95 protein-coding genes, 4 tRNA genes, 1 rRNA gene and 2 pseudogenes are annotated in these 115,343 nt (G+C 40.7%); 72 read left to right on the plus strand and 30 right to left on the minus strand.

Going from position 1 to position 115,343, the window contains the following annotated elements; genetic code table 11:
- The 10 genes from rrf to hisC form a co-directional block, all read left to right on the plus strand.
- A 5S ribosomal RNA gene (gene rrf, locus PJ15_RS18220) occupies window positions 1-92 on the plus strand; the annotation flags it as partial.
- 176 nt (window positions 93-268) lie between these two features.
- Window positions 269-862: a type II secretion system protein GspG gene (locus tag PJ15_RS11030; RefSeq protein ID WP_005256083.1), complete on the plus strand. Its 594-nt coding sequence runs from the start codon at window positions 269-271 to the stop codon at window positions 860-862.
- A 203-nt stretch (window positions 863-1,065) separates the two neighbouring features.
- On the plus strand, window positions 1,066-2,514 hold the full coding sequence (locus PJ15_RS11035) for an RNA polymerase factor sigma-54 (protein ID WP_004774989.1): 1,449 nt from the start codon (window positions 1,066-1,068) through the stop codon (window positions 2,512-2,514).
- 168 nt (window positions 2,515-2,682) lie between these two features.
- Window positions 2,683-3,024, plus strand: coding sequence for a ribosome hibernation-promoting factor, HPF/YfiA family (hpf, locus tag PJ15_RS11040; RefSeq protein ID WP_004655596.1), 342 nt, complete (start codon window positions 2,683-2,685; stop codon window positions 3,022-3,024).
- A 138-nt stretch (window positions 3,025-3,162) separates the two neighbouring features.
- Complete coding sequence (gene ibaG / locus PJ15_RS11045; RefSeq protein ID WP_004655594.1) at window positions 3,163-3,414, plus strand: BolA family iron metabolism protein IbaG; 252 nt, start codon at window positions 3,163-3,165, stop codon at window positions 3,412-3,414.
- A 6-nt stretch (window positions 3,415-3,420) separates the two neighbouring features.
- On the plus strand, window positions 3,421-4,680 hold the full coding sequence (murA, locus tag PJ15_RS11050) for a UDP-N-acetylglucosamine 1-carboxyvinyltransferase (RefSeq protein ID WP_047430764.1): 1,260 nt from the start codon (window positions 3,421-3,423) through the stop codon (window positions 4,678-4,680).
- Window positions 4,677-5,366 (plus strand): ATP phosphoribosyltransferase, encoded by a 690-nt coding sequence (gene hisG, locus PJ15_RS11055; RefSeq protein ID WP_004774987.1) that lies wholly within the window; start codon window positions 4,677-4,679, stop codon window positions 5,364-5,366. The genes murA and hisG overlap by 4 nt, the downstream gene beginning before the upstream one ends.
- Window positions 5,367-5,507: 141 nt before the next feature.
- Window positions 5,508-6,170, plus strand: a complete 663-nt coding sequence (locus tag PJ15_RS11060; protein ID WP_047430767.1) for a DUF4272 domain-containing protein — start codon at window positions 5,508-5,510, stop codon at window positions 6,168-6,170.
- A 130-nt stretch (window positions 6,171-6,300) separates the two neighbouring features.
- A complete protein-coding gene (gene hisD, locus PJ15_RS11065) occupies window positions 6,301-7,590 on the plus strand; it encodes a histidinol dehydrogenase (protein WP_047430770.1) in 1,290 nt (429 codons plus the stop codon).
- Between the two features lie 61 nt (window positions 7,591-7,651).
- Window positions 7,652-8,737, plus strand: coding sequence for a histidinol-phosphate transaminase (gene hisC, locus PJ15_RS11070; protein ID WP_047430773.1), 1,086 nt, complete (start codon window positions 7,652-7,654; stop codon window positions 8,735-8,737).
- 17 nt (window positions 8,738-8,754) lie between these two features.
- Here hisC and PJ15_RS11075 read toward each other — a convergent pair whose 3' ends face one another.
- Complete coding sequence (locus PJ15_RS11075) at window positions 8,755-10,098, minus strand: anthranilate synthase component I family protein (protein ID WP_047430776.1); 1,344 nt, start codon at window positions 10,096-10,098, stop codon at window positions 8,755-8,757.
- A 525-nt stretch (window positions 10,099-10,623) separates the two neighbouring features.
- On the opposite strand from PJ15_RS11075, the gene PJ15_RS11080 reads away from it, so the two are divergent.
- From PJ15_RS11080 to PJ15_RS11105, 6 genes are all read left to right on the plus strand, one after another.
- Window positions 10,624-11,616, plus strand: coding sequence for a DUF6160 family protein (locus PJ15_RS11080; protein ID WP_005256105.1), 993 nt, complete (start codon window positions 10,624-10,626; stop codon window positions 11,614-11,616).
- Between the two features lie 270 nt (window positions 11,617-11,886).
- Entirely contained in the window at window positions 11,887-12,720 is an 834-nt protein-coding gene (locus PJ15_RS11085; RefSeq protein WP_005256106.1) for a C39 family peptidase, read from the plus strand.
- A 44-nt stretch (window positions 12,721-12,764) separates the two neighbouring features.
- Window positions 12,765-13,907, plus strand: coding sequence for a hypothetical protein (locus tag PJ15_RS11090; RefSeq protein WP_005256108.1), 1,143 nt, complete (start codon window positions 12,765-12,767; stop codon window positions 13,905-13,907).
- A 12-nt stretch (window positions 13,908-13,919) separates the two neighbouring features.
- A complete protein-coding gene (locus PJ15_RS11095; protein WP_171068001.1) occupies window positions 13,920-15,584 on the plus strand; it encodes an OmpP1/FadL family transporter in 1,665 nt (554 codons plus the stop codon).
- Window positions 15,584-16,849 carry a putative pilus assembly protein FilE gene (gene filE / locus PJ15_RS11100; RefSeq protein WP_047430781.1) on the plus strand — a complete coding sequence of 422 codons (1,266 nt, stop codon included), beginning with the start codon at window positions 15,584-15,586 and terminating at the stop codon, window positions 16,847-16,849. Before PJ15_RS11095 ends, filE begins: the two co-directional genes overlap by 1 nt.
- 21 nt (window positions 16,850-16,870) lie before the next feature.
- Complete coding sequence (locus tag PJ15_RS11105; RefSeq protein ID WP_047430784.1) at window positions 16,871-18,883, plus strand: hypothetical protein; 2,013 nt, start codon at window positions 16,871-16,873, stop codon at window positions 18,881-18,883.
- Between the two features lie 45 nt (window positions 18,884-18,928).
- On the opposite strand, the gene PJ15_RS11110 is transcribed toward PJ15_RS11105, so the two are convergent.
- On the minus strand, window positions 18,929-19,477 hold the full coding sequence (locus PJ15_RS11110; protein ID WP_047430787.1) for an NUDIX hydrolase: 549 nt from the start codon (window positions 19,475-19,477) through the stop codon (window positions 18,929-18,931).
- Window positions 19,478-19,606: 129 nt separating this feature from the next.
- On the opposite strand from PJ15_RS11110, the gene PJ15_RS11115 reads away from it, so the two are divergent.
- The 7 genes from PJ15_RS11115 to fghA all read left to right on the plus strand — a co-directional run bounded on the left by PJ15_RS11115 (window position 19,607) and on the right by fghA (window position 25,708).
- Window positions 19,607-20,212 (plus strand): CoA pyrophosphatase, encoded by a 606-nt coding sequence (locus tag PJ15_RS11115; protein WP_004774968.1) that lies wholly within the window; start codon window positions 19,607-19,609, stop codon window positions 20,210-20,212.
- A gap of 24 nt (window positions 20,213-20,236) precedes the next feature.
- Window positions 20,237-20,764, plus strand: a complete 528-nt coding sequence (locus tag PJ15_RS11120; protein WP_171248594.1) for a gamma carbonic anhydrase family protein — start codon at window positions 20,237-20,239, stop codon at window positions 20,762-20,764.
- A 143-nt stretch (window positions 20,765-20,907) separates the two neighbouring features.
- Entirely contained in the window at window positions 20,908-21,606 is a 699-nt protein-coding gene (gene tsaB, locus PJ15_RS11125; protein ID WP_047430791.1) for a tRNA (adenosine(37)-N6)-threonylcarbamoyltransferase complex dimerization subunit type 1 TsaB, read from the plus strand.
- An 8-nt stretch (window positions 21,607-21,614) separates the two neighbouring features.
- A complete protein-coding gene (locus tag PJ15_RS11130; protein WP_005256121.1) occupies window positions 21,615-22,436 on the plus strand; it encodes an undecaprenyl-diphosphate phosphatase in 822 nt (273 codons plus the stop codon).
- Window positions 22,436-23,239, plus strand: a complete 804-nt coding sequence (locus PJ15_RS11135; RefSeq protein ID WP_047430794.1) for a class I SAM-dependent methyltransferase — start codon at window positions 22,436-22,438, stop codon at window positions 23,237-23,239. Before PJ15_RS11130 ends, PJ15_RS11135 begins: the two co-directional genes overlap by 1 nt.
- A gap of 209 nt (window positions 23,240-23,448) precedes the next feature.
- The gene (locus PJ15_RS11140; RefSeq protein ID WP_004774961.1) at window positions 23,449-24,894 is read left to right on the plus strand and encodes a C13 family peptidase; all 1,446 of its coding nucleotides are present in this window, start codon (window positions 23,449-23,451) and stop codon (window positions 24,892-24,894) included.
- The gene (fghA, locus tag PJ15_RS11145) at window positions 24,863-25,708 is read left to right on the plus strand and encodes an S-formylglutathione hydrolase (protein ID WP_047430797.1); all 846 of its coding nucleotides are present in this window, start codon (window positions 24,863-24,865) and stop codon (window positions 25,706-25,708) included. Before PJ15_RS11140 ends, fghA begins: the two co-directional genes overlap by 32 nt.
- Before the next feature lie 26 nt (window positions 25,709-25,734).
- Here the strand turns inward: fghA and PJ15_RS11150 are convergent, their stop codons facing one another.
- On the minus strand, window positions 25,735-26,010 hold the full coding sequence (locus PJ15_RS11150) for a DUF2218 domain-containing protein (protein ID WP_004774958.1): 276 nt from the start codon (window positions 26,008-26,010) through the stop codon (window positions 25,735-25,737).
- A gap of 182 nt (window positions 26,011-26,192) precedes the next feature.
- Between PJ15_RS11150 and rpe the strand changes: the two genes are divergently transcribed.
- From rpe to PJ15_RS11230, 16 genes and pseudogenes are all read left to right on the plus strand, one after another.
- Window positions 26,193-26,879, plus strand: a complete 687-nt coding sequence (gene rpe / locus PJ15_RS11155; RefSeq protein ID WP_004774957.1) for a ribulose-phosphate 3-epimerase — start codon at window positions 26,193-26,195, stop codon at window positions 26,877-26,879.
- A 369-nt stretch (window positions 26,880-27,248) separates the two neighbouring features.
- The gene (locus tag PJ15_RS11160; RefSeq protein WP_047430800.1) at window positions 27,249-27,665 is read left to right on the plus strand and encodes a hypothetical protein; all 417 of its coding nucleotides are present in this window, start codon (window positions 27,249-27,251) and stop codon (window positions 27,663-27,665) included.
- A gap of 75 nt (window positions 27,666-27,740) precedes the next feature.
- Window positions 27,741-29,696: a multicopper oxidase domain-containing protein gene (locus PJ15_RS11165; RefSeq protein ID WP_047430802.1), complete on the plus strand. Its 1,956-nt coding sequence runs from the start codon at window positions 27,741-27,743 to the stop codon at window positions 29,694-29,696.
- The gene (locus tag PJ15_RS11170; protein ID WP_047430805.1) at window positions 29,683-30,588 is read left to right on the plus strand and encodes a copper resistance protein B; all 906 of its coding nucleotides are present in this window, start codon (window positions 29,683-29,685) and stop codon (window positions 30,586-30,588) included. The genes PJ15_RS11165 and PJ15_RS11170 overlap by 14 nt, the downstream gene beginning before the upstream one ends.
- Window positions 30,589-30,670: 82 nt before the next feature.
- Window positions 30,671-31,162 (plus strand): hypothetical protein, encoded by a 492-nt coding sequence (locus PJ15_RS11175; protein WP_047430808.1) that lies wholly within the window; start codon window positions 30,671-30,673, stop codon window positions 31,160-31,162.
- Between the two features lie 160 nt (window positions 31,163-31,322).
- Entirely contained in the window at window positions 31,323-31,640 is a 318-nt protein-coding gene (locus tag PJ15_RS11180) for a DMT family transporter (RefSeq protein ID WP_004774947.1), read from the plus strand.
- An 18-nt stretch (window positions 31,641-31,658) separates the two neighbouring features.
- A complete protein-coding gene (locus PJ15_RS11185; protein ID WP_047430811.1) occupies window positions 31,659-32,144 on the plus strand; it encodes a methylated-DNA--[protein]-cysteine S-methyltransferase in 486 nt (161 codons plus the stop codon).
- 548 nt (window positions 32,145-32,692) lie between these two features.
- Entirely contained in the window at window positions 32,693-33,913 is a 1,221-nt protein-coding gene (argJ, locus tag PJ15_RS11190) for a bifunctional glutamate N-acetyltransferase/amino-acid acetyltransferase ArgJ (RefSeq protein WP_047430814.1), read from the plus strand.
- A gap of 143 nt (window positions 33,914-34,056) precedes the next feature.
- Window positions 34,057-35,121: a quinolinate synthase NadA gene (gene nadA / locus PJ15_RS11195; RefSeq protein WP_047430817.1), complete on the plus strand. Its 1,065-nt coding sequence runs from the start codon at window positions 34,057-34,059 to the stop codon at window positions 35,119-35,121.
- A 140-nt stretch (window positions 35,122-35,261) separates the two neighbouring features.
- Window positions 35,262-35,338, plus strand: a tRNA-Pro gene (locus PJ15_RS11200).
- Between the two features lie 70 nt (window positions 35,339-35,408).
- Window positions 35,409-35,485 (plus strand) — tRNA-Arg (locus PJ15_RS11205).
- A 35-nt stretch (window positions 35,486-35,520) separates the two neighbouring features.
- Window positions 35,521-35,596 (plus strand) — tRNA-His (locus PJ15_RS11210).
- 4 nt (window positions 35,597-35,600) lie between these two features.
- Window positions 35,601-35,677: transfer RNA gene (locus PJ15_RS11215), tRNA-Pro, on the plus strand.
- Window positions 35,678-35,819: 142 nt separating this feature from the next.
- Window positions 35,820-36,456 (plus strand): annotated as a pseudogene (locus tag PJ15_RS11220) (nuclease-related domain-containing protein).
- A gap of 177 nt (window positions 36,457-36,633) precedes the next feature.
- Window positions 36,634-38,238: a GMC family oxidoreductase gene (locus tag PJ15_RS11225; RefSeq protein ID WP_047430820.1), complete on the plus strand. Its 1,605-nt coding sequence runs from the start codon at window positions 36,634-36,636 to the stop codon at window positions 38,236-38,238.
- Between the two features lie 330 nt (window positions 38,239-38,568).
- Entirely contained in the window at window positions 38,569-39,744 is a 1,176-nt protein-coding gene (locus PJ15_RS11230) for a zinc-binding dehydrogenase (protein ID WP_047430822.1), read from the plus strand.
- Window positions 39,745-39,815: 71 nt separating this feature from the next.
- Here the strand turns inward: PJ15_RS11230 and PJ15_RS11235 are convergent, their stop codons facing one another.
- The 4 genes from PJ15_RS11235 to betI form a co-directional block, all read right to left on the minus strand.
- Entirely contained in the window at window positions 39,816-40,598 is a 783-nt protein-coding gene (locus PJ15_RS11235; RefSeq protein WP_047430824.1) for a TorF family putative porin, read from the minus strand.
- A 67-nt stretch (window positions 40,599-40,665) separates the two neighbouring features.
- Window positions 40,666-42,360, minus strand: a complete 1,695-nt coding sequence (gene betA / locus PJ15_RS11240; protein WP_047430826.1) for a choline dehydrogenase — start codon at window positions 42,358-42,360, stop codon at window positions 40,666-40,668.
- A 90-nt stretch (window positions 42,361-42,450) separates the two neighbouring features.
- Window positions 42,451-43,923 carry a betaine-aldehyde dehydrogenase gene (gene betB / locus PJ15_RS11245; protein WP_047430828.1) on the minus strand — a complete coding sequence of 491 codons (1,473 nt, stop codon included), beginning with the start codon at window positions 43,921-43,923 and terminating at the stop codon, window positions 42,451-42,453.
- The gene (gene betI / locus PJ15_RS11250) at window positions 43,916-44,542 is read right to left on the minus strand and encodes a transcriptional regulator BetI (RefSeq protein WP_005228886.1); all 627 of its coding nucleotides are present in this window, start codon (window positions 44,540-44,542) and stop codon (window positions 43,916-43,918) included. Before betI ends, betB begins: the two co-directional genes overlap by 8 nt.
- A gap of 265 nt (window positions 44,543-44,807) precedes the next feature.
- Here betI and PJ15_RS11255 point away from each other — a divergent pair, with 265 nt between their 5' ends.
- Together PJ15_RS11255 and PJ15_RS11260 are read left to right on the plus strand one after the other, a co-directional pair.
- On the plus strand, window positions 44,808-46,418 hold the full coding sequence (locus tag PJ15_RS11255; protein ID WP_047430832.1) for a BCCT family transporter: 1,611 nt from the start codon (window positions 44,808-44,810) through the stop codon (window positions 46,416-46,418).
- Between the two features lie 116 nt (window positions 46,419-46,534).
- Window positions 46,535-48,595 (plus strand): choline transporter, encoded by a 2,061-nt coding sequence (locus PJ15_RS11260; RefSeq protein WP_047430836.1) that lies wholly within the window; start codon window positions 46,535-46,537, stop codon window positions 48,593-48,595.
- A gap of 53 nt (window positions 48,596-48,648) precedes the next feature.
- Here the strand turns inward: PJ15_RS11260 and PJ15_RS11265 are convergent, their stop codons facing one another.
- The 3 genes and pseudogenes from PJ15_RS11265 to mqo form a co-directional block, all read right to left on the minus strand.
- Window positions 48,649-49,104, minus strand: coding sequence for a hypothetical protein (locus PJ15_RS11265; protein WP_047430837.1), 456 nt, complete (start codon window positions 49,102-49,104; stop codon window positions 48,649-48,651).
- Window positions 49,105-49,145: 41 nt separating this feature from the next.
- Window positions 49,146-50,420 (minus strand): annotated as a pseudogene (locus tag PJ15_RS11270) (MFS transporter); the annotation flags it as partial.
- A gap of 49 nt (window positions 50,421-50,469) precedes the next feature.
- Window positions 50,470-52,110, minus strand: coding sequence for a malate dehydrogenase (quinone) (mqo, locus tag PJ15_RS11275; RefSeq protein WP_047430843.1), 1,641 nt, complete (start codon window positions 52,108-52,110; stop codon window positions 50,470-50,472).
- Window positions 52,111-52,509: 399 nt separating this feature from the next.
- On the opposite strand from mqo, the gene PJ15_RS11280 reads away from it, so the two are divergent.
- A complete protein-coding gene (locus PJ15_RS11280) occupies window positions 52,510-52,950 on the plus strand; it encodes a GNAT family N-acetyltransferase (RefSeq protein WP_047430845.1) in 441 nt (146 codons plus the stop codon).
- Window positions 52,951-53,087: 137 nt separating this feature from the next.
- On the opposite strand, the gene PJ15_RS11285 is transcribed toward PJ15_RS11280, so the two are convergent.
- The 4 genes from PJ15_RS11285 to PJ15_RS11300 form a co-directional block, all read right to left on the minus strand.
- Window positions 53,088-53,441 carry a hypothetical protein gene (locus PJ15_RS11285; RefSeq protein ID WP_047430848.1) on the minus strand — a complete coding sequence of 118 codons (354 nt, stop codon included), beginning with the start codon at window positions 53,439-53,441 and terminating at the stop codon, window positions 53,088-53,090.
- 320 nt (window positions 53,442-53,761) lie between these two features.
- Window positions 53,762-54,028 carry a hypothetical protein gene (locus PJ15_RS11290; RefSeq protein ID WP_047431148.1) on the minus strand — a complete coding sequence of 89 codons (267 nt, stop codon included), beginning with the start codon at window positions 54,026-54,028 and terminating at the stop codon, window positions 53,762-53,764.
- 1 nt (window position 54,029) lies between these two features.
- Window positions 54,030-58,586, minus strand: a complete 4,557-nt coding sequence (locus PJ15_RS18730) for an RHS repeat-associated core domain-containing protein (protein ID WP_052138593.1) — start codon at window positions 58,584-58,586, stop codon at window positions 54,030-54,032.
- Window positions 58,587-59,227: 641 nt separating this feature from the next.
- Window positions 59,228-59,920, minus strand: a complete 693-nt coding sequence (locus PJ15_RS11300; RefSeq protein ID WP_047430851.1) for a hypothetical protein — start codon at window positions 59,918-59,920, stop codon at window positions 59,228-59,230.
- A gap of 490 nt (window positions 59,921-60,410) precedes the next feature.
- On the opposite strand from PJ15_RS11300, the gene PJ15_RS11305 reads away from it, so the two are divergent.
- The 3 genes from PJ15_RS11305 to PJ15_RS11315 all read left to right on the plus strand — a co-directional run bounded on the left by PJ15_RS11305 (window position 60,411) and on the right by PJ15_RS11315 (window position 64,222).
- Complete coding sequence (locus PJ15_RS11305; RefSeq protein WP_047430854.1) at window positions 60,411-62,345, plus strand: hypothetical protein; 1,935 nt, start codon at window positions 60,411-60,413, stop codon at window positions 62,343-62,345.
- 244 nt (window positions 62,346-62,589) lie between these two features.
- On the plus strand, window positions 62,590-63,558 hold the full coding sequence (locus tag PJ15_RS11310) for a hypothetical protein (RefSeq protein WP_047430857.1): 969 nt from the start codon (window positions 62,590-62,592) through the stop codon (window positions 63,556-63,558).
- Window positions 63,559-64,033: 475 nt separating this feature from the next.
- The gene (locus PJ15_RS11315; protein WP_047430860.1) at window positions 64,034-64,222 is read left to right on the plus strand and encodes a hypothetical protein; all 189 of its coding nucleotides are present in this window, start codon (window positions 64,034-64,036) and stop codon (window positions 64,220-64,222) included.
- Window positions 64,223-64,407: 185 nt separating this feature from the next.
- Here PJ15_RS11315 and PJ15_RS11320 read toward each other — a convergent pair whose 3' ends face one another.
- From PJ15_RS11320 to PJ15_RS11340, 5 genes are all read right to left on the minus strand, one after another.
- On the minus strand, window positions 64,408-66,399 hold the full coding sequence (locus PJ15_RS11320) for a TniQ family protein (protein ID WP_047430863.1): 1,992 nt from the start codon (window positions 66,397-66,399) through the stop codon (window positions 64,408-64,410).
- Window positions 66,396-67,349, minus strand: a complete 954-nt coding sequence (locus PJ15_RS11325) for a TniB family NTP-binding protein (protein WP_047430865.1) — start codon at window positions 67,347-67,349, stop codon at window positions 66,396-66,398. Before PJ15_RS11325 ends, PJ15_RS11320 begins: the two co-directional genes overlap by 4 nt.
- Before the next feature lies 1 nt (window position 67,350).
- Entirely contained in the window at window positions 67,351-69,189 is a 1,839-nt protein-coding gene (locus tag PJ15_RS11330) for a Mu transposase C-terminal domain-containing protein (protein WP_047430868.1), read from the minus strand.
- Entirely contained in the window at window positions 69,186-69,899 is a 714-nt protein-coding gene (locus PJ15_RS11335) for a TnsA endonuclease N-terminal domain-containing protein (protein WP_047430870.1), read from the minus strand. Before PJ15_RS11335 ends, PJ15_RS11330 begins: the two co-directional genes overlap by 4 nt.
- A 217-nt stretch (window positions 69,900-70,116) precedes the next feature.
- Entirely contained in the window at window positions 70,117-70,344 is a 228-nt protein-coding gene (locus tag PJ15_RS11340; protein WP_047430872.1) for a DNA-binding protein, read from the minus strand.
- 402 nt (window positions 70,345-70,746) lie between these two features.
- On the opposite strand from PJ15_RS11340, the gene PJ15_RS11345 reads away from it, so the two are divergent.
- The 3 genes from PJ15_RS11345 to PJ15_RS11355 are packed head-to-tail and all read left to right on the plus strand — an operon-like array spanning window position 70,747 to window position 75,443.
- The gene (locus PJ15_RS11345; RefSeq protein WP_047430875.1) at window positions 70,747-72,390 is read left to right on the plus strand and encodes an ABC-three component system protein; all 1,644 of its coding nucleotides are present in this window, start codon (window positions 70,747-70,749) and stop codon (window positions 72,388-72,390) included.
- A complete protein-coding gene (locus PJ15_RS11350; RefSeq protein ID WP_047430878.1) occupies window positions 72,383-73,096 on the plus strand; it encodes an ABC-three component system middle component 1 in 714 nt (237 codons plus the stop codon). The genes PJ15_RS11345 and PJ15_RS11350 overlap by 8 nt, the downstream gene beginning before the upstream one ends.
- A complete protein-coding gene (locus PJ15_RS11355; RefSeq protein WP_047430881.1) occupies window positions 73,089-75,443 on the plus strand; it encodes an AAA family ATPase in 2,355 nt (784 codons plus the stop codon). The genes PJ15_RS11350 and PJ15_RS11355 overlap by 8 nt, the downstream gene beginning before the upstream one ends.
- A 384-nt stretch (window positions 75,444-75,827) precedes the next feature.
- Here PJ15_RS11355 and PJ15_RS11360 read toward each other — a convergent pair whose 3' ends face one another.
- From PJ15_RS11360 to PJ15_RS11365, 3 genes are all read right to left on the minus strand, one after another.
- The gene (locus PJ15_RS11360; protein WP_004770757.1) at window positions 75,828-77,111 is read right to left on the minus strand and encodes a ribonucleotide-diphosphate reductase subunit beta; all 1,284 of its coding nucleotides are present in this window, start codon (window positions 77,109-77,111) and stop codon (window positions 75,828-75,830) included.
- Between the two features lie 143 nt (window positions 77,112-77,254).
- The gene (locus PJ15_RS18395; protein ID WP_004655460.1) at window positions 77,255-77,386 is read right to left on the minus strand and encodes a hypothetical protein; all 132 of its coding nucleotides are present in this window, start codon (window positions 77,384-77,386) and stop codon (window positions 77,255-77,257) included.
- 69 nt (window positions 77,387-77,455) lie between these two features.
- Window positions 77,456-80,296: a ribonucleoside-diphosphate reductase subunit alpha gene (locus tag PJ15_RS11365; RefSeq protein WP_047430886.1), complete on the minus strand. Its 2,841-nt coding sequence runs from the start codon at window positions 80,294-80,296 to the stop codon at window positions 77,456-77,458.
- A gap of 544 nt (window positions 80,297-80,840) precedes the next feature.
- Between PJ15_RS11365 and bfmR the strand changes: the two genes are divergently transcribed.
- Window positions 80,841-81,557, plus strand: coding sequence for a response regulator transcription factor BfmR (bfmR, locus tag PJ15_RS11370; RefSeq protein ID WP_004770762.1), 717 nt, complete (start codon window positions 80,841-80,843; stop codon window positions 81,555-81,557).
- A 106-nt stretch (window positions 81,558-81,663) separates the two neighbouring features.
- The gene (gene bfmS / locus PJ15_RS11375; protein ID WP_004770763.1) at window positions 81,664-83,304 is read left to right on the plus strand and encodes a sensor histidine kinase BfmS; all 1,641 of its coding nucleotides are present in this window, start codon (window positions 81,664-81,666) and stop codon (window positions 83,302-83,304) included.
- A 119-nt stretch (window positions 83,305-83,423) separates the two neighbouring features.
- Here the strand turns inward: bfmS and PJ15_RS11380 are convergent, their stop codons facing one another.
- Window positions 83,424-83,780, minus strand: coding sequence for a hypothetical protein (locus PJ15_RS11380; RefSeq protein ID WP_004770764.1), 357 nt, complete (start codon window positions 83,778-83,780; stop codon window positions 83,424-83,426).
- 582 nt (window positions 83,781-84,362) lie between these two features.
- Here PJ15_RS11380 and PJ15_RS11385 point away from each other — a divergent pair.
- The 17 genes from PJ15_RS11385 (at window position 84,363) to PJ15_RS11465 (ending at window position 103,803) form a co-directional block, all read left to right on the plus strand.
- Window positions 84,363-84,914: an NADH-quinone oxidoreductase subunit A gene (locus PJ15_RS11385; protein ID WP_004770765.1), complete on the plus strand. Its 552-nt coding sequence runs from the start codon at window positions 84,363-84,365 to the stop codon at window positions 84,912-84,914.
- Between the two features lie 6 nt (window positions 84,915-84,920).
- Window positions 84,921-85,598 (plus strand): NuoB/complex I 20 kDa subunit family protein, encoded by a 678-nt coding sequence (locus PJ15_RS11390; protein WP_004655450.1) that lies wholly within the window; start codon window positions 84,921-84,923, stop codon window positions 85,596-85,598.
- Between the two features lie 88 nt (window positions 85,599-85,686).
- Complete coding sequence (gene nuoC, locus PJ15_RS11395; RefSeq protein ID WP_004770766.1) at window positions 85,687-87,474, plus strand: NADH-quinone oxidoreductase subunit C/D; 1,788 nt, start codon at window positions 85,687-85,689, stop codon at window positions 87,472-87,474.
- 12 nt (window positions 87,475-87,486) lie between these two features.
- Window positions 87,487-87,996, plus strand: a complete 510-nt coding sequence (gene nuoE, locus PJ15_RS11400) for an NADH-quinone oxidoreductase subunit NuoE (RefSeq protein WP_047430889.1) — start codon at window positions 87,487-87,489, stop codon at window positions 87,994-87,996.
- On the plus strand, window positions 87,993-89,318 hold the full coding sequence (nuoF, locus tag PJ15_RS11405; RefSeq protein ID WP_005228924.1) for an NADH-quinone oxidoreductase subunit NuoF: 1,326 nt from the start codon (window positions 87,993-87,995) through the stop codon (window positions 89,316-89,318). The genes nuoE and nuoF overlap by 4 nt, the downstream gene beginning before the upstream one ends.
- A gap of 11 nt (window positions 89,319-89,329) precedes the next feature.
- Window positions 89,330-92,014, plus strand: a complete 2,685-nt coding sequence (nuoG, locus tag PJ15_RS11410; protein WP_047430892.1) for an NADH-quinone oxidoreductase subunit NuoG — start codon at window positions 89,330-89,332, stop codon at window positions 92,012-92,014.
- Between the two features lie 3 nt (window positions 92,015-92,017).
- Window positions 92,018-93,034 carry an NADH-quinone oxidoreductase subunit NuoH gene (gene nuoH, locus PJ15_RS11415; RefSeq protein ID WP_004770773.1) on the plus strand — a complete coding sequence of 339 codons (1,017 nt, stop codon included), beginning with the start codon at window positions 92,018-92,020 and terminating at the stop codon, window positions 93,032-93,034.
- Between the two features lie 18 nt (window positions 93,035-93,052).
- Window positions 93,053-93,595, plus strand: coding sequence for an NADH-quinone oxidoreductase subunit NuoI (nuoI, locus tag PJ15_RS11420; RefSeq protein WP_004655439.1), 543 nt, complete (start codon window positions 93,053-93,055; stop codon window positions 93,593-93,595).
- Complete coding sequence (nuoJ, locus tag PJ15_RS11425; RefSeq protein ID WP_171062196.1) at window positions 93,595-94,113, plus strand: NADH-quinone oxidoreductase subunit J; 519 nt, start codon at window positions 93,595-93,597, stop codon at window positions 94,111-94,113. Before nuoI ends, nuoJ begins: the two co-directional genes overlap by 1 nt.
- Entirely contained in the window at window positions 94,113-94,421 is a 309-nt protein-coding gene (gene nuoK, locus PJ15_RS11430) for an NADH-quinone oxidoreductase subunit NuoK (RefSeq protein ID WP_004770776.1), read from the plus strand. Before nuoJ ends, nuoK begins: the two co-directional genes overlap by 1 nt.
- Window positions 94,418-96,313 carry an NADH-quinone oxidoreductase subunit L gene (gene nuoL, locus PJ15_RS11435; RefSeq protein ID WP_004770778.1) on the plus strand — a complete coding sequence of 632 codons (1,896 nt, stop codon included), beginning with the start codon at window positions 94,418-94,420 and terminating at the stop codon, window positions 96,311-96,313. Before nuoK ends, nuoL begins: the two co-directional genes overlap by 4 nt.
- Window position 96,314: 1 nt before the next feature.
- Window positions 96,315-97,913: an NADH-quinone oxidoreductase subunit M gene (gene nuoM / locus PJ15_RS11440; RefSeq protein WP_004770779.1), complete on the plus strand. Its 1,599-nt coding sequence runs from the start codon at window positions 96,315-96,317 to the stop codon at window positions 97,911-97,913.
- Between the two features lie 3 nt (window positions 97,914-97,916).
- Window positions 97,917-99,413, plus strand: a complete 1,497-nt coding sequence (nuoN, locus tag PJ15_RS11445; RefSeq protein ID WP_047430896.1) for an NADH-quinone oxidoreductase subunit NuoN — start codon at window positions 97,917-97,919, stop codon at window positions 99,411-99,413.
- A 106-nt stretch (window positions 99,414-99,519) separates the two neighbouring features.
- Window positions 99,520-100,155 (plus strand): uracil phosphoribosyltransferase, encoded by a 636-nt coding sequence (gene upp / locus PJ15_RS11450; protein ID WP_004770784.1) that lies wholly within the window; start codon window positions 99,520-99,522, stop codon window positions 100,153-100,155.
- A 122-nt stretch (window positions 100,156-100,277) separates the two neighbouring features.
- Window positions 100,278-100,568 carry a cold shock domain-containing protein gene (locus tag PJ15_RS11455; protein ID WP_004770785.1) on the plus strand — a complete coding sequence of 97 codons (291 nt, stop codon included), beginning with the start codon at window positions 100,278-100,280 and terminating at the stop codon, window positions 100,566-100,568.
- 115 nt (window positions 100,569-100,683) lie between these two features.
- A complete protein-coding gene (locus PJ15_RS11460) occupies window positions 100,684-101,379 on the plus strand; it encodes a cold shock domain-containing protein (protein ID WP_047430901.1) in 696 nt (231 codons plus the stop codon).
- A 282-nt stretch (window positions 101,380-101,661) separates the two neighbouring features.
- Window positions 101,662-103,803: a TonB-dependent receptor gene (locus PJ15_RS11465; protein ID WP_227504696.1), complete on the plus strand. Its 2,142-nt coding sequence runs from the start codon at window positions 101,662-101,664 to the stop codon at window positions 103,801-103,803.
- A 54-nt stretch (window positions 103,804-103,857) separates the two neighbouring features.
- Here PJ15_RS11465 and gigC read toward each other — a convergent pair whose 3' ends face one another.
- Complete coding sequence (gigC, locus tag PJ15_RS11470; RefSeq protein WP_047430904.1) at window positions 103,858-104,742, minus strand: LysR family transcriptional regulator GigC; 885 nt, start codon at window positions 104,740-104,742, stop codon at window positions 103,858-103,860.
- A gap of 84 nt (window positions 104,743-104,826) precedes the next feature.
- On the opposite strand from gigC, the gene PJ15_RS11475 reads away from it, so the two are divergent.
- A complete protein-coding gene (locus PJ15_RS11475) occupies window positions 104,827-105,588 on the plus strand; it encodes a ferredoxin--NADP reductase (protein WP_047430907.1) in 762 nt (253 codons plus the stop codon).
- 48 nt (window positions 105,589-105,636) lie between these two features.
- Here the strand turns inward: PJ15_RS11475 and PJ15_RS11480 are convergent, their stop codons facing one another.
- A complete protein-coding gene (locus PJ15_RS11480) occupies window positions 105,637-106,059 on the minus strand; it encodes a hypothetical protein (protein WP_004770789.1) in 423 nt (140 codons plus the stop codon).
- Window positions 106,060-106,265: 206 nt separating this feature from the next.
- On the opposite strand from PJ15_RS11480, the gene PJ15_RS11485 reads away from it, so the two are divergent.
- From PJ15_RS11485 to PJ15_RS11495, 3 genes are all read left to right on the plus strand, one after another.
- A complete protein-coding gene (locus tag PJ15_RS11485) occupies window positions 106,266-106,466 on the plus strand; it encodes a hypothetical protein (RefSeq protein ID WP_005256177.1) in 201 nt (66 codons plus the stop codon).
- A gap of 229 nt (window positions 106,467-106,695) precedes the next feature.
- A complete protein-coding gene (locus tag PJ15_RS11490; RefSeq protein ID WP_047430910.1) occupies window positions 106,696-108,333 on the plus strand; it encodes a mechanosensitive ion channel in 1,638 nt (545 codons plus the stop codon).
- A gap of 281 nt (window positions 108,334-108,614) precedes the next feature.
- Window positions 108,615-108,794 carry a hypothetical protein gene (locus PJ15_RS11495; RefSeq protein ID WP_005256180.1) on the plus strand — a complete coding sequence of 60 codons (180 nt, stop codon included), beginning with the start codon at window positions 108,615-108,617 and terminating at the stop codon, window positions 108,792-108,794.
- A 49-nt stretch (window positions 108,795-108,843) separates the two neighbouring features.
- On the opposite strand, the gene PJ15_RS11500 is transcribed toward PJ15_RS11495, so the two are convergent.
- The 5 genes from PJ15_RS11500 to PJ15_RS11520 form a co-directional block, all read right to left on the minus strand.
- A complete protein-coding gene (locus PJ15_RS11500; protein WP_047430913.1) occupies window positions 108,844-110,040 on the minus strand; it encodes an NAD(P)/FAD-dependent oxidoreductase in 1,197 nt (398 codons plus the stop codon).
- A gap of 55 nt (window positions 110,041-110,095) precedes the next feature.
- Window positions 110,096-110,968, minus strand: a complete 873-nt coding sequence (locus PJ15_RS11505) for a 1-aminocyclopropane-1-carboxylate deaminase/D-cysteine desulfhydrase (protein ID WP_005256184.1) — start codon at window positions 110,966-110,968, stop codon at window positions 110,096-110,098.
- 66 nt (window positions 110,969-111,034) lie between these two features.
- Window positions 111,035-112,198 carry an HlyD family secretion protein gene (locus PJ15_RS11510; protein ID WP_047430916.1) on the minus strand — a complete coding sequence of 388 codons (1,164 nt, stop codon included), beginning with the start codon at window positions 112,196-112,198 and terminating at the stop codon, window positions 111,035-111,037.
- A 29-nt stretch (window positions 112,199-112,227) separates the two neighbouring features.
- Window positions 112,228-113,874, minus strand: a complete 1,647-nt coding sequence (locus tag PJ15_RS11515) for an MFS transporter (RefSeq protein ID WP_047430919.1) — start codon at window positions 113,872-113,874, stop codon at window positions 112,228-112,230.
- Window positions 113,875-113,887: 13 nt separating this feature from the next.
- Window positions 113,888-114,436 carry a TetR/AcrR family transcriptional regulator gene (locus PJ15_RS11520; protein WP_004770797.1) on the minus strand — a complete coding sequence of 183 codons (549 nt, stop codon included), beginning with the start codon at window positions 114,434-114,436 and terminating at the stop codon, window positions 113,888-113,890.
- 184 nt (window positions 114,437-114,620) lie between these two features.
- Here PJ15_RS11520 and PJ15_RS11525 point away from each other — a divergent pair, with 184 nt between their 5' ends.
- Complete coding sequence (locus tag PJ15_RS11525) at window positions 114,621-115,301, plus strand: DUF1345 domain-containing protein (protein WP_047430922.1); 681 nt, start codon at window positions 114,621-114,623, stop codon at window positions 115,299-115,301.
- The last annotated feature ends 42 nt before the right edge of the window (window positions 115,302-115,343 follow it).

Below are 115,343 nucleotides of genomic sequence, written 5' to 3' on the forward strand. Positions count from 1 at the left end.
ACCACCTGATCCCTTCCCGAACTCAGAAGTGAAACCTCTTAGCGCTGATGGTAGTGTGGCACTTGCCATGTGAGAGTAAGTCATCGCCAGCTTTTAAATTAGAAACACCCCTAACTAAACGGTTGGGGGTGTTTTTTATTGGCGTTTAAAAAATAAGAAAAAAACATAATGTGTTAGAAGTATTGACCTAATTGGTTAACTTTTATGAGGGGGAGGAGATTATTCTATTTATAACTAAAAATATAAAGATAACTATGAGATAAATCTAATGGTTGATATTAATGTAAATGAAAAACCAAATAAATTGGGTGTTTTCCCTTATGTAATTGCAGCAATATCGTTTATACCTGGTATTGGTGTTATCTTTGGAATTATTGCTGTTATTTGGGGAGTACTAACTAAAAAAAGTGGTGGTAAAGTACTCGCGATTATTGGTGCTTGTGGTATCGGCCTTAGTATTGTTCTTTATGGTTCGCTCTTTTATTTTGGTTTTGTTCAGCGTGGAGGTTTATATGATGAATTGCGTGCTCAATCAAGTCAAATAGCTATGACATCGTTAGTCCAAGCAATTGAATTTTATAAAGTAGAGAATGGTCATTATCCAGATTCGCTGGAAACATTAAGTCAGTCCTTGCCAGAAAATAGTCCAGTTTTTGTGTTTGACGCTACTGATGTTTCATGGAGCAGTTCACCACGCTATTACCATTATGAGTTAAAAGATTCATCTCATTATTATCTGCTCAGTGTGGGGCAGGATGGAGAACCTTATACAAGTGATGATATTTTACCGAACATCGAGCTAAAGCCTGATAGTAAAATTGGATTGATTTTTCATGAAAGTAGTACAGGCGCTACTTTATAGCTCTTAAATATATTATTGTTTAAAAATCGAGTGTTTTAAATATTCTGTACGAGGAAGCATAAAGGTCATTTTCCTCGTGATCTCTATATATTGACTCACTCAGTCAAAAAGAATGTAATTTTCCTTGTATGCGTAAACATTACTTTATGTTATAAATATTTTTATAGGCATGTTTTTTGCTTATCTTAATAGAGGGAAAGACTATGAAATTATCTGTTGGATTGAAAGTTGCGAACAGTTTATCGTTGACTCCTCAATTACAACAAGCCATACGTCTTTTACAACTCTCAAGTCTAGAACTTGAACAAGAAATTCAAATCCAGTTAGACAGCAATCCCTTACTTGAAAAAATTGAAGATATTAGCTCAACTGAAAGTCTTTCGAGCTTAGAAGCAAAAGAGACAGGGGACTTAACGACTGAGCTGAATGCTGATCATCTTCCCAATGATTTACCTGTAGATACTGAATGGGATGATATTTATACGCATCAATCAACTGCTTTGGCGTCACCAGAATACGAAGAAAGAGAAGACAATCGTCAAGCACAAATGAGTTTGAAAGAGCATATTTTAGATCAGGTCAATCTTTTGCATTTTTCGACTGTAGATAAGCTCATTGCTTATTGCATTGTTGATTCTCTGGATGATAAGGGATTCTTGGATGCTGAGCTGGGTGATATTGTGCTTGCAGTTACTCGATTATTAGAAGAAATGGAGAGTGAGGAAGAAGTTGAAGAAGATGAAATCATTGTTGTTTTAAAACACATTCAACGTTTAGATCCGATAGGTGTTGGCTCAAGAAATTTAGCTGAATGCTTGAAAATTCAGCTTGAAACGGTACATGAGAAAGTTCCTTATTTGGCAGAAGCTAAGAATTTATTGAAATATTATGAGCTGCTTATTTCCAATGATTTGAACAAATTATTAAAGCAAACAGGTTTATCTAAAGAGCAATTAAAAAGTGCGGTTGATTTACTCAAGACTCTAAAACCATATCCTGGCTTAGAGTTCAACCAACAGGAATCTGAATATCAGGTGCCTGATGTTGTGGTGTCCAAGAAAGATCAGCATTGGCAAGTGCAGCTGAATCCAGACATTCTACCTAAATTACGGATCAATTCATTTTACTCAGGCATGATTCGTCGTGCAGATCAAAGTGATGATAATGTTTATTTACGCAATCAAATGCTGGAAGCAAAAAACTTTATCAAGAGTATTGATGAGCGCCATAAGACTCTATTAAAAGTTGCAACCTGTATTGTTGAGCATCAACGCGCCTTTTTGGAGCAAGGTCCAGAGGCAATGAAACCTTTAGTGCTCCGCGATGTAGCAGAAGAAGTTGAGTTACACGAATCGACTGTCTCACGAGTAACGACCAATAAATATATGCTAACGCCACGTGGTTTGTTCGAATTGAAATATTTCTTTTCAAGTCATGTTGGAACGACGACGGGCGGTGAAGCATCATCGACTGCGATCCGCGCCATGATCAAAAAGCTGGTTTCAAATGAAAATCCACGTAAGCCTTTGTCGGATAATGTAATTGCCGAGATGCTGAAAAATGAAGGGATTGAAGTGGCTCGACGGACTGTTGCGAAATATCGTGAATCGTTACATATTCCTTCATCTTCTGAAAGAAAAGTCTTGATCTAAATTTTAAGGTGTGACTATTCTATTGGTTCATTATTACGGAATAATGAATTTTTTTAATGATCACTAGAGGAATTGCTGAAATGATTTAATGGATATTGAACCACTGATGTGCATTAAATTTGCTTGAGCGATTTCTTGTATCCTGAGAAAAAGGTGAGGGATAGAATTATGCAAATAACAATTCGTGGACACCATTTAACCATTACACCAGCAATTGAAGAAAATATAAAAGAAAAGTTTAGTCAAATGACCAAGCATCTAGATCAAGTGAATAGTATGCAAATTAAATTGGCTAAAGATCATCAGATTGACAAGCGTTCACACAAGGGAAGTGCAAACCATATTGCTGAAGCAATTATACGTTTGCCAGGGGTGGAACTGTTTGCGCAGGCGACAGCCGATGATATGTATACTTCGATTAGAAAATTGACCGATAAATTAAAACGTCAGCTTGCTAAACATAGAAAAATCCAGTGTTCTTATCAGCATGAACTGGCACTTTTGAGTTAATTTTTATTTTTATAAAAGAGGCTTTTTGTGGAGCCTCTTTTTTTTATTGATAAAAAAAGAAACTGCTTACTGAATTATGTGAAAAAGTTATAGTAAAATAGCTCGTTTTACACCAATGGTTGTATAAGAGGTCTTGGAATGAATAGTGAGCAGCTCACGCAAATTTTAAAAGAAGCTTTCCCTGAAGCAGAAGTAGCGGTGAGCGGACAAGCTGGCAAATTTGACCTGCGTATTGTTGATGATCAGTTTGAAGGTAAACGTACCGTTGCTCGTCAACAATCGGTTTATGCACCTCTAAATTCTTATATCGCGAGTGGTGAAGTTCACGCAGTAACGATTCGCGCAATGACAAAAGACGAATGGCGCAAAGCAAGCCTTTTCGGAGCTTAAATATTAATGGATAAGTTTTTAATTACGGGCGGTGTTAAGCTCAAGGGTGAAGTGCGCATTTCTGGTGCTAAAAATGCAGCATTGCCTTTACTTGCAGCAATGATTCTTGCTGATTCTCCGATTACATTGACCAATGTACCAAACTTAAAAGATGTAAATACATTGGTTAAGTTGATTGCTGGTCTTGGTGTGACCATGAGCTACGAAGGTGAAACCGTTTGTGCTGATGCTTCGACATTAGACAATCAGTTTGCACCTTATGAACTAGTACGAACGATGCGTGCATCTATTCTGGTGCTTGGCCCTTTATTGGCGCGTTATGGTAATGCAAAAGTATCATTACCTGGTGGTTGTGCGATTGGTTCACGTCCAGTTGATCAACACTTAAAAGCTTTAGAAGCTTTAGGTGCGCATATTGAAGTAGAAAATGGTTATGTACATGCTTCGGTTGATGGCCGCTTAAAAGGTGGCGAAGTTGTTTTTGATATGGTCACCGTTGGTGGTACCGAAAATATCTTGATGGCTGCTGCGTTAGCTGATGGTGTGACCACAATTCGTAATGCTGCTCGTGAACCAGAAATCACCGATCTTGCGCAAATGTTGATTAAGATGGGTGCCAAGATTGAAGGTTTGGATACAGATACGCTAGTGGTAACGGGCGTGGAAAGTTTACATGGCTGCGAATATGCCGTTGTAGCTGACCGTATCGAAACGGGTTCATATCTAGCTGCGGCTGCCATTACTGGTGGTCGAGTGAAAACCACGCATACCGATCCTGCATTGTTAGAAGCGGTATTGGATAAGTTTGAAGAAATGGGTGCGGAAGTTACGCGTGGTGATGACTGGATCGAACTGGACATGCAGGGCAAACGTCCAAAAGCGGTGAGTTTCAGAACGTTGCCTCATCCTGAATTTCCAACAGACATGCAGGCTCAATTGATGGCGGTAAATGCCATTGGTCGTGGTTTTGCAACGATTTCTGAAACGATTTTCGAAAACCGTTTTATGCATGTTCCAGAACTTTCACGTATGGGTGCTAATATTCAGGTTGAAGGACATGATGCGGTCGTTACAGGTGTGGAAACACTTCAAGCTGCACCTGTCATGGCGACAGATTTACGTGCTTCATTTTCACTTGTGTTAGCTGCTTTGGTTGCTGAAGGTGAAACACTGGTTGACCGTATCTATCACATTGATCGTGGCTACGAACATGTGGAAGAAAAATTGCAAAGTTTAGGTGCTCAGATTAAGCGAGTAAAAGGATGAATGACTTAAGAAACGATGATCCAAATTTTGACGTAATGGGCAATTTTGATCATGGTTTAACTTTAGCACTCAGTAAAGGCCGTATCTTAAAGGAAACTTTACCTTTGCTTGAAAAGGCAGGGATTAATTTACTTGAAGATCCAGATAAATCACGCAAATTGATTTTTCCAACGACGCACAAAAAAGTCCGTATTTTGATTTTACGTGCTTCTGATGTTCCGACCTATGTTGAGAATGGTGCGGCAGACTTTGGCGTAGCGGGTAAAGATGTCTTGATGGAACATGGCGCACAACATGTTTATGAGTTGCTTGACCTGAAAATTGCCAATTGTAAGTTAATGACCGCTGGTAAAGTCGGCATGGAACGTCCAAAAGGCCGTTTAAAGATCGCGACTAAATACGTCAATTTAACCCGTCAATATTATGCAAGCCTCGGTGAGCAGGTGGATGTAATTAAACTATACGGATCAATGGAGCTTGCTCCTTTGGTTGGTTTAGGTGATTACATTGTCGATGTGGTTGATACAGGCAATACTTTACGTGCCAATGGCTTAGAGCCGTTAGAAGAAATTTGCAAAGTTTCTTCACGTTTAATTGTCAATAAGGCAAGTTTTAAACGTAAACAAGCGGTTTTAAATCCGATTTTGACGCAACTTGAAGAAGCGGTTAAAGCACGTCAAAACTGATCTTTGTACATTAAATTAAGAAACCGTTCTCATGAGCGGTTTTTTTACATTCTAATATTTGTGTGGAAGACATAACACCTTTGTTTCTGGCCTAAGGCTATGTTAAAAAAGCTTATGGTTTGTTGAAAATGTACAGGAACAATGAAAAATCCAGAGCAGCGTAAACAAGAATCTATTCTAAAATTAAAAACCAAAGCCATACCTTATATCGACTGGTTGCCACATATTGAGTCAAGTGATGATGTAATACCGCGCTCCGCTGAACACATTGCCAAGCGTGCTATTGCATGTTTGCTTATGATTCAAGTTGCATGTGATCTGGATCGTGATCAGTTTGATCAAGAAACGGAAGATTTTATTGTCGATCTACTCAATAAATTTGAAGTCGCTGATGAATTAACTGTTAAAGAAAAAAATATATTGAATAGAAGTGCCGCACAGCAAGATATCGTCAATATGATCTGGAAGTATGAAGCATATTGGGTATTACTGTGGGCGCTGGGCATTGTCGATGAACTGAAATATCCAGATGAAATCGCGGATTGTGATTTTGCGATTGAGGTCGTATCTCGTTGTCACTCATTGCAGGAATTTATGCAACAGGTGAAATTAAGAAATATTGAAGAAATTCTGGATGAAGCAGATCTGATCTATCGTTATGATTGGGCATGTGTTGATGCACGCTTAAAACAGCAGAATGCACCTGCGAATTTAAATGCTTCTGTTGTTTTGGAGCGTCATGGTGCTTTAAATTGGCTGATACAAGCGGATGCGGATTGGGATAATCCTGATGTAAGTACTTAAAAAGTATAAAATTGTGAGGGTTAAAAGTTTTTTCCTATAAAAGCAGTGGAAATGCTGATGTTATCTTGCCCACAAATGTGCTGAAAAAGAGTAAACTTAGCGTTCTCTTTTTCGCCTTGTGGGTAAATTGATGCGACGTTTATCGACTCAGGATCAAAATTTTAAACAGACTTTTGCTGAACTTCTAGCATTTGAAACCGTTAATGATCCTCAATTAATACAAACTGTAGATCAAATTATTGCTGATGTTCGTCAGCATGGTGATGATCATGTGCTTAAATTAACGCAACAGTTCGATCGACATCCAGCGCATCAATTCTCTGATTTAGAACTGACTCAGGCACAGCTTAAAACTGCATTTGATGGTTTAAGTGTAGAAATCCGTGAAGCATTAGAACTTGCTGCAAAACGTATTCGTTCTTTCCATCAAGCACAAAAGCAGGAAGGCTGGACCTATGTTGATGATCTAGGAAATACCTTGGGGCAGAAAGTTACACCACTGGATCGTGTTGGAATTTATGTACCGGGTGGATTAGCCTCTTATCCCTCATCTGTACTTATGAATGCTTTGCCAGCACATGTCGCTGGCGTCCCTGAAATTATTATGGTGGTTCCTGCGCCAAATGGCGAGTTGAATCCACTGGTGTTAGCAGCTGCCTATTTGGCAGGGGTGAGCCGTGTGTTTACCATCGGTGGTGCGCAGGCCGTTGCGGCATTGGCTTATGGAACACAAACCATTCCAGCGGTAGATAAAATTACAGGACCCGGCAATCGATTTGTCGCAGCCGCAAAACGTGCGGTCTTTGGACAAGTCGGTATTGATATGATTGCTGGGCCTTCGGAAATTCTGGTCTATGCTGAAGGTGAAAATAATGCTGAGTGGTTAGCGATGGATGTGTTATCTCAAGCCGAGCATGACACCGTTGCGCAAGCTATTTTCATTACCCCAGATGAAACGCTGTTAAATGCAGTTGAAGCTGCGATTGAAAAGCATTTAAGTGAATTGCCAAAAGCAGAAATTGCCAAAACCTCGATTCAAAATCGCGGTGCGTTGGTGCTGGTAAAAGACCGTGCAGAAGCGGTTGAACTGATTAATCAGGTGGCTCCAGAGCATTTGGAATTGTGTCTTGATGATGCCGAGTTGATGAGTCAGGACATTCGTCATGCAGGGGCAATCTTTATGGGACGTTATACCCCAGAAGCCATTGGTGATTATTGTGCGGGGCCAAACCATGTCTTGCCGACATCGGGGACAGCACGTTTTTCTTCACCACTTGGTGTTTATGATTTCCAGAAGCGCTCTAGCTTGATCATGTGCTCTGAAGAGGGTGTGAAAAGTTTGGCAAAAGCAGCCGATGTTCTGGCAGTGCAAGAAAATCTTGATGCTCATGCGCGCTCAGCCCGTTATCGTTACCAATAACCGATTCAAAGATTGATAGGGGCTGGAAAGCCCCTTTTTTAGGATACATGAGAGTAGAACAATGACGTTTACAGCAGAACAAATGCGTTTTTGGAGTCCAGAGGTTCGCGAATTAGAACCTTATGTACCGGGTGAGCAACCTAAGATTCAGAACTTACTTAAACTGAATACCAATGAAAATCCATATCCGCCATCGCCAAAAGTGGTGCAGGCTGTGCAAGCAGTTTTAACTGAACAAGCCGATGCTTTGCGTTTATATCCAGATCCTGATGCAACCGCTTTAAAACAGGCGATTGCCAAGCAGCAGCAGGTTGATGTGGCTCAAGTGTTTGTCGGCAATGGTTCGGATGAAGTGTTGGCACATATTTTTAAAGCTTTTTTTATCCAGAAAGAACCGATTCTCTATCCAGATATTACCTATAGTTTTTATCCTGTTTATAGCCAGTTTTTTGCAACACAAACCAAGCAGATTCCTTTGAATGAAAAATTCGAAATAGATGTATCGGATTATGAACAGGAAAATGGCGGTATCATTATCACCAATCCAAATGCCCCAACCAGTATCGCGCTCGGTTTAAATGAGATTGAGCAGGTACTCAAGGCAAATCCAGATCGCGTGGTTGTGATTGATGAAGCTTATGTTGATTTTGGTGCTGAGTCCGCGGTGCAACTGGTCAATCGCTATGAAAATTTAGTTGTTTGTCAGACCACTTCGAAGTCACGTTCACTTGCAGGCTTACGTGTTGGTTTTGCAATTGCGCAAGCACATTTGATTGCGGCACTCGAGGCAGTCAAAAATAGTTTTAACTCCTATCCAATCGATCGTTTTGCGATTGCCGCAGCGGTGGCTTCATTTGAAGATCAAGCTTATTTTGAAGCGCAATGCGCCAAGGTGATTGAGAGCCGAGAAAAACTGGTAACAGATCTTAGTGCTTTAGGTTTTGATGTATTGCCATCGAAAGCCAATTTTATCTTTGCCACGCATCCTCAACACGATGCTGCTCAACTGGCTCAACAATTACGTGAGCAGGGAATTATTGTGCGTTATTTCAATAAGCCGCGAATTAATCAATTTCTGCGTATCACGATTGGTACTGATGAACAAAACCAGCGTTTAGTAGATACTCTTAAAACGCAAATTTTATAAATCTGTATTGAAGTTTGCTATTCAGAAGCCTGCCATGTATTGAGCAAATCAAGCATGGCAGAAATTTTATCAAAGCATTCCTGATATTCGGCTTCCGCATCAGAAGCGATGGTGATGCCGCCACCCGCCCACATCGATAATTGGTCCTGATATTTTTGAATGCTACGGATTAAAATATTCCAACTGCCTGTACCATCAAAATTAAAATAGCCTAAGCTGCCACAATAGGCACCACGCGGAGCGCCTTCTAGTTCTTCAATGATTTGCATGGCCCGAATCTTTGGTGCGCCGGTAATTGAACCACCTGGCAGGGCAGATAAGAGCATCTGCATGGGATTGATGTCTGCTTTTAAGGTCGCTGTAATCTCGCTCACCATATGATGAACCTGATTAAAGCTTTCAATTTCAAAAAGTTTGGTAGTTTCAACAGAACCTGTTTCAGCATAGACACTGAGATCATTACGTAAAAGATCTACAATCATGACATTTTCAGCTTGATCTTTTTCAGAGTGACTGAGTTTATCTTTTGATATCTGATCTTGTTGGGGATCAACAAAGCGCGGCATTGTGCCTTTGATTGGACGCGTTTTAATTTTTTTGTTGGCCTGAAACTCAATAAATAATTCAGGAGAACAACTTAATAGTTCAAAATCCTGTATTTTGAGATAGCCCGCATAAGGTGCATGGGTCAGTTCCCATAATGGATTGGCGCGACTTAAAAGTGATCCTTGAGCATGTGCTGTAAATTCTTGAGTCAAATTAATTTGATAACAATCACCTGCTTTAATATATTCCTGTACCTGATGAAAAGCATCGAGATACTGCTGTTTTGACCAACGGGCTTGGCACTTTTCAAGTAGACAAAGTGCTGGTGGCATTTGAACTGGTTGATTGATGAGATCAGAGATCTGTTTAAAGATGAGTTCGGCCTGAAGATCATCGCTGTGAAAATACCAAGCATTATTCTCAAACTTTAAAAAAGTCGAATACTGACCTAAGAAAAAATCAGGCTGATTGCGTGCACTCACTTCAACAAATTGATTTGCACTAAAGTCATAACTGAAAAAACCAATATAGCCACCACTAAAAGCTGCTGCATTTGATGTTTTTGGCTTAGATTTAAACGTTGAAAAAGCGGTAAGTGAAGAAGCCTCTAATCTTATTTGATATTGATTAAATTGAGTTTGATGAAATTGTTTTAATTCTGATTGTTGGAAAATGAGAAACTCTTGAGGTAAAAACGCAATAACAGGGGCATGATGGTCATATAAATAAACAAGACCCGTTAATTCATTAAGCTGGGCAAGAAGGTCAAATGCAGAAGTGAGTTGCGTGTTAAGCTTTTGCTGAAAATAAGACATAAAAACGGAAATACTTGCAGATACATTTGGAGGGAGGAATTGTACTACATTCAAAAAATCCCGACCGATATTTATGGCCCGATGAGATGAAAAACCAGCACTTTTAGGGAAAGGGTGAGAACTGATTTTTGCTTTGTTAGCCTGATTGATATTAGGATCAATTTAACGATTAAGAATGCGTTTTTGTTTACACTTGTAACAACACTATTTGGAGTGGATAAACGGACAGTGAGTAGAAATTAATCTTTGATTATGTAGGATAAAAATTAAAAATAAATAATAATTACATGTGGTTATGAGCTAATGCTGAAAAAACGTTAATTGAGTGATTTATATGCCGTTTGTCGGGTTGTGCTCAAAAAGCAGTTAACAGGAGTTGAACATAAAATAACAAACAGGTAATTTAGTAATTGCTAAGCGAACTACTCAAGGATTGGAAGTTCTAGTTGTCATTAATAAAAAAACGACCGTGGACAGTTTAGAGTAGTGAAAGTCAAAAAATAAATGCTCTTGGGAGAGTGCTCAATGAAAATGTTTACTAAACTTGTTTTAGTTTCTTCAATGGCGATTAGCGCAAATGCAATGGCTATGCAGTCAATGGATGATGCTGCACTAAGCGCTGCAACAGGTCAAGATGGTCTTAATATCGGTATCGGTATTTCTAAAATCGAAATCGAAAAAGTTTTAATTCATGATAACGATGGTTTAGCGACAACTGCTGGTGGTACGGGTGAAGCTGGTGCGATCGTCATTAAAGGAAACGGTACTGGCGCTACAGCGACAAACGGTATTGTTATTACAGCACCAATGAATGCAGCTGGTACAGCACTAGATACTTCTCGTGCTTTAGCATCTCATAACCTTGCTGATTTAGTGATTGATACAGACAAAGGTACGGGTACGAATGGTGCATTCCTAAACGTTGCTGCGGCAGTTTCTGGTCTAGATATTTACGTGGGTGAAATTGGTGTATCTGGCTCAAATGCTGCAAGCACAACTTCAGTGCGTCGTGGTAATGATGATGCAAACTACAATGCAATTTTATCAGGCTTAACTGTTAAAACTGGTTTAACAAGTGCGAATATCCAATTAGGTGCTGCTCCACAAGGTGCAATGATTGTATTGAATACAACAATGCAAGGTGGTTTAGAGCTTCAAGATCTTGGTATCGTAGATAGTTCAACTAAACAAGGTACAGGTGATGGTACTACGGGTAACCGTGCTGCTGGTCAAATCTACCTTGATAGTATCAAAGTTTCTGATGCATCAGCTGCTGACTTAACTGTCAATGCAAAAGTAAGTGTGGTGGGTAAAGAAGGTACAAATAACGGTTATTTACGTATCATTACAGGTTCTGGTGATTCAACTCCAGCAACTGATGTATACATCAAAGGTGTACATTTAGGTAGCAGTGAAGCTAAGTCAATTGGTGACGTTGAAGTACAAGGTCTACAAACTTACTACAACAACGGTACAGCAAACGTGAAAGGTTCTATGATCACAATTTCTGGTCACTAAGTTTCCTTCAAAAAAAAGCGCACATGGTGCGCTTTTTTTTATTTTAAATATCGATAATCAAAGCAAAAAATAAGAAATGTTGTGATGATCACAATAGTTTATTAAAACTTTACTTAATTCTATTTTTCATTACATTTCGTCAAAAAAAACTAAAAAAAAGCTGTTTTTTTCTATAAAAAAAGGTATCTTCAACAGACAGGGATGTAGTGTTTTTAAACACTAAAATAAAACGAATAAGGCAAGTTGTGCCATAGTTAGAAAAAGAGACTTATGTTAGAGATCGCTTTAGGCTCAGCATTGATGTATTACTTTACAACGCAAGCCTTTGAAATTGAGAAAAAGCCAGAGGGGACTGTTCATTACACAGAAACTCTCGATTCCCGTAATCCTTCATTTACTCGTAATCATCGCGAAGCCGTGGTGATTAAGCCTGCTGTTGAAGATCAATTCAGGGGAATTGTACGTCAAGCTTACGACTATAGTTGCGGATCTGCAGCCTTAACCACGCTATTAAATGGTTATGGTGGTTTGCGCTTGACTGAACAACAGACGATGACCGGTTTGCTTCAATATGGTGAGTATCAACGTATCATCGAGCGCCGTAGTTTCTCCTTGTTAGATATGAAACGTTTCGTTTCAGCGTTGGGGCTAACAAGTGGTGGTTACCGTGGCGAGTTTTCTGATCTAACTGCTTTGAAGCAACCTGCAATTGTTCCTATTACCTATGCGGGTTTTAAACATTTTGTAGTATATAAAGCATATAAAGATGGAAGAGTTTATGTCGCTGATCCAGCCTTAGGCAATATCAGTTTTGACGAGATTCGATTTAAAGAAATCTGGGATAACAATACATTATTTATTGTTGATATACCTCAACAGTACCAAAAGAATTTATTGGCACTTCAAGATTCCGATATGCGTCATGTGGAAGATGCAACAGTAAATCGATATGCCCTTGCTGACATTCAATATCCAACGCAACAGTTTGAGAAACTTGCAGACAAGGGCTCAACAATGCGCCGAGTATTGGATACGAACTCTACATCAGATACTTACAACCAACCAATTACGACGTATATGCGCTTATATTACAAGCGGAAATAGTTAATAAAAATCAGTAAAATTAATGTAATAGGATGCAAAGTAAAATGAATCATACATGGATGAAGATGACTGTGTTGGCGTTGAGTTTAGGCGCAATCACATCAACACTTTACGCAGCAGAGGAACAGCAACCTGTAGTTGAATCTACAGCACCTCAAACAGATGAAGCAACAGTTGTAAGCCCTGAGCCGACCAATCCGTCTGTGGAAGAGACGACGGCGAGTCCCGTTGCTCCAGCGGTTGAAACAAGTCAGGCTGATCAAGCGGCGAGTGCATTGCAGAAAAAAGAAACAGATGCAACTCAAGAAACCAACCTGCAAGAAGTTTTTACCTCGAATGAGCGTCAGTACTCGCTAATCAAAAAAGGTGTTTTTTCATCTTACTATGATATTGATTACACCTATTATCGTGATACTCGTGTCGATGCCTCTATGGAGGATGGAAGCTTAAATAACCTAAGATTTGAAGAAGATGCGAACCATACCTTAACCAATACATTTACGGTGCAGTACGGTTTAATGGATAATTTAACCTTATCTGCATCTTTACCTTTAGTAGCAAAAAAAGAATTATTAAAAGATAAAACTGCAGCGGGCTTGGGGGATATCAACTTTGGGGCACGTTGGGAACCATTTCCTTTAAAACAAGGGCGCTTACCTTTAGTATTATTCGGAAGTTTATCGACCAAAACGGGCGACAGTCCTTATGAAATCGGGATCGATGAACTTTCAACTGGTAAGGGCTATTATTCGGCTGGTGTTGGTGCAAGTACCCGTAAGTACATTGATCCAGTTGTATTATTTAGTTCTGTATCTGTCAATTATGGTTTTAAAGAATCTGGCTTAGACCAAGCTCGAGGTCGAAGAACATTAGAGAGTTTTGATCCAGGTGTGAGTGGTGGCTTTGCTTTTGGTTTTGCCTACTCATTTAACTATGACGTGTCACTGACCATGTCGTATCAACAAAGCTTCAATACAGGCGCAAAATTCTATTTCTCAAATGGTGAGAGTTACGAATCTGGGGATCAGAGTAGTGCCATGCTGTCTTTTGCTTTAGGGGTTCGTGTTTCTCCTGAAACGATTGTAAATGGTACGGTTGGTATTGGCTTAACTGAAGATGCACCAGATGTGTCACTTGGCCTATCTTTCCCACTTGATATTATAGGTTTTGGCAAAAAAATTCGTTAAGGAGATGTAATGGTGAAAAACCTTAAATTATGTCCTTTAACGATAGCCGTATTTTTTGCTGGTTTATCTACTGTTGCCAATGCGCAGTTAGGACAAGACTTATCTGTAGACTTAAGGTCGCTTGCTTTAGGGAATGCTGTAACCGCAGATCCTCCAGGCATTAGTGCTGTGCATTTTAACCCTGCAGCACTTGCGAAATTAGAGGGTTTACAAACTGATGTACAAGGGATTTTGGCAAATTTTGCCATTAAACGTGATTATTCGGCACCTGCTGGTTACAACGTTTTTGGTTACTCGGATGATCCATTGGTTTGTAATGATGGCCCCGAAATTGATTCTAATATCTGTACAGACTTTAAAGGTACAGTGCACGGGGATGTAGAATATGCCAGTATTTACGTTCCGATTCTCAAGAAAATTGTTGATTTGGGGCCTAACTCCCCATTAGTCGCACCAACTGCTGGTATTTCATATAAGCCACCTGGTTCAAAAGTGACTTATGCAACTGCGGTTTATGCACCTTTAGTTGCTGGTTTTGGTGCTGAAGATGGCAACCCGAGTAACTATATGGGGCAACAGGTTGCCTTAGAGCGTATTACTTATTTATCGCCGTCTTTTGGTTATCAGGTGAATGATCATTTATCACTCGGCGCTTCATTCGGCATGTCCTATCAGGCAATTGCCCTGAAAACTGATTTACGTTTCCCGAATGAAATGATCGGTGTATTACGTATGGTCGATGAGGTCGTTTGTCGCCCATTTAAAGACAACGGCGATATCATTACCGATTTATTGTTATTCGGTATTTGTAATGCTAAAGAAGGAATGAACCCGTTTAATAAAATGGGTGCCATGGATGTTTCTTTGGAGCAATCCTTAAGTCCAAGCTATAACTTGGGCCTACTTTGGGAGCCAACTGATGACTTTAGCTTTGGTATGGTGTATCAAAGTGAAGCCAAGATGCGCTTAAAAGGTAAATATTTAATTGATAATGCAGTAGCGCCACAACAGTTGGTTGCTGGATTAAACTCTTCAGCAACAGGACAAATCCTTGCGGCGATTCTGGGCCTACCTGGCTATGTTCCAGATGTGGAATCAGGTCTGGTTGCGATGGATTTCAAATATCCTCAGCACTTTAAAGCAGGGATTAAATATAAAATATTCCCAGACTTGCAAATGAATTTTGACGTAGGCTGGACCGACTTCTCGGCTTGGGACAAATTTAGATTTGAATTTGACCGACAAATTTCATTACTTAAAGTTGCCAAACTACTTTCCAACGATGTGACAGACCGTTCCTTAGCTTTACCATTACGCTTCCAGTCTTCTTGGCGTTGGGGCATAGGTTTTGAATATTCTGCGACAGATCGTTTGAAATTACGGATGGGATATGAACCTCGTACAAGTTCTATTCCAGATGACAAACGAAATACCATGGTACCGATTAATAATGCACAACTATTTGGTCTAGGTATTGGTTATCGTTTTGATCAGGATACTGATCTGGATTTGTCCTTAGGTTTCTTGCGTAGCCGTGATGATATTCCAGCTAACACCAGTAGTTTATCGAATCAGACAGGGGTGGGTAATATCTTATTAAACCCTTATGCAGGCCTAAATGTAAAAACAAATACCAAAGTCACCTTACTTGGCATTAACTACAGAACAAAATGGTAATGTATAAAATGATTAAACAGCCTCTGCTCGTGACCTTGTTCGTTGCTTTGTCAAGCGGAGGAGCTGTATATGCAGAAGAGGGTTTCTATACAATCATTGGCCCAGATGGTCGGCCAATGATTATTCCTCAGAAAAAACAATCTCAGCCTATAAAAACGATACCAGTTCAGCAAAAGCAAGAAAAGGTCACACAGGTTGAGAAAGTAGAAACAGTTGTGGTGGAGAAAAAGCAGCAAGATAAAGAGGCTGTTTCTTCAAAGCCAGCTGCTGCAATGGTAATGCCTAAAGAGCCTTCAATACAAAAACAAAATACCGATGCAAGAGTTTCCCATCCTCCTGTCATCGTACCAGCATCATCTAAGCAAGTGAAAAAAATAGTTGAGGTTAAAAAAGAGCAACCACAGCCACCTGTGGCAGAAACAGCACGACCAACAGTGACGTCATCACAAAAATCTCACCCCGTTCATATTGAGCCTACTATTTCGGCTAAACCATCTTTAACATCAGAAAAGCCGAATAAGAAAGAAGTCGTGGTACCAAGTCAACAATCTAGTGATGCTGTGAATGTTGAGAGCTCTACATCAGCGCCGCTTTCTAAAATTGATGGCGTAGAATACGTAAATAATGAATATTTAGAAGACCAAGAATTTAATCTCGACGGCAAAAAACGTTTTTATACAATGCCTGATGGAACTGGACGTATGGAAACAATTGAGCGTAAAAAAGGTGTAAACCAGTCGATGCTCAATAGATTGCTGAATCGAAATCCTAAGCCTGAAGAACCGATCGTTTTATCGAGTACTTATATACGTTTATCTGCTGAAGACCTGGCGGCAACTTTTGAAAATGATCGTTGTTTCTTAAAGGATTATAAGAAATCAATTAAGACTTTAACGCCTAAAAAAGAAGTTGGTGTCTGGCCGAGAAAGCCCTTAAAAGAAAAGTTTGAGTATGAAGTGGTCAAGCTAGACCATTCCGTAGAATATATGCAAATTGCTTCTTACGCCTCAAGTAATGAAAAGCCTGTTTATTATTGGCCGTTGGTCGTCTTTTTAGATGAAAAAGGCTGTGCACAGGAGGCCGTAAGTGGTTTTAAAAATAACTCGCTGAACACAACATTGCTACAACATTCAGCGATTCAAGGTGTGATAAAAATTCCACCAAAAGCTGAATATATGATGATAACGCCACTCGCTTCTGCAATTGATGTGCCTGAAAGCGAATTATCAAATCAAGGCCAGATAAGGATCTCTGCTTTAAAGTAAGCATTAACAGGATTGAAATGTATGAATAAGAAAATATTATTACCTTTTGCAGTATCTACGCTTGCACTAATGTTACATGGTTGTGGTGGTGAAAGTTCCAAGATTAATGAGGATCCAACCAAAGGTGTTGAAGGTGTCACTTCAAATACCAGTTGTAATGTGAAAGAAGATACATGCTTACAGTTTGTACTGGATTATCCGATCGCGGGGCTTAATTTTGATTGTAGCTCAGATAAATTCAATCATTTTTCAACAAAAATGGAAGGCAATCTTGCTACGGGTGCCTGTAAGTTAGGAGATACGATTACTTTCTATCTTCAAGGTGAGACCAGCGCCCGCAAAATCAATTTAGGTTCAGTGCAATTAGATAAGATTACCAAACTTAAAACAGCCGCTTATTCCCGTATTCGTATCATTGATTTAGCAATGGGTCTAACTGGAAAAACACCCGCAAGTGTAAGTGAAGATGACGAAACTATACGCGTGGCAATGGCGCTTATTAAAATTCTTCAGAGTCAGGGTGTTGCTGACAAACGTAATGTGATTGGTGATATTCAGCAAATTGAATTCACAAAGGAAAAGAAAAATACGCTTGCGGAAATATCTCAGGATGTTGGTGTAAATGAACTCAGTAGCGGGGCATATGCAGAGATTCTGAAACCTTGGCTGGATGTGAGTGAAATTACGGATGAACAAGCCTTTGCTCTGGTTACTCAATTACTGAATTTAAGTCAGGTTGGGGTATGGTATGCGGAGTTACCTCTATTTAAGGCGGGAAGTAATGGTGCTGTCATCGAAACGCCAAATGAAGGAAGTGGCGTATTCCCAGATGGTCTGTTTGGATGTAACAGAGACCTTTATACAGACTGTCTGAATGCTACAGATGGAAAAGGGGCGAACTTACGTCATTTAATGGGGCGGTTTGAGTTACTTACAGATCGTCAAGGTTATATTCTCGGCTATGGTCAACAATGGCGAGGTAACCCAATTATCACCAATAATGTCGTTGCTCCACCACTTGCATTAATTGGGAGCGCTAAACCAGAGAAAATGCAGGTTCAGGCACAAAAAAACTGGTTTAATGTGATTAATCAAGAGATTAACCCTGCACAGCCTTTGCGATTTATGGTGAATAATAATGCCTCAGAGGATTTGTTAATCACACAAGGTAAATTGATTAATGGAACCAATATCGCGAGTACAGAAGCTGTTTATCGTCAACTCACCAAAGCAAAGAGTACAGATCCCTTTACAAATGCAAAAGATCTGGGTTTATGGCAGCAAAAGATTGATGGTTTAACATATAAAGGTGTAACCGATATCTTTAAGTTTAACTCGGCAAGTTACCTAGCAAAAGATGTGTTTACGACAGAAGCCAACGTTCAATCTAAACAACGTTACGCATTTCCGCTCTATGCAACCCTGACGTTTAGATTTCAGGATGCCAGCATTGCCCCTGTTGATTTGGGTATTCTAATTGATGAACGTGGTGATATCCGAACCGATATCAAAAAAGATGCAACCGCAACAGATATGTCCGGTAATTGTGCCAAAGCTGAACCACAGGCAGATGGTACATATTTAGATGAGTTTGGTGTAACACAATATCGAATTGGTACAACGGGTGGTGCAAACTCTTCAAGTAACGATAAATCAGTAACTGTTCGTATGATTTTCTCAAATCCGAAATTTGGCGTACTTGAGGGGATTTTACTTGGTTTAAACTTTACATCTCTAAATAACAAACAAAATATTAGTGGTGCAAAAATCAATGTGTATAACTTGTTGAATGGCGAAGCAAATGGAATTAACTTGACCAACTTCTCTGATAAAACAGTTTCATGGTTGAATACGCATGCAGTTTATCTGACGTCTTATATCACCATCTATGATCATAAAGACACAGATAAGAGTAAATTGATTGCACCAACAGATGCAGAGCGTGCCATCGCTAAGCGTTATACGGGTACCGCAAGTATTAAGGTTGCAGATCAAAAAATTCCAGCGTGTAACTCCATCAAGATAAAATCTTGATTGGCAGCAAAATAAAAAAGACCGCATAAATGCGGTCTTTTTTATTTATCCCGTCTGGTCCAGACGTGTACCGAGCGTTTCTAAATGTGTTGGAAATTGTCCACTTTTACGGTCATTAAAATAATGTCGTAAGGTTTGTTCTACACTTGGGAAAGCAAGTTCTTTCCATGGAATTTCATATTCTTCAAATAAGCGACATTCGATACTTTCTTCACCCGCACCGAACTGTCCTTGTTTTAATAAGGCCTTAAAGAGTACGTAGATCTGTCCGATACGCGGGATATTGTACATGCAATAGAGTTGTTCGATTTCAACTTCGGCTTCAGCTTCTTCTCTGGTTTCGCGTGCTGCACCTTGTTCCATGGTTTCAAATAATTCCATGTACCCCGCAGGTAAAGTCCAGAGACCATAACGTGGTTCAATGGCTCGACGGCACAGTAAAACTTTATCGTCCCATAGTGCTAATGCACCGCAAATGACTTTGGGATTTTCATAATGGATGTTGCCACAATGTGTGCAGACCAATCGTGATTTATGATCACCAAGTGGAATTTTTGCTTCAGTTTGATGTCCACACGCAACGCAAAAGCTCATAGTTATCATCAGCCGTAGAGATAACTCAGCATAACCGAATTTTTATGACTTCGCATCATGATCTATGATTGCAGCTAAAAATTCGGCTATGATGCTGATTAAGGAAAATGAGAACAAGAGATAATTGAGATGGAAGAACCATCGTTAATCGCGCTTTTACAACAACGGTTACGTTTTTCCAAACGAATCCAGCAGGCGGATGCTGCTGTATTAATTGCGATTACACAAGAAAGTCAGCCTAAAGTTTTGCTCACGCGCCGTTCGATGCAGTTGTCTCAACATGCAGGGGAGGTTTCCTTTCCTGGTGGCAAACGTGATCCGAGCGATACCAGTAATATTGTTGTGGCCTTGCGTGAAGCGCAAGAGGAAACGGCATTGAACCCCTTTGATGTCAAACTGTTGGGCGATCTACCGATTCAACGGGCACGCAGTGGTTTGTCTGTTAAGCCGATCGTGGGGCTGATTCCTGCTCAAGTGGATTTGGTGGCGCAACCGACCGAGATTGATCGAATTTTCTTTGTCCCATTACAAGAACTCATCGATGCACCTCCTTTACCTTATGAAGTCCGTTTGGCTCGTCAATCGTTATATTTCCCGAGTATGCAAGTGGAGAGTGAAGTGGTGTGGGGGTTGACTGCGCGTATGTTGGTGTCTTTATTTCAATATGGATTGGGCTATCAAAAAAGCTGGCCTTTTCTCGTGAATCCACCGCACTTTGGGATTGCAAAGTTTTAATTTTTCTAAGAGTTTTTTATCATGATGTATACCTATCAGGGATTGAGTCCGAAAGCTTTACATGAACCTTGGGATGGCTGGGTTGCGCCAACAGCGACAGTCATTGGCCAAGCAGAACTCGGTCGGCAAGTGAGTATCTGGTTTGGTGCGGTCGTTCGTGCTGACAATTGTGTGATACGGATTGGGGATTTCTCGAATATTCAGGAAAATGCCGTGTTGCATACTGATGCTGGTATTGAATTGACTATTGGCGAATATGTGACGGTTGGACATAAGGTCATGTTACATGGTTGTACCATTGGCGATAATTCGCTGATTGGTATGAATGCGGTTATTTTGAATAACGCCGTGATTGGTAAGAATTGCATTATTGGTGCCAATGCCCTGATTCCAGAAGGAAAGATTATTCCAGATAATTCTGTAGTGATGGGGTCTCCCGGAAAAGTAGTGAAAACACTGGATGAACAAGGGGCTGCACGTTTGCGTTTAAGTGCCTTGCATTATGCAGAGCATTATAAAAACTTCTTAAATCTGGAACCCTTTACTTTTTAACGCCTATTTAAAAATGAAGTCGTGATATTGCCAAGTTTATGCTTGGCTTTTTATTGAGATAAAAAAGCCAAGAACTCGCCTATCGCGTTTGAGTGGAGTATGATACTCGACGTTTTTTATCTCTTTTGGGCTAAGGTTTTTGCATGAAGTTGCTGGCATTGGAAACTGCAAATGAGCAGTGTTCTGTTTCATTAATTGATGATACTCAAGAACTCTATTTTCAGTTGGATGATCGGCCGAAAGCACAAACGCAAACAATTTTGCCTTTAACCGAGCAAGCCTTATTACAAACCCAAACTCAACTTGCTGATTTGGCAGCAATTGCGTTTAGTCGCGGCCCCGGTTCATTTAGTGGGGTGCGTATTAATGCCGCCGTTGCACAGGCTTTGGCTTGGTCACAGGATTTACCCGTGATTCCAGTTTCTAGTTTGCAGGCCTTGGCGCAAGCGGCTTATCGTGTTACGGGTTTAACGCAAGTCACAGCTGTACTCGACGCACGCATGCAGGAAGTTTATATCGCGAATTTCAGTTTGGATGAGCAGGGCATGATGCAGGCGATGGATGAAGAAAAATTATTAAATTACGAGCAAGCTTCTGCTTATTGCAAATTTACGCCGATTGGTTCGGGTTCAGAATTAATTAAGCCAACTGGAATAGACTCCGCTGAGGTTTCCATTCAAAACACGACACTGGTACAGATTAAGGCAACAGCACAAGATATTGCTGTGATTGCCAGAAGCTATGCGGCACAGCAAAAATGGGTCGATGCTGAACATGCGCTGCCTGTGTATTTACGTGATGATGCGTGGAAAAAAATTCCAGAACAAGGTAAGGCGAATTAAGGTTAATTATGGATCTTTTATTGCTATTTAAAGCAGCAATTATGGGCTTGGTTGAGGGGATTACCGAGTTCCTGCCCATTTCAAGTACAGGACATCTCATTTTATCCGGACAACTTCTCGATTTCTGGACGATTGAAAAAAGAGATATGTTTGCTGTTGCCGTGCAGATCGGTGCAATCGCCGCTGTTATTTATGAATATTGGGGTAAATTGTGGGGAGCGCTGATTGGCGCGCTCACTGGACAAGAGCAGGGTCGCCGTCTGAGTCTGAACCTGATTATTGCGTCTATTCCCATCGTGATTATTGGCCTGACTTTTGGTGATGTGGTCAAAGCCTATTTATTTAATGCGATTACTGTTGCGATTGCCTTGATTGTCGGTGGTTTTATTATTCTATGGGCGGAACGTCGACCGCATCAGATCGTTACCAAAGAAGTGGATGATCTGAGTTTTAAACAGGCGACGCTCATTGGTTTGATTCAGTGTCTGGCCTTGATTCCAGGGACTTCACGTTCAGGTTCAACCATTATTGGTTCGTTATTTTTAGGTGTATCTCGTAAAGCCGCAGCCGAATTCTCATTCTTCTTGGGAATTCCTGTATTGATGGGCGCTGGCTTACTGGATATGTACAAGATGCGTCATGAATTGCATAGCAATGACATGATGGTCTTAGCCGTCGGTATTATTGTTGCTTTCATTTCTGCCTTGGTGGTCATCCGTGCCTTGATTCGCTATGTGTCTAAGCATGACTTCACGGCATTTGCGTATTATCGAATTGTATTTGGTTTATTTATCTTAGCGACGTGGTGGACAGGTTGGGTGCATTGGTAATGCAGATGGAGTGTTGGTATCAAGCGGAATACGAACAGGCATTTCAGCAATTGAAAAGCCGTTTGGCTGAATTGAATGTTCAGTTGAATGGTCAGGTTGTTGAAAAGATTAATGCCCGTTTTTTACGTTTGAATCCTGAAATGGCTTTGGTCATCGATAGCGATGGGCTTAGCCTTGCTGCCAACGGGATGAAAATGCAACCTGACTGGCGTGCCGAGATTCCCCGTTTAAAAAGAGCCAGCTTAAAATCAGAGATGATTGCCAGAGCATGCCAACTGGGTGAAAAACCGAGCTTGATCGATGCAACTGCCGGTTTAGGTCATGACAGTTTACTGATGGCTTATTTGGGAGCCGATGTACGACTGGTTGAGCGACATCCGATCCTGTTTGTGTTACTGGAATATACCAAAGCACAGGCCGAGCAAGATCCGTTTTTACAGTCGTTCATGTCGCGTATTCAACTGATCTATGCGGATTCCAATAGCTATTTACAGCAACTTGTCCAGCAGGGTGAGCAGGTCGATGTTGTGTATCTTGATCCCATGTTTCCACAACGCGATCAGAACCAGCAAGCCATAAAGAAACAGGCTCAAGTCAAGAAGCAAATGCAGTTATTACATATGTTATTGCCTGAAGATGGGGAAATGGATCTTGGGGATCAACTCTTGCATTTGGCCAACCAGATCGCGAAACGGGTAATTGTGAAACGACCACGACATGCGGTTTATCTGGCGGATCAAACCCCTGATCACCAATGGTTAGGTGATGCTTGCCGTTTTGATGCATATTTTCCAAAAAGTTAACTTTAAATCAGATTCAAATGATTGTTTGGCTTGCGTCAATGCTCGGTAAAGATTTGTGATATAGTGCAAAAGCATGATTGCTAAAAAATTCTTGTCGAGCTTACACTACAGTCACGCATTGCGTCTTTTAGGAAAAGTACTGCACATTCAATCATTAGAATGGCATATTTTCAGTTTAGGCTTGAAAAGAGAAACTCCCGAAGAATTTTATGATAGACCTCAAACCGTCCATTAATCTCTGGCATGATTTTAAAAGTAACCAAATTGCTGGAATGTGGTTGTTCCTCGGGTCTCGCCGTTCCTTACAGGTTGTTCATCCTTCTATTACCCAGTTGATTCTCTGGGGTATCCTCGGTGGCTGTACCAACTCACTTTATAGCTGGTTGGTGGCGGGTCAAATGGGGGAGTTCAATGCTCAAGGTTTGATTGGCTATGCACTTTGGCCTTTTATTGCCCTTATTGTCGGTATTTTTCTTTCACAACGGATGAATCAGCCGCGTTTGATGCTGGTGCCTGCATTACTGTGGTTGGTACTTGATACCAATATTCTGCTTTTACAATGCATCATTCAGTATCTTGGCTCAAATGGTTATCTGAACTTTATTCCTGACAGTATCTATAACGGTTTCCTGCCGCCTCTATTTGTTGGGCTATTTGTTTGGCAAAGTCTGGCTGTAATTTGGGTCTTTTCACGTGCTTTGAACTGGCCTTGGTGGGAGCGGGCGCTGGTTTTTGTGGCAACGATTGCAACCATGGTGGTATGGCAGCTTTCAGTAAAGGATCAGCCGATCTGGAAAGTGGAGCAGACCCCGCCAAGTTTTGCCGAAGATGCCTTCTATGCGCAAAGCCATTTGCTCGATAAGGCATTAGATCAGATTCAATATGGTGATATTGCACAAAGCCACTGGTATTTTATGGGGGTGGCTGGTGATAGCTATGTGGATGTATTCAAATCGGAAATTGAACGTATAAGAGAACAATTTGATACGCGGTTTGGAACCTTTGGGCGTTCGATTATGCTGATTAATAACCCAGCTACGCGTTTAGAAGTGCCAATCGCATCGAAAACCAGTATGGAGTTGGCTTTACGCCGTATTGGTCAGCAAATGAATCGTGATAGCGATGTGTTGTTTCTATACATGACATCGCATGGTGAGCGTAATCATTTTGAAATTGAAAATGCCCCTCTTAATCTGGATCAGGTCGATCCAAAATGGTTAAGAGAAACACTGGATAAATCTGGAATTCGCTGGCGTGTTATTGTGATTTCAGCGTGTTATTCAGGAAGTTTTATTCCCGCTTTACAATCACCAGATACTTTAATTATTACGGCTTCTGCGGCAGACAAAACTTCTTTTGGCTGTAATAACGAAGCAGACTATACTTATTTCGGTCGGGCGTTTTTTGATCTGGCGATGCGCGAACAATATTCCATGAAAAAAGCGTTTGAGCAAGCCAAGCAGACCGTGACCAAGTGGGAAGTGGCACAAGGTGTTGAACCATCTGAACCGCAATGGTCGATCGGTCGTAATATGGAATTGATGCTGCCACAGCTTGAACCGTATCTGTTCCCGACACAAAATATTGCATCTACAGACATTACAAAAACACAGGATGATGAACATGCAGCTACTGCAAAAAAACCGTTGTTTTGAGGGTGAGCAACGTATTTATCAACTTGAGTCTCAACATCTTAAAGGCAGCACCAAAGTGGGTGTCTATTTGCCACCTGCGGCATTGGAGGGTAAAGCGTGTTCAGCCTTGTTTTATCTTGCAGGCTTAACCTGTACCGAAGAAATCTTTGCGATTAAAGCCCATGCACAACGGATGGCGGCTCGACTCAGCCTGATTTTAATTACTCCTGATACTTCTCCGCGTGGTGAAGGTGTTGCACAAGGCGATCATTGGGATATTGGGCAGGGAGCTGGCTTTTATATTAATGCGACCCAGCAACCTTGGGCTGAGCATTATCAAATGGAGTCTTATCTGGTTGATGAACTCTATGCGCATGTTTTACAAGCGTTCCCTGTGGCTGAAAATCAGGTCGGAATTTTTGGACACTCAATGGGCGGACATGGCGCGTTGACCTTAGCCTTTAAATATCCTGACCAATTCAAATCGGTTTCGGCTTTTGCGCCAATTTGTGCGCCAAGTATTTGCCCGTGGGGTGAAAAGGCATTTAGCCAATATCTTGGCACTGAACAGCAGCAATGGGCGGCACATGATGCGACCGCGCTGGTGCAGCAGAAAGGTGGATTATTTGAAGAAATCCTGATTGATCAAGGACTGGATGACCAGTTTTTTGCTCAGTTGAATCCTGAAAAATTTAAACAAGCCTGTCTGGAAGCTGAGCAACCGCTCACTTTGCGTCTACACAAAGGCTATGATCATGGCTATTACTTTATTCAAAGTTTTATCGATGATCATCTACAGTTCCACGCCATTCAGCTTGAAAAAGTAGCAGGATAAAAAAAGAAGCTCATTTGAGCTTCTTTTTAATTGTGCTGCCATTCAGCCACAAATTCCTGCTGTGCCATACGGTTTAAATGATTGATCACCACTTGTTCGAGATGTGCGACATCATCTTGCTGATTTTCAATCAGTACCGCCAAATGCTGTTCATGCGGTGTGAGGGTAACGGTTGCGGTAGGCATAAAGATTTTTGTCTCTGTTTCCGTTTCTGCAACTTCAAACTTATGCTTCCAGTGATTGAGCAAACGTTTACTAATACGTTTTCCTTCAGTCGTCGTGATATTTGTGCTGCTATTCATGTTGCTTTTCTTCCTCTAATTTCATTGACTAACATAGCAAAGCGCAGGCGAGATAAAAATAGTCCAGATGCAACGCGTTGTTGCAAGTTTGCAATGCTTGAATAATGACTTTGTAACAGCCCTAAGTGTGCTGAATTTGTTATAATCGTTTCATCATTTTCTCAGAGTTTGCCAGGTCATCCATGTCTAAGCCTTATTTGATTGCTCCTTCGATTTTATCTGCTGATTTTGCGCGTTTAGGTGAAGAGGTAGAAAAAGTTCTAGCTGCAGGTGCAGACGTTGTACATTTTGATGTGATGGATAACCACTATGTACCAAACCTTACTTTTGGTGCAGGGGTATGTAAGGCACTGAAAAATTACGGTATCAAAGCACCTATCGATGTGCATCTGATGGTTTCACCTGTGGATCGCATGATTGGTGATTTTATTGAAGCGGGTGCAGAAATTATTACCTTTCATCCAGAAGCAACGGATCACATTGACCGTTCTTTGCAACTCATTAAGGCGGGTGGTGCAAAAGCAGGCTTAGTATTTAATCCAGCAACACCATTGCATTATCTTGATTACGTATTGGATAAAGTCGACCAGATTTTATTGATGAGCGTAAACCCAGGCTTTGGCGGTCAGAAATTTATCCCAATGACTTTGGATAAATTACGTCAGGCGCGTCAAATTATTGATGCCAGCGGTCGTGATATCCGCCTCGAAGTTGATGGTGGTGTTGGCCCAGCAAATATTCGTGAGATTGCAGAAGCGGGTGCGGATATGTTCGTGGCTGGATCGGCAATTTTTGGTCAACCAGATTATAAAGCGGTGATTGATCAAATGCGTGCAGAGCTGGCTCAAGTCGGTGCAACAGAAGTTTAGTGTTTTCATCCTATTTTTTCACATAAGCTTGTGGATAACTTTGTTTATAACTGGGTGGATAACCATGTTGATAAGCAGGTGGATAAGGTGTTGTTAAAATAAACAAAATGATTTCAGTTGTTTATATTCACAGCAAAAAAACGAAAAAAGGACAATTTTTTGTCCTTTTTTTATGCGCTAACTTATTTATTTTGCACTATTTTTGCGCAGTGGGCTTAGAAGTTTGAATAGGCCAAGAAAACAGCGAAATCATGCTGATGCTGAATATAATGATAAGAATTTAAACAGTGAGATCATTGTGCATAAAGCAGAAAGAAATTATGCTAGGCATATTCAATCACCTGAATTGATGGAAACAAGGAACCTTTAGTGCAATTTTGCAAGCAATACAGACATTTGTGGTTTGTATTCCTGATGATCTTTTTCATTGGGGGGAGCAGTGCGGCCGTTGCAGCAGTTCAAGAGGTTCATTCTCATCATTCATCTACTGTTTCAACCTTATCATGTCATGATCAGCAAATGATGCAACATCATCCTGCGCAAAGCTCACATGCAGATCGCATGAGTCTCGGTCAATGTCATGATGGGCAAATGCAGGATCATCTGCATTGTCAGGATTGTAATAGTACATCACATTGTCAAAGCATCAATTTCGCTTTAGATCAAAATACGCCAAGCCTTTCAGTTTCACCATTTTTAGAGCTGAGTACGTATATCAATACGGACTACCAAGCTCGGCATCTTGCTGGCTATTGGCAAGAGATTTTACGCCCACCTAGAACCTGATCTGCCTTTGCAGGCTCTTTCTCTTTTTGAAAAGGGAAGTGAGCATTTTTAAAGTTAACAGATTAGGAAATCATCATGTCCTCAAAAATATATGCTGGTGTTGTCGCTAGCCTAAGCTTATTGTTCGCACCTTATAGTGTGGCAGCAATTAAAGAATATCATCTCAATATTAATCAGGGCACTGTCAATGTGACAGGTAAACCCGTACAACGTATCACCGTGAATGGGAAATTTATTGCGCCGCTGCTTGAATTTGAGGAGGGGGATGAAGCTGTCATTCATGTTCATAACCAGCTCAAAGATCAAGATACTTCTTTACACTGGCATGGTCTGCTTTTACCCGGACTCATGGATGGTGTACCTGGATTTAACGGTTTCAAAGGTATTAAGCCGAATGGCAGTTTTGAGTACCGTTTTAAGGTTCGCCAAAATGGCACTTACTGGTATCACGCGCACAGCAAGGGGCAGGAACAGGATGGTTTATATGGCCCTTTGGTGATTTATCCAAAAGGCAAGCAGCCTGTCGCAGCACATGAAAAAGCTGAACGTGATTATGTGGTGATGTTGTCTGATTTCCATGAAACTGAAAGTGACAAGATCATGGCAAATCTGAAGAAATCAGCTGAGTATTATCAGAACCAGCGTGAAACAGTTGGCGATGTCTGGAAACAGTTCAAGCAACAAGGGTTGAAAGCAACTTGGCAAGATCGCTCGATGTGGAACCAGATGCGCATGCTGAAAACGGATTTGTCCGATGTCACGGGTTATACCTTTTTGGTGAATGGGCAGACGCCACAACAAAACTGGACAGGTGCTTTCAAGACGGGTGAAAAGGTACGTTTGCGTTTTATCAATGCATCGGCGATGTCATTTTTTGATGTACGTATACCTAACCTGAAAATGACCGTGGTCAGTGCCGATGGACAGCCAGTAAAGCCTATTCCTGTAGATGAGTTCCGTATTGGTACGGCAGAAACTTATGATGTGTTGGTCGAACCGAAACAGGCACATTATCAAATTGAAGCAGAGTCGATTGATCGCTCTGGTTTTGCCATTGCCTCATTGAAGAATGAAATGGTGACCACTCCGACGAATGTTCAGATTCCCAAAGCACGTCCACGTGCCTTATTAACCATGGAAGACATGGGGATGGATCATGGTTCGCATGGTCAAATGAAAATGGGCGAAATGGACCATAGTCAGCACCAGATGCCAGAGGAACAGCAGAAGACTGTAACAACCTCGCAATCAGCCATTGATCACAGCGCGCATACGCAAATGAACATGAGCAAGATGGATCATGGCCAACATCAGACTACTGAGAACAAACAGGCCGATGCCTCTAAACAACATGCAGGCATGGATCATGCTTCACATGAAAATATGGACATGTCGCAAATGGATCATAGTGCCCATGCGCAGATGAACATGAAAGACATGGAGCATCGCCAGCATCAGACGGTGGACTCATCCGAAAAAGAAGGCGCGCATACTGTACAGGGCTGGGCCAATGCTGCAACCCCAGCAGGTCAGAAAGCCCTAACGTATGCTGATCTGCAATCATTGCAACCCCAGCCAGAAAAATATAGCCGTCCAGCAGAACGTGAAGTGGTGATTCGTCTAGGTGGGACGATGGAACGTTATATCTGGACCATTGATGGCAAGAAGTTTAGTGATCCTGACTTTAAACCTTTAACGGTGCGTTATGGTGAACGTATCCGCCTGAAATTTGTCAATGACAGTATGATGGCGCATCCGATGCATTTACATGGCATGTTTATGCAACTGGAAAATGGACAGGCACCGCAAGATATGCCAAATAAGCATACGGTGATTGTGCCGCCTGGTAAGACGGTAACAGCTTTGTTGACCGCGGATGAATTAGGAGAATGGGCAATCCATTGTCACCTGTTATACCACATGAGTGCAGGCATGATGAGTAAGCTGATCGTTGCCAATGTCGACGATTCAAAAACTCCAGTTCAAGCCCCTGTTAAATCATCTCAAGGAGCGAGCCATGCACATCACTAAGCAAGTTTCTAAAATGAAACGATATACACAATTATTGGCAATCGGTGGCATGGTTTCTTCGTTGAGTGGAGTAGCTTATGCGCATGAAGGGCATGACGCCATGATGCAAATGGAGATGCCTGCACAACAGAATATGCCGGTGGCTGCTGCATCTCCAATGGATCATTCACAACATCAACGTCAGATAACAGTTCAGCAACCGCCTGAAACAGAACATGGGCAGCACGATCATACCCGTGAACATGGTGGGCAAATCTATCAATCGACTCAGTTGGATAGCACATGGATGCTGGATGAAGATGGCAAGGGTACGCTTAAGTCTAAATTAAAAACCTGGGTTGGCAGTGATGAAAATAAATTGTTTATCAATGCCGATTATGCCAAGGCTGAGTCTGAAAAATCGGAGCAACGTATTGCGGCCCTGTATAGCCGTAATATTTCAGATTTCTGGGATGTCCAAGCTGGTGTAAATTACCGTTATAACGCCGAGCAGCAAGTGGATAAGGAACAGTTTGAAGGTGTCATTGGTTTACATGGCATGGCTCAATACTTCTTCGAAACCGATGCACATCTGTATGCGGGACAGGATCAGCAATGGCGCTTTGTGCTGGAAACAGAACGTGATTTCTTGCTCACACAAAAGCTGATTATGCAGCCTTATCTGGAAATGCAATGGGTACTGCGAGATGAATCCAAGTACGCCGCCAAAACAGGGCTTGCCGATGCAGAAGTGGGAATTAAAACCCGATATGAAATTGTGAAGAATCGTGTGATGCCTTTTATTGATGTGGCTTATGGCTATAACAAGGGGCGCAAGGCGACTGACTGGCAAGAGGCTGCTGATTCTGAAACAGGTTGGATCTATGGTGCAGGACTTACGCTAAAGTTTTGATATTTTGTTTAAAATGTCATTTTTTCAAGATACTGTTGGTTTATACTAACAGTATCTTTTTTGAGTCATTCATGGTGCATAAATGGCTTTAGAACAACAAGACAATCCAATAAGAGATAAAAATACTCAGGCTACTCCGTCGGGCGAAAAGCCGCAGCGCGTCTCTACTTCTCAGCTTGAACTGATTCCACTTGATGGCAGCATGTACGTCAGTTTTTATCATATTCCTGATATGAGGAGTGATGTAGAACAACAACGGGTAAGGCAAGCCCTCATTCCTTTTTCGGAACTGCTTATTGAACACTGCATTGATGTCGATGCCCGTCATTTGGCGCTTTATCATCAAGATTCAATTGAGGTTGTCACAGTGGCTTTGCAGCGCTTAAATTTGGGTGCTGAGCTACAACAAACCATGCCGCATTATGAACCTTTGGAACTTGCAACAGCCAAGAAAAAGACGCATGCAGGTCAATTTAACCCTTCACATGAAACTGCTTTGAACCAGCTGCAACAGTTTTTATCCAAGCTTATTGAACGTTTCGAACAATGGTTAAAAGCCTTACGAAAGAAATAGGATGAGTTGCTGATCATGGATCAAAATTCCATGTGAGTTGATACATAACACCGCACATCATGGTTTATTTTACAGTACACTGCTGAGCTTAGGAGGACGACCTCCCTCGAAAGAATCACGTTGGGACGACCCAACCCTTGATAAAGTTGAGCGTAATAAAATGGCGTGGGCAATTTTAGTTTTGGCAGGTATTTTTGAAGTGATCTGGGCATACTCGATGAAGTTGTCTGAAGGATTCACCAAGTTAACGCCAAGTATCATAACGATTGTTTTCATGGTGTTAAGTGTGGTGTTGCTGTCGATGTCAATGCGTACACTTCCGCTGGGAACGGCATATACCATCTGGACCGGGATTGGTGCGATTGGATCTTTTATTGTCGGGATCATGGTGTTAAATGAACCGATGACTGCGATGCGGATGATTGCAGCGGTTTTGATCGTATCAGGTTTGATGTTGATGAAGCTCTCATCAAATTAATGGTTTAAGGAGAACATGATGCAACTGGTTTATATGTATATGGATTCGCCTGTTGGCGCATTAAAGCTGGTTGCACATGATCAGGCATTGGTTGCGGTGATGTGGGATAACGAAAATCATAAACGGGTTCGTTTGGCCGAGTTAGTTGAAGATCGCCAGCATCCAATGTTGCATAAAGTGAAACAACAATTAGAAGAATATTTTGCAGGGCAACGTCAGCAATTTGATCTGCCTCTGGATTTTCAGGGAACAGCCTTTCAGCAACAGGTTTGGCAAGCATTATTGAATATTCCTTATGGGGAAACACGAAGTTATAAGGAGATTGCCGTTCAGTTGGGGAATGAAAAAGCAGTGCGTGCGGTGGGTGCTGCCAATGGCAAGAATCCGATTTCGATTATTGCGCCGTGTCATCGGGTGATTGGTTCGAGTGGGGCGTTGGTGGGTTTTGCAGGTGGACTGGATAAGAAGCAGATTTTATTGAGTTTGGAACAAAATAAGGCTTAAATAATTTTTAATTTCAAAGTTTTCATAGCCTAATAAATCAGTAATGGATTAGATATATTTTTTTATAGGTATTCTTTTACTTTTCAAAGATGAAAAGTAACAAAAATCTTTTGTTTGGCTGATGGTACATCCTTGCTACCACAGCCAAACTGGCGGCATCCATGCCGCCTCTCGATAGCAATTGTTGAGAGAAGATATTATTAAGATGAATACTCGATTTTCATTTCTTTTTGGAATAAGCTACCAAAGCAGATATGAATCAACATATTTTATGGCTTGAACTGTAAATAAATTACTGACGAGGCGGTATCTTGTCGGGTGTAATTCAATTATAGGAATAACCTTCGGTTCGAGTTACTTTGGTTTCGCCCAAAGTAACCAAAGGCATTGTCATCTACAAAACCTGTTCACTTATGGCATTTGTTTTTATCTATCGCAGAAACGAGATATTACAGATACTACGCAGGTTGTAGATGACCTTTCCGAGTCTCATATGTAGGGTGTGGATTCATTTTCTTTTTCATAACAAATTGAATGGAAGTTTAAAAATGGCTGTTGGTGACGTAACAATACCACTTATGCATGTGGTGCAGGGTGTAAAAATTGGCTCAACTGAGGCGTATGTACGTTATCCAAATCGACGAGATTTAGTCATTTTTGAATTTGCTGAAGGATCAAAGGTTGCCGGGGTATTTACCCAAAGCGCTTTTGCGGCTGCGCCGGTTCAATTGAGTAAAAAGCATTTAGCAGAAAATACCCCACGTTACCTGATCATCAATACGGGTAATGCCAATGCAGCAACAGGTACAGTCGGTTATAAAAATGCAGAAGCCACATGTGCGAAGTTGGCTGAATTAACTGGTGTGCAAACCAACCAGATTTTACCGTTTTCAACAGGTGTAATTGGTGAACAATTGCCGATTGAACGCTTGGTTCAAGGCATTCAGCCTGCATTAAATGAGTTAAATGCAGATCGTTGGGCTGAAGCGGCATCTGGCATCATGACCACGGACACCACACCGAAAGGCGCATCTGAGCAGTTCGAACTGGATGGTGTAACTTATACCATGACAGGCATCAGTAAAGGTGCGGGTATGATCCGTCCAAATATGGCGACCATGTTGAGCTTTGTTGCAACCGATGCACCGATTAGCCAAGAACTGGTACAGCGTTTATTGCAAACTACGGTTGAGCATTCATTTAACCGTATCACGATTGATGGCGATACATCGACCAATGACTCTTGTATCTTTGTGGCTACAGGTTTGGCCGGTGGCATAGAAATCCAGCGTCAGGATGATGCTCGTTATCCCCAAGTTCTTGCCGTGCTTGCACGTATCATGGATCGTCTGGCGCAATTAATCGTACGTGATGGTGAAGGTGCAACCAAATTCATCACGGTTCAGGTTGAGGGCGGGGCAAATACGCAAGAGTGTTGTGATGTGGCGTATAGCGTTGCAGAGTCACCACTCATTAAAACTGCATTATTTGCTTCAGATCCAAACTGGGGACGTATTGTAATGGCAATTGGTAAGGCGGGTGTGCCGAATCTGGACAGCAGCAAGGTTCAAGTCTGGTTGGGTGATGTGCAAATCTGTCTGGATGGTGGCGCAAACCCTGAATATACTGAAGAAGCTGGCGCTGCGGTGATGGCTGAAAAAGAAATTACCATTCGTATTGATCTTGGTCGTGGTACGGCAAAAGACACGGTTTATACCTGTGACTTTTCTTATGACTATGTAAAAATTAATGCCGATTATCGCTCATAAATTTGCGTTATAATGAAGCCTCCACAGTGGGGCTTTTTTTATAAGCTGGTTTGTGGACAGTGTGATTCTCAACAAATAATCACCCAGACACCCACGTTATAGGTTTGCAGTAATGCAAGCACGCAGGATAGAGAAGACGTTTTATGAATGATGCGAATTTAATTGCGAACGAAGCCAAAAATATTGTGCAGGCGCATTTAGATCGTTTGGGTGAGCCAAAGGACAATAGCCTTAGCCCAGAAGTGAAACAAGAAAAGTTCGCTCAAATCGCAGCAGAACTTAAAAAACGCAATGCTGTGCTTGTGGCGCACTATTACTGTGATCCAGAAGTGCAAGAGCTTGCTGAACTGACAGGTGGTTGTGTTTCTGACTCATTGGAAATGGCGCGTTTTGGTCGTGATCATCCTGCGACAACATTGGTGGTGGCTGGTGTGAAGTTTATGGGGGAAACCTCAAAAATCTTATCACCTGAGAAAACGGTATTGATGCCGACTTTGGAAGCAACGTGCTCACTTGATCTAGGTTGTCCAGTGGATGAGTTCGCTGCATTCTGTGATCAACATCCTGATCATACTGTAGTGGTCTATGCCAATACCTCAGCAGCAGTGAAAGCCCGTGCAGATTGGATAGTGACTTCAAGCTGTGCGGTTGAGATCATTGAACATCTCGATAGTTTAGGTGAAAAAATTATTTGGGCGCCTGATCAGCATCTAGGTCGCTATATCCAGAAAAAAACCGGCGCTGACATGTTGCTATGGGATGGTGCTTGTATCGTACATGAAGAATTTCGTGCCCGCGGTATTACACAAATGAAAGCGCTTTATCCAGATGCAGCGGTTTTGGTGCATCCTGAGTCACCTGAATCGGTGGTGGATATTGCAGATGCAGTGGGAAGCACTTCGCAACTGATCAAAGCAGCTCAGACTCTACCGCATAAGCAAATGATCGTAGCAACCGACCGTGGTATTTTCTATAAAATGCAACAAGCAGTGCCAGACAAAGAATTATTTGAAGCGCCAACCGCAGGTGAGGGGGCAACTTGTCGTTCATGTGCGCATTGTCCGTGGATGGCAATGAATGAACTTGATGGAATTCTGCATGTATTACAGCATGCTGATCAAGAAATACACGTTGATCCAGCTTTGGCGGAACGTGCTAAATTGCCTTTAGATCGAATGTTGAACTTTAGTGCCTCATTAAAGCGTTAAAAAGCATCAAGATGCTTGTTAAATATACATTTGGTAAGGATTTTTAATATTTTTGAAAAATAGGTGTTGACGTTCCAGAGCGTCGCGCCTAGAATGCACACCGTACCGCACGATGTGCGATACACTAAAAGCTGAGAAATCGGAGCATAGCACAGCCTGGTAGTGCACCTGGTTTGGGACCAGGGGGTCGTAGGTTCGAATCCTACTGCTCCGACCATTTAAAATAGTGTTGTAAAACATTAGTTTAAGATCGGCGAAGTATCGCTTGATATTATTATCATCGTTATGCGCCTGTAGCTCAGTTGGATAGAGCATCCGCCTTCTAAGCGGATGGTCACAGGTTCGAATCCTGTCAGGCGCGCCATTTGGTCGCTTGGTACATAGAACTAAATTTTGATGGTGGATGTAGCTCAGTTGGTAGAGCCCTGGATTGTGATTCCAGTTGTCGCGGGTTCGAATCCCGTCATTCACCCCAATTTCGGAGCATAGCACAGCCTGGTAGTGCACCTGGTTTGGGACCAGGGGGTCGTAGGTTCGAATCCTACTGCTCCGACCATCATCTTAAAGATGAGATAAAATACCGCTAATTTAGCGGTTTTTTTACGTCTGGATTTTTTCCTATCCTAAAATATGATATTTATAAAACTTATTAAAATTATTTTGTTAAACATTTAAAAATTATAAGTGGGATCGGGGATATGTTTTTCTATTTCATTCTGATGTTTATTCTATTCATTTTGATTGCTTATTTAAAATCACCGCATTTTAAAGGTAAAGTCGGTGAGATGCAGGTTTCAGCCGATGTGACTAAGAACCTAGGTGAAGAATATATCTTATTAAATAACTGTACGCTGCCAGATCACGAACAAGGTACCACACAAATTGATCATATTCTAATAAGCCCTTATGGGGTTTTTATTATCGAAACCAAAAATTATACAGGCTGGATTTTTGGCAATGCACGGCAAAAACAGTGGACGCAGAAAATTTATAAAAAAAGTTATAAGTTTCAAAACCCTTTGCATCAGAACTATAAACATACCAAAGTACTGGAAACGGTTTTAAATGATGTTGTAGCACCTGAATATATTCATTCGGTTATTGTATTTACAGCACGGAGTGAATTTAAAACAGAAATGCCTGAAAATGTATGTCGTGGTAAATCATGGTTAAACTATATAAAAGGTTTTAATCAAGAAGTGATTAGTCCGATGAAACAAAAAAGAATTCGTTATCGCATAGAAAAAGAAGTGCTGGAGCCTTCTTGGAAAACAGACCGACAGCATGTGGAACACTTAAAAACAGAAAAAGCTGGAGAAAGAATCTTTTTCCTGATTTTGAATACTGGCGATTTACTTCATGTGATTTGCGCGATTTTACGCTTGTGGTTTGATCGAGATCACGTTAACTTGCATTTGATGTATTAACTTGTTTATACAACGATAACAGTATTGAAATGCCAGATTTGGCATAATATTGCCGCTTTTTAAAAAGAAAAAACAGAGTATAGAGATGACACAAACAGCTTTTGATTTTGTAATTATAGGTGGTGGTTCAGCAGGTTCGGTGCTGGCTGGACGATTAACAGAGAATCCTAATATTTCAGTATGTTTATTAGAAGCGGGCGGAGAGGGTAATAGCTGGCTTGTGAATACACCTGCCGCCGCTGTCATCAGTATTCCCACTAAAATTAATAACTGGGCTTTTGAAACGATTCCACAAAAAGGCCTGAATGGCCGTAAAGGTTATCAACCGCGTGGTAAATGTTTGGGTGGAAGTTCTGCGGTCAATGCCATGGTCTATGTTCGCGGGCATCGTAGTGACTATGATCACTGGGCAGCATTAGGCAATACGGGCTGGTCGTATGAAGAGGTGCTGCCTTATTTCAAAAAATCAGAGCATAACGAACGTATCCATAATGAATATCATGGTCAACATGGACCCTTAAATGTCAGTGAGTTATATTCAGATAATCCTTATCAGAAAACTTTCATCGAAGCGGCAAAACAGGTCGGTTACCCATTGAATGATGATTTCAATGGCGCTGAACAAGAAGGTTTAGGTGTTTATCAGGTCACCCAGAAAAAGGGTGAGCGCTGGAGTGCTGCGCGCGGCTATTTATTCCCTTATTTAGGAAAACGTCCGAATCTGCATGTGGTTACGCAAGCTAAGGTTTCACGTATTGTGATTGAAAATGGTCGTGCAGTTGGAGTGGAATATAGACATAAAGGTCAAACCACGATTGTCAAAGCCAACAAGGAAGTTTTGTTGTCGGCAGGGGCATTCCAGTCACCACATATCCTGATGCTTTCGGGTATTGGCCCACGTCAGGAGCTGGAAAAGCATGGTATTCCCGTAGTTAAAGAACTCGCGGGAGTGGGTGAGAATCTGCATGACCATCCAGACTTTATCTTTGCCTATAAAACCAAGTTAATGGATGGCACTTTTGGCGTCTCAATGGGCGGTAGTCTGGATCTGTTTAAGCAGATTGGACTGTACCGTAAAGATCGCCGTGGTCTGCTCACCACGAACTATGCAGAGTGTGGTGGCTTCTTAAAGAGCCGCCCTGAGCTAGATAAACCGAACTTGCAATTACACTTTGTGATCGCCGTGGTGGATAACCATGCTCGTACCATGCATATGGGGCACGGGATTTCATGTCACGTCTGTTTGTTAAATCCACGCGCACGTGGTTCAGTCAAACTCAGCGGTAAGCATGTAGATGATCCATTACTCATCGACTTTAAATTCCTTGAAGATGAACAGGATCTTCAAGATATGGTAGATGGCTATAAAGTCACGCAAAAGTTGATGCAGGCACCCGCCCTACAAGACAAAATCAAAGAAGATATGTTCACGGCCAATGTAAAAACGGACGATGAAATCCGTGAGGTTTTACGTCAACGTGTCGATACGGTTTATCACCCCGTTGGTAGTTGTAAAATGGGCGTAGATGACATGGCTGTGGTTGACCCTGAACTTAAAGTATATGGCGTTGAAGGCCTGCGGGTCATTGATGCGTCTATTATGCCAACGGTGGTCAATGGCAATACCAATGCACCTACAATCATGATTGCAGAGAAAGCTGTAGATATGATTCGGCAGGCTTGGAAGTAATTTCTAAGTTATGGGAGCTAAGGTATTTGCCTTAGCTCTTTTTATTTGGGGGGATATTTCGAGTAGGAATTGAATAAGAATATAATTTTCTAAGGCTTTGTGAAAATGATTGAAACAGTGCTTATGCGTGTTGTTCTGATCAAAAGAATCATCTGAAATTAAAATATAAGTTGGAGCTGACCTTATTTATTCAAGATATTTATATTTCGGTCATAGGTTTTGACAATTATCCTTGTCAGGATTAAGGAAAGTGTTGTTTGCTTATTTCCTCAGCCCATCAGAACAAGCTGAAAAGTGAATAACTGGAATAAAACAAAAAAGGAATATCCTATGAAATCTCTGGTCTGTCATAACGCTCAACTGCAACTTGAAGATTCGCTTGAACTGATTCCAGCCAAAGGGCAGGTCTTGCTTGAGGTGATGCGTTGCGGGATCTGTGGTTCGGATTTGCATATGCAACATCATTGTGACCACATGCATGATTTGGCAGCACGAGTTGGGTTTAATGGTGTGGCAAAATCTTCCGATAAACTGGTCTTTGGTCACGAGTTTTGTGGCAAGGTCTTAGATTATGGTCCTAAAACACGTCGGAAATTGAAAGCGGATACCTTGGTTTGTGCCATGCCTTTATTAAATGTTGATCCACAGGGTTATGTTCCGACAGGTTTGTCGCCAACTGCTTCAGGAGGCTACGCAGAGCAGGTTCTGGTGCAATCCAGTTTGATGTTTGCAGTGCCGAATGGTTTAGATGCGGATCGTGCAGCATTAACCGAGCCAATGGCAGTGGCTTTACATGCGGTACGTCGTAGCCGAATCAAGAAAAATGAACCTGCCATCGTGATCGGTTGTGGTCCTGTGGGTTTGGGCGTGATTATTATGCTGAAAGCGGCAGGCGTTAAAACCGTGATTGCCAGTGATTTTTCACCAAATCGTCGTCGTCTGGCTGAACAATGTGGTGCAGATATATTGATTGATCCTAGACAGCAATCTCCATTTAGCAACTGGAAAGAGCTGGGCTTACTGGGCAATGTCTCTGAAGCCATTAATATGGGGATGGGGCTTTTTGATAAGGTTCAAACCTACTCATTACCGTGGGTCAATGCCATGCGAGTGGGGGATAAACTTGGAGTATTGCCAAAACGTCCTGTGATTTTTGAATGTGTGGGTGTGGCTGGGATCATGCAGCAGATTCTGGAAGGTGCGCCGTTATTCTCCCGTATTGTAGGCGTGGGGGTGTGCATGCAAAGCGATAAGATTGAACCCGCATTGGCGATCAATAAAGAACTGGAAATCCAGTATGTGCTGGGTTATACACCACTTGAGTTTCGTGACACCCTGCATATGATTGCAGAAGGAAAAGTGGATTGTTCACCATTGATCACGGGTGTGGTCGGGCTGGAAGGGGTGAGCAATGCCTTTGATGCGTTACGTGATCCAGAGCAACATGCCAAGATTCTAATTGATCCGAAACGTGCGGGGGCAACGATCGAATTGATCAAGTCTTAATATCAGAAATAGAAAAAGCCGCTCTCAATGAAAGCGGCTTTTTTATGGGCACTTGATTGATATTTGCTTATTTAAAAGGTTTTGGTTAGCGAAAATGTCACTGTTGAATCAATTGGATTCGAGACTTTGGCGTTTGGATTACCATTACTATATTGCTGATAAAAACCGTCTTTATCCCATGCTTTGCTATAGGTCAGGCTGCTGGATAGGTTATAGGGTAATTCTTTGTTCACTGCAAAACTGGCATCCTGAAAGTTTGCCGCAGAAAAGTTTTTGATGCGTTGATTGCCATAATGGGCATTGACTGACCAGCCTTGTGTGATCGGTTGATACCAGTTCACATCCAGATAACCTGAGCCGCGAGAATGTTGGTTATTTCCCATGCCTAGCGTATCGGAATTATTGCCAAAATAGTCTTGAGTATAAGTAATGGCATATTTAACGCTTAATGGGCCGTAACTGATTTCAGGGATGATTTCCCCATAGTCAAAGCGGGTGTTGCCTGTGTCAGCCGTGGTTTTTGCGCCTGGATAATAGTAATAGGCAACTTTAGTCCCGACCGTAAAATCCCCGATCGTACGGCTATAACCCGTATATACATCCCATTCAACAGAGGCATCACGAATAAAGTGATCGCTTACAGTCGATGCCCATGTCCCTGCATAAAAACCGCTGTCATGGTTGTAGTCCAGTCCACCCTGTAAGGCAGGCTTACCCCAAGTTTGCTGGAAACCACGTGAAACGTATTGGCTGGCAGCAGTGATATTGGCAGAGTAAGGTGAGGTGGGTTCAGTTGCGTGAGTGCTTTGAAAATAAAAAGCGAAAGGTGCAATTACGAATAAGGTTTTTTTCATCATTTCTCCCTGAATGAAGTGAAACCCGAAGCCTAAGCCTCGGGTATCCCCTAAAGGAATTTCATGCTTATTGTATTGGACGTAACGGCGCTTGGCGTGCCGGTGTTGTACCCGCTTTGTAATAACTCGCCTCTGAACGTGGTAATTTTTTACCACGGATCTGATCGGCAATTTTTTCTGCGATCATGATGGTGGTGGCATTCAGGTTACCAGTAATGATCAATGGCATGATTGAAGCATCGACCACACGCAAGCTTTGTACGCCGTGAACACGACCTTGACCATCTACAACCGCCATCTCATCTTCACCCATTTTGCAGCTACATGAAGGATGGAATGCTGTTTCCGCATGGGTACGGACGAATTCATCTAGCTCAGCATCAGTCTGGATATGTTTACCCGGGCTGATTTCTTCACCGCGATATGGATCGAGTGCGGGCTGTGCCATGATTTCACGGGTGATACGGATTGCATCACGGAACTCGCGCCAGTCTTGCTCAGTTGACATGTAGTTGAACAGGATACTTGGATGCTCAAACGGATCCTTTGATTTCAACTTGATACGACCACGCGAAGGTGAACGCATTGAACCGACATGGGCTTGGAAACCGTGTTCTTTTACCGCATTACTACCGTTGTAGTTAATCGCGACAGGTAAGAAGTGGTACTGGATATTCGGCCAGTCAAATTCTTCTGAACTGCGGATAAAACCACCCGCTTCGAACTGGTTGCTCGCGCCAACGCCAGTACCGTTGAATAGCCACTCAGCGCCAATAGCAGGCTGGTTATACCATTGCAGGGCAGGGTAAAGTGAAACAGGTTGCTTACATTGATATTGCAAATACATTTCTAAATGGTCTTGCAGATTTTCACCGACACCCGGCAAATCATGAACTACATCAATGTCCATCGATTTCAGGAAGGTACTTTCACCCACCCCTGAACGTTGCAGGATTTGTGGTGAAGCAATCGCACCTGCGCAAAGTAAGACTTCACGTTTGGCCTTTGCCTGTTTCATATTGGCTTTGTCTGCACCAATAATATATTCCACGCCCACAGCCTGTTTTTGATTGAACAGGATACGGTTGGTGGTGGCATGTGTGATGATGGTTAAGTTTGGACGACCTTTGGCTAGATCCAGATAACCACGCGCGGTACTTGAACGACGACCATTTGGCGTCACGGTACGATCCATTGGGCCGAAGCCTTCCTGTTGATAGCCATTTAAGTCATCGGTACGAGGGTAACCCGCCTGTACGCCTGCTTCAACCATTGCATGGAATAGCACATTGTTGCCATTTTTAGGCGTTGCCACTGAAACAGGACCATCACCACCATGATAATCATTGGCACCAATGTCGCGAGTTTCAGCTTTTCTGTAATACGGTAGGCAGTCTGCATAAGTCCAGTCTTCCAGACCTTTCATGGTTGCCCACTGATCCAGATCCATGGCATTACCACGGATGTAGCACATTCCGTTGATGAGAGAAGAACCACCTAAACCTTTACCACGACCACATTCCATACGGCGATTGTTCATGTGTGGTTCAGGGTCAGTTTCATAAGCCCAGTTATAGCGACGACCTTGTAATGGGAAGGCCAAAGCGGCTGGCATTTGAGTACGGAAATCTAAACGGTAGTCTGGGCCACCGGCTTCCAATAATAAAACAGACACATCTTTATCTTCAGTCAGACGTGTTGCGAGCACATTTCCGGCAGATCCTGCGCCAATGATAATGTAGTCGTATGCTTGAGTATTCATCGTTATCCCTTTTGTATTCTGGAGAGTGCCAGCGCAATCAGGTGATAGCGTGGCACATAGGATTAATCTTGAGGGTGAAGGGTGAGCGCATTAGAAAATGCTTTGATACTCACCTAACTCAACTTGAATAGATTTGATACGGGTGTAATGACCCAGTGTGGTCAAGCCATTTTCACGGCCTACGCCTGATTGCTTATAGCCACCTACTGGCATTTCCGCAGGGGATTCACCCCATGTATTGATCCAGCAAATACCTGCTTCGAGCTGGTGAATAATGCGATGTGCTTTGGTAATGTCTTGAGTCACCACACCTGCTGCCAGACCGAAATCTGTGGCATTGGCACGGCGGATCACTTCTTCCTCAGTTTCATAGCTAAGAATGCTCATGACTGGGCCAAAGATTTCTTCCTGCACAATCGCCATATCATCTTGGCAATCACTGAAAACGGTTGGTAATACATAAGCGCCTTTAGCTAGATCACCTTCAGTGGCGCGGCCACCACCGATCAACACTTTCGCGCCTTGCTGTTTGCCAGACTCGATGAATGACAACACTTTTTCCATATGCGGGAAGCTGGTGAGTGGACCAAAATTGGTTTGCTCCGCCATTGGATCACCAATACGGATACGTTTTACACGTTCCACAACGGCTGCTTCAAAATCAGCAAGCATGGCTTTAGGTACAAATACACGCGTACCGTTGGTACATACCTGACCAGAACTAAAGAAGTTGGCCATCACTGCAATATCAGCAGCACGGTCAAGATTGGCATCATCACAAATAACGAGTGGAGATTTACCACCAAGCTCCATGGTCACTTCTTTCAACGTCGAACCCGCAGCACTTGCCATCACTTTCTTGCCGGTTTCGACACCACCAGTGAACGAGATTTTTTCAATCACTGGGTGTTCAGTCAGCCATTGACCAATATCACGACCAGCGCCTTGTACTACGTTAAATACGCCGTCTGGTAAGCCTGCTTCGGTATAGATTTCAGCAAGTTTGAATGCAGTCAGGGGCGTAGTTTCGCTTGGTTTGAAAATCATGGCATTGCCCGCAGCTAGGGCAGGGGCAGATTTCCACATTGCGATTTGAATTGGATAGTTCCATGCACCGATACCAGCCACTACACCGAGGGGTTCGCGACGGGTATAGAAGAAGCTTGATTCGCGAAGCGGAACTTGTTCACCTTGAATGGCAGTCGCAAGGCCTGCGTAGTATTCAAGTACATCGGCACCCGTTACAATATCGACAGTCGATGTTTCGCTGTAGGCTTTACCTGTATCCAGGGTTTCTAACTGAGCCAGTTCATCATTACGTTCGCGTAAGATATCAACTGCACGACGCAGGATACGAGAACGTTCCATTGCGGTCATGGCAGCCCAGATTTTCTGGCCTTGTTGTGCGCTTTGAACAGCCGCTTCAATGTCTTGTTGTGACGCTTGTTGAAGTGTTGCGATCACTTCACCGTTGGCAGGGTTAATATTGGTAAATGTTTTACCACTGGTCGCTGCGACATAACGTCCGTGGATATACAATTGATGAACTTGTGCATCACTCATTCTGTTTCTCCTGCAAGGGCTTGTTCGCAAATTGCAATTGCGTTTTTACATAATCGTAAGCAATGGAACGTGCCAGCTGGCTGTCAAACTCGTCATGACTGCTTAAACTGCCACGTAACCATAATCCGTCAATCAAAGCCGCCAATCCGCGGGCGGCAATGCTTGCCTGTTGTTTATCATCGACCAACATGAGGAAATAATGTTTCAGGTTGGAATACAGGCGTTGATCATTAATTCGTTGTAAACGTCCAAGTTCGGGAAGGTGCATACTTGCAGACCAAAAGTCTAACCAGACCCGCATGGCTTGTTTGTTGACCTGACTAATATCAAAGTTGGAATCAATAATGGCCTTGATCTGGCTTTCTGGATGTGGATCTGCTTCGGTTTTATATTGGTCAGTTTTCTGACGTAAAACGTTGAGCATCTCCTGCATACAGGTATTGATTAAACCCTGCTTGTCACCAAAATAGTGACTCACAATACCGGTTGATAGTTCGGCCTTTTTTGCAATCTGTGCAATGGTGGTATTGGATAACCCCACTTCAGAAATCACATAAAATGCGGCGTTAATAATTTCTTCACGTCGCACATGTTCCGGTTTTACTCTACGCTTTGTCATGCTTATCCATTTAAAGCCCTGCCAAGGTGCTTTTTATTCAACATTTCTCAATGTAGAGCATCATAACATTTTTTTATCATACTTTTTATTGATTGAACGTTCAATCAATAAAAAGTATAATCTGTAAAAATCAATTAATTTTTGCTTGGCAAGAATAGATGTAAAGTAATAAATCAAGGCTTCTTATGGATAAGAAGGTAAGTACTCAATAGGACTTATCACATTATTTTTTAAGAAAAATACACCAATTGCAAGGAGCAAGAACATGGTGTCAAAAAGTAATGAAGGATCCCCATCCGAACCCATACGTTTAAATTTGTTTGTTTTTTGGAGCTCTGCAATCAGTATCGGCATTTTTGGCCTATTGTTTGTACTGTTTCCAGCTCAAAGCCAGTTCTGGCTGACCTATGTGCAAGGGCAGGCAAACAAATTATTTGGTTGGTATTACATGCTGGTCATTATTCTGTGTTTAGGTTTTGTTGCCTGGCTGGCATTTTCGCGCGTCGGTCAAATTCCCTTAGGGCGAGATGACGATAAACCTGAGTTTGGTTATCTGGCGTGGGTGTCTATGCTCTTTTCGGCAGGAATTGGTATTGCCTTGCTCTATTATGGTGTGGCTGAACCTGTTGATCACTTCTTGCGACCACCCGAAGGTACAGGCGGAACGATTCAGGCTGCACGGGATGCCATGATGTATAGCTTCCTGCATTGGGGGATTCATGGCTGGGTGTTGTATGCCTTATTAGGTGTAACACTGGGTTATTTTGCCTTCCGTTTAGATTTACCGCTGGCACTGCGTTCTGCGCTCTATCCGATTTTTGGTGAGCGTATTTATGGTTTGGTCGGTGATTTTGTCGATGGCTTCGGGATTCTGGCGACTGTTATTTCCCTCGTGACCAATCTGGGTATTGGCGCATTAGTGTTGGTGTCGGGCCTCCATTATTTAGTACCAGATATTCCCAATAATCATACAACGCTGATTGCTGTGGTGTTATTGATGATGTTTGTGGCGACCATTACCACTGTAGTTGGCATTGAAAAAGGTCTGGCGTGGTTGTCGCGTATCAATCTGCGTCTGTTGTATGCCTTATTATTATTTGTGTTCCTGACTGGCCCAACCAATCATTTACTCAATGGTTTGGTGCAGAACACGGGTGATTACCTCGATCATTTTATTAGTAAAAGTTTTGACATGTATCTTTTCAATGCCAAAGCGGGTGAATGGCAGGGTGCATGGACGGTATTTTACTGGGCATGGTGGATTGCATGGGCGCCATTTGTCGGTATGTTTATCGCACGTATTTCTAAAGGCCGTACCATTCGTGAAGTTGTGCTGGGGGTTTGTCTGGTGCCATTGGGCTTTACCTTGGCCTGGATCTCGATTTTTGGAAATACAGCGATTGATCTGATTTTGAATCAAAAGCAGCAAGCACTCGGTGATATGGTGTTGACCGATGCAGCTTTATCTCTATTCAAGCTTCTCGAATATTTACCATTCAACCCCTATATTGCTGGCATTGTTGTTGTGATTTGTTTCGTATTGTTTTTGACCCCTGTGGGTTCTGGTACACTCATGATCGCAAATCTGTCCTCGAAAGGGGGTAGCAATGAAAGTGATTCGCCAATTTGGTTAAGAGTTTTCTGGTCTGTGGTCATTACCATTGTCAGTATTGGCTTGCTTTTGGCAGGGAGTTTTCACTCCATGCAAAGCGCGGTGGTACTTTGTGGTTTGCCATTTTCCGTTATTATTTTGCTGTATATGTTTGGGTTAGCCAAAGCCCTGAAGCAGGATGCTTTACGACCTCAACCACCGCAAGTAATAGCGCCAGTAACCCCACCATCACATTTTGCAACTGAAAAATCAGAAACATTGTAATTTGGGTAATGACTTTTATTTTTCATTTTTTATTCAGAAATGTCTTTTCATTGAAGATGCAGTGGAAAGACGTGGATGAATATTTTCTTTTTGTTCTCTAACTCCCTGAGGATTGTATGGCAACAGATAATCCAAGAGCGGTTGATGATTCTACATTAGCGAATAAAGATCATTTGAATCGTGTGGTCTTTTATGTTTCAGCTCTACTTATTTTAACATTTGCACTTGTTACGATTTTTTTTAACGATTTTGCCAACCACTTGCTGAATGTAGTGCTGGCATGGGTCAGTGATAAATTTAGCTGGTACTATTTGTTAGCAGCGACACTTTATCTGGTCTTTGTGGTCTTTATTGCCTGTTCCCGTTATGGCGATATTAAGCTCGGCCCAAAACATTCGAAGCCTGAGTTCAGTCTACTGAGCTGGTCAGCCATGCTGTTTGCGGCAGGGATCGGGACAGACTTGATGTTCTTCTCGGTTGCAGAGCCGCTCTCCCACTATATGAATCCTCCTGTTGGCGAAGGTCAGACCTTTGAGGCGGCTCGTCAGGGGATGGTGTGGACACTGTTCCACTATGGTTTAACTGGTTGGGGCATGTATGCACTGGTCGGGATGGCGTTAGGTTACTTTAGTTACCGCTATAATCTGCCACTGACCATCCGTTCAGCGTTATATCCGATTTTTGGTAATAAAATTGATGGCCCGATTGGCCATACCGTCGATACTGCCGCCGTCATTGGTACCATTTTTGGTATCGCGACCACCTGTGGTATCGCGGTGGTACAGATCAATTATGGTCTGCATGTACTGTTTGGCTTACCAGAGAACCTGTGGATTCAGATTGCCCTGATTGGGCTTGCGGTAATTGTCACCATTATTTCAGTGACAGCAGGGGTCAATAAAGGCATTAAGATTTTATCTGAAATCAATATTTATGCTGCAATTGGCTTGATGTTGTTTGTATTGTTCCTCGGTAATACCGAATTCCTGCTTAATGCACTGGTACAAAACTTTGGCGATTATATTAGTCGTTTCCCGAGTCTGGCACTGGAAAGCTTTGCCTTTGACCGTCCAAAAGACTGGATGAATAGCTGGACCTTGTTCTTTTGGGCATGGTGGGTGGCTTGGTCTCCATTTGTTGGTCTGTTCCTAGCGCGTATTTCCCGTGGTCGTACCATCCGTGAATTTGTCTGCGGTACCTTGATCATTCCATTATTGTTCACCATTACTTGGTTATCTATTTTTGGTAATAGTGCCTTACATAGCGTGATTTTTGATGGAAATACGGCACTGGCACAAACGGTATTGACCGATCCAGCGCATGGTTTCTATGACTTGCTGGCTCAATATCCGGGCTTTGCCTTTATTGCGGGTATTGCCACCATTACGGGTTTACTGTTCTATGTGACTTCAGCGGATTCTGGCGCTTTGGTACTGGGTAACTTCACTACCAAATTTTCCAATGTCGATAATGATGCACCGCGTTGGTTGCGTATCTTCTGGGCCACTGCAATTGGCTTATTGACGGTTGCCATGCTGATGGCAAACGGAATTACCGCCTTGCAAAGTGCCACGGTCATTATGGGATTGCCGTTTAGTTTTGTCATGTTGCTGGTGATGGCAGGTCTGTATAAATCCTTGCGTTTAGAAGATTATCGTAAAGCCAGTCGCAGTCTGAATGCGGCACCTGTGGTGGGTAACGTTGATATTCTAAACTGGAAACAGCGTTTGTCTCGCGTTATGCATCATCCTGGCAGTAGCGAAACCCAACGTATGCTCGACAGCGTGTGTAAACCTGCCGTTCAGACTGTTGCAGATGAGCTGGTCAAGCGTGGCATGAGTGTCGAAGTTACGCAAGGTGAAGTGGAAGAGAGTGATACGCTGTATCATCTTGATCTCACCATTTACATCGAAGAAGAGCATAACTTCGTTTACCAGATCTGGCCTGTGCGTTATATCGCGCCGACCTTTAGTGAGCGTGGCAAACGTGGTAAGCAACATTACTATCGTTTAGAAACGTTCCTGTATGAAGGTTCGCAGGATAATGACTTGGTGGGATACACCAAAGAACAGGTGATTAATGACATTCTCGATAAGTATGAACGTCACATGACTTTCTTGCATATCAACCGCATTAGTCCCGGAAACCGTCCTTTGTATCCCGACTCGCAAGATTAATATTCGCAATAAAAAAACCTCACGTCATGTGAGGTTTTTTTATTGGATGGCTTTTATAAAGCGCCGTGTTGTTGCCAAGTTTCACCTGTTTCATAAGGCGCATATTTTTGTTTTAGTTCATGTAGGGACTGGCTTTGATAGAGCGCAAAAATAATCATGATCAGGAATAAACCCACCAGTTTAATCAGACGTTTATTCTTATATTCATCGGAATATAAATGGAAAATACAATAGAAGGCGACAATCAGATAAGTGCAAAACAGTGAGTTAAGCACCAGATAAATCAATAAGGCTGCCGTCACAACGGTGGCAATTCGGTTTTTTAAGATGGTTGGACGAAGGCTGAGTACATTTAAGATCAGTAAGCCAAAAGAGGTCCAGAAAAGATAAGCGCTGCCGCCAATAATCACGATATAGATGGATTGCAGGCACAAAAGTACCAGCCATACAAAAATGGAAACGATAATGAACCTAGATGCACCAGAGGATGCGGGCAAAGTGTGTTTCATATGACTTACATTGATTTTTCTAAACAGCGATATAAAAGAATTTAAAAACGAAATTTAAATAACGCTTTGCTTCTGACACTGGTTAAAGCCACGCAGAGCAAAGAAAGCGTGCCGCCGATCAACATTGCTGGAACCACACTGAAAAAGCGTGTCATCACACTGGACTGCAATGCGCCTAGCTCATTACTAGACGTGACAAAGATGCCATTAATGGCAGCAATACGTCCAAGCATGTCCTTGGGGGGAATAAGTTGCAGTATGGTTTGACGAATGACAATGTTGATACTGTCACAAGCTCCCATAATAATGAGAACTGCGACAGAAAAATAGAGGTGTCTGGTAACAGCAAATAACAATGTGCAACAACCAAATCCTGCAACGGCCATTAGCATGATCTGCCAAGGTCTATGTTTGGGTGGATAACGAACTAGAATCATCATCATAATCAGGCCGCCAAACGCAGGCGCAGCACGCAATAGCCCGAAACCGTCAGCGCCGATATGCAACACATCCTGCGCAAAAATCGGTAGCAGGGCAATGATGCCACCAAAAAATACCGAGCCAAGATCGAGAAACATGGCCCAGAAAATAATTTTAGTTTTAAAAATAAATTGCAGTGCCTGTTGCAGGCTTTTAGCAATCGATTCGGTTTGAAGCTGTGGAAATTGTCTTTTTTGTAAGCGCCAGAGTGCCACGCTACCTGTCATAAATAATCCGACAATAACAGCAAAGGTAATATCTAGATCAAGATGCGCCAGCAAAAAACCACCGATCACGGGAGCAAGGATACCGCAGGCTTGCCAGCACATGCTGGTCCATGTTGCGGCATTGGTATAAAGATGTTCGGGCACGACAAAAGGTCGTAATGAGTTAAAGCACGGACTATAAATGCCGCGAATGCAGCCAAATAGAAATAAAAGACTAAAGGTCGAAATCAGTAAGACGGTGGTTGTGATTTTGTCCGACTGAAACAGATCGAAACAGAGCCATAAAGCGATGGAAAGGGGAATGGCAATACTAAAGCTGATCTGCAAAATACGCTGGCGATTAAAACGGTCAGCAATATAACCGCCCCATAAAGAGAGCGCCAAAAAGGGTAAGAAATCCATGATCCCAACTAGACCGAGGATGAGTGGATTCTTGGTAATTTGATAAAGATGAAAGGCAATCAGCACTTCCTGAATCAAAACCGCAAAGGTTAAGCAGCATTGATTGATGGTCAATAACTTGAAATCACGACAGGTAAATGCGGCAAAAGCTGAGGGGCTTACATCGGAAGGCATAGATTTAAAAAGGCACAGAAAAAATAAAACAAAAAAGGGAAGAGCCGAAACTCCTCCCTTTTGAACTCATTCCTAAGCAGAATTACTGAGCAACAGCTTCAGCTTTTTCGACTTTTTTCGCAGGAACCAAGTTTGCAGGTGTCGTATAGTTCAAGCCAAGTGTTGAGCTTGAATAATGACGGATTTGATCAAGCAATGCTGGATCATTGGCAAGGTCTTGACCATAAGAACGGACAATCTCGTGCAATTTATCATTCCACACACCTTTGGTTTGCTCTGGGAATGCTTTTTCAAGCAAGTTAAGCATGATGTAAGGTGAAGTAGATGCACCCGGAGAAGCACCCAACAACGCCGTTACAGACTTGTCTTTAGATGCAAAGATTTCTGTACCGAATTGCAATTTAGCTGGTTTGCCCGGTTCTTTCTTGATGATCTGAACACGTTGACCACCTTGTTGTAGATGCCAGTCTTTTGGATCTGCTTCAGGATAGTATTTTTTCAACTCGTTGAAACGGTCAGCATCCGACATCAATACCTGACTTACGAGATACTGTACAAGGTCAGCATTTTGTAGACCAATTGCAGCCATAGGCAACACGTTGTTCTTGTTGGTCGATGCAAGCAAATCAAGTTGTGAACCATTTTTCAGGAACTTGTTTGAATAGGTTGCGAATGGGCCAAACAATACATATTTTTTACCGTCGATATAACGGGTATCAATATGTGGAACAGACATTGGAGGCGCACCAAGATCAGCACGGCCATACACTTTAGCTGTGTGTTTTGCAGTTACCGCTGGATTGTCGGTTACAAGGAACTCACCACCTACAGGGAAGCCTGCATATTGTTGAGCTTCTGGAAGACCAGTCATTTGCAATAATTTGATTGCAGCACCGCCCGCACCAATAAACACAAAACGCGTTTTTACATGATCAACTTTGCCAGATTTCACATCTTTGAAAGCGACAGACCAAGTATTGTCGTCATTTTTGCTAATGCCAGTGACTTCTGTTGAAGTGCTTAGCTTGAAGTTTGGACTCTTTTCGAGGTTGCCAATCAACTGTTTGGTGATTGCACCGTAGTTCACGTCAGAACCTACGTCCATACGCGTTGCAGCAACTTTTTGTTGAGGATCACGACCGTCCATCACCAATGGAGCCCATTGTTGAATTTCAGCTTTGTCTTCACTCAATTTCATGCCAGCGAATAATGGATGTTGAACCATGGCAGCATAACGCTTTTCCATAAAGTTCACATTGTCGCCCCAGACAAACGCAATATGCGGTACTGGGTTGATGAATGTATTTGGAGTTTCAAGCACACCTTGTTTGACTTGGTAAGCCCAGAACTGTTTTGCAATTTCGAACTGGCTTGCCACGTTAATGGCTTTAGAAATGTCCATTTTACCGTCTTTTTCTTCGGTATAGTTCATTTCCATAAAGCCAGAGTGACCTGTACCCGCATTGTTAAAACCGTTTGAACTTTCTTGTGCAACAGCATCAAGACGTTCATACATGCGGATGTTCCAGTCTGGTTGTAATTCGTTGAGGTAAGTACCTAAAGTGGCACTCATGATCCCGCCGCCGATGAGTACAACATCGACAGTCGGCTCGTCATTTGCAGTTTTAATTGCCTTAGACGCAACTGGTCTAAAAAGAAAGGCAATTGCAATAATAATTAGTACTACGAGCAGTACTAATAAATATTTCCAAAATTTTTTCATTCAATTTACCTTAAAATTAAATGACGCTCTATATGACAAACGATATAGAGAGAAAGAATTTAAATGATGATACAGACGCAATAAAGGCACATCAGTCAAGGGATGGCCTTGAAACAGACGTTGGAGGAGTTAGTTCATGAATTTTACTTTAAATTAGACAGTGTTTTGGTTAACGAATGTTTCAAAGTGTACTAATCAAGTCGCTTTTAATTATTTTATGTATTTGTATTGTGTGAAGTGGTGGAAAATCTCCCGTTTATGGTTTAGAGAAGTGTGTCACATTTTAACCAAATATAACGTTAATAAATTGGTTCTGGTGAAAAAAGCGGATTGGCACTGCCTTTTGTTCAGGGCTGGTTTATGCTTTTGAAAATTAGAAGAGCAAATGGAAGTTATAAAGTGAAATTAAGACAGCTCTGCCAGCAAGATCAGCAAAACTGGATGTCATTATGGCAAGGATACCAAGCTTTTTATCAGGTTGAGATCGATCCTCAAATTACAGAAAAAACATTTTCTCGTTTACTTGATCCTGATGAAGCGATGTACTGTCTGGTTATTGAAGAACAAGAGAAGCTGATTGGTTTTGTGCATTTTATTTTTCATCGGAGTACATGGACGATAGGCGAATATTGCTATTTACAGGATTTATTTGTTGCACCGAATGCGCGGGTAAAAGGTTTGGGGCGCAAATTGATTGAAGCCGTTTATGAAAAAGCGGCTGAAAGACAATGTTCGCGTGTCTACTGGTTAACGCATGAAAGTAATGAGCAGGCCAGAAGGCTTTATGACAACATTGCTATAAATGCTGGTTTTATCCAATATCGAAAAAATCTGGAATAGTTTTTGAGAACTTCAATCTATCAAAGCATTTACATGCCTGCCTTTATCACTAGTTATTAGCGATGAAGGCAGGGCTGTTAAAATAATTAATAAAGGAATACTAGATATAAATTTAAATATTTTATGCTATATATTAATCAATTTGAAGCATTGAGTAATTCATATAGTCCTATCTCAGAAGAATTATTTAGTATAACTCTCTTATCATGTGTTTCATATATTAACTCTAGCTGTCCTTTTTCTTCATCAATAATTCTAGAACCGTCTAATACAGTTAAAACACCAAATAAAACTTCATGTGCAGTTAATTCAATTATACTATTAATTTTAGTAATATCATCTTCCTCTAAAGAATTATACCATTCAGACAGTAATTTTATCTGGGGTAAAATACGTCTACCAAGTGGTTCCTTTAACTGACTAATAACATCGCTTACTGCTGCATCTCTAACATGCAGCTTAAGTCCGTCAACAAATTCTTCATTGTTCATACTTATTTACTAACTTCAGTAAATGCTGTTAGATACATTTTCTTATTCATTTCAATTAACTTAATTAAAGAGCGATTTGGGGTACTTGTATAATTACGCATATCCATAATATCTTTTACAAGTAAGCTTCTTGGAGAGCCTGTGTATCCCATTTAAACTTACTTACAGCGGTAACTGCCCATTTTCACCATAATGGATGGCCCTGTAATCGCCCTTACAGCAGCTCCATTTTCCTACAAGTTAAAAAAGAGGAGATTTGATCTCCTCTTTTTTAACTGGATAAGTTTTAAGAATTGATAAAGCTGCTATGAATAAATCTTTTAATCATTCCAGTAAGTATCAAATGTTTCTTTAATAGCAGATTCATCCTGCAGATATTCATCAGGTGATATTTTTAAACCAACACCACTTAAATATATTACTGCATCCCATAGAAGGTCCTCTTTAGTAATAGGGTCAAAAAATAATTCGTTGCTATCTAATGCATTCATCCTAACCCTTGCCCATTCTTCAGCATCATCTCGACTAATTTTATGATTTAATAAATCATTAAATACTTGCTGTATATCTAATAAAGATATTTTCATCTTACCATTTCCCAGTATATTTCCCATTACGATCAAACAAATAATGTGTTTTAGTCCCATTATTAAACTCTGGACGTACTTGTCTAATATTACCAGAACTATCAAGTGTTTCATGCCATGTCCGCTTCTGCCCAGTAATAGGATTCCACTCCCTTACGGTACGCCAACCAGTCATTTCTCCTGCTTTTCGAGGAGATATACTTTCACCATAATATCTGATTTTCCCATTTTCTAACTGCTTAACTCCTCCTTGTCCATACTTTTCAGTTTGACGTAAATGGTCTTTCAAATTTGCAGCCATCTTACTGCTAAAAGAAGAAAGTTCAGTGGTTTGGCTAGCAACTATACCTACTCCTTTTTTAGTAATATTAGATGGGCCTGTAAATGCCATCGCAGCAGCGCCACCAATATAGGCTCCTGCTGAGTTTCCATCAAAACCAGTACCACCATAATACCAATTATTAAAATTAGTCCATAATCCAAAAGTTAAACCATCGTTAATAGCATAGCTAGTGTTGTATGCAAAATTGTAAAGAGAATTGGAGAATTCTAATCCATTTGGGTCGACATTCATCACTGGATTTGATCCAGCATAGATATAAGGATTACTCCCACCTTCTAATCCAATTGGGTCTGGCTGCATATACCGTCCCAATTCAGGGTTGTAGTAACGGTTATGGTTATAAAACAAACCACTATGAATATCATAGTATTGGCCTGGGAAACGCAGGTTAAATTTCACCAACTCAATATTTGGAGGAGCAACACCAAATGCTGTACTATCCCATGCCCACACTACAGAATCATTACTTGGATCAATTAAACGACGTGGTGTATTTTGCGCATCATTAACAATATAGTAGAGCTTCGCTGATGCACCAGAACCCATGATCACAGCTATCGGTTTATCATCTAACCAAATATACTCAACTAGAGCTGTGCCATTGCTATCATATTCCCCAATCAGATGGCTTTCTTCATCATAAACAAATTGTCTTACTGTACTAACTAGCCACGGTCCTCCATTACTTCCTGTATTATCTCCTAATAAGGTACGCTCATTTTTGTGGTTATAACGCATATCCCACTCTTTGCCATTGTTACCTCTTTCCCAAGCCAAGCGACCAGCTCCATCATAACTTTGAGCCGTGCTATATCTACCAATCAATTCACCCGTATTACCTATTGGATTATAGTAACTCAGTGGTTCATTCACACCATTCTTAATTAATGAGTTTAAACGATTGCCGTTATAACCATAATCTACTGTAGATGCTGCTTGCTGATGTGTACCTATTGCTCTTAGAGTTTTACGATTGCCATTATTGTCATAGCTATACGTTATATTATAAATTTGTGAGCCATTTGCAGAACGCGTTTCACTATTTAGATAACCTGCCGGATGATAATCAAAGTCATCAACTTTACTAAAATCAATTGTTTTCTTACGAATCCGCCCATCTCGATCATAACCATAGAGTAAATCAAAATTACTATTATTATTACGATCACGATTGACTACAAATATAACCAAATCATTTAACGCGGGATCATTTGCCCAATAGTAACGACCTCCATTCCCCCAACTCCAACCAATCATTTCTCCTGCTGGATTAAAGTTAATGTTATTAATGAGTGTTGTATTAGCTACATCCACACTTATTAAATGTCCAGTATTCCCTATGTCATACTTATAATTAATTTTCCGTCCTGAAGGTAGGGTGATGCTATTTCGTTTTCCTCCAATACTATAACCATAGCTAATTGTCAGAGGTTTTAAGACTGGTGCTCCCCATTTGTTTAATTGGGTCTTACTAATAGGGCGATCATATAGATCGTAACTATAGCTAGTATTAACTCCCATATCTGCACTAGTGGTTACCTTATCTAATCGACCAAAACGACTTTGATCATAACTATAAATATAATCAAACATGGCATTAAAAGGTGCAGGACCAGCAGAGGGTGAGCAAATCTTATGTCCAACTCGTTCCAATGCATCAATTTCTGCATCTGGCATATCACAACGTCGAGCTTCATCATCTCCTCGAGTAATGCGGTTGATCAGATCAGCTTCATTAAGATAATAACCCGTAAAACCAAAATCTTTATTCCTTTCATTGATTAAAGCATTACCGTTTCTATAGTTTAGTGGAAAGGAGCCACTACCAACTGCATCGGTTGCACTAATCACATTATCTAGCGCATCATAATTCGTACGGTTGTAATTTCCTGCTTTATCTATATGGGCAGTATTTCGGTTGAGAGCATCATATTCCCATCGTTCAATCAAGCCTTCAGATGTTTGGTTTTGGAGTAGATTGCCATTTAAATCATAGAATTTGTTTATCCAAAACCAATCACCATTCACTCCTGATTGAGTCCGAGCGATTCGTCCATTGCTATCTAGGTTTTGATAACTTGCTTTAACAAGTTTACTTTTACTGCTATCCCATAGTTCTTCCGCCTGAATAATACCATTACCAAAATACTTTATTGTACGTATACCACCATCTGGATATTTTGTTTGTATTACATGACCGAGTACATCATAATCATATATTGTAAGTTCTCCATCTGGACTTGTTTCATTAATTAAACGTTTCAGTTCATCATATTTGTATAACCATGTTTGTCCTGTAATATTACCCGTAGTACTTCCACTGCCATAAATTTTTTGTTGAACTGTTCCATCTAGATTATAAAAAAATTGATCGACTAATCCATTTGGATAAGTGATACGTTCTGGCTGGCCAAAAGAGTTATAGTTTAAGTAGCTTGTTTTTCTTTCAACTCCTTTAACCACTTGTGACTCAGATTCCTTATTACCATAGTTATCATAGGTATAAGTAATCTGATCTATGGTTCCGTTACGAGGGCCATTAATGCTTTTTACCAAACCATTTGGATAGTAGGTATATTGCGTTGTTTTATTCACACTTACTGCTTGTGTTGAGCTTAGAACAGATTCTGTAATTTGCCCTAGAGCATTTATGGTATTTGTTTGTGTGATATCTCCTTTTTTAATGGTGCTTGGAATATCAAAATCAGTAGTATATGTTGCAATTGTTGTCCGTGCACTATTTGAGCCTACAGCCTCAGCATAGTTGGTTACTCTATTTTTATTGTCATAATAGAATTCAGTTCGATTATTGTGTTTATCAATAACGCGGGCTAGCTGACGTATGTCTTTCCTAAATAATAAGTTCTTAATCGATTTATCATTATAAGTCAAACAACTTGGACTAGTCGATGTGGCAATATAAGCAATTGCTGGCCCATCATTATTTGTACCATTTTCAACTTCAAATGTTTCCGCAGCTAATGGGTTATTAGGTGATGAGGGGGGAGAAAGGGTTAAAGTTGCTCTTTGGTAGTAAGGTTGTCCATTTAAAAACTGAGCGTAATCTTCTGTAAATTTCAAGACTCCATAGTCTTTTGATCTATCAGTATAGCTTGCTATGGAGTTCTCTGTTGCCTCCCAAGTTCTTAATAATGTTCCTTGTCTTGAGTATTGCGAAAGAATTGGAATTGTTACACCAGGATCTTTCCTCTCTTTATCAACATATAAACCTTTGTGAACATAGTTTTTATTATAGTTATAAACTTCTGCTCCATTTTTAGTAGAAACTGCTTGGGTTAAAATAATGCCATCTTGATTTATTCCTTGCATTTGGTATTGAAAGGATTCGTAGTTATAATTGACAGTTTGCTGGTTTAATGGATTCGAGTTTGTAGTGACACTAGAAATTTGTCCTCTTAACTTTTGTCCTAGAACTGAGGTATCTGATCCATCAAGATTGATGTAATTAATCTTGAGTTTATTGCCTAGGTTATCTGAGATATCGGAAATTATACGAATAATTTCCTTGCCTTTAACATAAGAAGTATAAGTTAGGTCTATAATTTTGTTGCCAGGATATTTAATTTTTGTAATATAAAAATTTTCGGTTAGATTTCTAGAACCAGATAAGGCTTTAAATGTATATTCAATACCTTTTCTTTTAATTGTAATATTTGTGCCATCATCATCACTAACACTAAACTCGACATCTGGGCTTGGATTGGTGTCATTGACATTACTGATTACCTTATGTGTCCCATTAGGCTGTTTTCGAAGGGTAATTGGATAGTTTTCTCCGGGTAAACTCAAAATATATAGACGATAGATATTATATTGAGCATTACCGAATGTTGTTAACTTATAATCATAATTGTGGCTCCAACCTATTCCTAATAAAGCTCTATTTTCTAGATAAGATGCTGCAAATGCCGAATCTAGGGATTTACCATCACCTATTCTAAATTCTGGCCTGTAGCCTAACTGTAAAGAAGTATTGTACGATCTAGAAAAGGGAAGTACACCTTGAATATCAGTACTGTTTAACTCTATTTGTCTAGAAGTTGCATTAATCCCAATTAAACATGAGTTTATAGGTTTGTTTGCGACGCTTAAAGTCGATTGTTCATAAGTTTCACCAGAATTTGTTATTAAAGCATGTGCTGATACAACGCAACATGAAAATATCAAAGTCACTAATATTTTATTAAGTTTCATAGTTTCCTACTAAAATAGTTGAAAATGGTGTTGTTGCATATATGTATCTTGAAAAGCTTATTCAATTATATAATTTCTATATCAATAAGCCTATGCTTGAAGAATAATGTACAACTAATTTATTTTCTTATAATGGAGTTCTTATTAATCGTTGTCTCTTGATTGAAATTCTATTTCGAGGATCTTCACGCATAGTCACGGGGTGGTGGAGTTTCTAAATTTTATGTTGTTGCTTTAACTAGTAATAAAGATATAAGGATGCCCTAATTGCCAAAAAGAATTAACAAAGTTCAGAATTATTTTCAAATCTTTTATGAGGCAACAGATTGTAATTTAATAAATTTAAGTTTATGCGACATGAGGAAGCTAACAAAGCATAATTAAATTTATTTACGTCATAAAAAAACCGCCAATTTATGGCGGTTTTTTATCCATGACAACTTATGTGTCGCTCAATGACATGTTATGCGTCGCAAATGACAACTTATGTGTCGCGTGACGCATAACGTTGAACGACACATCAGTTGTCATTTTGCAATATGTAAAATTAATAACTTACAACTCACAACGACATTCAATGACAACTTTAAACGACATGACCGTTGTCATTTTTGGTCGTGAACGACGCAACAGTTGTCATTTTAATTTTTTTGCTTTAATGCAAATTCAATAAGTTCTAATTGGTATTTGTAGCGTTGGATTTGATAGTTGACAATCATTGCACCTAAAGCAATTCCTGTTAGAAAAGCTGTACCATACAGCAGCAAGGTTTGGACTATGTCCCCATTAGTTAATGAAAATGAAACAGATGGTGTTTTTGACAATTCTTTCCATACAGACCAACCTAACCCTATTAATGAAAACACAGCATATTTGTCCGAGTTTCCAATAAATGTAGAAATTCTATTACTGAGTCGGGAGCATTTTAACTGAAGCCAATCTTGCACTTCTAAAAGAGTTTCTTTTTTGTACTTGATTAATGATTCAATTGCTTTTTTATCATGTTCAATTTCAAGTATCAACCAATCAAAACTTCGCGATTTAAATTTAAATATTGATACTAAGCCAACGCATATATCGATAATGATATACATCGTTGGTATAAACATAGTTAACAAAGCAAACCATATAGCAATTTCTCTTCCTTGATCCGTAAAGGGAGATGTCTTATGCCATACAGCCAGTATAACTAATATTAAAAACAAGATTCCTGTAATAGCAGTCATGTATTTATAGCCTCGTCTGGTAAGGCTTTCTAAATACGTTTCTCTGTTCTTTGCTGGCAATGGTTCAAGTTGATTTAACTGTACTAAAAGGGGCTTTATTTCTTGCATAGTTTTCCTCAAATAGATAATTTATTTGTAAATTAAGTAGGTTAATTCCTTGTCATTTAATTTAAGTCATTAGTTTTATTTATGGGATAGAAAAAGTTAGAGATGCGTCATTTTATGTCGTAAAATTACTAGCCTAAATAACTTTTACATCATGTTGGTAAGAAGTCTGCTAAGTAGTTTTAACTTTAAAGTCTGGCTTTAATAACTTGAAATCATTATATTTTATTCATTATATTCAAAGCTTGATTTGTGCTGTCTCATTAAGTGAAATATCTATACCTTTAACTAGGGGGTGTGGATATTTTAAAAATAACTGTATGAATTTTAAATAAAAAATCACCATTTTTATTGTGTGTTCTGATGAGTAAGTCATTTATAACCATTGGTATCAAAAGTGATTGTTCTCATTGGTTGAAATTCACACGGCAAATATCAACGCGCCCTAATCTATGTTTAAAAACTTTTTCTATTTAAATAACGGACAATCCATATGAAGCGGCAACTAGGTATTTTTACTACAGATCAAATAAACAAATCAGGCTTCAGAATTACCGCAAGTGCATTGATGAGTGCAGAGGAAAGCCACCATTCTAAAAGGCTTATTACAGGTCTTCCGGCTGGACTACCAGTTCACATACAACATGATATGCACCGCCCCTATGGATGGAGTCAAGTTCTTGGTCTCTTTATTGATAGCAATATGGTTCGGGTCGTTGGAGTAATCGAAGAGGCCGAAACTGAACAAGAGAAAATTCAGTTAATGCAGTTAGCTTCTCATTTTTGGGAATCACATCACAACAAAGTGAGTGATACTTTAAAAAATGATTTATTAGAAAGAGCTAACTTATCAGAGCTTGATGAGTCCGATAAGTTTCTTAAGATGGAGGCATATGTACTATCTCGCAAAAATATTGCATCATCGCTCTATCCTGAACTCTTTAATATCTCAAGCGATTTTGTAGACAAAGATGGCTTAACAGATTACAAAATATTGTGTCAGAGAATGAAGCAAGTTCAACCAGGGGTTTTTCTTGATAATAAGCATAATCTATTGATATTTGCACATAGGTTTTTTAGACGTAGTCTGTCACATAGAAATAAATTTAATGAATACTTTCTTTCAAGTTTTGATAAAACAGTAGTAGAGAGTCCTCATTTAGTTCCTCGACTACGTCTTGATCCAGATCTTATTGGTCATCCTGATACTGCCACCAATTTATTAGAGTTGGAATATTGGTGGGGACCACATTTTAATGATGATATTTCATCAATACCGAATGGTGTAACTGAACATAAAGCATCTGATAGAACAAGATATTTTGAGGGTATTGATAGGACTCAAATTTGGTGGAAATCACCTGAAACACGCTTAAATTCAAATGTAGAGGATAGGTATCGCACCTTTGAAATTGAAGAGCTAATTGAGAATTTATCTGGTGGGCTTCCAGATGAGAATTATGGATGTCGTTATGCACATGCAGAATACTCTATCGGTACTTCAGCTATTACTCATTTTGATGGCGCTATCCGAGCCTATCCTCAAGATGAGTATTTAGAAAGAATTGATTTAGCGATAGACCAAGCTGGAAAGCACTCTGACTACACGAAATTGTTCAGATTTGATGGATTTATGACAGTTGATCTTTGGAAGCGATTATTAAGTGATTATTTTAAAGGGAATCCATTAATTCCAGAATATCTTGGTATTGCTCAAGATGATACAGAAATAGAGTTGGAAGAGACTACAAATGAAGATATTTCAATAACTGATATTGAAGAGCCTATACTAGAAAGTGAATTAGTTGTATTTATTAGTATTACAAACAATGATTCTCCCAAAGAATCTTATATTGAGCCGTCGGCAATAGTATTACCGAATGAGCGACTCTTACGAATAATAGAAACTGGATGCGGTGCTATTGATAAATTCATTCGTAGTAAATTTGACATTACAAATATAACTTCAATTGCGTTTGATGATGGAATATTAAATCTGGCAAAAGTAACTTTCGGAGCTACTAGTAACCTTTCTATTGAGATGCAAGATTTTCTTTCAGGGTTTTCTAATTCTTTACTTTACGATATTGAGCATAATGGATTACAACAAATAGTAGTTCCTATTAGCTGGGTTAATAACAATTTGTTGATAAATCTAAGTATCAAAGGTTCAGCTAAGCAGGTTTACCAATTATTGGTTAAATTATCTACAATCATAGACCCACTAAAGCCTGCATCAGAATGGATAGAAAACTTAGCGAGTATGATTAAAGTATTAGTACCTATTTCCACAGCTAATCCTGATTTGAATGGAGTACTTCAAGGTCATTTAACTTATAAACGTACTGGTAGTGTTGAAATACGAATGAAACTGCCTGACCAACAGGTGAAAGGATTTCTTGATGAGAAGCCAGATTGGTTGCAGTAGTATAATGGTAGCCATGTCTGGACATGGTCAGTTAATTGCATCATTTATTCGTCTTGCCAAAATCTAACAATCTGGTATCTTAGATATTGGAGCTGATTGCCAAGGCTGTAAGTGACCTAAAAGACAGCAAATTGAACTACCTGCCAATTGCAGTTGATCTTTATTAACCCTGCTGGCAAGCGTAGTGATTTAAACACTTACCACTACCTTTAAAGCCCAGCATTGTTAAGACAGGATCGCTCCCATGAGTATTGACCTATCAAAATTGTGCGCAGATTTTCTGCGTCAAAATCATGCTCACCAATCTGTTGAGAAACTAAAAGCTTCACATGCTAGAGAGCTGGTTGCGGCATTTTTCGGGTATAAGAGCCATGCGGCACTTATGGCCGAAAAGAATTACCCACTGGTTCAGCTCGAAGAAGCATTAATATTCATTCCTGATATACCTTTAATGAATGACAGACGCTCGAAACTCAACGGTTTACCAAATGACCTTATTCAATCAATTGAGCTCGCTAAGCTTCTATCAGACATGCTTGCCAATGAAGGGCTATGCGGTGGAGATGTCTGGCTCTATGAAACATTGGAAACTTATATTATTGAAGTCTTATTACCCGATTGCCAATCTCTTATAGATGATGAGCTTTCTGGTGTAATGGCTGAGACTAATGCGGGATTTTTCGATACACCTTATTATGAGGATGTACAAATCGAAGATCGTGGTGACGAACTAGTCGCGATTGCCAAAACCCAGTATAAAGGCGAGCCACTGGATGATAAACCGTTTTGTGGCGATACTCTGGATATAGTTGTACAGGTGAAATTGCCCCGTATGGCTGGTAAGCGCGGTTTTTACGATTTCGAGCTTGAAGTTGGAGGCGGCATTAATGATGATTGGGTTGACCCAGAGCTACGGTATGGGATACGCCCTCAGAGCAGATTGGCAGCGGAGCTTGGCATAACAGATGAAGATCTTGAATTGCTGGAATGGTACACACTGGAAAATAGTAGTGATGATGGTTTGATCTATGGTTTTGTGTTGACCTTTGATAAAAGTTGTCCGCCTGAGATTTTGGAGAAGATCGAAGGATTATCAGATGATTTGACGATCCATGTTTCTGCAAATGCTTTTGATAGTCCATATTCGGATGAGCCAGATGAAAATATGCATTACGAGGTACCAAATATTTTTCCCGAAGATCAGTGGTTTTAAATGATTGGTAGCTTTCATATTGCAGAGAACATTGAGCAGTTCAAGAATAAGCGAGTTGAAATCTATGCTGTTCATAATTTTATTGCTGAAAGAAGGCATATTGGAAAAGATATCGAAACTCTCTTAGCTACTTGGTAATGACCAAGACGGTGAAGAGGAGTGAAGTCCAATTGAACGAAAACGTACGCTAAGCTAATAGGGGGCCGCCTGAGGACAGCGGTGGAGGTTGGCACTGGTGTTCAGGGCGTCATAACCGTTGTCATCGGCTTAAGCGTACGTTTTTTCCGAATTCTGAGAAGACTATACATTGATTGCAAAAGTAATTGGAACGATCGAACTGGGAACATGCCACTAGTATGAATCTTTATTACTCTGTTATAACAAGTCATTTCTAGAAGATAGAATGTATGTAAACGACGGATATTTTCTTAAAAGCCTGCTAAAGTATTATCTAGAGGTTAAATGAGATAAGCACATGAGCACTATTTTTGACCCTATTGTGTCTGAATTTGATAGTTCCGACCACGAAGCAGAATACAACGCATGGTTTAGAGCCAAAATAGAAAAAGCATCTGCTGACCCACGTCCAGCTGTGCCACATGACCAAGTCGTTGCACACCTAAAAAAGCGTCGTGAGGAACGTGAAGCAAATACTAATCGTTGAGTTCATACTTAATACTGTCTCATTTGATTGATGTTTAGATTAGATTCGCATCCAAATAATTACTTGGGTGCGAAGCCATCTTAACTTCTATAAAAAAGTTGGATTTCAGGTAGTGGTACTATCTTATGATGTATGAGATGAGGAAAATCTTAGTATCTGCCTAAATAATTGATTTAAATAGTATACTAGGTCAAGCTCTCACCATTTTTTTGCTGTTTAAGTAGTTTTAATACATCTTCTCTTCGATATAAATTTAAGGAATTTGATTCGCCAAAAGATATGGAATCAATTTTTCCTTGAGCTTTGAGATTAATGATGTGAGTGCGGTGCATACCCAAAAGCTTACTAGCTTCGATTGCTGTCATATATTCTTTTTGAAGAGCTTTTACTTGGTCTATATCGTCCGTCTTTACAAACTTCCAGTACACAAAATCATGCAGTTCTAGGTAGCCTGTTTTAATCCAATTAATATGTAACCAATTGATTGCACATCCTAATTCTTTTGCAGCATCCTCTAGAGCAATAAAGTCTTGACGATTGAGCTCTTCTATCAAAATAGATACAGAAGCCTTTTCTATTCTAATAACTGAGTGGCAGTGTTCATCTTTTTTTAAGATACCCTTTTGAACAAGTACAGCTACTTTTGATGGGCTAATATGTAATTTCGAACTTGTATGTCTTAATGAAAAATATAAAGTCGGATCTGATTCATAATGAACCATTTTTAATCTTTTTTTTGAGGGACGACCTGTATATGTTTCATAAATTTTGAGGTCATTGATCATTTCGGTGGTAATGCATTCAATATCAGTTTGTTGATAAAGGTTTGTTCTCAATCCATCAATGTGAGGACCTCCTACAGGCTCAATGCCAAAATGCTTTAGCTTATCGGCTAGATTTGTAGAATTAACATTCAGCTGGCGAGCTAAGGTTCCAACAGAAATATATTTTTTGCTAAATTCTTCTATGATTTCTGGTAGTGCTACATTTTTTACATGTCCATCCACTTTCTTTTTATCAAGCTTTAACCAACCTTTGACACCAAGGTCTCGAACTATTTCCTTATGAATTTGCAATTGGCCTGCAATTTCTGGAAGTGTGAGAAGATCGCCCTTTGCAACATTTTGTACACGTGGACATAGTAACGGTACTTTATGTGACTCATCTAACAGAAGCCGTTCAATATCAATACTACTAATATTTATAAGCCCTCTAGCATTTTTTATGGTGGCTAATTTTTCTTTTTGAATTAAGGTTTTCAATCTAGTATAGGAAATATCTAGAATGGTCCTTGTTTGATCCAAAGAAAAAAGCTGTTTTAGGTGATTTATTGCTGGTTGATTAACATGATTGCAATTGGCCAATATAGAATTTGCATATTCACGTAGTATTGAACTTTGTTTTTTAAAATAGACAGCCTGAATTTGAGGATGGGCTTTAGAAACTCTTGAATTAATGATATGGATAAGTGTTTTCTTAGATTGTTCGGGGTTTGTTAAGTATTCATATGCCATTTGAATACGTTGATGATCGGCATCGATATTATTAGATTTCCAGTCAAACTTTTCTAAAGCTAACCAATAATCTGATAGTTGATTAATAATTTTTTGATCACCATGGTATATGGTATCCATGAACCACTGTATTGCCTCAGAATTCTTTGAATAAGTTGGTAATATTCTTAAGTCATGTTCACAATTGAGACAAAAATTAATTCTATTTCGACTGATATTGAGTGCTTTTTTACATTTTGGACAGCAATCGTATAACTGTGTGCCATGTTTCAAACATACAGTGTAAGGGCGCAGTAACCAATGACGTCTCCAATAAGATTGTTCACTTAAACATTTAGGGCAGAAAGCATGAACATCTTTTCGAAAGAAGCTGTGCTTTAAAATAATTTTAGAATATTTTCTTGGCATAGCTTGAGTAGAGCCACTTAGTGCAAATGCTAGTGATGCATATTCATCAGATAAGCCTAGTAAATGAAGTAGTTTTCTAAATCGCTTTTGATGAGTTACATGACTACTGAGTGTTGTGGCAGGACTGCTTGACTGAATTTTACAAAGAGAATAAACACTAGAAAACCCATTGGCCTCGGCAGCTCTAATTAAAAGGCTGGCCGCACTTTCATCTGGATAGGGGATAGGTTTAATTAATAAAGAATAAGAATTCATAGAGCAATCCTCATCTGACTCGCCAAAATATTACGTGACATCTTGAAAGGATCACTTTTGGTCAAACTGACTTTAGCTGTCGTTCCCTGTAACCATGCATTGCTGAAATCATGAGTTGTAATGATTTCTCGATTATCTTTAAGGGCAAATAGCACACTATCTTTGATAAGTGTCATGATAAAGGCTGGATTGCCAGCAGTGGCAGCATAAAGTTGTGTAGTTATCAAGGGTGAGTTTAGACTTTGATCAAACGTGACTTCACATCTGGTTTTGATTTGATTTTCTACTTCAGCAAGAAATGGAAACATCGAGCCGTATGATGTAGATGAACCTATTGTCAGAGCATGCAAGGGATAGTGATATTGAAATCGTCGGGTTAGCTGTGAATCCATTTCTAATAAGGGAACAAACTGTGATAGACCAACCAAGCAGAAGCTAATTTGTGTCTCATTAACGATTGATTTAATCCAATCGCACACCACAATATTTAATTTAGTAGTTGTTTTTTGAAAACGGAAGAGGTGATGAAACTCATCTAGAAAAACCAGTTTAGTTTCACATTGGCGCAGTAAATGACACAGTCGCAACGAGATTTGAGTCGTATTTCCAGATGCTGGATTAGGATCTCCTAGTTCCTTGAGTAGCATACTGGCCACTGATTTGACTGATGCTGGAGATGGAACCTGAGCATAAAATGCAGGAATAATAGTTTTTTCATAACCCTCAACGATAGTTGTATAAGATGGCATTTGTTTGATAATGGCTCTACAAAGCAAAGTCTTACCATGACCACCGTCAGCGTGTAAAATACTGCCAATCGGCTCTTGGTAGGTCTGACTTTTTTGCATACATTCAGTGATGCCATGAAATGCGTGATTAAATTCTGGATGGCGTACAATAAAGCGATTAATGTGAGCAACTCGTTCAAGAATAGATATTGAATGATTCATCTTAGATCTCCATTGAAGAGAACGCTGTATAGCCATCGGTGGCTTGCTGTTCTTCCGCAACGATTGGAGATGGCTTGATTGGCATTGAAAGATTTTTAATTTCTTCAGGAAAATCTATTACTAGTTGGCGTAATTTGGGCTTTTTCCTCTGTAAATCTTCTTGGATCTTTTTCAGTAAATGCCAACGGGCAAGAAGGTTAGCCTTTTCACCTAAACGTCTAAGATCTGCCTGAGCCATCTGTTTTTTGATTTTTTGTGCTTCCTGATGGGCATACATGGTCAAACCCTGTGCATAACTAGGATTGGTGCATTCAGCTTTGATGAGATTAGTTGGATCATTCGGATCAACGATAAATACATGCCCTAAATCTATTTCATCAACAAGTACAATCACTTTGGTGAGCTTCTGTTGTTCAAAGGTTGCTAGAGCAGGGGAAAAATAATACAAGTAGTCGATTAAGACACGTCCCTTGTTAATGCTACGCTCGTAAGGTTTTCGGCATAGTACAGATGCCTCATCATCTGAAAGCGAAGTTGGCTTAACTATTTTTGTGGCACCTTCCCAATCAAGTATAGGTACACGATTGGTTTCAGAATGAATACGTGTGTGATAAATCTCATTGATCCATTGCTCCGCATATTTTTGAATATCTACAAGTGTCATTTTTGCATTTTTACTGGCGTTATAATCTCCTTTCGCTGTGGGGTTCGAGCAAGTTGTACCAGGTAATTTTTGGATTAAGTCTTCAGTTAATGTTCTAAAGAAGCTTTCAATATGCGGTTTATTATTTGGCGTGCCGATCTGTGATGGCGTAATGGTAATTTTTAAAGTTTCACATAGTCGAGCAAAAGAATTATTTTTGAACTCCACGCCATTGTCGGGGATAATTTGACTAGGAATCCCCCCAGGTAAGCCCTGATAAGATCGAGTGATCATATTCCTAATCACACATAACGTCGTTAGAGCACTTGGTGGATATAAACTAACGTAAATTCCAACGATGGCTCGGGTATAAACATCAATAGCACATGATAGGAATGGGCGGCCTAAAATGCCCCCTGTTGTACTATCAATAATAATGATATCCAGATAGTGAGTATCAATTTCGACTAAAGCCAATACAATTGGACTAATGATGGATTGTCCCGCAGCTTTTAACAATTTTTTTGCAGTACTTGATCCCTTTTTTGCGTTGATGACTACATAAGGATCTAAACGATTGATACGACGTTCAATCGTTCGTAAACAAGGGATTTTATGTGATGTCCAGCCATGTTCCATGGCTTTTCCAACAATAAACGCCAGTACATCTTTACCATCTCGCCGCTCTGAACAGAGGTAAATTTCTTGGATGGCTTGATGGATTAGACGTTCGATTTCTAAAGAAAATCGGAAATAATGATTCCCTGATTTTTTCTTTTCAAGAGACTCTGTACACTGATTACTTAATCGATATACTCGAATCCATCGTGCAACAGATCTAGGGCTTGGTGGTATCTGGTCTTGAATCTCTTTGGCAATCTGCTGAATTAATATCGTTAATGGTTGAACTGCGGTTGGGCGTGGTAGCTTAGATAGGGCGGCTTGTATATACCTAAATTTACGTATTTTTTTTGCTGTCATCTCAGGATTAACTAACAAATTTGATGTATTAAAATCATATTCAATCTGACCAGACTTATACCATTCTTCAAACTGATGATATGGAATTTGAAATATACGACCACCAGCGATCGCAGAATATCGGCATATGCCATGACCGATAAAGCTAATTTCAAACTGTGAACCGTGAAATAAAAAACGAGTACCAATACTGGGAATAGGAATGGAAGTATTCATAGATCTACTCCCAGCATAAGATGATTATTTTTGGCATTTTTGATTTGAATGATTTGATGGAAAAGCAAATAGTCTGCAAGTTGTGGAGACAATTGGTCTTTTTCTAAAATGCTATACGCTTGTTCTAGATCATCCAATTCATAGCGAATCAAAAGGTCTTGTGCCAATTCAATTTCAAGTGATGTCCAGTCCTGAAGATGGCCACGAGAATAAAGATGCAATAATTGTGTTAGGGATTGGCGTTGGGGTAATGTATTTGCATCAACTAACTTAAAAGGGATATTTATTGACGCCAAAATGGAAGCTAGTCTCTCAAAGCGTTGAAGACTTTCTAAGGATAGATGTTGAATGGATGGTTTAACCTCATGGACTTCAAAATCACCTTTTTGAGTACGAATCAGAAAGTCAGGATAAAGTTCCAAATTTTGTCCAATCGGAATTTTTAAGGCCTGTGTCCGATAAGATTCAACCGCAGGATGACTTTCTAGTTGTACAGCATAAGCCAATTCCAGAAAGCTTTCTAAAGCAACTGAACCACCAGCTTTACGGCTGGGAAAAAGAGAAGTTCGACGTTCTAAGCAGCCTTGATAAATACGACGCTGACCATGTAGTGTTCCAGCAATATTGGGTTTTTGATTAAATGCTGAATGGATCTGTTCAAAAATGAGTTGCTGTATATGTTGTTGTGTGTGGCTTATAGGATAAGACATATTATATCTCCATGTTTTTGAAGCATATGTATCCATAGAGTGTTGTTTTCTAGGGATAAATAAGCCCATCACACCTAAAAAGATAGATGTGAAAGACTTGACGTATGGTTCTACACAGAAGATACTAGGGGTCTGAGGTCTCTAGATTACCTTTGAGTAGTGTAGAACCAACGGATCCGAAAGGGTCCGTTTTTATTTCTGTATGTTTAATTTCCCATTATTTTTCCTCCTTGATTTTTTCAAAAGTAAAATCTGGTTCAATAATTCCATCTTTTAAACCGAGCATTACCGCTATTTCATGACTTTTGCCACGAATAGGTACTCTATTTGAGTTTAATACTTGATGAACTAGTTCAGGGGTGAATCCATTCTGACGAGCCCAATCCGCAATAGATAGACCTCGTTTCTGAAGTTCACTTCTTACTTCTTGAGATGTTCTCATCATGGAAAGATTACTTTATAACCATTAATAATCTAAAAATATAAGTATAGAAGCCAAAACTCAAGAATTATTTTATAAAAAATTATTATTTTTCAATATATTGTCTACTATATGAAAGTCACACATAATTTTTTATATCTATTCTCATTTAAAAATCAACACCTTAATTCTTGAGAAATTTATGACAAATGACAAAAAAGTATAAAATTTAAAGAAAAGATTGAGTATCCAATTTTTACACTAAGTCTAATTTCTTAGGCTTAAATATTAAGCAAAAGATGTTAAAAGGATTTAAATTCAAAAATGTGGAAAGTTATTTGATTTTTTTATAATTTTTTATAAACTATGGATAAATTAGTGAAATTAAAAAAGTATCTTGAAACCGTTTTGTAAAGTGATAATTCAATGGCTGAAGATGTTAAAAGTTCCCTACATGATGCTGTTCCTAGTTGGAATGGATTCAATTATCAAGGGAAAGTTGGATTGTATGTTTGCTTAAAAAATATTTTAGAAAAACTAACTAGCTCAGATATAAATTCTGTTGAATTTAATAATTTTCTTGATTCATATTCGATAGAATATGAATGGATAGAAGATTTTTCTATTAAAAATAATGAATCATATATTTCATTACATCAGGTTAAACATAAAGAAGGGACAAGCTTTAGTAGCCATATAAGTGCAATAGTAACTATATTAAATCGAAAGTTATGCAGATTGTCAGAAACAGATTTTATTAAATATATAAAATTGAATTATGATTATGCTGATTGTGTTGATGATGATGCAAAGAAAGAAAAAAAATACAAAGTTATAAAGGATAAGTTAGATGAAGTAATCCAAGCGGGATATTTGGATGCAGAATATAGATTAGTGAAAGACTGGAAAAGCGTTAAAAATGAAATTGAAAATATAGATAGGAGTGATTTAGAAAGATTACTAAATGACTTTGAGTCATTTACTAATAATGCCTTTAGTGCATCAAAAGTATATTTTCATACAGCTGAAAAAGTAACAAGTCCGAGAAATGAGTTGCATCTGTATGAAGGAATGCCTGATCACCATAAAAGTACTGTTAATGGACTAAAATCTCTCTCTACTTTAAATATTTTTTTAGGTTTCGATACACAAAATGAATACACTCTTGAAATGAGTGATTCAGAAATACTAAGTGAGATAGATTATTTAATTCTAGAGATTTTAAAAAAGACTCAACCTGATGAAACTTTTATAACTGATCAAATTTTATTATATCAAGCATTGTTGTTGAAGATAATAGATTCACATATTGTTAAAAGACATAAAAATATAAGAGATAAAAAAGATCAAGGAAAAGGATTTTTAGAGACTAGAGATGTAATTAAGTATTCAGAGTTTATTGCCCCATTAAAAATTCTATTTACAAAGCAAGACTCAGAGTACTGGGAAGGTTTTTGTATGAGAATTTTTGAGGATGCATGTCTTGAAGAAATTGAAAAAATAGAAAGTTTTATTAATAATGGGATAAATGTAGAGTTAAATAAAAACAAAAAAATTAAGTTGGAAAAATATAGATCTGTTGTATTTAATGGTGAAAAAATAGGATATGCTGATTTGTTTATTCGTCTTTCACCGCATATAAAAAAACGTAATGCATGTGCTTTTTTTTACAATGAAATCGCAAACAAAGATGTTGTTAGAGATACTTTTTTATATTTTATTCAAAGCATTAATAAGGAACACTCAGGTTTTATTATAAAAACTGGTGATAAAGTTTTTCATCCATCAACAATATCATTTGCTAATAAGCAAGAGGATGAGTGGGAGTATTATGTAACTAGGTGCCTACATGGGATACAAGAAAATAATATTAAATTTTTAGATGCAACTCATTTATTAGCCAAAACAGCAACTGAACATGTAATAACAAATAGATTTATAAAAGTGAATACATTGGTGGAGGCAATTTATGAGGGAGAAAATGTTGAATCAAAGAATGAAATTACAAACATTAATGGTGTTAGATTTATGTCATTAAAAGATGCTTTAAAGGAAATAAACGATGCTTGATTTGACTGGTGTTTTTAATAAATTAACTTTAGAGCATAATTTAAATTCATTTGTGGTTGATGAATTTAAGGTGGCAGATCATGTTTTAAAAAACATCACAGTTGTTAGTAATAATAATTTTGATTATATAGTTTTTTTAGAACTTGATTTTGATAAATTAAAATATATAAATAATGATATTCAGGTTGCTTTGGCAACAAATTTTAAAGACCATTTGTATGGTTTAGGTGAGAAAACTGAAATTACACATTTTTTCGAAAAAAATACTTATTTAGTAGTTTCTACTAAACACCCTGATGAAATACCAGATAAAGATTTGTTTAAAGAAGTGTCTGTTGTTGAGGAGGATTTATATTTTTTTAAAAAACAAATTATTTATTATAGTGCTAAAGAGTTTGAAAGTTTAAAAATAAACGACCTTAATTTAAATTTCACAGTTTATTTTAATGATGTTGTGTCGAATATTAGTAGATATGAGAAATACTTAAATGGTCAGGATGATGAGTATAAGTTCATAGTGAAATTATTTGAAAAGTTACCATTCATGAAGCTGGAAATCGAAGAGAAAGAATTGTTGAATTTAGATAAAATGATTGCAGATTCACTAAGTGAACAAGAATTAGAGATACTACCAGAGCTCTTACAGTTAACCAGTGATATTTCGATTAATAATTGGGTTAAAACTTTGGGGCATAAAAATGATTAAATTAGGTAGATTGAGTGTCGAAAATTTTAAGTCTTTCGAAGGGCTATATGAAATAGACTTTAGATCTACTGATTTATTTATTCTTGATGGTCCGAATGGTTTTGGTAAAACCACAGTATTTGATGCGATTGAACTTTGCATTACTGGTGAGATTGGCCGACTCATTAATACTGATAATAAACAAAAAAGTACACATTTACTTAAATATGACTTAAATAAACCTACCAATGTTTTTTTGGAGTTGGTATGTAATCAAGAAACAATATTAGTGATACATGCTTTAATTCCTAAAGAAACTACACAAGATAGTAATAAGCCGAAAAACTGTAAAGCTGATGTAAAATTTTTAAAAATTTGGCCAGAAGATAATGCAGATTTATTGAATCTTAATTATATCGATGATGTGTCTTTAGAAGGTGTTTTAAAAAACAATAACATAAAAGATACTTTTGATATTTTTAATTATATTCAACAGGAAGAAACATTTCACTTTTTAAAAACAAAAGAAAATGAGAGACATGATAAAATCAGCTATCTTTTTGGTACGAGCAATCAAACAAATGATAAGCAGATTTTAAATAAAGTAAAAAATCAACTCTCTGATTTGTTGAAAGAGCAGGATGAAGAAATAAGTAAACTCGAAGACGAAAATAAAATATTGGAGTCAGCTTTAACTTCTGATTTTAATAGTGGGTTGGAGGAGGGGATTAAACCGAGTGGTAAAATAAATCTAGATTTAAATTTAGATATAAATGATCATTTAAACAATATAAATGAATTAGTTTGGATTTTAAATAATTCTAATACATTTAAAAAAATTAAATTTGATCATGATATTAATTATATTTTGTTAAATAGAAGGAAACAAATCTCAGATATCATTAAAAGTGGTCATATAAGAAATTATGATAAAGTTTACAAAATTGAAAGACATATTCGTTGGATTGAGGAGCTTGCAAGAAAGATTGAAAAGCACAAAGAAATTATAAAAACCAATACTGATTCTATAGAATTAAATATTATTGATGCCTTTTCTAAACAATTTCCAAGAGTTGCACTCCAATACAAGTCTAGAATAGACTCTTATAAAGTTTTAAAAAGTAAAATATCTGGATTTCAAGATATAGTTGCTAAAATCATTAATTCGAGGAATAACTTAAAAAATCATTATGAAATGCATTTAAGTTTTGAAAATACAACTTCTAAATGTCCTTTTTGCGGGAATTATAAATCTTCTATATCTGATCTTTGGATTGCATATGATGAACAAACTATTTTTTTTGATGGGTTGAAAGATGAGGCTTTAGAGGAGCTTAATATTATAATAGATGCTCTAAATGATGGATTCATAAAAGAATGCAAGAGTAAGTCAATTTATTTTATAGAGAAATATGAACGATTTACTGATTTGTTGCCAGCATTAGGTGAACAATTAATCTCTAAAGATGATTGGCTTAGTATGGATAAATTAAGATTGTGGTTTGAAAATTCGAATGTAGATGTTGCTCAATTTACCAAATTAGACAGTTATAATTTTATTGGAGGAAATTTACCTGCCAAAGTTAATTCATTTATTTTGTATCTCAAGAGTTTAATTTCTTTGTCTGTTGCTAATAAGAGTTATTCTGATTATTTTTATATTATAAATAATTATAATATTTCAGAGAGTAATGGAGTTCTTATTAATAACTCTGGAAATAATATTGATGTTTTGGATCTTATTAAAGATATTAACTTCTTGAAATTTGAAAATTTAAAGTCAAAGTCAAGTGCTTTAAAAGAAAACTCTAGAAAAATTTTTGAACTAAAAGCTAAAAAATTAATTATAAATGAAAAATTTGAATTAGTAAGATCTATGTTTAATAAGTATAATAGTGCTATAAAAAAATATGAGTTAAATGTTGCTAAACAAATTGCGATACCCTTTCATATTTATAGTAGTAAAATATTACAAACTAGACCTGATGGGAATGGGGCATATCTACAGTCTGCTGAAAATTTACGTGAGTCTGGATATATTCGCTTTGTATCAAACTTAACACATGAACATGATGCTTGGAATACAATGAGCTCAGGTCAGTTATCGGGCATAATCCTATCTTTTACATTGGCTATGAATAAAGTATATCCTACTAAATTTGGTACTTTGCTGATTGATGATCCTGTGCAAACAATGGATGAAATTAATTTAGCTTCTTTTGTTCAACTTCTTAGAAATGAGTTTTTAAATTATCAAGTCGTGATTTCTACACATGAAAGACAAACTTCAAATTATTTTTCTTACAAATATCAAAACGGTAATATGGTCAAAGTCCTGAATTTAAAAAAGGAAAGATTAGTCGGATAAGTACTTTTATATTAATTTAGTTTTTAAAAATGGAGCTAACTTATATTTTAGGTTGGTTCCATTTTAAACAACTATTTTATGCATTTAAAGATGTATTCATGATAAATTTTAATTTATTTTTTAATAAGATAGAGTTGGTTAGTTTTTAATGATGTTAGTATATTTATAAAAAATGATAGCTGAGAATAGCTGAGTGGTTATAGCTTAAAATCTTTAATTTTTTATAATTTTTGGTTTGATAAAGATTCTGTTTTTATAACTTTAGAAATAAAAATATGGCGTATTGTTCAACGTAAACTTTAACTATGACACCTGTCATGTCGTTCCATGACAGGTGTTGTGTCGTTTATGACAACTGATGTGTCGTTCAACGCATAATCAAACTTACCAGCTTAACGCACCACCAGTTTGGTAATCCGTTACACGCGTTTCAAAGAAGTTCTTCTCTTTACGCAAGTCCATCATCTCAGACATCCAGCCAAACGGGTTGGTTACACCAGCAAACTGCTCTGGTAAACCAAGCTGCGCTAAACGACGGTTACAGATGAACTTCAAGTATTCTTCCATCATGCTTGCATTCATACCCAATACACCACGTGGCATGGTATCACGCGCATATTCGATCTCAAGCATAGTGCCTTCAAGAATCATTTGAATCACTTCTTCTTGGAACTCAGCAGTCCACAAGTGCGGGTTCTCGATTTTGATCTGGTTGATCATGTCGATACCGAAGTTCAAGTGCATAGACTCATCACGCAAGATGTACTGGAACTGCTCAGCAACACCATTCATTTTGTTACGACGACCCATACTCAAGATTTGAGTAAAACCACAGTAGAAGAAGATCCCTTCAAGAACACAGTAGAATGCGATCAAGTTACGAAGTAAACGTTGGTCGTTTTCAGGTGTACCTGTGTTGAAAGTAGGGTCACTTAAAGATTGAGTGTACTTCAAGCCCCATGATGCTTTACGCGCAACACTTGGAATCTCGCGGTACATGTTGAAGACTTCGCCTTCGTCCATACCTAAAGATTCGATACAGTATTGGTAAGCATGGGTGTGAATCGCTTCTTCAAATGCTTGACGCAAGATGTACTGACGGCATTCAGGGTTAGTAATGTGACGGTAAATCGCCAATACCAAGTTGTTTGCAACCAATGAGTCGGCAGTCGAGAAGAAACCTAAAGAACGCATGATAATGGTACGCTCATCTTCGGTTAAGCCATTTTCAGACTTCCAAAGTGCGATATCGTGGTTCATGTTGACTTCTTGTGGCATCCAGTGGTTTGCACACCCGTCAAGGTACTTCTGCCAAGCCCATTCGTATTTGAATGGAACAAGCTGGTTCAAGTCTGCACGACAGTTGATCATGGCTTTATCATCAACCTGAACGCGCTGAGCGCCCATTTCAAGTTCTTCTAAACCTGGTGCAACGTCTAAGTGTTCTAGGGCTGCAGATGCTCGAGCCAGCGAATCGGCTGAATCTGTTGATCGCACGGTACTGGTTCCAGCGGATTGTGGAGCTGCCACGCGCGGCGATGATTGCTCTGAATCAGATACCACTTGCGTATTAACCGTTTTTTGCGTGTCGATGGGCGCAGACTTGTGTTCAGGTGCAGTCGGTTTTTGCGAATCATCTTCAAAATCGTCCCAACTAAGGATAGACATATCAATTCTCTCTTCGTTGCTTTATATCTTTTATGAAGACATCTCAATCAAGAAGATGTCCTTACTATACGCTCAATTTGTGTAAGCAAAATTAAGTTTTATTGATTGATTTTTTATAAGTGACCAGTGGGCACTGACAATCCCTAAGACTTATTTTGATTACGCTGTTGTCTACGTATTTTAAAAAACGCGTAAACGAGGGGGATATAAAACACTAGAAAGGCACAAATCAGAACAATCACACCAAATTGATAATTATGACTGAGATGGAACATGATCTATGCCTCTATAGATTTAAATCTTGCAAGGCCCTTCTAGAGTGAGAAGGGCGTATGCGGATTTAATTACTGACAAGCTTCACAGTCTGGATTGTCGATTGAACAAGCCATTGGTACTGGTGCTGCTGTCGTAAAACCATCTTCTTCAACTGGAGTTTCTGGTTTTTTCTCTGCAACCGCCGCAGGTGCTGCTGCAACCACAGGCGCTTCAACCGATGCTGGTTTTACTGCATTGAGTGCACCAGTATTAATGGTTGATTTCTCAGCAGAGGTCGCACCTAAAGCTCGGAGGTAATATGTGGTTTTAAGACCACGTAACCATGCCATCTTATACGTGATGTCAAGTTTCTTACCATTCGCGCCAGCGATGTAAAGGTTCAATGACTGTGCTTGGTCGATCCATTTTTGACGACGTGATGCAGCATCTACGATCCAGCGTGTATCCACTTCAAACGCTGTTGCGAAGATTGCTTTTAATTCGTCAGGAATACGTGCAATCTTTTGAACCGAACCTTCGAAGTGTTTCAGGTCGTTTACCATCACTGTATCCCAAAGACCACGTTCTTTTAATGCACGAACAAGGTAAGGGTTGATCACAGTAAATTCACCAGACAGGTTAGATTTCACATACAAGTTCTGGAATGTTGGCTCAATTGATTGAGACACACCACAAATGTTTGAAATGGTTGCTGTTGGTGCAATCGCCATCACATTCGAGTTACGCATACCGTCTTTTTGAACTTTGGCACGTAAAGCGTCCCAGTCTAAACGTTGTGTACGATCCACTTCGAACATGCGTTCTGGACGTGATTTTGCAACGATTTCTAAAGAGTCGATTGGCAAGATACCTTGATCCCACAATGAACCTTTGAATGTTGAGTAAGCACCACGTTCGATTGCAAGGTTGCTTGATGTTTCGATTGCGTAGTAGCTGATCACTTCCATTGATTCATCAGCAAAATCAACTGCTGCGTCAGAACCATACGCAAGATTCATTTCATATAATGCATCTTGGAAGCCCATGATACCCATACCTACAGGGCGGTGTTTCATGTTTGAGTTTTTCGCTTGTGGAACAGCGTAGTAGTTGATGTCGATTACGTTATCGAGCATGCGTACTGCAGTTTTTACTGTGCGAGCAAGCTTTTCACGGTCTAACACACCACCTTGAACGTGTTGTACAAGGTTGATCGAACCTAAGTTACATACCGCGATTTCGTCTTGGTTTGTATTTAAGGTGATTTCTGTACACAAGTTCGATGAGTGAACCACGCCCACGTGTTGTTGTGGTGAACGTAAGTTACATACATCTTTGAACGTGATCCACGGATGACCTGTTTCGAATAACATCGAAAGCATTTTGCGCCATAAGTCTTTCGCACGTACTTTCTTATGTAGCATGTTTTGTTCTTTTGCTACAGCTTCGTAGTGTGCATAACGCTCAGCAAATTCAGCACCTGTTAAGTCATGCAGGTCTGGTGTTTCAGAAGGGGTGAACAGTGTCCATTCCGCATCTTCAAATACACGTTGCATGAATAGGTCAGGAACCCAGTTTGCAGTGTTCATGTCATGGGTACGACGACGGTCATCACCCGTGTTTTTACGTAGCTCTAGGAATTCTTCAACATCCAAGTGCCAAGTTTCGAGGTACGCACAGACTGCACCTTTACGCTTACCACCCTGGTTAACCGCAACCGCTGTATCATTCGCAACTTTAAGGAATGGTACAACACCTTGTGATTTACCGTTGGTGCCTTTGATATAAGAGTTCAATGCACGTACAGGTGTCCAGTCATTACCTAAACCGCCAGCCCATTTTGACAGCATTGCGTTGTCACGCATTGCGCCGTAAATGTCATACAGGTCATCACCAATCGTGGTTAAGTAACAGCTTGATAACTGTGGACGTAACGTACCTGAGTTAAACAGGGTTGGTGTAGATGCCATGTAATCGAAGCTAGACAATAAGTCATAGAATTCGATTGCGCGGTCTTCTTTATGTTCTTCGTTGAGTGCAAGACCCATTGATACACGCATAAAGAATAATTGTGGTAATTCGAAACGTATGCCATTCGAGTGAATGAAGTAACGGTCAAATAAAGTTTGTAGACCTAAATAGGTAAACTGGTTTGAGCGCTCTGGCTTGATTGCAGCTGCCAATTTTTCAAGGTCAAAGTCAAGCAGGTCAGCAGAAAGAAGATCAAGCTCAATACCTTTCTTCAAGAAGGTTTCTAAAGCATTGCCTTCTGGTGTATCTGAAGGTAGACCTAAGAATTCAAGACCAGTGCTCACCAATTCATTTGATAATAAACGTGCAGTCACATAAGTATAGTTTGGCTCTTGTTCGATACGCGTACGGGTCGCCATCATCATGGTCGTCGCGATATCGCTTTCTTTTACGCCGTTATATAAGTTTTTAACGGTCTCATCAACGATCGCTTGAACATCAATACCTTCCAAACCTTCGCTTGCAGTCTGGATGGTTGCAGTCAACGCATCAAGATCTAATGGCTGGAGCTGGCCATTGCTGTCGGTGATCTGAAGAGTAGGGTGATGGTTCGCACCAGTTTGCTGACGGGCACTTGCGCGTTGGTCACGATAGATCACATACGCACGGGCAACTTTTTGCTCGCCAGTACGCATCAGGGCCAATTCAACCTGATCCTGAATTTCTTCGATATGGATCGTGCCACCAGAAGGTAGGCGACGGTTAAATGTGTTCATAACCATTTCTGTAAGTTGGGTGATGCGATCATGGATACGACTAGAGTCAGTACCTTGTTGACCTTCAACAGCTAGAAATGCTTTCCCAATCGCAACAGAAATTTTCTCGGCATTAAATGGCGCAATCTCACCGGTGCGCTTAATGACCTGAAGTTGGCCAGGAGTAGAAGTGATGATGCTCATGTCAGCATAGCTCCATTATCATCTATTTTTATGTTCATTGACCGTTTGAATCGAGCAAAAAGCATGCCACGATGTTTGAGGGATAAACACAATACTTAGTGGTTAAAGTTTATTTTCAACACAAGATACGGGATTTTTAGTACTAGATCAATCCTTGACATTTTACTAATTTTTTTTTCATGTCTTAACTGCTGAATTCACAGGGACATAGCATAACAAAGCCATTAAAAAAGGCTTATAGATAACTCTGTGGATAAGTCAAAAAACAGACACTTAAATTGTTATAGGCGAAGAAAGAAACAAATTGTTTAACATTGGCACAAAATCTATACTAAACATCCATCCTGAAGAAAAAACGCTTACAATTCTGAAAAATATATTAAAATTCATAATTTTAATAAAAAGATAACAAAACAGGGTAAGCGTGTATCAGTTTGGTGAACGGCTACTTGTTTACAATGTAAACGTGTGTATATTGCAATTCATAAACCAATGTATCTGTCAGATTTCATAGACAGATTCACTCAGATTTTAGGGGCAACAAATGAGCCAAGAAGAAAAGTTACCGAAGATTTTGATTGTTGAAGATGACGAGCGTTTAGCGCGTTTAACACAAGAGTATTTGATTCGTAACGGTTTAGAAGTTGGTGTTGAAACTGATGGTAATCGTGCCATTCGTCGTATTATCAGCGAGCAACCAGATTTAGTGGTTCTCGATGTGATGTTACCTGGTGCAGATGGCCTGACCGTTTGTCGTGAAGTACGTCCGCATTATCATCAACCCATCTTGATGTTAACTGCGCGTACCGAAGATATGGATCAGGTACTGGGGCTAGAAATGGGTGCAGATGACTATGTTGCCAAGCCTGTTCAGCCACGCGTACTGTTAGCGCGTATTCGTGCCTTATTACGTCGTACCGATAAGACGGTTGAAGACGAAGTTGCACAACGTATCGAGTTTGATGATCTTGTGATTGATAACGGTGGTCGTTCAGTGACTTTAAATGGTGATCTGGTTGATTTCACCAGCGCTGAATATGACTTGTTATGGTTACTTGCTTCAAATGCAGGCCGTATCTTGTCTCGTGAAGATATCTTCGAGCGTTTACGCGGTATCGAATATGACGGTCAAGACCGTTCGATTGACGTACGTATCTCGCGTATCCGTCCAAAAATCGGTGATGACCCAGAAAATCCAAAACGTATTAAAACAGTACGTAGTAAAGGTTATCTCTTCGTTAAAGAAACCAACGGGATCTAAATCCCTGGAATCCTCCTTCTTTAAGGGGGATTCTTTCCTTTCTGCTAAGGACTTGCGTAGCAGGCTGCTCAAGCGGGGTTTTAATGAGCTTGGAATTATTTAGCTTATGGTAAGTCGAGTACTGAAAAACAGCATATTCTTGCGTATTTATGCTGGCTTGGTGGTTTTGGTTGTTGTGGTTGCCGCATTTTGTTATTTGCTGGTGCAGATTATCAACTACCAACGGGCACAAGAATATCGTGAATCTCTGACCGATGGCATTTCTTATGTCATTAGTGAGGGAGTATCTCGCCAGCCAGAAAAACAACAGAAACTCGACTGGATTTCCGATGCATCTGATTTGCTGGAATTACCAATCTACTATGTGGATGCGGAACGGGTAGAGTTATCGCGTACCGAGAAAAAGCGCATTGCCGAGCAAAAGTCGGTGGTTCGTTATGATGCCAATAATGGGATTGGCTATATTATTATCGGTCTAAAAGACGATCCCAAGCATTTTCTCTATATCAAAGTGGATAAAATTGGCGAACGCCAGATGAAGGCGCTGCCAATTTTTGTGCTGGATTATTTGATTTTCTATCCCGGACAAGAGCGCGAATATTTAGACCGAATCAAAAAGCATTTCTATTATCCGATTGAAATTGCAGATATTAAAGATATTAATTTGGATTCAGAGCAAATTGGTCGTTTACGCCAAGATCAAAGTATCTTGCTTTATAAAGACAGTGCAACAGTCCGTGGCACGACCATTTCAATTGTGTCTCCAATGCCAAACCATCCTGCACAAGTGCTGATCTTAGGCCCAGTGCCGATGTTTAACTGGATGCCATTCCAGCTTTCAGCAGGGATTACCTTATTTAGCTTATTCTTGCTGAGTTTGGGTGTTTACGGTTTGATTCTGCCGCTTGAACGTAAAATCCGTCAGGTACGTTATGCCTTGAACAAGATGAAGTCAGGTGATTTGTCTTTACGTGTTCCGATTGAAGGAACCGATGAGATGGCAAATCTGGCATCAAGTTATAACAATATGTCGGATCATATTCAGCGTTTGATTGAAGCGCAGCGTGAATTGATGCGTGCGGTATCACATGAACTCAGAACCCCTGTCGCACGAATCCGTTTTGGGATGGAAATGCTGGCAGAGGAAGATGACTATAACTACCGCATCCAGCAAGTCGATATGATTGATAAGGATATTGAAGCACTCAATACCCTGATTGATGAAATCATGACCTATGCCAAACTGGAGCAGGGCACACCATCTCTTGATTTCGAAGAAATTATACTGGTTGAAGTTCTAGACCAAGTGGCAATGGAAACGGAAGCACTGAAGACGCAAAAAGAAATCGAGTTGATTGCACCACCAATGGCGTTGCAGGTCGATGCAGAGCGTCGCTATCTACACCGTGTGGTGCAAAATCTGGTTGGAAATGCCGTGCGCTACTGTGACCATAAGGTGCGTATTAGTGGTGGTATCCGTGCTGATGGCAATGCCTATGTCTGCGTTGAAGATGATGGACCGGGGATTCCTGAGCAGGAGCGCGCCCGTATCTTTGAAGCCTTTGCGCGTCTGGATGATAGTCGTACTCGTGCTTCGGGTGGTTATGGACTTGGTTTGTCGATTGTCAGCCGTATTGCTTACTGGTTTGGTGGTACCATTCAGGTTGATCAGAGTCCAAATCTGGGCGGTGCACGTTTTATCATGACTTGGCCCGCAAAACGATATAAGCAAGTCTTAAAGAAATAATCAAAGAAAAAGGAATGGTGAGTACCATTCCTTTTTCGTTTTAAAGCCCATAAAAAAGCCAAAGCGATAAACACCTTGGCTCTATTGAAATAAAAACTTTTAAATCAATTCATCTACTTTTACTCATGAACCGAAGGATCTGGTTCGATCAATGGTTTGCCTGAGCGAAGCGCGTGTAATGCATCGGCATTGAAATCAATGAGTAGGGAATTGTTTTTAATATCGATTTTATAGCCTTGGATCAGTGCCTGATCTCCATTTAAGGTTTCGACCTTATAACTGTCTGCAATATTGAGAATACTTTCTAAATTGGTTGTGGTTGCGGCAAAATCCTCTCTAAATACTTCATAGATATCTCTTAAATCGAAAATTGCATTATCAGCATCTGGATGTTTTCGAACATAACTTTCTATATGACGCATGAGTAGTTGTGAAAAAAAGAAATAATCCGAGTCGTGTGTGTATTCTAGATGCATGTTTTTCTCCTTCTTTGCTTCTATTAGAATAACGATCTATTGCTCGAGCTGTGTATAAAGATAATTAAAGTATTTAGCTGAATTGCAACATATTATGTCGAAATGACAACTTGATTTCAGTGCAGTCTTTTAACTGGGGAAAGTGCCTGATCTGCCTGTTTAAATTATTGTTTAATAGAATAGGGATTCTCCGCTTGATAAATACAAATATAGAGGGGGAGATGAGTAAATTTTGTTTAAATTTTCAGCACAAATTTGTATCAATGCAATGATTTAGTTCGTGCTGCCATATTTAGGAACATTACGCAGAAATGATGAATGTTTTTGATGCACTAATAAAGAAAAAAATGATCAATATAGAGTCTTTGATTAGATAATTCGATTTCTAGGGGTGAATTAACCATGATCTTGTATATATCAGTAACTTTATGGACAAAATCATCCGAAAGACTAAAGCGCTTCAACTAGCATGAGAAATTAGAAATCAGGTACAATTGGCGGGATTAATTTTGTGTTTGGTGTATTTGAAGGCCAATACATACATTCTTTGTTAAAAATAGGCCTGCCAGGAGTTATCCCCGCATGAGTGCCATTACTCCATACGATTGGGCAATTATTGCCTTCGTGATCGGCGTTACATTTCTTTGCGTTTTTATGCTCACTGTTCCCTTACTCCTAGGGGGTAAAGCATGGGGACGTGCGAAGCAAGAGCAGTTTGAGTCAGGTGTAGTTGGTGCGGGCGGTGCTCGTATCCGCTTGTCTGCCAAGTTCTATTTAGTTGCAATTTTCTTTGTGGTTTTCGATCTGGAAGCCCTCTATCTCTACGCTTGGTCAACTTCAGTTCGTGAAGTCGGTTGGGTTGGTTTTGCAACTGCCGCAGTCTTTATTCTAGTTTTATTAATTGGTTTGATTTACGAACTTTCAACAGGCGCACTCAACTGGGCTCCTTCTGATCGCCGTAAAGCTGCTGGTGTTAAAACTAATATCGGTTCGCCAAATATGAACATTGCTGACATTACCCGATTCAATAACATTGAAGAGTTGGTTGTCGATCCTACTGGTCATATTCCAGCACAGTCTTCTGGTCGTGTTAAATCTAAAACACCGACTACCTCAACATCTGAACAGGAGTAAGTCGGGATGAAATATACTTTAACCCGTGCGAATCCGGATGCCGATCAATATCCATTACAAGATCGTCAAATTGTCACTGATCCCCTTGAGGAAGAAGTTAATAAAAGTGTGATGATGACACGTCTTGAAGATGTGTTGCATACAGCGGTGAACTGGGGGCGTAAAAACTCTTTGTGGCCATTTAACTTTGGTACTTCATGCTGCTACGTTGAATATGCAACCACATTAACGGGTGTACATGACTTGTCACGTTTTGGTGCCGAGGTTATTCGTGCTTCACCGCGTCAGGCAGACTTGATGATTGTTGCAGGGACCTGCTTTGTCAAAATGGCACCTGTAATTCAACGTTTGTATGAACAAATGCTTGAGCCGAAATGGGTCATCTCAATGGGTGCTTGTGCTAACTCTGGTGGTATGTACGACATCTATTCTGTGGTTCAAGGTGTAGACAAAATTATTCCTGTTGATGTGTACATCCCAGGTTGCCCACCTCGTCCAGAAGCATTGATTCAAGCATTGATGTTACTTCAAGACCAAATTCAACTAGAGCGCCGTCCACTTTCAGCGGTTATTGGTGATGATCTTCAGCCTGTGTATAAGCCAAAGATGATGCCAGAACGTGACCGTAAAAATGCTGAACGTATTGCGGTGAAAAACTTACGCTCTATGGATGATATTAAATAATTTTAACGATGAGTTTTTGACGTATCCCGTGATGGATATGGTCATCGGAAAAATTGCCAGAATTTGTATTAAATAGGAAGCCAAGCCAATGGCTGAAACTGACATTGCTATGCCAGAATCAACTCCAGTTGATTCACGCCCAGCATTTGCAATCGTAGAAGAGCTCAAAACCAAATTTGGTGAGAACTTTTACGTGCAGGCGACTTTTGAAGAGTTTCCAACAGTCTGGGTTGAGCGCGCACGCGTGCAAGAAGTCCTTATGTTCCTCCGTAAAGTGGAACGTCCTTATGTCATGCTGTTTGACTTGTCTGCGGTAGATGAGCGTTTACGTGTTCACCGCGATGGTTTGCCAGCATCTGACTTCACCGTGTTCTATCATTTGTTATCGCTTGAGCGTAACAGTGACATCCGTATCAAAGTTGCGTTGAATGAAAATGATTTAAGCATTCCAACTGCAACCAACATTTGGCCAAACGCCAACTGGTACGAGCGTGAAGCTTACGATATGTTCGGTATCGATTTCGCAGGGCATCCAATGCTCCGTCGTATCTTGTTACCAACCTATTGGGAAGGTCATCCGTTACGTAAAGAATATTCTGCGCGTGCGACAGAATATACGCCGTACATGCAAGACCAGGCAAAGCAAGATTTCGAACAAGAACACTTACGCTTTGTGCCAGAAGACTGGGGTCTAAAACGCGGTAATGATGACGAAGACTTCATGTTCCTGAACTTGGGTCCTAACCATCCATCTGCGCACGGTGCGTTTCGTGTGGTCTTACAGTTAGATGGCGAAGAAGTCAAAGACTGTGTACCTGATATTGGTTATCACCACCGTGGTGTGGAAAAGATGGCTGAACGCCAAACATGGCATTCATTCATTCCTTATACGGATCGTGTTGACTACTTGGGTGGTTGTGCGCAAAACATGCCATACGTGATGGCTGTTGAGCAAATGGCAGGGATTAAAGTTCCTGAGCGTGCACAAGTCATTCGTGTCATGTTGAACGAATTATTCCGTATCAATAACCACTTATTGTTCTGTGGTACAGCGATTCAGGATGCGGGTGGTATGACTCCTGTATTCTATATGTTCGCAGACCGTCAAAAAGTCTATGACATCGTTGAAGCGATTACGGGTTACCGTATGCATCCAGCATGGTTCCGTATCGGTGGTACAGCACACGACCTTCCAAACAACTGGCAAAAGCTTGTTAAAGAATTGCTCGAGTGGATGCCGAAGCGTTTGAACGAGTACTACACTGCTGCACTTAAAAACTCAGTATTTATTGGTCGTACGCGTAACGTTGCGCAATACGATGCTAAATCTGCGTTGGCTTGGGGTGTAACGGGTACAGGTTTACGTGCGACGGGTATCGATTTTGATGTTCGTAAATATCGTCCATACAGTGGTTATGAAAACTTCGACTTTGATATTCCAGTGGAATATGAAGGCGATGCATACGCACGTGTCTTGGTTCACTTCCGTGAAATCACTGAATCATTGAAAATTATTCAACAGTGCTTGGATAACATGCCATCTGGTCCATATAAAGCGGATCATCCATTGGCTGTTCCACCACCAAAAGACAAGACATTACAAGATATTGAAACCTTGATTACTCACTTCTTGAGCGTATCTTGGGGTCCTGTAATGCCAGCAGGCGAGTCTTCATTTATGACTGAAGTTGTGAAGGGTGCGAGTACGTACTACCTCACTTCGGATAAGTCAACCATGAGTTATCGTACGCGTATTCGTACGCCAACGTTCACGCATTTACAGCAAATGCCATCTGTGATTAACGGCAGTCTGGTTTCTGACTTGATCATTTATTTGGCGACCATTGACGTGGTTATGGCTGACGTGGATCGCTAGGGGTAAACGATTATGATGATTTTGACTGATAAAAAACCACGTGTGAATGTTGAAGGGATTTTGACTACTGACGAAATCCATGAGATTGAACATCACATTGGTCATTACCCATACCCACGTGCTGCATCTCTGGATGCATTGAAGTGTGTACAGCGCCGTAATGGCTGGGTAGATGACGCACAAATGAATGCGATTGCACAATTGCTCAGCATGAGTGTGGCAGATCTGGAAGGCGTAGCAACGTTCTATAACCGTATCTACCGTCAACCTGTTGGCCGTCACGTAATTTTATTGTGTGACTCGATTGCATGCTTCTTGATGGGTGCAGAAACTTTGGCAGAAGCGTTCCAGCGCGAGTTGGGAATCCAGTATGGACAAACCACAGCAGATGGTCGTTTTACCTTGCTCCCAATTTGCTGTCTAGGCAACTGCGATAAAGGGCCAACCTTAATGATTGATGAGGATACCCACGGTTTAGTGGATGTGTCATCAGTTAAACAGTTATTGGAGAAGTATGTATGAATACTGAACCAAAACCAATTTATGGCGACGGTAATCCAGAAACTCATCCGCTGACTTGGCGTTTGAGCAAACAAGATGCAGTACGTAATGCTGACGAGTACGAAACACTAGAAGGCTATGCAGGCTTTAAAAAAGCACTGAGCATGCCACCAAAAGATGTACTTGAAGTCATTAAAGCTGCGACGGTAAAAGGTCGTGGTGGTGCAGGTTTCCCGGCAGGGATCAAATGGTCATTGATGGCGCCAAACGATGGTGGTCCTCGCTATTTGATCTGTAATGCCGATGAAATGGAACCGGGTACCTTTAAAGACCGTTTGTTGATGGAAAAACTTCCACATCAATTGATCGAAGGTATGTTGATCGCTGGTTATACCCTAGAGGCAACTCAAGGTTATATCTTCATCCGTGGCGAATATATCGAAGCAGCTCAATACTTAAATGAAGCATTAGAGCAAATCCGTGCTAAAGGTTACCTAGGCGAAAATATCCTCGGAACTGGCTGGAACTTTGATTTACACGTTCATACCGGTGCAGGCCGTTATATTTGCGGTGAAGAAACTGCATTGATTAACTCGCTTGAAGGCCGTCGTGCCAATCCGCGTACTAAGCCACCATTCCCGCAAGTTGCAGGTGCATGGGGTCGTCCAACGATTGTAAACAACGTTGAGACCTACAATAACTTGCCAGCAATCATGTTGCGTGGTCCTGAGTGGTATATCAACCTTTCAGCAGGTAAGTCGAAAGATCCAGGCACCAAGATTTATGGTGCATCAGGTAAAGTCAAATTTCCTGGCCTTTGGGAACTTCCATTCGGTACAACTGCGCGTGAAGTGATTGAAGAACATGCTGGCGGTATGCGTGATGGTTTGACCTTGAAAGCCTGGTTACCAGGTGGTGCATCAACTGACTTCTTGGCAGCTGAACACATTGACCTACCAATGGATTCTGAAAGCATCATGAAAGCAGGTTCACGTTTAGGTACGTGTCTGTTGATGGTGGTTGATGAAACTCAATGTATGGTCTCTGCTACACGTAATTTAGAAGAATTCTTTGCGCGTGAATCATGTGGTTTCTGTACGCCATGCCGTGATGGTTTACCTTGGGCAGTTAAAGCGCTTAAAGCACTGGAAACAGGCGAAGGTAAGAAAGAAGATATCGACCATTTACAAGAGCTTACTCGTAAATTATGGATTGGTAAAACTTTCTGTGCTCACGCACCAGGTGCGATGGAGCCGCTTATGGGCGCACTTAAATATTTCCGTAGCGAGTTTGAAGCAAAGGTTAAAACCCATGCTCCAGCTCTAGACGTAGAACAAGCTTAAGGAATTCGACTATGGCTACAATTCATGTCGATGGAAAATCGTATGAAGTCAACGGCTCAGAAAACTTGCTACAAGCATGTCTCAGCCTTGGCATCGACATCCCGTATTTTTGTTGGCACCCATCCTTAGGTTCTGTTGGTTCTTGTCGTCAATGTGCGGTGACTCAGTATGCGAATCCTGAGGACACACGTGGACGCTTGGTGATGTCATGTATGACACCTGCTGCCGACAATACCTATATCTCGATTGAAGACAAAGAAGCAACGGATTTCCGTGCATCGATCGTTGAATTCTTGATGACGAATCACCCACACGACTGCCCAGTCTGTGAAGAAGGTGGTCATTGTCATTTACAAGATATGACGGTGATGACTCAGCACGATCGTCGTCGCTACCGCTTTACCAAACGTACTCACTATAACCAAGAGTTAGGTTCGTTTATTGCGCATGAGATGAACCGTTGTATCGCTTGCTACCGTTGTGTGCGTTACTACAAAGATTATGCTGGCGGTACTGACTTTGGTGTTTATGCCAATGCTTCACGTGTGTATTTCGGTCGTCCAGAATCAGGCACTTTAGAATCTGAATTCTCGGGTAACCTGACTGAAGTCTGCCCAACAGGTGTATTCACGGATAAGACGCATTCGGCACGCTACAACCGTAAATGGGACATGCAGTATGCGCCAAGCGTATGCTTCGGCTGTTCTTCTGGTTGTAACATCTCTCCGGGTGAGCGTTATGGCGAAATCCGTCGTGTTGAAAACCGTTTTAATGGTTCAGTCAACCAATACTTCCTTTGTGATAAAGGCCGTTTTGGTACAGGCTATGTGAACCGTGAAGATCGTCCACGTCAACCTCAATTCCGCAATGGCGAAACCGTTGCGACCGTGAGTGTGGATCAGGCACTTGATCAGGTGATTGCTCAACTTCAAGGTAAGAAAGTGTTAGGTATTGGTTCACCACGCGCAAGCTTGGAATCAAACTACGCACTTCGAGAACTGGTTGGACAAGACAACTATTCAACAGGTATGTCTCAAAAAGACCAAAACCTAGTTGAGTTAGCTGCATCAATCATGCAAACACAGGGCATCTATAACCCGAACATGCGTGAAATTGAAAGCTATGATGCCGTGTTGATCTTGGGTGAAGATTTAACTCAAACTGCGCCACGTATGGCTTTATCTGTTCGCCAAGCTGCGAAAAATAAAGCCAAAGAAATGGCTGCTGCAACACGTACGCCAGACTGGTTAGCTGAACCTGTTCAACGTATTGGTCAAGATGCAAAATCACCAATTTATATCCTTGCTGCAACGCAAACGCGTTTAGCAGATGTTGCAACAGGTGAAGTGGTTGCATCTCCAAATGACATCGCACGTTTAGGTTTTGCGGTTGCTGCTGCTGTTAAAGGCGAAGCGCTTGCTGGTTTAGCTGATGATGCAAAAGCATTTGCACAAACCATTGCGGATACCTTGAAAGCTGCGAAAAAGCCATTGATTATCTCGGGTACCAGCTTACAAGATCCTGCCATCATGGAAGCTGCGGCTCAAGTTGCGCAAAACCTCGGTGAACATGCAGGTTTGTCATTGACTGTTCCTGAAGTGAACTCAATGGGCTTGGCACTGTTTGGTGGTTTAAGTTTAGAACAAGCATTTGCACAAGATTATGATGCTGTCGTTGTCATTGAAAATGACTTGACTCGTCGTTTGCCAGTGGCTCAAGTGAAAGCTGCATTTGACAAGGCTGAAACTGTGATCGTACTCGATCATAGTGAAACTGAAACCTTGAAACTTGCAGATATCGTACTTTCAGCAGCAAGTTTTGCTGAGGGTGATGGTACTGTGGTGAGCCAAGAAGGCCGTGCACAACGTTTCTATCAAGTGTATGACCCAAGCTACTACAAGCCTGAATATGCGATCAAAGAATCTTGGCGCTGGTTACATGCCATTGAGACGGGTCTTAAAGGCAAAGCTGTGGACTGGACTTTACTTGATGATGTGATTGATGACATCGTGAAGAATGTTCCTGTGCTTGAAGCGATTCAAGATGTTGCACCTGATGCGGGTTATCGTATTCACGGTTTGAAGATTGCGCGTGAACCACGTCGTTACTCTGGCCGTACAGCAATGCGTGCGCCGTTATCGATTCATGAGCCTAAACAACCGACTGATCCTGATTCAGCATTAACGTTCTCAATGGAAGGTTATGTGGGTAATCAGACAGCATCGTCATTGGTACCTTTCGCATGGTCTGCGGGCTGGAACTCACCACAAGCTTGGAACAAATACCAAGATGAAGTGGGCGGTCATTTAAAAGGTGGTGATTCAGGTGTTCGTTTATTCGATCGTTTAGCAAAACGTCCTGCACGTAGCTATGTCGCGCCGTCAGCTGTGGTTGTGAATCCTGAAAGCTTCCGTCTTGTGCCAATGCACCATATTTTTGGTTCTGGCGAATTCACCATTAAAACACCTGCGATGGAATCTCGTATTCCTGAAGCAATGTTTGCTGTGGGTGAGCAAGATGCGACACGTTTAAATGTTCAGGATGGTCAACGTATTACCGTGAAAGCGGGCGAGACCAGCATCAGCTTACCTGTACAAGTGATCGAATATTTACCAACAGGTTATATCGGTTATCCAATTGGTCTGGCACCAACAGTTTCATTGGCAGAGCCTGTTTCTGTGGCGGTAGGAGTGTAATTCATGAATCAAGAAATTATACGTCAAACGCCACTTTGGGCTGAGAACTGGCCAATCGCTTATTCAGTGATTCAAGCCATTGTGATCTTGCTGGTGGTGGTTTTGGTTGCTGCGTTAATGTCATTTATTGAGCGTCGTCTCTTGGCATTATGGCAAGACCGTTATGGTCCAAACCGTGTTGGTCCGGGGGGTATGTTCCAGATCGTTGCCGACATGCTCAAGATCATGTTCAAAGAAGACTGGACACCAAAGTTTGCTGATAAGTTGACTTTCCGTTTAGCACCAGCAGTTGCGATGGCAACTGCGGTACTTTCGTTTATGGTTATTCCAGTAAGCCCTACACTGGGTGTTGCGGATATGAGTATCGGCCTATTGTTCTTTATGGCAATGGCGGGTATCGCAGTCTATGCAGTGCTATTTGGTGGTTGGGCATCTAACAACAAATACTCATTACTCGGTGGTCTGCGTTCTGCTGCTCAAACCATTTCTTATGAAGTGTTCTTGGGTATCTCGTTGATGGGTGTGGTTGCGATTGCAGGCTCATTCAACATGCGTGAGATTGTTGAAGCACAACGTGATATGTGGTTCATCATTCCTCAATTCTTAGGCTTCCTGATCTTCGTTGTTGCTGGTGTTGCAGTCACGCATCGTCATCCATTTGACCAACCAGAAGCTGAGCAAGAATTGGCTGAAGGTTACCACGTAGAATATGGTGGTATGAAGTGGGGGATGTTCTTCGTTGCGGAATATGTCAACGTGGTATTGATCTCTGCTTTGATCGTGACTTTATTCTTCGGCGGATGGCTTGCACCATTTAATCTGGAAATTCCATTTGTTCCACCATTATTCTGGTTCATTATCAAAACAGCATTCTTTGTGATGATGTTTGTCTTGGCACGTGGTTCGTTAATGCGTCCTCGTTATGACCAAGTGATGAACTTTGGTTGGAAAGTTTGTTTGCCATTGGCGTTGGTCAACTTGTTAGTGACTGGTGCTGTGATTCTGATGAATCAGGCCTAGGACAGCAGGGAGTACAAAATGTATAAAATTCTAGCTGGCTTTGGATCGATTGTACGTTCGTTATGGATGGTGTTCAGCCATGTAACGCGTAAACGTGACACGATCTTATATCCAGAAGTACCAGGTGAACAAATTGCACCTCCACGCTATCGTGGTCGTATCGTGTTAACACGTGATCCAGATGGTGAAGAGCGTTGTGTGGCATGTAACCTTTGTGCGGTTGCTTGTCCTGTTGGCTGTATTTCATTACAGAAAGCGGAAAAAGAAGATGGACGTTGGTATCCAGAATTTTTCCGTATCAACTTCTCACGCTGCATTTTCTGCGGTATGTGTGAAGAAGCTTGTCCGACCACTGCGATTCAAATGACACCAGATTTCGAACTCGGTGAATATGTACGTCAAGATTTGGTATATGAGAAAGAAAACTTACTCATCTCTGGACCAGGTAAATATCCTGACTACAACTTCTACCGTGTCACTGGTATGGCAGTAAGCGGTAAAGAAAAAGGTCAAGCACAAAAAGAAAGTGCACCAGTTGATGTACGGAGCTTATTACCATGATGTGGCCATTTTATTTGATGGCACTCGTGGCCATTGTTTCGACAGTACGTGTTGTGACCAACACTAATCCTGTGCATGCATTATTAAGTTTGATCGTTTCTCTTCTTGCTGTTGCAGGCATTTTCATGATCGTAGGCGCGCCATTTGCTGGTGCGCTTGAGATCATCGTTTATGCGGGTGCAATCATGGTCTTGTTCGTCTTCGTTGTCATGATGTTGAATCTTGGCCAGGATACGATCGAACAGGAAAGCAAATGGTTGACCTCAGATGCATGGGCATATCCTGCACTCATGAGCTTCTTGTTGGGCTTAATCCTTGTATGGATGTTAGGCGGTGAATACACCACAATTTCTGCGCCAATGGGTACAGAAGTTGTTGGCCCTAAAGCAGTCGGTCAAGCACTATTTACTCACTATCTATTATTGGTAGAAGTTGCCGCGATGTTATTGCTTGCAGCACTAGTTGCAGCATTCCACTTAGGCAAACGTGAACCAGGTGCAGAAGAGGATAAAGAATAATGGGACACATCCCTTTAGAACATGGTTTGATCGTTGCAACCATCCTTTTTGCACTCGGTTTTTACGGTGTAATGGTGCGACGCAACCTATTATTTATGCTAATGAGCCTTGAAATCATGATGAATGCTGCTGCGTTGGCATTCGTTTTGGCAGGTAGTGTTTGGGCACAGCCAGATGGACAAGTCATGTTCATCCTGATTCTGACCCTTGCTGCAGCAGAGGCATGTATCGGTCTTGCGATCGTCCTTCAGTTTTATCATCGCTTCCATCATCTGGATGTGGATGCTGCTAGTGAGATGCGCGGATGAGTACATTATATTTAACCGTTTTATTCCCGCTCATTGGTTTTATCCTTTTAGCGGCAGGGCGTGACAAACTTTCTGAAAATGTAGCTGCCATTATTGGTGTCGGTTCAGTCGGTTTATCTGCGTTATTTGCTTTAATTGCTGGTCTTGCATTTACCAGCAGCGGTCAAACCGTTTTTGTTCAGCACTTATGGACGTGGTTCAGTGTTGGCGGTTTTGAGCCAGGTATCAGCTTGCACCTTGATGGCTTGTCATTATTGATGACAGGTATGGTCACTGGTGTTGGCTTCCTGATTCACATTTTCGCATCATGGTATATGCGTGGTGAAGAAGGCTATGCGCGTTTCTTCTCTTATTTCAACCTGTTCGTTGCCAGCATGTTGTTGTTGGTATTGGGTGATAACCTTGCGTTATTGTTCTTGGGTTGGGAAGGCGTAGGTCTGTGCTCATATCTCTTGATTGGTTTCTACTACTCAAACCCTGCAAATGGTTGGGCAGCAATCAAGGCATTCACGGTAACACGTGTGGGTGACGTATTCTTACTCATCGCATTGTTCCTGCTTTATCAACAGTTTGGTACTTTGAATATTCAGTACATTGTTGAAAATGCAGCAACTGTGATGACGCAAAGCTCCTCATTGTCAATCTGGACAGCATTGATGTTATTCTTGGGTGCAGCAGGTAAATCTGCGCAAATCCCATTGCAAACATGGTTGGCAGATGCGATGGCTGGTCCTACACCAGTATCTGCATTGATCCACGCTGCGACCATGGTAACAGCGGGTGTGTACTTATGCTGCCGTATGTTCTCTGTGATGGAAATGGCACCAGAAGTGATGCAGTTCATCTCGATTACAGGTGCAGTGACCTTGCTTGTGGCTGGTTTTGCCGCATTGGTTCAAACCGATATCAAACGTATTCTGGCTTACTCAACCATGAGTCAGCTCGGTTATATGTTTATGGCGGTGGGTGCTGAAGCGTACCAAGCAGGTTTATTCCACATGCTTGCTCACGCATTCTTCAAAGCATTATTGTTCCTTTCTTCAGGTGCCGTAATTCTTGCATGTCATCACGAACAGAACATTTTCAAAATGGGTGGATTACGTCACAAGATTCCATTCGTATTCTGGTGTTTCGTGATCGGTGGTGGCGCATTGGCAGCACTTCCAATCGTAACGGTTGGCTTCTTCTCTAAAGATGCGATCTTGGGTGCGGTATATGCTCAATCGACCATTGCAAACCTTCCGCTTTACAATACCTTGTACTGGGTAGGGGTTGCGGGCGCATTCTTAACGTCTATTTATACATTCCGCTTAATCTGGGTCGTATTCTTCGGCGAAGAGAAAACGCATGCACATGCCATTCATGGTGTAACTTATTGGGGCCCGCTTGCGATTCTTGCTGCACTGTCAACAGGTATTGGTTACTTCTTACAAGCACCAGTTGCCAAGTTATTGACGGCTGCAAATATTCCAAGTTTTGTGATTCCTGAAACATTAGAAGCTGCTGTTTCTCATGCTGAACATTTAGCAAGTGGTGTTGCCCTTGTTGGTCTGGCTGTAGGTATCTTCTTGTTTGCCTTTGCGTATGGTGCAGTTAAATCATTTGCTCAAAGTTCTTTGGGTTCTGGTTTGGCGCATATTTGCCGTACTGCATTTGGTTTTGATGCTTTGTATGACATCGTATTTGTAAAACCTTACTTATTGATTGCGAAAATTTTAGGTCGTGATCCAGTTGATGGTCTATGGTTAGTACTCCCTGCAATTGTGAAGGGCGGTAATAGCTTTACAAGTTCGCGTCAAACAGGTTCATTACGTGAATACGCATCAAGCATGTCACTCGGCGTAGTGGTGTTATTGATGATCTTGATCGTGATTCAGGTTGTGGGGAAATAAAATGGAAAACAATTTAATTTTACCCGCACTGATTTTAGTTCCTTTCATTGCTGGTTTTATTTGCTGGTTGGTTGATAAATTCGACCAGCACTTACCGCGTTGGATTGCCTTAATTGGTATGCTCATTACTTTTGGTTTGGGCATTGCACTTTGGCAAAGTGGTACATATAGCTACGAGTTGGGCGGTAAAGTCCCGACTTGGGCGGCTGAATTCCATCTTCCATGGATTCAGACTTTAGGTATTAGCATTCACTTGGCAGTGGATGGTTTATCTCTTCTTATGGTGTTGTTAACCGCATTACTTGGTGTACTTGCAGTTGGCTGTTCATGGGGCGAGATTCAAAAGAATGTTGGTTTCTTCCATTTAAACTTACTTTGGAGTTTAGGTGGGGTGATCGGTGTATTCTTGGCGATTGACTTATTCTTGTTCTTCTTCTTCTGGGAGATGATGCTTGTACCAATCTACTTCCTGATTGCGTTATGGGGTCATAAAGGTTCGAATGGTCGTTCACGTGTTTACGCTGCAACCAAATTCTTCCTCTATACACAAATCGCTGGTTTGATCATGTTAATCGGTATCTTGGGCTTAGTTGTCTATGGATACATGATGACAGGCATGATCGGTTTCGATTACAACTATTTATTGGCTGTTGCGAACCACTTACCACCTGAAGTTGCTTATGCATTCATGCTGTGTTTCTTCATCGGCTTTGCGGTGAAATTACCAGTATTCCCATTACACGGCTGGTTGCCTGATGCGCATGCGCAAGCACCAACAGCGGGTTCTGTGGATTTAGCGGGTATCTTGATTAAGACAGCTGCGTACGGTTTGCTTCGTTTCGTAATTCCATTCTTCCCGGCAGCGTCAGCACAATTTGCTGATATCGCCATTATTCTGGGCTTGATTGGTATTTTCTACGGTGCTTTCCTTGCTTACCAGCAAACAGATATGAAGCGCTTACTTGCGTATACGTCTATTTCGCACATGGGTTTCATCTTACTTGCAATCTACGCAGGTAATATCCTGACATTCCAAGGCCTCATGATCATGATGTTGGCACATGGCTTGTCATCTGCTGCATTGTTCATTATGTCTGGTCAGGTTTATGAGCGTTTACACACACGTGATTTACGTTTAATGGGCGGCCTTCGTGGTCAGCTTCAATACTTGCCATTCTTCCTGATGTTCTTTGTTGCAGCATTGGTTGGTGTACCAGGTCTAGGTAACTTTATTGGTGAATTCCTGATTCTTATGGGTTCATTTAAAGCTTATCCAGCTTTCACTATCATTGCAGCAGTGAGCTTGGTATTTGCTGGTCTTTATGGTCTGATCCTGATTCACAAAGCATTGTTTGGTGAACCAAACCCAGAGCAAAAACAGCACTATACCAGCCCGCTTAAAGATTTATCTGCACGTGAAGTCAGCATTTTGATGATCTGTGTGATCGGCTTAGTTTGGTTAGGTATTTACCCACAAACCTTCTTGGATATGTCACATTCAAGCATGCAGTGGTTAGTAAATAGTTATATGCCAGTACAAGAAGTTGTTGAAACTGTTCAACAGGCTGCAACTCAACTTGAACATGTGGAGATGCAATAAACCATGAACTTCACAATTTCTTTTTCTGAGCTGATGCCTTTAGCTCCAGTGATGATTGTGGCACTGACCGCAATCGTCGTGATGTTGTTGACTGCGATTAAACGTAATCACAACCTCATTGCGACCACTTCGGTTGTAGGTTTAAACCTTGCTGCAATCTTTATTGCATACACCATGTTTACTGGGCACTTTGCGCCAATAAACGTGATGGGCATGTTTATGGTTGATCCATTTACCATGCTCTATCAATTCCTGATTCTGATTGCTGCTTTGGCGTGCTGTACCTTGTCTCATGCGTATATCGAGACCTATAAGGAAAACCGCGAAGAACTTTACATCTTGTTGCTGTCTTCAGTTGCAGGTGCAATGTTATTGGTTGCTAGTTCGCACTATGCAGCATTCTTCATCAGCTTAGAATTGATGTCGATTCCTGTGTACGGCATGTTGGCGTATACCTACCAACGTAGCCAGTCTTTGGAAGCGGGGATTAAATACCTTGTACTTTCAGCGACTGCGTCTGCAATGTTGTTGATGGGTATGGCGTATATCTATGCTTATACAGGTTCATTGTCATTCTATGACTCTGTTCAGGCATTGTTTACTGCAATCAAACAACCAATGGTGTTATTGGGCTTAGGCTTAATTATCTTTGCTGTTGCATTCAAACTTTCACTTGCGCCATTCCATAAGTGGACGCCAGATGTGTATGCCGGTGCGCCAGCGCCAATGGCAACCTTCTTGGCTACGGCTGCGAAAGTTGCAACGATCGGTTTATTTGTCCGTTACTTACTCACTTCTGGTGCGATCCTGATTGAGTCAATTGTGACAGTGATTACCATCATTGCAGTATTGTCGATTGTCGTGGGTAACTTACTTGCAGTACGTCAAGTTAACTTGAAGCGTATCCTCGGTTATTCATCAATTGCACACTTCGGTTATTTGTTGATTGCTTTAATCAGCATGACTTATGCAAGTCTTGGTAGCGTGACGGTTTATGTGATTACTTATGTACTCACCACAATCGGTGCGTTCGGTGCAGTTGCATTAATGTCTAGTCCGTACAACAACGTTGATGAAGCACAAAGTCTTGCAGACTACCGTGGTTTGTTCTGGCGCCGTCCGATCTTGACTGCAACATTAACTGTAATGATGCTGTCTTTAGCAGGTATTCCATTAACTGCAGGCTTTATTGGTAAGTTCCTTGTGGTGATGGCTGCGGTAACCACACAACACTGGTTCCTGGCTGCAATGATCGTTGTGGGTAGTGGTATCGGTTTGTATTACTACTTACGTGTGATGGTTGTCATGTACATGACACCACCAGATGTACCACGTATTGATGCTGATGCACACTGGGGTACTAAAGTGGGTGGCTTGATGGTGCTTGCTGCTGCATTACTTGTATTCGTATTGGGTGTCTACCCAGATCCGATGATTAACCTCGCATTGAAGGCTGAGATCATGTCTCCATTGCACTTTATGTTGTCTCAACAACAGTAATCGTCTGATTTGTACAAAAAAGCCTCCAAAATTGGGGGCTTTTTTATTGCCGAGTAAAAAAACGCTTTATAATAGACAAAGATTAACATTACCTAGGTACTCACTCGTGTCGATTCAAGAAATTCGTCATCCGCTTATTCGCCATAAACTTGGTTTACTACGTCGTTCTGACATCAGTACCAAGAATTTTCGTGAATTAGCGCAAGAAGTCACGATGTTACTGACTTATGAAGCAACAAAGGATCTTCCTGTTGTTGAGCATGAAATTGATGGGTGGGCAGGGAAAGTCTCAACTCAGCGTATCGCAGGGAAGAAAATCACAATTGTACCTATCTTGCGTGCTGGTATTGGGATGTTGGAAGGTGTACTGAGCCTGATCCCAAGTGCGAAAGTGAGTGTTTTGGGTTTAGAGCGTGATGAAGCAACCTTGGAAGTTCGTACTTACTATAAAAAGTTAGTGCCAGATGTTGCGAATCGTTTGGCTATGATCATTGATCCAATGCTTGCGACGGGTAATTCACTCATCGCTGCGATTGATGTATTAAAAGCAAGTGGCTGTAAAGATATTCGTGTTATGGTCTTAGTTGCCGCACCAGAAGGTGTAGCTAAAGTAGAAGCGGCACATCCTGATGTTCGCATTTATACTGCATCGATTGACCAAGGTTTAAATGAAGAAGGTTATATCGTTCCTGGTCTAGGTGATGCAGGCGATAAAATCTTTGGTAGTGTTCAAAAAGACTAATTTTTGACACATTCTTAAAAGAGACTTGATCTCATCCTGAAGCTGTTTTGAGGATTGATTGAAAGTCTCTTTTTTATTTTTATATACTGTCATTATCGCATTGAGAAAATAGGATAAATGTCATGAAGCAAGAATTCTATCAAGGCAAAGTTAAACAATATAATCCAGACAAAGGCTTTGGTTTTATTGGCACTTCTGAAGGGGATGTATTTTTTCATATTTCAGAGTATCCAGCCGATGCTGAGCCGAAAAGAAATGAAAAAGTGAAATTTATCGTCGTTGAAAATGACGGGAAATACAAAGCGACCAAGATTGAACGTCTTGATCCGAATCCTGCCAAAACCAAGAAAACCAAAATTGCTGAGCACAATAATTCGATTACGTCGGCATTATTGTCAAACTTCCGTCGCTAAATACACACATTTATCCTTTCTTTATTTAGGTATCCACTTAAATATTAAGAGAAAAGAGGCTTTTTAGCCTCTTTTTTTATTAGAATAGAAGCAATATAAAAATAGAGCGTACGTAATGTTTCTTGAGGGAAAAATTAAAAAATACAATTCAGAGCGCGGTTTTGGTTTTATTCAGGTAGAAGGAAGAACATCAGATATTTTCTTTCATATTACTGATTTTCCCAAAATGACTGGTGAACCGAAACTAGGGGAAAGGCTTAAATTTCTGATTGTTGAAGAGCATGGAAAATTTAAAGCAACTAATATTGTTCGATTGGACTTAAAAAGGGAAAGCCCGATTTCTGAAATCACTCCTAATGAAAAATTGACTGTATCAGCGTTATCTAACCGTACTCAAGAGACTTCCAAGAAAGGAGTAACATTTACCATCGTAGGATTGATTGTAATTATAATCTTGAGTGGTTTGGTTTTTCAGAAGTATCAGTCCTATCAGCAATCAAAAAAACTAAAAGCTGCTCAATTGATCGAAGAGCAAAGGAAAATTGTAGAACAACAACGAAAAGCTATTGGTGAGTTACCGCAAGTAAAGCTGTCGGAAAAAACCAAGAGGGCACTCGAATCTAGTCATGTCCAATCTTTTCAGAACGAATCATCTATTAAAGCAAATAACCAATTCCAGTGTGATGGACGAGAGCATTGTTCCCAAATGAGCTCTTATGAGGAAGCATTGTTCTTTTTAAAAAATTGTCCTAATACAAAAATGGATGGTGATGGGGACGGTATTCCTTGTGAACGTCAATTCGGACGTTAAGTATGGAGCATAGGTAGTAAGGGAGAGTACTGTTTAAATAACACATGTTATTGAATAGACTAAAATTAAGATAAGACAAAATAAAGTTTCTAAGATAGCGGTGTAGACTTTGAGATAAATTTCCGAGATTGGTTCTTAATGTTAAATTGTGAAATAGTTATTACTTTATTAATGGTTTTTATTATCATTTGTTAATTGTTCTTATATAATATGATCAAATTTTTATCGGGGTATGGTCACTTGAAAAAGAATATATTGTTTCTATCTCTCATTGCATTACCAATGTTTGCTATGGCTGAAGAAAACACAGTTTTGCCAACGATTGTCGTGAAAGCCGACTCACAAGCAACAGATGCAACAGGTAAACTTAAAAAAGATGCCAGTTTAGGTATCCTCGGTGAGAAAGCTGTATTGGATACGCCGTTCAGTATCCAGTCCTATACCGAGCAGGCAATTAAAGATAAGCAAGCGGATTCGATCGCAGGCATTCTTAAAAATGATCCAAGTATTCGTACCACCACCAATAGTGGGCATTTAAACGAAAACTTTATGATTCGCGGCTTTGCGGTGACATGGGAAGATGCCAATATTAATGGTGCTTATGGTATGTCGCCAAGTGGTCGTACACCGACTGATATTTTAAGCTCTGCCAGTGTATTGAAAGGCCCAAATGCATTAATTGCAGGCATGGCACCAGGCGGGAGTATTGGTGGAGTCGTGATGGCAACAACCAAACGTGCGGATCGGGATCTGACCCAAGTCTCTGCGATGTACGAAGATGGTGGTTACTACAAATCAGGTTTTGATGTATCTCGCCGTTTTGGTGAAGACAACAAATTTGGTGCGCGTGTCAGTGCGACTTATGGACAAGGTGAACATATTGTTGACGGGCTGGAAGATGAAAATACGGCTGCGGTACTTGCACTCGACTATACGACCGATCAGGCCAAAATTAACTTTGATGCTTATTCGGTACGAGATAAGCGTGATGGTGGTTCACCAGCAATGATCTCTTTTGCGACTTTGGGACGTGTTTTACCAGCACCAGATGGCAAACTGAATTATTTCCCACATTTAGAAGGTATGCAAAGTGCTAATTATGTGGGCTTATCAGGAGAATATAAGCTTCTACCAAATTTAAAAGCATTTGCAGGCGCTGGGTTCAATGAGCGTGAATACCGTGGGCATTTATTTGGTACCCGTATGATCGTAGGTGATTATCCCGTTAATCATCAAGGCATAGGTAATACCAGTCCATTGGTCGGTGCGGATGGCGATGCACTGGCACAGTATTATCGAGTCGGTTCAAAGGAACATAACACCACCTTTAATGCAGGTTTAGAAGGTCAGATTTTTACAGATGATATTTCCCATACGTTGGCATTCCGAGCAGATTACCTGAAACGTAAATATAGTCAGCATCAAGGACGTGGCGCAAAAGAAGTTTATTTTCCAACTAATATCTATGATCCAAGTAGCGAAGGGCATATGCCTGATACTTGGCCAGTTATTGTACCTTTCGCCGATGATGTCTATGTCAGCTATAGCTTAAGTGATCAGATTTCCATGCTGGATGACAAGCTACAGTTTATTTTAGGTGTGCGCTATCAAGACATGAATTTAAAAGCGCTGACGACCAATGCACCGCCATTGAAAGATGATAAGTTATCTCCAAGTGCCGCCATTGTTGTGAAACCTTTTGGTGAAGAAACTTCATTCTATGCGAGTTATGTGGAAGGTCTGGTTCGAGGTACAACGGTATCTAATGAGGCAGATGCAAATTACAATAAAACATTTGCCCCATTTGAAAGTAAACAATATGAAATTGGTGCGAAATATCAAGGGGAGCGTTGGTTACACACTTTAGCGCTGTATCAAATTAAAAAACCGAGCACGATGACAGATACAAGCTATCGTGATCCGAACAATGCAAATATTAAGCAAATCACAACAGATGGTGCGAAGACTGAATCAAAAGGTGTTGAGTACGGTTTCTCTGGTAAAGTGACGGAAGACTTAATCGTTTACGGTAATCTGGCTTATATTGATACCGAATATAAGAAAGGACTTTTAACGGGCGGAGTCGATATATCTGGCAATACCATTGAGGGTACACCAGAGATTACCGCAGGCGTTGGTGTAGATTACACCTTACCCTATGTAGAAGGTTTAAGCGTGAATGCATTTGTGACTTATGTGGATGACCAATACTTAACTGCGAACAATAATTTAAAATTACCTGATTATACCTTGGTTGATTTAGGTGCGAAGTACGCAACTAAACTGGGTGGAGTAAATACAACGTTCCGTGCCAATGTGGATAATGTCACTGATAAGAAATATTGGGATGGCGTGTTTACCAGTGGCTTTACTACAGTTGGCGCAGGTCGTACTTATAAACTTGGTGTGAGCTTCGACTTCTAAATCAAACTGCATAAAAAAATGCTTCCAAGTGGAAGCATTTTTTTATTTAAAAAGTTAAATCTTTGCTTCGCAAAATTGCAAAAAGGCTTTTAAGCCAGGCCCTTGGTATTTTTGGCGATGTACCAGCATATAAAGCGGGCGGGTTAATTCCCAATAAGGCGTATCTAAAATGACTAACTGGCCTTTTTCCTGAAGAGGTTCAATCGCCAGTTTGGAAATACATGACATGCCCAAACCACCTGCGACTATTTTTAAAATCGCTTCATTATGACCCAGTGTTAAACGGATATTGGCATCTGGTAAATCTTGTAAAATGGCATTATCAAACACTTCACGTGTTCCTGAGCCTTCTTCACGTAAGATCCATTCTACTTCATAAAAATCTGCCGGTGTAATCGGGCGGTTGAGTTGTGCCAGTGGATGATCAGGCGCGCAACATACAGCCAGTTCATCATTACGCCAATGAATACATTGCAGTTGTGGTAAATGACATGAACCTTCGATTAAGGCGAGATCAAGCTGAAATTGGTTCACGGCTTCAATCATTTGACGGGTATTACCCACTTGCAGTTGGAGATGCGCTTGTGGATGACGCTGTAAAAAATCAGCCATCAAATCAGGCATTAAATAATCGCTGATGGTGAGTGTTGCCCCAAGGCGTAAATCAATGCTTTGCAACTCGCCTTTGGCCGCTTGTTCAAAAGCTTCACAACGCCCTAAAATCTCAAGCGCTTGAGGAAGTAAAAAACGTCCTAGATCATTCAGTTGTAAGCGTTTTCCCAGACGGTCGAATAATGGTGCACCCAGACCATCTTCTAAATCTGCTAAGGCCATACTTGCCGCACTTTGTGTGAGACGAACAGCATCACTCGCTTTGGTTACAGTTCCCTCTTGAGCGACCGCCACGAAAACAGCCAATTGGCGTAATGTCATGCGCATGTTAAATAGCCTTAATGTTTTGAGTATCCATCATTTATTCGATCATGCTAACATGAGCCTACTGTTTCGTGCCACGTTCAAATCATGTCAATTGAAAAATTTAGCGTAGAAAAGGTTTTATCTGTACACCGCTGGGCTGACAATCTGTTTAGTTTTACCATGACCCGTCCAGCCCATTTTAAATTCACCGCAGGGCAGTTTGCCCGTATTGGTTTAATGGTAGATGGCGAACTGGTGGTTCGTGCTTATTCGGTGGTGTCTTCACCCTTTGATGAAACGCTAGAATTCTTTTCAATTGTGGTACCCGATGGCGCATTTACCTCAAATCTACAACACCTTAAAGTGGGTGATGAGCTGTATCTGGAAAAGATCTCGTATGGTTATTTAACCCTTGCGCGTTATCAGCAACCTTTACCGCAGGATTTATGGTTATTGGGGACAGGAACTGGTCTGGCGCCGTTCTTATCGATGCTGCAAGATTTTGAAACCTGGAATAAATATCAGCACATCAATCTGGTTTATAGCGTACGTACCGAGTCTGAACTGGCTTATGTAGATCGTATTCAAGAGATTGCGGCGCTGTTTGGTGAAGGGCATACGGGCTTTAAATTTGTCCCGATCATCACGCGTGATCCAGAGGCGCCATTACATGATCGTTTACCTGTGCTGATTGGCAATGGTGAATTGGAAAAAGCCGTTGGCTTGGATTTGAATCCAGCCAGCAGTCATGTGATGTTATGTGGTAATCCGCAGATGGTGGAAGACACCAAAGAAGCGCTAAAATTGCGTGGTTTAATTATGAATCGTCGTGGTGAAGGTAATATTGCCGTAGAAAATTACTGGTAACAGACTTCGGTTGAGACGATTCATTTGAATGGGAGAGGAGGGATATGTTTAGTGAACAAACATATCCATAAATTCACGGATTTCCTGAATCGCCGTGTCTACATCTGTAGTTAACCAGGTCGGTTCAAATAACCCGATGTAATGCTCAAGGCGTTCTTGAGGAACGACCAGACGTACAGGACAATCTTCTTCCAGTAAGCGCCACGGCAAGATGGGAACTTCATTATCTAAAAAAGGCTGTACATTACGAATATCAATGATCATGGCATTGATACAGTCTGGTAATGGCATCACCGAAAACTCTTCTGTGCGGCGACGAAAATATTCCAGATCACCCCATTTCAGGATATAGCTTGGCTTATTAAACTCAATAATTCCAATCAAATGTTCATCGCGTGTGTGATGTAAAAAACATTGATGTGTTACATCAGTGTCCAAATCAAGAGAAACACTTTGTTGGCTATAGGACATAAAGCAAAACATTTAAAAAACGGGACTGAGCATTATAGCTTATTTTTGTTGCCCGCTAAAGCCGCCTATATTTTAAACAAAAAATAAAATAAAAAAAGTAGAGTTCTGCAACCAGTGCAACGATAGTCCGAAGCTTCTTCACACAATGCTACACAGCACATTGCTAATATAAATATTGAAAAGTAATAAGGATGAGGGCTGCTATCATGCATGATTTTAGTAAGCCACAACCCCATGTGGCGAGCAAAGAAGAAATTACCAAAAAGAGAAGATTACCCGTTTATATTTTGATTCTGGTGGGAATCTTCCTGATTGCATTACTTGTTTATATGGTTGCTGATCATTCAGCCAATCCAACTGCACAAGTGATCCTGTCACAAATGCAGTCGGCAGTTCTGAATGCTTAGACAAGCATATTTTAAGACCGAGAATTAATTCTTCAAAAAGCTCATTGGTGTGAATCAATGAGCTTTTTTGCAATATTTTGCGCATTTTTTGTTGTATTAGTGCTGCCATTTATTGATTGGAAAATAGACAAAAATTATGGTGGAAGCATCCATAAATCATGTTCTTAGTTCATAGAGCAACCATGGGTGGACTGTACAAGACTGAAAAACACAACATAAGGATAACAACATGAATGAATTTTTTAATGACCCCTCCAACCGAGGAGGATTTGATGCAATGTATTATTGGGATCAATTTCACCCGATTTTAGCTGCAATTGTAATTCTGCTGGTCGGCTGGATTATTGCTCTGGTGGTTGCAGCAGGTGTGAAAAAATTACTGCAAAAACTTGATACCAATCATAAATTATCGTCTGCAACTGGTCGTACCCCAAATATTGAGAATTTGATTTCCAAGCTGGTATTCTGGTTTATCATGATTCTAGCGGTTGTGGGTGCATTAAATGTCTTAAATATCAGTGGTGTGAGTGATCCATTTAGCAATATGGTCGGGCGGATTCTGGCCTTTATTCCTAACCTGTTTGCTGCTGTTGCAGTCGGTTTTATTGGCTGGATTGTTGCTCGTCTGGTACGCGCAGGATTAACCAATGTACTTGCCAGAACCGAGCTTGATGAGAAGCTGAGCGGTGAGGTCGGTGTCGGTTCACTGAGCAGCAATATCGGTGAGATTTTTTACTGGCTGGTTTTATTACTGTTCTTACCGATTGTTTTATCGATTCTCGGTTTAACAGGGCTATTAATTCCTGTACAGAACATGGTGAATGATGCCGTTGCTTATTTACCGAATCTGTTTATTACAGGTGTCATTATCTTTGTCGGTTATATTCTTGCGAAGATTGTACGTGGCATTGTTGAAGGTTTAAGTAATAGTCTGGGTTTACAAACACAGGCTGAAAAAGTAGGGCTATTTAAAAATTCAAATGTCTCTAAATTTTTAGGTTCTTTTGTCTTCGCCGTCATCATTATTACCACTTTAATTGTGGCATTTGAAGCACTTGGTATCGAAGCGATTTCTCAACCAGCGACATCAATGCTGAATGAAATCATGCACGCGATTCCACAAATTATTGCGGCAGGCCTGATTTTAATTGTGGCTTATATTGTTTCGCGTTTTGTTGGACGTTTAGTGGCTGAATTGATTTCAGGTGCGGGTGTCGATGAAATTCCAATGAAACTCGATGTACAACGTTTCCTTGGGCAAACACGTGTTTCAGATGTGGTTGGCTGTCTAATCGTGTTCTTCACCATGCTGTTTGCTGTTTCAGAAGCAGCGAATCGTCTAGGGCTGGAACAGGTGAGCGTACTCATCGCCATGTTTATCCAGTTCGGTGCAAGTATTCTTCTAGGTGCAGTAATTCTGGTGATCGGCTTCTGGCTGGCGAATGTGGTTGCCAATGTCGTTCAACGTGGTGAATATAATAGCTCTCGCTGGTTAGGTAATCTGGTCCGTATCTTGATTATGGGACTTGTGATTGCGATGGGCTTGAAAGCAATGGGTATTGCGGATTCTATTGTTAATCTGGCATTCGGTTTAACACTGGGTTCAGTTGCAGTCGCATTTGCATTGGCCTTTGGTTTAGGTGGTCGTCAACCTGCAGAGCGTTTACTTGGTGATTTACTAGATAAGGCAAAAACAGAAGGCAACAAACCAAATCCGTTGCACAAGGATGAGGTTAAGCCAGCAGCGCCTGTGAGCCCAACACCAACAGCGCCAACGACTCCTGTGAATCCTGTGAGTCCGACACCAACTTCATTAGATACTCCGGCGAATCCAACACCACCAACTCCGCCATATTCGGATGAATAGTAAAAAATAATCTTTGATTTTTTCAATCAATTCGACCACTCTAAGCAGGGTGGTCGTTTTGTTTTTATTCGTACTTTTAGCCTTTATTTGTAATGCTGTCCAGAGTTGTTAGGACTCACGTTTTGCATCCAGCTCAGTTCAACATGTTGTAAATTCTGAGCGAAATGGCATGAGCAAGTTGCGCATTCGATTGAGTCGAAGTGAAAACTTGGCCTAAAAAGCAATTCATTTATAGATAAAGTCCCCATAGTCTCTCAATAAAAAGTTAATAGGAGAACAGAATGAAGAGGCCAAATCGTGTATTTGCACCGATTATTATTGCAGGTATTACTGTTGGTTTTTTGGCAAGTGCTTACAAATTTGTCGTGGCGAAATCAAGCCCAACCAAAGAGAAATCAATCGAAAATACCCAGAAAATCCCGTCTTCGGAAGCTGCTAATTCTTCAGATGAACCACATTAAGTATTGATTCATCTGAAGCCAAAGCGAAGGGTAAGTATTAAAAACGTATTTAAACGAATTGGGCTGCTGCCTGTGCAGATGACCATGCCCACTGGAAGTTATAACCGCCTAAGTGTCCTGTCACATCCAGTACTTCGCCAATAAAATATAGGCCTTTCTGTTTCTTACTTTCCATGGTTTTTGATGAGACTTCGCTGGTATCTACACCACCCAGTGTCACTTCTGCTGTGCGATAACCCTCGGTTCCAGACGGTTTAACGGAAAAGGCATGGAGCTGTGATGCAATTTGCTCCAGTTGAAGGTCGCTTATATTGCCAATCGCAGTTTCACTTTGCTCTGCCCAGATCAATTGCTGTAATTCAAGTACGATGCTTTTGGCGGTAAATTCGCTCAACAAGGTTCGTAACAGCACTTTCGGCTGAGATTTTTTCTTTTCTTTGAAAAATTGAGCGAAGTCCTGACTCGGAAAGAAATCAATTTTAAAGCTTTCACCGACATGCCAATAGTTGGAAAGTTGCAAAGCGCTTGGGCCGCTGAGTCCGCGATGGGTAAAGAGCAAGGCTTCGGTAAATTGATGACGTTCATTGATCAAGGTTGCATCTAGTGCATTACCACTTAAACGGGTGGTCACTTCTTTAAATTGATCTGAGAAGGTAAAGGGAACCAGACCTGCGCGTGTTGGGTAGACATGATGTCCGAACTGCTGTGCAAGCTCATAACCAAAGCCAGAACCGCCTAAAGTTGGAATAGACAAACCGCCTGTCGCAACCACGAGTGATTCACATTGATAAGTCCCTTGACTGGTTTCAATGATAAAACCTGAGTCTGCTTTTGCTTTGACTTGCTGTACTTCGCAATGGGTTTGAATCTGTACACGTTTGGCTTTATCACATTCTGAAAGTAACAGCTCAAGGATTTCTTTTGATCCTTTTAGGGTAAAAAGCTGACCGTGCTTGCGTTCTTCATATTCAATTCCGTATTCACACACCAGACCAATAAAGTCCCAGTTGGTATAGCGGGTGAGGGCAGAAATAACGAAATGTGGATTTTCAGAAAGATAGTTCGCAGGCTCGACATCCAGATTGGTAAAGTTACATTTACCACCACCAGACATCAAAATCTTTTTACCGACTTTATTGGCTTTCTCAAGCACTGCAACCGAGCGCCCACGTTTGCCTGCTTCAGCAGCCAACATCAAGCCTGATGCACCTGCACCTAAAACAACAACATCAACTTGATGGATCATGGGGGAAATACTCAAGAGCGGAAAAGCGGGCAATTATAAAAGATTTATGCAGCTTTTAGTATGTTTTCAATTTTCCTTGTAAACCACCAGTGTGAATCGCAAGAATACGGGTATTTTCTGGGAAATGTTGCTGCTGAATCAGGTCAAAAAGTCCCATCATCATTTTAGCGGTATAAACCTGTTCTAATGGAATCGCATATTGCTGTTCAAACTGTTGCATAAATTGCAGTAGCGCTGGACTGGTTTTGGCATAACCACCACTACAATAGGCATCAGTTAAAGACCAATTTTTTTTATCAGTCCACTGTTGAATGTCTTGTTGCAGAAAATCACCTTTTAAGGCAGAAAAGCCCAGCACATGCTGTCGATCTGAACTGCTTTCAATCAGCCCTGCAATGGTTCCACCTGTACCAACTGCACAGCAAATCACGTCATGATTTTCTCGATCATGAGCAGATAGTATTTCTTGGCTGCCTTGCAAGGCAAGTGCATTGGTCCCTCCCTCTGGAACGATGAAAGCTTGCGGATATTGTTGTTGTAGCTGTTGTAAATACGCGGCTTCATGGCGCAGTCGATATTCGGCCCGACTCACAAAATGCAGTTGCATACCGAAATCATGCGCAGTTTGTAGTGTTGGATTTAAGACTTGCGAAGCCAACTCGTCTCCGCGAATAATGCCAATACTTTGAAAACCAAAACGTTGAGCGGCATACGCCGTTGCGGCAATATGGTTAGAAAAAGCCCCACCAAAAGTCAGTATTTTTGAGCAGCCTTGTTGCTGTGCGGCAAGCAGGTTGTATTTGAGTTTGAAAAACTTATTACCCGAAATGTGGGGATGAATCTGATCCAGACGCTTCACGGTGAGTTGAACTGGCGCAGGAAGATCTAAGGTCTGATAGGGAGTGGGAAAAGCAATGTGATCAAACATCTTAGATCATGAAAAAAGAGCTTGATCACATTGTAAATGGATTTGATTGAAAATGTCAGTATAGGTTTAGGAACTGGTGTCTACCGAAGTAATGACAGACATCCCTGGACGTAAATTTTCCATCCCTTTCTGATTTGGATCTACGGTGATCCGTACAGCAATACGTTGTACCACTTTGGTGAAGTTACCTGTCGCATTGTCAGGCTTCAATACACTGAATTCTGAACCAGCGGCAGGAGAAATCTGCTCTACCTGTCCAGTGAACTTCTGATGATTCATTGCATCCACAGTAAAATAGGCTTTTTGCCCAATTTTCATATTGGCAATTTGAGTTTCCTTAAAATTGGCAATGACCCAAGTTTGTTGGGGAATTAAATAGAGCAGTTGTGTGCCTGCTGCAACGTATTGGCCTACACGTGGATTGACTTCACCGAGTTGACCATCCAGTGGCGCAACAATAGTGCTGTAATCCTTGGTGGTGTTGGCTTGATCCAGTTGTGCCTGAGCGCTATTTACTTGCGCTTTTAAGCCTGCTTCAGCGACTTGCGCCGTTTTTAAGGCTTCTTGCGCAACCAGAATATTGGCTTGAGCCTGTTTGAGCAAAGCAAGGTTATTCTGTGCATCAGCCGCAGCTTTATCCTGTTCTGATTTTGAGGCAGCGCCACTATCGCCCAGTTGTTGATAGCGTTTGAGTTGTGCAACCGAGAGATCGTATTGCGCCTTGACCTGATCCAGTTTAGCTTGGGCTGCAACGACATCTGCCTGACGCTGGGCAATGGCTTGAGTCTGATTGGCAAGGCTATTTTCTGCTTGTTCTACCCCAGAAACAGCTTGGGTCACCTTTTGGTCATAGGTCGTTGCATCAATATGCATGAGTACCTGACCCTGTTTAACATGATCAAAGTCCTTAACCAGAACATCCTTGATATAGCCATTAATCTGTGAGGAAAGAATAGTGGTTTTACCTTTCACATAGCTATTGTCCGTCTGTTCAATCGCCGAGTGGAATGGCCCGATTCGCCATGCCCATAAAATAATCGTAATCCCGACAATTAACACCAGCAGCATCCACCACAAGGTTGAACGCTTGGTCTTGATCAACTTACTGGTTGGCGGTGGAGGAGGCGGTGGCATTTGCGTCACAGCTTCTGGTGCCTTTTCAGGTTGAACCGTCTGGTTTTGCTCATTGTTCTGAGCATTTGTATTTTCTGGTTTATCTTGTTCAGACATAATGTTTTCTCAATCAAATACCATAAGGGTTAACTGGCTGCTTGCAGATTTTTTCGGGTCATGTACTTATTACGTACATATTTAAATAACCCCCATAGCAGTAAAACAACAGCAAAAATGCCATTTAATACAATCACATCGTTATAGGCGCGAACCTGTGCTTCGCGTGTCACCACTTTATTCAGGTTTTGTAGTGCCTGATTATTTTGTAGAACTGGATCATTGGTGGTCACCATTGCACTATGCTGATAAGTCTGTAAGCGTTGTGCGACCAATGGATCGGTCGGATTAAGATTGCTGTTAATCTCGACTTTATAACCATAAGTATGATGTTGCTGGTAAGTATTAAAGAAGGATGAACCGACCAGACCACCAAAGTTTTGTGTGGCTGAAAAAAGAATAATAAAGGTCAAGACATATTGAGGTCCACGCTGCAAGGTGCGCATAAAGCCCATCAATAGTAATGGCCCGATAAACACGCCACCTGCAAAGCTCACTAAAAATTGACTGCGATAGAAATTGGCTGGGCGCACATCACTGGTGAGGTGATAGTCCAGTGCACAGGCAATGAAAATCAGGATTTCAGCAAGGAACAAATTTAAAATGAGCCGCTCGCGATGGAAGGTCAAAGCACTAAACACTGAACCAGCAATCGTCCCACAAAAGATCACCACATATAAGGGAACAAATTGATCCGGCCCCATACCCATGGTTTTCAAAAAATTCACCGCCGCATAACTTTGTTCTGACATCAGTAAGCGTAGTGCAAAGGCACTGACCACGAAACTGAGTAAATCGCCAGCCGCCAGCCAGCGGGTCATAATCAACGGATTGGTCCGATAATGTTCGTAGGTGAGGCCCAATACAATCAGACAGAAACCAACAATCAGGGTATAAGCCAGCCACGGGCTATCGAACCACCACAGAATAGGCCCTTGGGTGAGGACAATACACAGACAGGCAAAACCCGGTGCCAATAGAGCAAAAGTGAAGAAATCCTGCTTCTCAAAGACCTGCAGACGTAAGCTACGTGGCAATTTGAGTGAAACAACCATTGCGAAACAACAGATGGCCAGACCTAATTCAAAGGTATAAATCACATCCCACGGATTTGCTTTGAGTAGGAATGGCGAAAGAATCCATGCCAATGGCAATCCCAGTTGCTGAAATCCGAAAGCCAGATAAATCCCTTTGGCCATATCTGCTTTGCCAAAGGCCTGCATGGTGTAATACATGCCAAGTGAACTGAGTGGCGCTGCGGCCAAGCCTGCAATAAAGCGGGCAAAGAGTGCCATTTCATAGGTTTGTACAAAGAGATGCAGAACCAGTACGCCAATAAATACCAGTAATCCCAGTTCTGAAAACAGGCGTAAGCCATATTGTTGCCGAGCTTTAAACAGAATCAGGTTGGCACTGACATTGGCCATGACATAAGATGCAGGAAGCCATGCTGCCTGTGATGGTGTTAAACCATATTCACCCTGAAAGATGGGCAAATTGGCAATAATAAAACCATTACTGAGACTTGCCGCGATACTGATAATCAGGCCAATAATAAAATAGGCAATACGTTTTGGTCGGGTATGCGCAATAGCTGCAGGCGAACCCGGTAAGGCTGGGCGCTCTTCAGCAGTCCAATCTGGGGGAGTCTCTAGATAGCGAGGGCTTTTATCCATTTTATTCCTCGACCTACACTTTAATACCGTTTAATAATAATTCTATTGCGCGTTTTGCCAGTCTTAGCTGATCGCTCGCCTGATGTCCCTGAAATGATGACCCTAAAATCCCTGTAATCATACCGAAATCTTGAGGGGTAAGATCAGGACGACATAATTGGTGCTGTATCGCTTGATCAATCAGAGGCTGTAGCGCTTTATTCCGTCGTTCATAAATGTTTAGCATGATTGGGTCTTCACGATCAATAATGCGCCAGTAATCAATCAGCACGACGAGTTGAGGTATTTGTTCAATATGGCTTTCAATTAAGCGGATAAAACCATCATTAAAGATAAGTAATTCTTTCGCCTTTTGCTCCAAACGGGTAATGGCCCGTTCCAGCAAAGCTGCGATCAAGGCTTTACGATCGGCAAAATTACGATAAAAAGTTGCCCGCCCAACACCAGCATGATCAATGATGGCCTGTAGAGGCACATGCACACCTTGCTTGCGGAAAACTTCCTCTGCGGCATTGAGGAGTTCATCACGATTGTGAGCCGCCAATTGCTGACGTTTTACCATGACCAAAGCTCGTGGAATATTTAATGTGAATTAAACGGACATTTTTGTCCGAAGTAAATATGTAGCAGAAATTTATTTTGTTTAATTTAGGTAAAATCCATCATAGAAGGTGCTTTTCTAAGTGCATACAGTGTTAAAAAATAAGACTAAATCAATCATGAATAAAACGACAATCAGGTGAAGTATGCAGGGATTTGTACAACGTTTTGCAACGGGGATAAAACATCGTCCATATCTCTCTGCAACTTTTAGCTTAGGTTTGCTGATCTATGCGGTATTGCATTTTTTTACTGATTGGAAATGGGCCACCTGCTTGCAGTTAGGCTGGAATATTGCGATTTGGCTGTATCTATTCCTGATTTTGAAAATGATGTGGCATCTGGATGCAACACATATTTTAAAACGTGCCCAGCAACAGGATGAAGGGAAGTGGGTGATTTTAACGGTGGTGCTGATTGCGATCGTGGTGTGTTTTATTTCGATCGTGGTGCAACTCAGTCATGTGCCAAAAGATTTTCCGATTTTAAAAAGTGCACTGATTCTGTTGACCATTGGCACAATATTTTCAACTTGGTTATTGCTGCATACTTTATTTGCGATTCACTATGCCCATGACTATTACCTGGCAAAAAGCCGTCACCAAGAAGCGGGGCTGGATTTTCCCAAGACAGATCAACCCGACTACCTCGATTTTATTTATTTCAGCTATATCATTGGTACGTCTGCACAAACAGCAGATGTGTCCATTACCAGTTCATCGCTTAGGCATTTAAATATTTTTCATTGTGTACTGGCATTTATCTTTAATACGGTCATTTTGGCGGTCGCGATCAATGTTGCGGCAAGTTTGATTGGATTTAATTGATAACTTATTTTTATTAATTAAATTAAAATTGATCATTTTTAT

This window comes from Acinetobacter sp. neg1, from assembly GCF_000788125.1.
GTDB lineage: Bacteria > Pseudomonadota > Gammaproteobacteria > Pseudomonadales > Moraxellaceae > Acinetobacter > Acinetobacter vivianii.

Bases quoted from the DNA above. Each gene is read 5' to 3' on its own strand.
- PJ15_RS11030 (WP_005256083.1), top strand. From the start codon at position 269: ATGGTTGATATTAATGTAAATGAAAAACCAAATAAATTGGGTGTTTTC.
- PJ15_RS11035 (WP_004774989.1), top strand. From the start codon at position 1,066: ATGAAATTATCTGTTGGATTGAAAGTTGCGAACAGTTTATCGTTGACT.
- hpf (WP_004655596.1), top strand. From the start codon at position 2,683: ATGCAAATAACAATTCGTGGACACCATTTAACCATTACACCAGCAATT.
- ibaG (WP_004655594.1), top strand. From the start codon at position 3,163: ATGAATAGTGAGCAGCTCACGCAAATTTTAAAAGAAGCTTTCCCTGAA.
- murA (WP_047430764.1), top strand. From the start codon at position 3,421: ATGGATAAGTTTTTAATTACGGGCGGTGTTAAGCTCAAGGGTGAAGTG.
- hisG (WP_004774987.1), top strand. From the start codon at position 4,677: ATGAATGACTTAAGAAACGATGATCCAAATTTTGACGTAATGGGCAAT.
- PJ15_RS11060 (WP_047430767.1), top strand. From the start codon at position 5,508: ATGAAAAATCCAGAGCAGCGTAAACAAGAATCTATTCTAAAATTAAAA.
- hisD (WP_047430770.1), top strand. From the start codon at position 6,301: ATGCGACGTTTATCGACTCAGGATCAAAATTTTAAACAGACTTTTGCT.
- hisC (WP_047430773.1), top strand. From the start codon at position 7,652: ATGACGTTTACAGCAGAACAAATGCGTTTTTGGAGTCCAGAGGTTCGC.
- PJ15_RS11075 (WP_047430776.1), bottom strand. From the start codon at position 10,098: ATGTCTTATTTTCAGCAAAAGCTTAACACGCAACTCACTTCTGCATTT.
- PJ15_RS11080 (WP_005256105.1), top strand. From the start codon at position 10,624: ATGAAAATGTTTACTAAACTTGTTTTAGTTTCTTCAATGGCGATTAGC.
- PJ15_RS11085 (WP_005256106.1), top strand. From the start codon at position 11,887: ATGTTAGAGATCGCTTTAGGCTCAGCATTGATGTATTACTTTACAACG.
- PJ15_RS11090 (WP_005256108.1), top strand. From the start codon at position 12,765: ATGAATCATACATGGATGAAGATGACTGTGTTGGCGTTGAGTTTAGGC.
- filE (WP_047430781.1), top strand. From the start codon at position 15,584: ATGTATAAAATGATTAAACAGCCTCTGCTCGTGACCTTGTTCGTTGCT.
- PJ15_RS11105 (WP_047430784.1), top strand. From the start codon at position 16,871: ATGAATAAGAAAATATTATTACCTTTTGCAGTATCTACGCTTGCACTA.
- PJ15_RS11110 (WP_047430787.1), bottom strand. From the start codon at position 19,477: ATGAGCTTTTGCGTTGCGTGTGGACATCAAACTGAAGCAAAAATTCCA.
- PJ15_RS11115 (WP_004774968.1), top strand. From the start codon at position 19,607: ATGGAAGAACCATCGTTAATCGCGCTTTTACAACAACGGTTACGTTTT.
- PJ15_RS11120 (WP_171248594.1), top strand. From the start codon at position 20,237: ATGTATACCTATCAGGGATTGAGTCCGAAAGCTTTACATGAACCTTGG.
- tsaB (WP_047430791.1), top strand. From the start codon at position 20,908: ATGAAGTTGCTGGCATTGGAAACTGCAAATGAGCAGTGTTCTGTTTCA.
- PJ15_RS11130 (WP_005256121.1), top strand. From the start codon at position 21,615: ATGGATCTTTTATTGCTATTTAAAGCAGCAATTATGGGCTTGGTTGAG.
- PJ15_RS11135 (WP_047430794.1), top strand. From the start codon at position 22,436: ATGCAGATGGAGTGTTGGTATCAAGCGGAATACGAACAGGCATTTCAG.
- PJ15_RS11140 (WP_004774961.1), top strand. From the start codon at position 23,449: ATGATAGACCTCAAACCGTCCATTAATCTCTGGCATGATTTTAAAAGT.
- fghA (WP_047430797.1), top strand. From the start codon at position 24,863: ATGCAGCTACTGCAAAAAAACCGTTGTTTTGAGGGTGAGCAACGTATT.
- PJ15_RS11150 (WP_004774958.1), bottom strand. From the start codon at position 26,010: ATGAATAGCAGCACAAATATCACGACGACTGAAGGAAAACGTATTAGT.
- rpe (WP_004774957.1), top strand. From the start codon at position 26,193: ATGTCTAAGCCTTATTTGATTGCTCCTTCGATTTTATCTGCTGATTTT.
- PJ15_RS11165 (WP_047430802.1), top strand. From the start codon at position 27,741: ATGTCCTCAAAAATATATGCTGGTGTTGTCGCTAGCCTAAGCTTATTG.
- PJ15_RS11170 (WP_047430805.1), top strand. From the start codon at position 29,683: ATGCACATCACTAAGCAAGTTTCTAAAATGAAACGATATACACAATTA.
- PJ15_RS11175 (WP_047430808.1), top strand. From the start codon at position 30,671: ATGGCTTTAGAACAACAAGACAATCCAATAAGAGATAAAAATACTCAG.
- PJ15_RS11180 (WP_004774947.1), top strand. From the start codon at position 31,323: ATGGCGTGGGCAATTTTAGTTTTGGCAGGTATTTTTGAAGTGATCTGG.
- PJ15_RS11185 (WP_047430811.1), top strand. From the start codon at position 31,659: ATGCAACTGGTTTATATGTATATGGATTCGCCTGTTGGCGCATTAAAG.
- argJ (WP_047430814.1), top strand. From the start codon at position 32,693: ATGGCTGTTGGTGACGTAACAATACCACTTATGCATGTGGTGCAGGGT.
- nadA (WP_047430817.1), top strand. From the start codon at position 34,057: ATGAATGATGCGAATTTAATTGCGAACGAAGCCAAAAATATTGTGCAG.
- PJ15_RS11225 (WP_047430820.1), top strand. From the start codon at position 36,634: ATGACACAAACAGCTTTTGATTTTGTAATTATAGGTGGTGGTTCAGCA.
- PJ15_RS11230 (WP_047430822.1), top strand. From the start codon at position 38,569: ATGAAATCTCTGGTCTGTCATAACGCTCAACTGCAACTTGAAGATTCG.
- PJ15_RS11235 (WP_047430824.1), bottom strand. From the start codon at position 40,598: ATGAAAAAAACCTTATTCGTAATTGCACCTTTCGCTTTTTATTTTCAA.
- betA (WP_047430826.1), bottom strand. From the start codon at position 42,360: ATGAATACTCAAGCATACGACTACATTATCATTGGCGCAGGATCTGCC.
- betB (WP_047430828.1), bottom strand. From the start codon at position 43,923: ATGAGTGATGCACAAGTTCATCAATTGTATATCCACGGACGTTATGTC.
- betI (WP_005228886.1), bottom strand. From the start codon at position 44,542: ATGACAAAGCGTAGAGTAAAACCGGAACATGTGCGACGTGAAGAAATT.
- PJ15_RS11255 (WP_047430832.1), top strand. From the start codon at position 44,808: ATGGTGTCAAAAAGTAATGAAGGATCCCCATCCGAACCCATACGTTTA.
- PJ15_RS11260 (WP_047430836.1), top strand. From the start codon at position 46,535: ATGGCAACAGATAATCCAAGAGCGGTTGATGATTCTACATTAGCGAAT.
- PJ15_RS11265 (WP_047430837.1), bottom strand. From the start codon at position 49,104: ATGAAACACACTTTGCCCGCATCCTCTGGTGCATCTAGGTTCATTATC.
- mqo (WP_047430843.1), bottom strand. From the start codon at position 52,110: ATGAAAAAATTTTGGAAATATTTATTAGTACTGCTCGTAGTACTAATT.
- PJ15_RS11285 (WP_047430848.1), bottom strand. From the start codon at position 53,441: ATGAACAATGAAGAATTTGTTGACGGACTTAAGCTGCATGTTAGAGAT.
- PJ15_RS11290 (WP_047431148.1), bottom strand. From the start codon at position 54,028: ATGAAAATATCTTTATTAGATATACAGCAAGTATTTAATGATTTATTA.
- PJ15_RS18730 (WP_052138593.1), bottom strand. From the start codon at position 58,586: ATGAAACTTAATAAAATATTAGTGACTTTGATATTTTCATGTTGCGTT.
- PJ15_RS11300 (WP_047430851.1), bottom strand. From the start codon at position 59,920: ATGCAAGAAATAAAGCCCCTTTTAGTACAGTTAAATCAACTTGAACCA.
- PJ15_RS11305 (WP_047430854.1), top strand. From the start codon at position 60,411: ATGAAGCGGCAACTAGGTATTTTTACTACAGATCAAATAAACAAATCA.
- PJ15_RS11310 (WP_047430857.1), top strand. From the start codon at position 62,590: ATGAGTATTGACCTATCAAAATTGTGCGCAGATTTTCTGCGTCAAAAT.
- PJ15_RS11315 (WP_047430860.1), top strand. From the start codon at position 64,034: ATGAGCACTATTTTTGACCCTATTGTGTCTGAATTTGATAGTTCCGAC.
- PJ15_RS11320 (WP_047430863.1), bottom strand. From the start codon at position 66,399: ATGAATTCTTATTCTTTATTAATTAAACCTATCCCCTATCCAGATGAA.
- PJ15_RS11325 (WP_047430865.1), bottom strand. From the start codon at position 67,349: ATGAATCATTCAATATCTATTCTTGAACGAGTTGCTCACATTAATCGC.
- PJ15_RS11330 (WP_047430868.1), bottom strand. From the start codon at position 69,189: ATGAATACTTCCATTCCTATTCCCAGTATTGGTACTCGTTTTTTATTT.
- PJ15_RS11335 (WP_047430870.1), bottom strand. From the start codon at position 69,899: ATGTCTTATCCTATAAGCCACACACAACAACATATACAGCAACTCATT.
- PJ15_RS11340 (WP_047430872.1), bottom strand. From the start codon at position 70,344: ATGATGAGAACATCTCAAGAAGTAAGAAGTGAACTTCAGAAACGAGGT.
- PJ15_RS11345 (WP_047430875.1), top strand. From the start codon at position 70,747: ATGGCTGAAGATGTTAAAAGTTCCCTACATGATGCTGTTCCTAGTTGG.
- PJ15_RS11350 (WP_047430878.1), top strand. From the start codon at position 72,383: ATGCTTGATTTGACTGGTGTTTTTAATAAATTAACTTTAGAGCATAAT.
- PJ15_RS11355 (WP_047430881.1), top strand. From the start codon at position 73,089: ATGATTAAATTAGGTAGATTGAGTGTCGAAAATTTTAAGTCTTTCGAA.
- PJ15_RS11360 (WP_004770757.1), bottom strand. From the start codon at position 77,111: ATGTCTATCCTTAGTTGGGACGATTTTGAAGATGATTCGCAAAAACCG.
- PJ15_RS18395 (WP_004655460.1), bottom strand. From the start codon at position 77,386: ATGTTCCATCTCAGTCATAATTATCAATTTGGTGTGATTGTTCTGATT.
- PJ15_RS11365 (WP_047430886.1), bottom strand. From the start codon at position 80,296: ATGAGCATCATCACTTCTACTCCTGGCCAACTTCAGGTCATTAAGCGC.
- bfmR (WP_004770762.1), top strand. From the start codon at position 80,841: ATGAGCCAAGAAGAAAAGTTACCGAAGATTTTGATTGTTGAAGATGAC.
- bfmS (WP_004770763.1), top strand. From the start codon at position 81,664: ATGGTAAGTCGAGTACTGAAAAACAGCATATTCTTGCGTATTTATGCT.
- PJ15_RS11380 (WP_004770764.1), bottom strand. From the start codon at position 83,780: ATGCATCTAGAATACACACACGACTCGGATTATTTCTTTTTTTCACAA.
- PJ15_RS11385 (WP_004770765.1), top strand. From the start codon at position 84,363: ATGAGTGCCATTACTCCATACGATTGGGCAATTATTGCCTTCGTGATC.
- PJ15_RS11390 (WP_004655450.1), top strand. From the start codon at position 84,921: ATGAAATATACTTTAACCCGTGCGAATCCGGATGCCGATCAATATCCA.
- nuoC (WP_004770766.1), top strand. From the start codon at position 85,687: ATGGCTGAAACTGACATTGCTATGCCAGAATCAACTCCAGTTGATTCA.
- nuoE (WP_047430889.1), top strand. From the start codon at position 87,487: ATGATGATTTTGACTGATAAAAAACCACGTGTGAATGTTGAAGGGATT.
- nuoF (WP_005228924.1), top strand. From the start codon at position 87,993: ATGAATACTGAACCAAAACCAATTTATGGCGACGGTAATCCAGAAACT.
- nuoG (WP_047430892.1), top strand. From the start codon at position 89,330: ATGGCTACAATTCATGTCGATGGAAAATCGTATGAAGTCAACGGCTCA.
- nuoH (WP_004770773.1), top strand. From the start codon at position 92,018: ATGAATCAAGAAATTATACGTCAAACGCCACTTTGGGCTGAGAACTGG.
- nuoI (WP_004655439.1), top strand. From the start codon at position 93,053: ATGTATAAAATTCTAGCTGGCTTTGGATCGATTGTACGTTCGTTATGG.
- nuoJ (WP_171062196.1), top strand. From the start codon at position 93,595: ATGTGGCCATTTTATTTGATGGCACTCGTGGCCATTGTTTCGACAGTA.
- nuoK (WP_004770776.1), top strand. From the start codon at position 94,113: ATGGGACACATCCCTTTAGAACATGGTTTGATCGTTGCAACCATCCTT.
- nuoL (WP_004770778.1), top strand. From the start codon at position 94,418: ATGAGTACATTATATTTAACCGTTTTATTCCCGCTCATTGGTTTTATC.
- nuoM (WP_004770779.1), top strand. From the start codon at position 96,315: ATGGAAAACAATTTAATTTTACCCGCACTGATTTTAGTTCCTTTCATT.
- nuoN (WP_047430896.1), top strand. From the start codon at position 97,917: ATGAACTTCACAATTTCTTTTTCTGAGCTGATGCCTTTAGCTCCAGTG.
- PJ15_RS11455 (WP_004770785.1), top strand. From the start codon at position 100,278: ATGAAGCAAGAATTCTATCAAGGCAAAGTTAAACAATATAATCCAGAC.
- PJ15_RS11460 (WP_047430901.1), top strand. From the start codon at position 100,684: ATGTTTCTTGAGGGAAAAATTAAAAAATACAATTCAGAGCGCGGTTTT.
- PJ15_RS11465 (WP_227504696.1), top strand. From the start codon at position 101,662: ATGTTTGCTATGGCTGAAGAAAACACAGTTTTGCCAACGATTGTCGTG.
- gigC (WP_047430904.1), bottom strand. From the start codon at position 104,742: ATGCGCATGACATTACGCCAATTGGCTGTTTTCGTGGCGGTCGCTCAA.
- PJ15_RS11475 (WP_047430907.1), top strand. From the start codon at position 104,827: ATGTCAATTGAAAAATTTAGCGTAGAAAAGGTTTTATCTGTACACCGC.
- PJ15_RS11480 (WP_004770789.1), bottom strand. From the start codon at position 106,059: ATGTCCTATAGCCAACAAAGTGTTTCTCTTGATTTGGACACTGATGTA.
- PJ15_RS11485 (WP_005256177.1), top strand. From the start codon at position 106,266: ATGCATGATTTTAGTAAGCCACAACCCCATGTGGCGAGCAAAGAAGAA.
- PJ15_RS11490 (WP_047430910.1), top strand. From the start codon at position 106,696: ATGAATGAATTTTTTAATGACCCCTCCAACCGAGGAGGATTTGATGCA.
- PJ15_RS11495 (WP_005256180.1), top strand. From the start codon at position 108,615: ATGAAGAGGCCAAATCGTGTATTTGCACCGATTATTATTGCAGGTATT.
- PJ15_RS11500 (WP_047430913.1), bottom strand. From the start codon at position 110,040: ATGATCCATCAAGTTGATGTTGTTGTTTTAGGTGCAGGTGCATCAGGC.
- PJ15_RS11505 (WP_005256184.1), bottom strand. From the start codon at position 110,968: ATGTTTGATCACATTGCTTTTCCCACTCCCTATCAGACCTTAGATCTT.
- PJ15_RS11510 (WP_047430916.1), bottom strand. From the start codon at position 112,198: ATGTCTGAACAAGATAAACCAGAAAATACAAATGCTCAGAACAATGAG.
- PJ15_RS11515 (WP_047430919.1), bottom strand. From the start codon at position 113,874: ATGGATAAAAGCCCTCGCTATCTAGAGACTCCCCCAGATTGGACTGCT.
- PJ15_RS11520 (WP_004770797.1), bottom strand. From the start codon at position 114,436: ATGGTAAAACGTCAGCAATTGGCGGCTCACAATCGTGATGAACTCCTC.
- PJ15_RS11525 (WP_047430922.1), top strand. From the start codon at position 114,621: ATGCAGGGATTTGTACAACGTTTTGCAACGGGGATAAAACATCGTCCA.